General features: G+C 43.1%; 90 protein-coding genes and 1 pseudogene (1 of these 91 cut by a window edge). 51 read left to right on the forward strand and 40 right to left on the reverse strand.

All coding sequences use genetic code 11. The annotated features are described in order from the left end of the window. A protein-coding gene (locus ACGE0T_RS06450) for an ABC transporter permease (RefSeq protein ID WP_459189711.1) crosses the window boundary here: on the forward strand, window positions 1-860 show its final stretch. 1516 nt of this gene lie to the left of the window's left edge; only the last 860 of its 2376 coding nucleotides appear in the window; its start codon lies beyond the left edge, outside the window; it ends in the stop codon at window positions 858-860. A 70-nt stretch (window positions 861-930) separates the two neighbouring features. Here the strand turns inward: ACGE0T_RS06450 and ACGE0T_RS06455 are convergent, their stop codons facing one another. The 5 genes from ACGE0T_RS06455 to ACGE0T_RS06475 form a co-directional block, all read right to left on the reverse strand. Further along, window positions 931-2622, reverse strand: coding sequence for an alkaline phosphatase (locus ACGE0T_RS06455; RefSeq protein WP_459189712.1), 1692 nt, complete (start codon window positions 2620-2622; stop codon window positions 931-933). Window positions 2623-2633: 11 nt separating this feature from the next. Further along, window positions 2634-3806, reverse strand: coding sequence for a M24 family metallopeptidase (locus tag ACGE0T_RS06460; protein WP_459189713.1), 1173 nt, complete (start codon window positions 3804-3806; stop codon window positions 2634-2636). Between the two features lie 109 nt (window positions 3807-3915). Beyond that, window positions 3916-4830: a DUF3089 domain-containing protein gene (locus tag ACGE0T_RS06465; RefSeq protein WP_459189714.1), complete on the reverse strand. Its 915-nt coding sequence runs from the start codon at window positions 4828-4830 to the stop codon at window positions 3916-3918. 9 nt (window positions 4831-4839) lie between these two features. Continuing rightward, window positions 4840-5811 (reverse strand): M48 family metallopeptidase, encoded by a 972-nt coding sequence (locus ACGE0T_RS06470; protein WP_459189715.1) that lies wholly within the window; start codon window positions 5809-5811, stop codon window positions 4840-4842. 3 nt (window positions 5812-5814) lie between these two features. Continuing rightward, on the reverse strand, window positions 5815-6378 hold the full coding sequence (locus ACGE0T_RS06475; protein WP_459189716.1) for a LemA family protein: 564 nt from the start codon (window positions 6376-6378) through the stop codon (window positions 5815-5817). 381 nt (window positions 6379-6759) lie between these two features. Between ACGE0T_RS06475 and ACGE0T_RS06480 the strand changes: the two genes are divergently transcribed. From ACGE0T_RS06480 to ACGE0T_RS06570, 19 genes are all read left to right on the forward strand, one after another. Next, window positions 6760-7875 carry an acyltransferase family protein gene (locus ACGE0T_RS06480; RefSeq protein WP_459189717.1) on the forward strand — a complete coding sequence of 372 codons (1116 nt, stop codon included), beginning with the start codon at window positions 6760-6762 and terminating at the stop codon, window positions 7873-7875. A gap of 3 nt (window positions 7876-7878) precedes the next feature. Further along, window positions 7879-9015: an acyltransferase family protein gene (locus tag ACGE0T_RS06485; RefSeq protein WP_459189718.1), complete on the forward strand. Its 1137-nt coding sequence runs from the start codon at window positions 7879-7881 to the stop codon at window positions 9013-9015. A gap of 16 nt (window positions 9016-9031) precedes the next feature. After that, the gene (locus ACGE0T_RS06490) at window positions 9032-10231 is read left to right on the forward strand and encodes an L-serine ammonia-lyase (RefSeq protein ID WP_459189719.1); all 1200 of its coding nucleotides are present in this window, start codon (window positions 9032-9034) and stop codon (window positions 10229-10231) included. Window positions 10232-10473: 242 nt separating this feature from the next. Next, entirely contained in the window at window positions 10474-10905 is a 432-nt protein-coding gene (locus tag ACGE0T_RS06495; protein WP_459189720.1) for a DUF5053 domain-containing protein, read from the forward strand. Window positions 10906-10922: 17 nt separating this feature from the next. Beyond that, window positions 10923-11912, forward strand: a complete 990-nt coding sequence (locus tag ACGE0T_RS06500) for a glycoside hydrolase family 43 protein (RefSeq protein ID WP_459189721.1) — start codon at window positions 10923-10925, stop codon at window positions 11910-11912. Window positions 11913-12033: 121 nt separating this feature from the next. Further along, window positions 12034-12660 carry a TetR/AcrR family transcriptional regulator gene (locus tag ACGE0T_RS06505; RefSeq protein ID WP_459189722.1) on the forward strand — a complete coding sequence of 209 codons (627 nt, stop codon included), beginning with the start codon at window positions 12034-12036 and terminating at the stop codon, window positions 12658-12660. A gap of 54 nt (window positions 12661-12714) precedes the next feature. Beyond that, the gene (locus ACGE0T_RS06510) at window positions 12715-14004 is read left to right on the forward strand and encodes a TolC family protein (protein WP_459190428.1); all 1290 of its coding nucleotides are present in this window, start codon (window positions 12715-12717) and stop codon (window positions 14002-14004) included. A 108-nt stretch (window positions 14005-14112) separates the two neighbouring features. Further along, window positions 14113-15012: an HlyD family secretion protein gene (locus ACGE0T_RS06515; protein WP_459189723.1), complete on the forward strand. Its 900-nt coding sequence runs from the start codon at window positions 14113-14115 to the stop codon at window positions 15010-15012. Continuing rightward, the gene (locus ACGE0T_RS06520) at window positions 15009-15908 is read left to right on the forward strand and encodes an ABC transporter ATP-binding protein (RefSeq protein WP_459189724.1); all 900 of its coding nucleotides are present in this window, start codon (window positions 15009-15011) and stop codon (window positions 15906-15908) included. The genes ACGE0T_RS06515 and ACGE0T_RS06520 overlap by 4 nt, the downstream gene beginning before the upstream one ends. 17 nt (window positions 15909-15925) lie before the next feature. After that, a complete protein-coding gene (locus ACGE0T_RS06525; protein WP_459189725.1) occupies window positions 15926-16660 on the forward strand; it encodes an ABC transporter ATP-binding protein in 735 nt (244 codons plus the stop codon). Between the two features lie 4 nt (window positions 16661-16664). Beyond that, window positions 16665-17768, forward strand: a complete 1104-nt coding sequence (locus ACGE0T_RS06530) for an ABC transporter permease (RefSeq protein WP_459189726.1) — start codon at window positions 16665-16667, stop codon at window positions 17766-17768. 10 nt (window positions 17769-17778) lie between these two features. Continuing rightward, window positions 17779-18876 (forward strand): ABC transporter permease, encoded by a 1098-nt coding sequence (locus ACGE0T_RS06535; RefSeq protein ID WP_459189727.1) that lies wholly within the window; start codon window positions 17779-17781, stop codon window positions 18874-18876. Between the two features lie 350 nt (window positions 18877-19226). Then, window positions 19227-22454 carry a DUF4132 domain-containing protein gene (locus ACGE0T_RS06540; RefSeq protein WP_459189728.1) on the forward strand — a complete coding sequence of 1076 codons (3228 nt, stop codon included), beginning with the start codon at window positions 19227-19229 and terminating at the stop codon, window positions 22452-22454. Window positions 22455-22460: 6 nt separating this feature from the next. Then, window positions 22461-23576 carry an ATP-binding protein gene (locus tag ACGE0T_RS06545; protein ID WP_459189729.1) on the forward strand — a complete coding sequence of 372 codons (1116 nt, stop codon included), beginning with the start codon at window positions 22461-22463 and terminating at the stop codon, window positions 23574-23576. Beyond that, entirely contained in the window at window positions 23537-25930 is a 2394-nt protein-coding gene (locus tag ACGE0T_RS06550) for a DUF5682 family protein (RefSeq protein ID WP_459189730.1), read from the forward strand. Before ACGE0T_RS06545 ends, ACGE0T_RS06550 begins: the two co-directional genes overlap by 40 nt. A gap of 4 nt (window positions 25931-25934) precedes the next feature. Then, window positions 25935-27053, forward strand: coding sequence for a VWA domain-containing protein (locus ACGE0T_RS06555; protein ID WP_459189731.1), 1119 nt, complete (start codon window positions 25935-25937; stop codon window positions 27051-27053). Next, window positions 27029-28765 carry an SWIM zinc finger family protein gene (locus tag ACGE0T_RS06560; RefSeq protein ID WP_459189732.1) on the forward strand — a complete coding sequence of 579 codons (1737 nt, stop codon included), beginning with the start codon at window positions 27029-27031 and terminating at the stop codon, window positions 28763-28765. The genes ACGE0T_RS06555 and ACGE0T_RS06560 overlap by 25 nt, the downstream gene beginning before the upstream one ends. Window positions 28766-28781: 16 nt before the next feature. Beyond that, window positions 28782-29060, forward strand: a complete 279-nt coding sequence (locus ACGE0T_RS06565) for a hypothetical protein (protein ID WP_459189733.1) — start codon at window positions 28782-28784, stop codon at window positions 29058-29060. Window positions 29061-29333: 273 nt separating this feature from the next. Continuing rightward, window positions 29334-29987 (forward strand): DedA family protein, encoded by a 654-nt coding sequence (locus ACGE0T_RS06570; protein WP_459190429.1) that lies wholly within the window; start codon window positions 29334-29336, stop codon window positions 29985-29987. 174 nt (window positions 29988-30161) lie between these two features. On the opposite strand, the gene ACGE0T_RS06575 is transcribed toward ACGE0T_RS06570, so the two are convergent. From ACGE0T_RS06575 to ACGE0T_RS06595, 5 genes are all read right to left on the reverse strand, one after another. After that, entirely contained in the window at window positions 30162-30905 is a 744-nt protein-coding gene (locus ACGE0T_RS06575) for a DNA-binding domain-containing protein (protein WP_459189734.1), read from the reverse strand. Between the two features lie 128 nt (window positions 30906-31033). Further along, on the reverse strand, window positions 31034-34126 hold the full coding sequence (locus ACGE0T_RS06580) for an FISUMP domain-containing protein (RefSeq protein WP_459189735.1): 3093 nt from the start codon (window positions 34124-34126) through the stop codon (window positions 31034-31036). Between the two features lie 495 nt (window positions 34127-34621). Further along, the gene (locus ACGE0T_RS06585) at window positions 34622-35875 is read right to left on the reverse strand and encodes an Nramp family divalent metal transporter (protein ID WP_459189736.1); all 1254 of its coding nucleotides are present in this window, start codon (window positions 35873-35875) and stop codon (window positions 34622-34624) included. A gap of 169 nt (window positions 35876-36044) precedes the next feature. Further along, entirely contained in the window at window positions 36045-37361 is a 1317-nt protein-coding gene (locus ACGE0T_RS06590) for a sensor histidine kinase (RefSeq protein ID WP_459189737.1), read from the reverse strand. A 9-nt stretch (window positions 37362-37370) separates the two neighbouring features. Beyond that, window positions 37371-38723 (reverse strand): sigma-54-dependent transcriptional regulator, encoded by a 1353-nt coding sequence (locus ACGE0T_RS06595; RefSeq protein WP_459189738.1) that lies wholly within the window; start codon window positions 38721-38723, stop codon window positions 37371-37373. A gap of 133 nt (window positions 38724-38856) precedes the next feature. On the opposite strand from ACGE0T_RS06595, the gene ACGE0T_RS06600 reads away from it, so the two are divergent. The 7 genes from ACGE0T_RS06600 (at window position 38857) to ACGE0T_RS06630 (ending at window position 51557) form a co-directional block, all read left to right on the forward strand. After that, a complete protein-coding gene (locus tag ACGE0T_RS06600) occupies window positions 38857-40062 on the forward strand; it encodes a BamA/TamA family outer membrane protein (protein ID WP_459189739.1) in 1206 nt (401 codons plus the stop codon). A 138-nt stretch (window positions 40063-40200) separates the two neighbouring features. Next, window positions 40201-41535, forward strand: a complete 1335-nt coding sequence (locus tag ACGE0T_RS06605; RefSeq protein ID WP_459189740.1) for a TolC family protein — start codon at window positions 40201-40203, stop codon at window positions 41533-41535. A 39-nt stretch (window positions 41536-41574) separates the two neighbouring features. Beyond that, on the forward strand, window positions 41575-42825 hold the full coding sequence (locus ACGE0T_RS06610) for an efflux RND transporter periplasmic adaptor subunit (protein WP_459189741.1): 1251 nt from the start codon (window positions 41575-41577) through the stop codon (window positions 42823-42825). Window positions 42826-42988: 163 nt separating this feature from the next. Beyond that, window positions 42989-44074, forward strand: a complete 1086-nt coding sequence (locus ACGE0T_RS06615; protein ID WP_459189742.1) for a PDDEXK nuclease domain-containing protein — start codon at window positions 42989-42991, stop codon at window positions 44072-44074. Window positions 44075-44279: 205 nt separating this feature from the next. After that, a complete protein-coding gene (locus ACGE0T_RS06620; RefSeq protein ID WP_459189743.1) occupies window positions 44280-46652 on the forward strand; it encodes an ABC transporter permease in 2373 nt (790 codons plus the stop codon). 156 nt (window positions 46653-46808) lie between these two features. Beyond that, window positions 46809-49187: an FtsX-like permease family protein gene (locus ACGE0T_RS06625; RefSeq protein WP_459189744.1), complete on the forward strand. Its 2379-nt coding sequence runs from the start codon at window positions 46809-46811 to the stop codon at window positions 49185-49187. Between the two features lie 24 nt (window positions 49188-49211). Beyond that, a complete protein-coding gene (locus tag ACGE0T_RS06630; RefSeq protein ID WP_459189745.1) occupies window positions 49212-51557 on the forward strand; it encodes an ABC transporter permease in 2346 nt (781 codons plus the stop codon). A 123-nt stretch (window positions 51558-51680) separates the two neighbouring features. Here the strand turns inward: ACGE0T_RS06630 and ACGE0T_RS06635 are convergent, their stop codons facing one another. The 3 genes from ACGE0T_RS06635 to ACGE0T_RS06645 form a co-directional block, all read right to left on the reverse strand. Beyond that, entirely contained in the window at window positions 51681-52103 is a 423-nt protein-coding gene (locus ACGE0T_RS06635) for an ISAs1 family transposase (RefSeq protein ID WP_459189746.1), read from the reverse strand. A 280-nt stretch (window positions 52104-52383) separates the two neighbouring features. Beyond that, window positions 52384-54015 (reverse strand): SusD/RagB family nutrient-binding outer membrane lipoprotein, encoded by a 1632-nt coding sequence (locus ACGE0T_RS06640; protein WP_459189747.1) that lies wholly within the window; start codon window positions 54013-54015, stop codon window positions 52384-52386. 21 nt (window positions 54016-54036) lie between these two features. Then, window positions 54037-57210: a SusC/RagA family TonB-linked outer membrane protein gene (locus ACGE0T_RS06645; protein ID WP_459189748.1), complete on the reverse strand. Its 3174-nt coding sequence runs from the start codon at window positions 57208-57210 to the stop codon at window positions 54037-54039. A gap of 658 nt (window positions 57211-57868) precedes the next feature. Between ACGE0T_RS06645 and ACGE0T_RS06650 the strand changes: the two are divergent. The 18 genes and pseudogenes from ACGE0T_RS06650 to ACGE0T_RS06735 form a co-directional block, all read left to right on the forward strand. Beyond that, window positions 57869-58024: pseudogene (locus ACGE0T_RS06650) on the forward strand (transposase); the annotation flags it as partial. Window positions 58025-58052: 28 nt separating this feature from the next. After that, a complete protein-coding gene (locus ACGE0T_RS06655; protein ID WP_459190430.1) occupies window positions 58053-58412 on the forward strand; it encodes an ISAs1 family transposase in 360 nt (119 codons plus the stop codon). A 288-nt stretch (window positions 58413-58700) separates the two neighbouring features. Then, the gene (locus ACGE0T_RS06660; protein WP_459189749.1) at window positions 58701-59741 is read left to right on the forward strand and encodes an acyltransferase family protein; all 1041 of its coding nucleotides are present in this window, start codon (window positions 58701-58703) and stop codon (window positions 59739-59741) included. 102 nt (window positions 59742-59843) lie between these two features. Continuing rightward, window positions 59844-60983 (forward strand): carboxynorspermidine decarboxylase, encoded by a 1140-nt coding sequence (gene nspC, locus ACGE0T_RS06665; RefSeq protein ID WP_459189750.1) that lies wholly within the window; start codon window positions 59844-59846, stop codon window positions 60981-60983. 146 nt (window positions 60984-61129) lie between these two features. Next, window positions 61130-62083: a signal recognition particle-docking protein FtsY gene (gene ftsY / locus ACGE0T_RS06670; protein WP_459189751.1), complete on the forward strand. Its 954-nt coding sequence runs from the start codon at window positions 61130-61132 to the stop codon at window positions 62081-62083. 51 nt (window positions 62084-62134) lie between these two features. After that, on the forward strand, window positions 62135-63430 hold the full coding sequence (rimO, locus tag ACGE0T_RS06675; RefSeq protein ID WP_459189752.1) for a 30S ribosomal protein S12 methylthiotransferase RimO: 1296 nt from the start codon (window positions 62135-62137) through the stop codon (window positions 63428-63430). 81 nt (window positions 63431-63511) lie between these two features. After that, the gene (locus ACGE0T_RS06680) at window positions 63512-63802 is read left to right on the forward strand and encodes an HU family DNA-binding protein (protein WP_459189753.1); all 291 of its coding nucleotides are present in this window, start codon (window positions 63512-63514) and stop codon (window positions 63800-63802) included. Beyond that, window positions 63795-65135 carry an HU family DNA-binding protein gene (locus ACGE0T_RS06685; protein ID WP_459189754.1) on the forward strand — a complete coding sequence of 447 codons (1341 nt, stop codon included), beginning with the start codon at window positions 63795-63797 and terminating at the stop codon, window positions 65133-65135. The genes ACGE0T_RS06680 and ACGE0T_RS06685 overlap by 8 nt, the downstream gene beginning before the upstream one ends. A gap of 156 nt (window positions 65136-65291) precedes the next feature. Then, window positions 65292-66287 carry an AAA family ATPase gene (locus ACGE0T_RS06690; protein WP_459189755.1) on the forward strand — a complete coding sequence of 332 codons (996 nt, stop codon included), beginning with the start codon at window positions 65292-65294 and terminating at the stop codon, window positions 66285-66287. A 158-nt stretch (window positions 66288-66445) separates the two neighbouring features. Continuing rightward, window positions 66446-67315, forward strand: a complete 870-nt coding sequence (locus ACGE0T_RS06695; protein ID WP_459189756.1) for a DUF58 domain-containing protein — start codon at window positions 66446-66448, stop codon at window positions 67313-67315. A 9-nt stretch (window positions 67316-67324) separates the two neighbouring features. After that, window positions 67325-68329, forward strand: a complete 1005-nt coding sequence (locus tag ACGE0T_RS06700; protein ID WP_459189757.1) for a hypothetical protein — start codon at window positions 67325-67327, stop codon at window positions 68327-68329. A 1-nt stretch (window position 68330) separates the two neighbouring features. Next, on the forward strand, window positions 68331-69317 hold the full coding sequence (locus ACGE0T_RS06705) for a vWA domain-containing protein (protein ID WP_459189758.1): 987 nt from the start codon (window positions 68331-68333) through the stop codon (window positions 69315-69317). A gap of 12 nt (window positions 69318-69329) precedes the next feature. Then, the gene (locus ACGE0T_RS06710; RefSeq protein ID WP_459189759.1) at window positions 69330-70349 is read left to right on the forward strand and encodes a vWA domain-containing protein; all 1020 of its coding nucleotides are present in this window, start codon (window positions 69330-69332) and stop codon (window positions 70347-70349) included. Window positions 70350-70362: 13 nt separating this feature from the next. Continuing rightward, entirely contained in the window at window positions 70363-71115 is a 753-nt protein-coding gene (locus tag ACGE0T_RS06715) for a tetratricopeptide repeat protein (RefSeq protein ID WP_459190431.1), read from the forward strand. 30 nt (window positions 71116-71145) lie between these two features. After that, the gene (locus ACGE0T_RS06720; RefSeq protein ID WP_459189760.1) at window positions 71146-72957 is read left to right on the forward strand and encodes a BatD family protein; all 1812 of its coding nucleotides are present in this window, start codon (window positions 71146-71148) and stop codon (window positions 72955-72957) included. Between the two features lie 4 nt (window positions 72958-72961). Further along, window positions 72962-73729, forward strand: coding sequence for a tetratricopeptide repeat protein (locus tag ACGE0T_RS06725; protein ID WP_459189761.1), 768 nt, complete (start codon window positions 72962-72964; stop codon window positions 73727-73729). Window positions 73730-73760: 31 nt separating this feature from the next. Beyond that, window positions 73761-74450 (forward strand): phosphatase PAP2 family protein, encoded by a 690-nt coding sequence (locus ACGE0T_RS06730; protein WP_459189762.1) that lies wholly within the window; start codon window positions 73761-73763, stop codon window positions 74448-74450. A gap of 37 nt (window positions 74451-74487) precedes the next feature. Then, on the forward strand, window positions 74488-75360 hold the full coding sequence (locus ACGE0T_RS06735) for a hypothetical protein (RefSeq protein WP_459189763.1): 873 nt from the start codon (window positions 74488-74490) through the stop codon (window positions 75358-75360). Between the two features lie 192 nt (window positions 75361-75552). On the opposite strand, the gene ACGE0T_RS06740 is transcribed toward ACGE0T_RS06735, so the two are convergent. The 16 genes from ACGE0T_RS06740 to ACGE0T_RS06815 form a co-directional block, all read right to left on the reverse strand. Then, on the reverse strand, window positions 75553-76416 hold the full coding sequence (locus tag ACGE0T_RS06740) for an AraC family transcriptional regulator (RefSeq protein ID WP_459189764.1): 864 nt from the start codon (window positions 76414-76416) through the stop codon (window positions 75553-75555). Window positions 76417-76517: 101 nt separating this feature from the next. After that, window positions 76518-78914, reverse strand: coding sequence for a hypothetical protein (locus ACGE0T_RS06745; protein ID WP_459189765.1), 2397 nt, complete (start codon window positions 78912-78914; stop codon window positions 76518-76520). 4 nt (window positions 78915-78918) lie between these two features. Then, window positions 78919-79842, reverse strand: coding sequence for a FimB/Mfa2 family fimbrial subunit (locus ACGE0T_RS06750; RefSeq protein ID WP_459189766.1), 924 nt, complete (start codon window positions 79840-79842; stop codon window positions 78919-78921). Continuing rightward, entirely contained in the window at window positions 79836-80891 is a 1056-nt protein-coding gene (locus ACGE0T_RS06755; RefSeq protein ID WP_459189767.1) for a fimbrial protein, read from the reverse strand. Before ACGE0T_RS06755 ends, ACGE0T_RS06750 begins: the two co-directional genes overlap by 7 nt. A 313-nt stretch (window positions 80892-81204) precedes the next feature. Beyond that, the gene (locus ACGE0T_RS06760) at window positions 81205-81531 is read right to left on the reverse strand and encodes a DUF2149 domain-containing protein (protein WP_459189768.1); all 327 of its coding nucleotides are present in this window, start codon (window positions 81529-81531) and stop codon (window positions 81205-81207) included. Next, window positions 81528-82163, reverse strand: coding sequence for a MotA/TolQ/ExbB proton channel family protein (locus ACGE0T_RS06765; protein WP_459189769.1), 636 nt, complete (start codon window positions 82161-82163; stop codon window positions 81528-81530). The genes ACGE0T_RS06760 and ACGE0T_RS06765 overlap by 4 nt, the downstream gene beginning before the upstream one ends. Next, on the reverse strand, window positions 82147-82875 hold the full coding sequence (locus ACGE0T_RS06770) for a hypothetical protein (RefSeq protein ID WP_459189770.1): 729 nt from the start codon (window positions 82873-82875) through the stop codon (window positions 82147-82149). Before ACGE0T_RS06770 ends, ACGE0T_RS06765 begins: the two co-directional genes overlap by 17 nt. Window positions 82876-82877: 2 nt before the next feature. Next, entirely contained in the window at window positions 82878-87170 is a 4293-nt protein-coding gene (locus tag ACGE0T_RS06775; RefSeq protein WP_459189771.1) for a cobaltochelatase subunit CobN, read from the reverse strand. A 24-nt stretch (window positions 87171-87194) separates the two neighbouring features. Continuing rightward, entirely contained in the window at window positions 87195-89324 is a 2130-nt protein-coding gene (locus ACGE0T_RS06780) for a TonB-dependent receptor (protein WP_459189772.1), read from the reverse strand. Between the two features lie 13 nt (window positions 89325-89337). After that, entirely contained in the window at window positions 89338-90327 is a 990-nt protein-coding gene (locus ACGE0T_RS06785) for an HmuY family protein (protein ID WP_459189773.1), read from the reverse strand. A 305-nt stretch (window positions 90328-90632) separates the two neighbouring features. Continuing rightward, entirely contained in the window at window positions 90633-91748 is a 1116-nt protein-coding gene (locus tag ACGE0T_RS06790) for a universal stress protein (protein WP_459189774.1), read from the reverse strand. Window positions 91749-91865: 117 nt separating this feature from the next. Next, window positions 91866-92144 carry a DNA-binding protein gene (locus tag ACGE0T_RS06795; protein ID WP_459189775.1) on the reverse strand — a complete coding sequence of 93 codons (279 nt, stop codon included), beginning with the start codon at window positions 92142-92144 and terminating at the stop codon, window positions 91866-91868. 165 nt (window positions 92145-92309) lie between these two features. Next, window positions 92310-93071 carry a CDGSH iron-sulfur domain-containing protein gene (locus ACGE0T_RS06800; RefSeq protein WP_459189776.1) on the reverse strand — a complete coding sequence of 254 codons (762 nt, stop codon included), beginning with the start codon at window positions 93069-93071 and terminating at the stop codon, window positions 92310-92312. Between the two features lie 206 nt (window positions 93072-93277). Continuing rightward, entirely contained in the window at window positions 93278-94492 is a 1215-nt protein-coding gene (locus ACGE0T_RS06805) for a sodium ion-translocating decarboxylase subunit beta (protein WP_459189777.1), read from the reverse strand. A gap of 6 nt (window positions 94493-94498) precedes the next feature. Continuing rightward, window positions 94499-94939 carry a LapA family protein gene (locus ACGE0T_RS06810; protein ID WP_459189778.1) on the reverse strand — a complete coding sequence of 147 codons (441 nt, stop codon included), beginning with the start codon at window positions 94937-94939 and terminating at the stop codon, window positions 94499-94501. Between the two features lie 145 nt (window positions 94940-95084). Further along, window positions 95085-95438 carry a hypothetical protein gene (locus ACGE0T_RS06815; protein WP_459189779.1) on the reverse strand — a complete coding sequence of 118 codons (354 nt, stop codon included), beginning with the start codon at window positions 95436-95438 and terminating at the stop codon, window positions 95085-95087. A gap of 236 nt (window positions 95439-95674) precedes the next feature. On the opposite strand from ACGE0T_RS06815, the gene ACGE0T_RS06820 reads away from it, so the two are divergent. The 3 genes from ACGE0T_RS06820 to ACGE0T_RS06830 all read left to right on the forward strand — a co-directional run bounded on the left by ACGE0T_RS06820 (window position 95675) and on the right by ACGE0T_RS06830 (window position 99266). Further along, window positions 95675-96724 (forward strand): DUF2776 family protein, encoded by a 1050-nt coding sequence (locus ACGE0T_RS06820; RefSeq protein ID WP_459189780.1) that lies wholly within the window; start codon window positions 95675-95677, stop codon window positions 96722-96724. A 171-nt stretch (window positions 96725-96895) separates the two neighbouring features. Further along, window positions 96896-97744, forward strand: coding sequence for a helix-turn-helix domain-containing protein (locus tag ACGE0T_RS06825; protein ID WP_459189781.1), 849 nt, complete (start codon window positions 96896-96898; stop codon window positions 97742-97744). Window positions 97745-97766: 22 nt separating this feature from the next. Next, window positions 97767-99266, forward strand: coding sequence for a sensor histidine kinase (locus ACGE0T_RS06830; protein WP_459189782.1), 1500 nt, complete (start codon window positions 97767-97769; stop codon window positions 99264-99266). A 203-nt stretch (window positions 99267-99469) separates the two neighbouring features. Here the strand turns inward: ACGE0T_RS06830 and ACGE0T_RS06835 are convergent, their stop codons facing one another. From ACGE0T_RS06835 to ACGE0T_RS06845, 3 genes are read right to left on the reverse strand one after another with little or no spacing between them, the layout of a single operon-like run. Further along, window positions 99470-100516, reverse strand: a complete 1047-nt coding sequence (locus tag ACGE0T_RS06835) for a linear amide C-N hydrolase (protein WP_459189783.1) — start codon at window positions 100514-100516, stop codon at window positions 99470-99472. A gap of 55 nt (window positions 100517-100571) precedes the next feature. Next, window positions 100572-101897 carry an MFS transporter gene (locus ACGE0T_RS06840; protein ID WP_459189784.1) on the reverse strand — a complete coding sequence of 442 codons (1326 nt, stop codon included), beginning with the start codon at window positions 101895-101897 and terminating at the stop codon, window positions 100572-100574. 16 nt (window positions 101898-101913) lie between these two features. After that, on the reverse strand, window positions 101914-103350 hold the full coding sequence (locus ACGE0T_RS06845) for a mannitol dehydrogenase family protein (RefSeq protein ID WP_459189785.1): 1437 nt from the start codon (window positions 103348-103350) through the stop codon (window positions 101914-101916). 239 nt (window positions 103351-103589) lie between these two features. Here ACGE0T_RS06845 and ACGE0T_RS06850 point away from each other — a divergent pair, with 239 nt between their 5' ends. Then, entirely contained in the window at window positions 103590-104603 is a 1014-nt protein-coding gene (locus ACGE0T_RS06850; protein ID WP_459189786.1) for a LacI family DNA-binding transcriptional regulator, read from the forward strand. 14 nt (window positions 104604-104617) lie between these two features. On the opposite strand, the gene ACGE0T_RS06855 is transcribed toward ACGE0T_RS06850, so the two are convergent. From ACGE0T_RS06855 to ACGE0T_RS06890, 8 genes are all read right to left on the reverse strand, one after another. Next, entirely contained in the window at window positions 104618-105901 is a 1284-nt protein-coding gene (locus ACGE0T_RS06855) for a DcaP family trimeric outer membrane transporter (RefSeq protein ID WP_459189787.1), read from the reverse strand. Between the two features lie 182 nt (window positions 105902-106083). Beyond that, complete coding sequence (locus tag ACGE0T_RS06860; protein WP_459189788.1) at window positions 106084-107295, reverse strand: hypothetical protein; 1212 nt, start codon at window positions 107293-107295, stop codon at window positions 106084-106086. Window positions 107296-107321: 26 nt separating this feature from the next. Next, window positions 107322-108584 carry a Gfo/Idh/MocA family protein gene (locus ACGE0T_RS06865; RefSeq protein WP_459189789.1) on the reverse strand — a complete coding sequence of 421 codons (1263 nt, stop codon included), beginning with the start codon at window positions 108582-108584 and terminating at the stop codon, window positions 107322-107324. Between the two features lie 750 nt (window positions 108585-109334). Then, window positions 109335-109505: a hypothetical protein gene (locus ACGE0T_RS06870; RefSeq protein WP_459189790.1), complete on the reverse strand. Its 171-nt coding sequence runs from the start codon at window positions 109503-109505 to the stop codon at window positions 109335-109337. Next, window positions 109474-109923, reverse strand: coding sequence for a glycoside hydrolase family 20 zincin-like fold domain-containing protein (locus ACGE0T_RS06875; RefSeq protein WP_459189791.1), 450 nt, complete (start codon window positions 109921-109923; stop codon window positions 109474-109476). Before ACGE0T_RS06875 ends, ACGE0T_RS06870 begins: the two co-directional genes overlap by 32 nt. An 8-nt stretch (window positions 109924-109931) precedes the next feature. Continuing rightward, a complete protein-coding gene (locus tag ACGE0T_RS06880; protein ID WP_459189792.1) occupies window positions 109932-111260 on the reverse strand; it encodes a hypothetical protein in 1329 nt (442 codons plus the stop codon). 173 nt (window positions 111261-111433) lie between these two features. Beyond that, window positions 111434-112006 carry an RNA polymerase sigma-70 factor gene (locus ACGE0T_RS06885; RefSeq protein WP_459190432.1) on the reverse strand — a complete coding sequence of 191 codons (573 nt, stop codon included), beginning with the start codon at window positions 112004-112006 and terminating at the stop codon, window positions 111434-111436. 98 nt (window positions 112007-112104) lie between these two features. Further along, window positions 112105-113262, reverse strand: coding sequence for an MFS transporter (locus ACGE0T_RS06890; protein WP_459189793.1), 1158 nt, complete (start codon window positions 113260-113262; stop codon window positions 112105-112107). 302 nt (window positions 113263-113564) lie between these two features. Here ACGE0T_RS06890 and ACGE0T_RS06895 point away from each other — a divergent pair, with 302 nt between their 5' ends. Both ACGE0T_RS06895 and ACGE0T_RS06900 read left to right on the forward strand, forming a co-directional pair. After that, window positions 113565-114866: a phenylacetate--CoA ligase family protein gene (locus ACGE0T_RS06895; RefSeq protein ID WP_459189794.1), complete on the forward strand. Its 1302-nt coding sequence runs from the start codon at window positions 113565-113567 to the stop codon at window positions 114864-114866. A gap of 19 nt (window positions 114867-114885) precedes the next feature. Beyond that, window positions 114886-115311, forward strand: coding sequence for an amino acid-binding protein (locus ACGE0T_RS06900; protein WP_459189795.1), 426 nt, complete (start codon window positions 114886-114888; stop codon window positions 115309-115311). The last annotated feature ends 32 nt before the right edge of the window (window positions 115312-115343 follow it).

Here is a 115343-nt window from a genome sequence, read left to right on the forward strand (position 1 = left end):
ATTATTCTCTCGCCCAATTCTGTGGAGATAGCTCATTCTTAAAGATTATGAAAGTGCATGTATTGCAAGGACTTCCCGAACAAGAAGCATTAAAGCTATATGCCACTCCCGTATATATTAACGAACAATATGTACATCTATTTGTACCCGACGGTGAGAATCCTGTAGGCAAACCTGTTTGTCTTTACGATAAGGAATATGAAAAAGAAAACAAGGAGGGAGAACCAATTTCTATTATTGCCGGGGTTGTCGAAAACCTATATACGGGAACTTTACGGCAGGAAGTTTATCCGAGCTTAACTTATTTGGTGCAAACTCCGCCTTATAGTGCTGTCCATGTCCGGCTTAAAGAAGAGAATAAAGCAGAGACTTTGGAGCTATTGAAGAAAACCTGGGAAAAAATTAATCCGAATGCACCCTTCGATTATAAAGATATATATGAGGAATTTATGGTGGCAAACAGGAAAACATTCGAATTAGCGAAATTACTTACCATGTATTCAATCATTAGCCTTTTATTGACAGCTTTCGGGTTATTTGGCATCGCTCTTTATGCAATCGAACAGCGTACGAAAGAAATCGGTATCCGTAAGGTTAACGGAGCTACGACCGGAGAAATTCTGCAATTATTGAACCGCCGGTTTGTTGTTTGGGTAGGGATAGCTTTTGTTGTTTCGGCTCCGGTTACCTGGTATCTATTAAATCGTTGGCTGGAAAATTTTGTATACCGGGTAAGTGTTTCCTTTGGAATATGTTTGTTTTCCGGAGGGATAGTATTGGTGTTGACTCTGCTTACCATAAGTTGGCATAGTTACAGGGCTGCTTCCCATAATCCGGTGGATGCGTTGAGGAGTGAATAGGGCCGATAAAAGAGACGTGCCAATCAATTCAAGATTTTTAGAATCGATTGGCACGTTATAACTATTTTATTTATTGTAAATATTCAACCAGTTTTGTCGGTAGATAGAATGTGTTGTTTTTATCCACATACACAACAACAGAATTCAGGCGTACTTCATCCTGCCCTTTTTTACCTATTGTTACGATGTTGCTGAACGGAGTGATATTGATTTGTTTCTTTTTGTTCTTAACAACTAAAGAAGGAGATCCCTTTTCATCTTTTGCCGGAATGATTTCACATTTGAAGTCTTTGAATACTTCTGTATGAGGGGCAAAATTCTGAGCAGTCAGTTCATCCAGTTTTCCATTAAGACCAAACAGGGAACAGAGGTAATGATTCAATTCGATATTTGTCAGCATTCCTAATGTACGTGTATCCTGAGGATGGTAAGCCGCCAGAAATACGTCTTCACCGGTATGGCCTCCTGTCGTAAAACCAAAACAGGTTTTGGAGGTAATTAATTTGGACATGAAAGATGTTAGAGAACCACTATATAAAGAACCTTCCACATTATCGGAAGAACGTTTGTCTTTTGGAATAGGACTGTTTTTATAATCTTTGCAGTTGTTCAGTGCATTCAGTTCTTCGGGGGTCAGTTCGAAACCTGCATAGGTACGGAATACATCTTGTACTTCGGAAGCAGGAACGCTGTTTACTTTATTGGCGAAACCTTCAGCTGTCAGTTTATATAATGAGAACTGATAGAAAAGTTGGTCTTTGCTCAGCTTATCATAACCTTTACAACGTGCTTGTCCGATACTGACTCCGCCATTACCGTGGTCAGGTGCGATAACTACTGCTGTTTCACCATTTTGACGGGCAAATTCCAAAGCAGCACCACATGCACGGTCGAAAGCAAGGAAGTCTGTAGCCATGCCTACAGGGTCGTTGGCATGAGCAGCCCAGTCTATTTTACTACCTTCAACCATCAGAAAGAATCCTTGAGGGTTTTTAGACAGTTTTTCAATCGCTTTACGAGTCATTTCTTCCAATGAAGGCTGTTGGGCCGGGTCGCGGTCGATGTCGTAATCCATTTCCCGGTCAGCAAATAAAGCCCACATTTTATCTCCGGTGTAAGTACGCATGGAGTTGATATCATTTTTGAAAACACCCCATCCGTTTTCTTTTAAATAAGCTTCACTTTCAGCAGGTAATAAAGAAACACCACCTCCGATTACAACATTCAGCTCATTGTGAGCCATTTGCGGTGCAATCCATTCGTATTTACCACGGTTGTAACTATGTGCGGAGCAGTCAGCCGGAGTTGCATGTGGAAATTCGCATGTAAATACCAATCCGGTAGATTTCCCTTGTAGCATTTTGGCAGCTTCCAGTACTGTAGTCAGGGGCTGGAATGCCCGTTTAGGATCTGTCGGGTAAATATCATCTTCGACATCACTTTCCGGATAGGTGGAAACATATCCGGTACGGCTGGGCTGACCGGTCATATAGCAGGAAGTTGTAGGTGCGGAATCCCCAATCGGAGCATTCGATGAGTGGGTGCGAACTGTCCCGCACAAATACGGGTCGATATTTAATTTTGGTTTATCCGGATTAGTATACCATTGCAACCAGCGTGCCATAGATACGGTAGATAGGGATGTTCCATCCGGAATAAGGAGAATAACATTTTTGACCGGCTTGACGTTTTCCACATCCTGAGCTTTTGCCGGAATAAAAATGATTGCCAACAGTAATAAAAATGCAACCGTTTTTTTCATGAGAATATAGTTTATAGGTGAATAATTTCTTCTTTGGACAGAGTGAGTTTTTCAATACCGTTTTCCGTAACAAGGAAACTGTTTTCGATACCGACAGCACCTACACCCGGAATAACAAATTTAGGTTCGAGGGCAAATACCATGTTGGGAGCCAGAACTTCTTTCGACCGGGGAGTCAGAACCGGCAACTCGTTAATCTGGATGCCAATGCCATGGCCTACGAATTTTGCCTGTTGCTTTGTTCCCATAAAATAGGGAAGGAGCCCTTCGTTTCCAACTATTTTTTCTGCGATATTATATAACTCGGCACATGCTGTTCCCGGGCGTGCAACATTTTCTATTTCGCTTTGTATAAAACGTGAAGTTTCATGAGCCCGGTAAGCAAGGTCCGTAAGACGACCTACGGCAAATACACGAGTCATGTCAGTCATATAAGATGTATAATTCCCAGCCATGTCTACCATAATAGCTGTGCCTTCTTTTAGCAGAGTTCCATTTGCACCTAATGGGCAGGAGGCATCTATTCCACCGCCACCTAATGCGAAATCAAAAGGAGAGGGAGTTTCGGCGTTTTCTCCGGCAAGGATACTTCCCATGAATATATCCATATTAGCACCGAATGCGCGGAACAATCCGATAGAGCCGTTTTTGCGCATCCTTTTCTCTATTTCATATTGAAATTCCAGGTCTGTCATTCCCGGGCGGAAACATTCGGGTATTTCCGCATATGTTTTAGCATGCTGTTTGGCGGAGATACGGAATTGGGAGATTTCCCAAGGTGTTTTTATTTCTCTGAGTGTACGTATCAATGCTGTGGCATTTGCAGTCTCTTTCGGATTGAATACGTTTTGTAAACGGACATAATCATTATAAGTCAGCTCGTCTGCTTCCAGTAAAAGTTTATCAGGCATTTTCAGTCCATGAGCAGCAAATAGCTCCGGCATTTGCTCCGGTTTGCGTATATATTCTACCTGATTGCCACTCAATCCGTTCGGACGTTTAATGAAGAACCAGGGAGCTCCTTCTACCGGCAGATAAAAATATCCGCTATAAATACGTCCGGTTGTATAATACAGATTCACATCTACTGTAAGCAGGCAACCATCAGCATTTATTTGCTTCATTGCCTGCTGTATGCGATTCCATTTGAGTTGGAGATCGCCGATTAATTCTTGTTGTATCATCTTCTACATTTTCATTTATCAAACTTCAAAGGTAAAAAATTAAGTTAAGCAAGATATGAAGAAGATGTTATTTTTGTGTGTCTTTTTTGCTTTCAGTGTGATTTTTACTTCAATAATTGCGAATACGCTGTTTCACATTTTCGAGTAAGGCTTCTTTATAGAAACTCAGTTCTTGCAAATGAAAACATCCTTCTCCGAATAATTTACTCAGATTGGGCTTGTAATAATATTTAGTGTCCAAACCGGATAGCATTAATACATGCTGAACGGTATCTAAACGGACTGTTACAGTGTCGTCTAAAATAGCAGGGACCGTATCAGTCCGCCAATTCAACGGGTTTATACAAACTGCATTTCCGGATAGAATAGAGGGAATGGCTTTTTCTGAAGCTACGCTATTGTAACAAATCGTAACACCAGTATCTGCGACTCCTGTAGCAGGCTTTATGTTTTTATACGTTTGAAGCTCTTTTTCTGAAATGGTAAAGCCTATTACATAAGCTGCCACCATTCTTTTCTGTACCTCTTCGGGTAAAATCTTCAATAATTCGATAACAGCTTTTCCGCCTTGGCTAAAACCTGCCAGAATGAAAGGGCGACCGTTATTTTTATATTGAATATAATAAGAGAAAGCATCTTTTATATCATCCATTGCTATCGGAAAACGTTCGTTTACGACTTGTTCGCCTTCCATCCATGAGTCGAAAGTAAGTTGCCGGTAATAAGGAGCGAAAAAGTTGCAACTGTCTGCAAAAATAGATTCGGCTAATACATAAGATGCTTTCATGAGCCGGCGTTGTCTTTCATCCGTTATATCTGCATAGTGTTGAACCATCCCGTTTTTGTCGGTCCAGTCACGTACGCAAGTTGGCAATACGTAAAAAACATCGACAAGTGTATGGTCTGTTTCCCGGGCACTTTGATACCAATAGGAGGCATCTCCATAACGGGACGTTTTATCGGAAGCCTTACTGTTAGAGCAAATGGCTAACAATAAGAAAAATAAAAGAATGGATGTTCTCATGACTGTTTATCAAAACTGTTCCAGTACCTGAATCCTTTTTTCAATAGGAGGGTGGGTGGCGAAAAGTCCACTCAGTCCGCTTAATGCGCTGCTTGCTTGTTTGCCCGGATGTTGGATAAAGAGTTGTGCCACATCTTCGCGCTGTACGGCTTCAATATCCGGGTCGGCGGATATTTTACGCAATGCACTTGCCAACGCCAGTGGGTTCTTTGTCATTTCAGCAGAACCGGCATCTGCAAGATATTCCCGCTTGCGGGAGATTGCAAACCGCATTAATATCGAGAAGAAATAACCGATAGCCGAGATGATCATGATAAGCACTAATATCAGCGCCGTGTTATTTTTATCGTCTCTTCTGCTACGGGAAAAATTGGAATAGTAGACCGAACGCATCGCCATTTGTGAAATCATGGCAAAGATTCCAACGAAGACAATAGAAATAATAAGCAGGCGGACATCATGGTTGCGTATATGGGAAAGTTCGTGTGCAATTACGGCTTCCAGTTCCTGGTCATCCAGTTTCTCTATAATCCCTTTGGAAAGAGTTATTGTATATGTCCGTTTATTTATCCCGCTGGCAAATGCATTCAGTGAATCATCATTGATAATGTTGATTTGCGGCATTGCCATCCCTTGGCTCATACACAGGTTTTCCACAAGGTTATATACCCGTTTATTCTCTTTTCTGCTTAAAGGCTCTGAGCCTGTGGCAGAATTGATGATGCTTGTATTGGCAAAATAAGCGATAATAAACCAGATAAGCACTCCACCTATTACATAAGGAGCAATGTGAACGAACATTTCTGTAGAATAAGCCAGCAGTTGAGGAGTAGCCACTCCGTCATCATTATAAGCCAGCATATTCAGCAAAAAACAGAATAGATATGTCAACCCTATGATCAGGCAAGGAAATAAAAGCAGCAGAAACAATGATTTAATATTGTTTCTGCTCTGCTGGGTTTGAATACCAACGTACTCCATATCTTAGAATTTGATTTTGGGAGCTTCTTCCAATGTGGCACGTTGTTCTCCCAGGTCGAACATTACTTCTTTATGGAAACCGAACATGCCTGCAATCAGATTGGACGGGAATGTCTGTACAGCATTGTTCAGCTCTTTCGTAGCGGAATTGAAATAACGGCGGACTGCTGATAGTTTATTTTCCAGATCGGCAATTTCTTCCTGCAATTGGAGGAAATTCTGGTTTGCTTTCAGGTCCGGATATGCCTCCAATGTTATTTTCAATCCGGAAAGGGCAGATGTCAATACATTTTCTGCTGCAATCTTTTCATCGATTGTTTTTGCGCTCATGGCACCATTACGGGCATTGATAACTCTTTCCAGTGTTTCTTTTTCGTGTGAAGCGTATCCTTTTACCGTTTCCACCAGTTGAGGAATGAGGTCGTGGCGCTGTTTGAGCTGTACATCGATGTCGGCAAACGCATTTTCGCGATTGTTGCGTAGCTTAACCAGTGAGTTGTAAAGGGAGATAATCCAGAATACAAGGATTACGATGACTGCTATTAAAATAATGGTTGTTGTACTCATTGTTTTTGATATTTTGTTTGTTAATAAATAATACTCGTTAATAAATTACTTAATTTGTTTTGAAAACTATAAATGGTTTTGTCCACTTTAAAGACTGTCATTAATGACTATCATATGTAAATGCAAACATACAAAAAATATCTTTCACAGTGAAAAAACAGGAAGATATGATGAAAGCTCCTGCGTTATGTTTTTTGGGATTCATAGTTATGATTTTTCCAATTCATAGTTATGATTTCAAAAAATGATAACTATGAGCATCTGGAAGGAACCTGCTTTTAATGGGGGAGGAAACAGAAACAACGGCTGATGGTTGTTTGTGCAGGAAAAAGACATATATTTGTACTCTTAATCGATTTTGTTAATTCAATATTTAAAACAATGGGAAAACAACAACAATCCCGGCGATTACTGTCGTTGGATGCCCTGAGAGGGTTTGATATGTTCTTTATTATGGGGGGAGCCTCCCTTTTTGTCGCGCTGGCAACATTATTTCCGAATACTTTCTTTCAGGGGATAGCCCATCAAATGCACCATGTGGAGTGGAATGGCTTAACGCATCATGATACGATATTTCCATTGTTTCTTTTCATCGCCGGTATCTCGTTTCCGTTTTCTTTACAAAAGCAGCGGGAACAGGGGAAGAAAGACGTTGAAATTTATAAAAAGATTATACGCCGTGGATTAACACTTGTCCTTTTGGGTTTTATTTATAACGGCTTATTGAATTTTGATTTCGAACATCAACGTTATGCCAGTGTGCTGGGTCGTATTGGTTTGGCATGGATGTTTGGCGCTTTGATTTTTGTGAATACCCGTACCATTACACGAATCTGGATAACAACGGCTATTCTGGTCGGATACTGGTTGCTGCTGGCTTTTGTTCCGGCACCGGATGGCAATGGAGCGGGAGTATTTACAATGGAAGGCTCTTTGGTAGGTTATATCGACCGTTTGTTGCTTCCGGGGCGTTTGCATCTTACGATACATGATCCGGAGGGAATCTTTTCGACAGTGCCGGCTATCGGAACGGCTTTGCTGGGTATGTTTACCGGCGAGTTTATCAAGTTGCAGAAAGATGGGTTGACAGATAAAAAGAAAGCCGGTTATCTGGTAGTTGCCGGGGGCGTTTTATTAGTTGCAGGTTTGCTTTGGGGACTCATTTTCCCGATTAACAAGAATTTATGGACAAGCTCATTCGTTTGTGTCGTAGGGGCCTATTCCGTATGGATGTTTGCTCTGTTTTTCTATATTGTGGATGTGCTTAATTTCCGTAAATGGACATTGTTCTTTACTGTAATCGGAACGAATTCCATTACAATTTATTTGGCGCAGCGATTTATTGATTTTACTTATACTTCGGACGCTTTGTTTGGTGGAATAGCCGGGTTGGTACCGGAAACAGCACAGCCATTAGTCGGTTCGCTGGGCTATATTGCCGTTTGCTGGGGATTTATTTATTTCTTATATCGCCAGAAAATTTTCCTGAAAGTATAGGCTATGGAGCAGGCAACTACTTATAAACGGCTGGAGTCGTTGGATGTATTGCGGGGTTTCGACCTCTTTTGTCTGGTGGCGTTAGAAGGTGTTCTACACCCGTTAGGACATGCCATTGATGCCTCATGGTATAACTCTTTTCTATGGTGGTTTTCCCATGTGCAATGGGAAGGCTTTTCATCCTGGGATTTAGTGATGCCTCTCTTCATGTTCATGGCTGGTGTTTCTATGCCGTTTGCATTATCCCGTTATAAGACAATGCCGGATAAGATGGCTGTATATCGCCGTATCGGGAAACGCGTATTGTTGCTCTGGATATTCGGGATGATGTGCCAGGGTAATTTATTAGGACTTGATCCGGACCGTATTTATTTATATTCCAATACGCTTCAATCCATAGCAATGGGGTATTTGATTGCTGCCTTGTTGTTCCTGCATGTACGTCCGGCAATACAGATAGCCACGGCTGTTGTGTTATTGTTGGTCTACTGGGGAGCTATGCAGTTCATATCTGTGGATGGTTTTGGCGGTGGCAATTATACGCCGGATGGAAATCTTGCCGAATGGATAGACCGTGTTGTGTTAGGACGTTTCCGTGACGGGGCTGTTGTACAGGATGGACAGGTTATATTTCTGGAAAGTTACCGTTATACCTGGATATTGAGTAGCCTGAATTTTGGCGTGACTGTCTTAACCGGTCTTTTTGCCGGACAAATATTGAAGAGTGACAGGGCACAGAAGCGTAAATACCAACTTCTCTTCATCATAGGAACCATTATGGTTGCCGCAGGCTGGTTGTGGGGATTGCAGTTGCCTGTTATTAAGAAGATATGGACAAGTTCTATGGTGCTGGTAAGCAGCGGATATTGCTTTTTGTTGATGGGGCTGTTCTATTATTGGATCGATTATAAGGGACATCGCCGGAATATAACATGGCTGAAGGTTTACGGGATGAATTCTATCGTAGCCTATATGTTGGCTAATGTTGTTAGTTTCAAATGTATAGGTACTTCCTTGTTTCACGGATTGGAACAATATATAGGAAATTATTATCCGGCGTTGATAGCAGTGTCGAATGCATTGATTATTTATGTAATTTTGTGGCTGCTTTATAAACGTAACATATTTCTAAAAGTTTAAGACACGTAAATAAAAAATGGAATCAATCAAACAGATATACCGGATAGGTCACGGACCTTCCAGTAGCCACACTATGGGACCGATGCGTGCCGCTCAGATGTTTCTGGAACGAAACCGCGGTGCAGTACGTTTTAATGTCACCTTATATGGAAGTCTTGCCGCAACGGGAAAAGGCCACATGACGGATGCTGCGATTCTTGAAGTGCTGACCCCTGTAGCAAAAACCGATATCACCTGGGAACCGAAAATATTTCTTCCATTTCATCCGAACGGAATATTATTTGAGTCGTTTGACGAAAGCGGTGAAGTGCTTGATAGCTGGACCGTTTACAGTATAGGTGGAGGTACACTTGCTAATGAAAGTTTCAATGAACTGACAACTGCACGTGTATATGAAATGCAAACCATTAAAGAAATACAGGCTTGGTGTGAAAAGACAGGACATTCTTACTGGGAATATGTAGAGCAGTGCGAAGGTCCGGAAATATGGGACTATCTGGCAGAAGTATGGGAGGTGATGCAACAGGCTGTTCGTAACGGATTGGAAGCAGAAGGTATCCTGCCCGGAGGTCTGGGACTTCGCCGGAAAGCATCGGATTATATGATACGTGCCAAAGGATATGGCAATAGTATTAAAAGCCGGGGGATGGTTTATGCTTATGCATTGGCTGTATCAGAAGAAAATGCAAATGGAGGAAATATCGTAACTGCGCCTACTTGCGGTTCTTGTGGGGTAATGCCGGCTGTGCTTTTCCATTTGAAAGAATCCCGTGATTTTCGTGATTCCCGCATTCTGCGTGCACTGGCCACAGCCGGACTATTTGGAAATGTGGTTCGTACGAATGCTTCCGTATCTGGTGCAGAAGTGGGCTGCCAGGGTGAAGTAGGCGTTGCATGTGCTATGGCTGCCGCTGCTGCCAGTCAGCTATTCGGCGGAACTCCTGCCCAGATTGAATATGCGGCAGAAATGGGATTGGAACATCACTTGGGATTAACTTGCGACCCGGTATGCGGATTGGTACAGATTCCGTGTATCGAACGTAATGCGTTTGCTGCCGCCCGTGCACTGGATGCCAATACGTTCTCGAACTTCTCCGATGGCAAACATCGTGTAAGTTTCGACCAGGTTGTGGAAGTAATGCGCCAGACCGGTAACGACCTGCCCAGCCTTTATAAGGAAACATCCGAAGGAGGATTGGCAAAAATGGAACGATAAAACAGGAATCTCTTTTATAATACACTTTTGTGTATTATCTTTGCTCTCAAATAACATATACTCTAAAACCTTGATTATGACGGAACTTGAATTTGAAGAACGAAAAAAGATCTGTAAGGATCTATTCTTGTATTATTCGAAGAAAATAGACTATGATGAAAATGTAACTTCAATTCAGGATGTCATAAAACAGATTGACGTTATTTTAGATATGTATTTGGAGTTAATAAAATAAATGTATTATGAAAGAGTATTCAATAGATAAATTTTTTGCATCCGAGGAATTGAAAGAAGAATTTCTTCTCTTCCAAAAGATGACGGCAGAACAAAGAGAGGCTTTTGGTAGAGCGAATAAAGCCAAAGTCGCTTCTTTGTCTGAAGATGAAAAGCGGGAGTATTATAAACAAATGGCATATGGATTGCAAGTCTTGAAAGATGAAGCAGAAGAGCTTTCTTTATATGAAAAGATGGGAGCAATAACAAAGTATGTATCTTTGTCACAAATAGCCCAGGATTATTTTGGAAAGTCGAGGCATTGGCTGTACCAGCGCTTGAAGGGATTGATGGTGAATGGCAAAGAGGCTCAGTTTACACCGGAAGAGAGACGAAAACTGGCAGAAGCATTGCTCGATATCAGCAAGAAAATACAAGAAACCGCATTAAAAATAGCTTAATTCTTAATTCATAGTAAATGAAACATTTTATTCTTTGTGCAGCTTTGGCAGGCGGCGTGTTGATGTCCTGCCAATCTAAGAAAGCGTCGGAAGAGGTTGCTACAAGCGGCAACCCGGTATTTGAAGGATGGTATGCCGATCCGGAAGGCATTATCTACGATGACACATATTGGATTTACCCGACGCGGAGTGACTTATATGAAAAGCAGACTTTTTTTGATTGCTTCTCTTCCAAGGATTTGGTAAACTGGACAAAACATGAAGCTATCCTGGATACGGCTGCTGTAAAGTGGGCGAAAATAGCTATGTGGGCGCCTTCTGTTATCAGAAAAGATGGAAAGTACTATCTCTTCTTCGGTGCAAACGATGTACATGAAGGCGAAATAGGTGGTATCGGCGTTGCTGTGAGCGACCGCCCTGAAGGTCCTTATAAAGACTTGCTGGGAAAACCGCTTATCAACGAAATTGTAAATGGCGCACAGCCTATCGACCAGTTTGTCTTCAAAGATGACGATGGCCGTTATTATATGTATTATGGCGGTTGGGGACACTGTAATGTCGTTCTTTTGAACGATGACTTTACCGGTTTGCTTCCTTTTGAAGACGGAACTATTTATAAAGAAGTAACACCTGCCAACTATGTGGAAGGACCGTTCATGCTTAAAAAGAATGGTAAATACTATTTCATGTGGAGTGAAGGCGGCTGGGGTGGTCCCGACTATTCCGTAGCTTATGCTATTTCGGATTCACCTTTCGGTCCGTTCGAACGCATCGCTAAGATTCTTGAGCAGGATCCGGAGGTAGCAACAAGTGCCGGACACCATTCAGTACTTCATGCACCGGGCTCGGAAGATTATTACATAGTATATCATCGCCGTCCGCTGGGTGATAAAGCACGCGACCATCGTGCGACTTGTATCGATAAAATGACGTTTGATGAAAACGGATTTATCAATCCTGTAAAGATGACCTTTGAAGGCGTCCCCGCTCAGACGATAAAGAAATAAGCAGTATTTCCTGCTAAAAGATATTAAAATAGAGGTACATATATTGTATCTCTATTTTTTTTTCTACTTTTGACACATGTGTCAGACATAATAGACAAAATATTTAATAACATATATCAATATGAGTACAGAAGAACTTCAGGACATGGAATGCCGCATTATCGAAGCCGCCAAAACAGTCTTTGTGCGGAAAGGATATGAGGCAACCAAAATGGGGGATATAGCAGCCGAAGTCGGTATTAGCCGTACGGCGATGCACTATTATTTCCGGACAAAGGAAATGTTGTTCGATGCCATATTCGGCCAGTTAATAAGCGTATTATTACCGAATATTGCAATCATTGTGGATGAACCGACTACCTGTCTGGAGAAAATACCTAAAATCGTCAATTTATATGTGTCTATGATGCAGGCAAACCCCTCGTTCCCCATTTTTGTGATAAACGAGTTCAACCGGGACCCGGAGCATTTGTATCGTACAGTGTTGAAAGAACCGTCACGTATCCAGCCGTTGATGAAGTTTAAAAAGCAAATGGAGGAAGAAATGGAGAGAGGATTATTGAAGAAGATGCCTCCTGTTTATGCCGCTTCGACTTTGATTGGTCTGGTTGTTTTCCCTATGTTGGTACGGCATCCGTTAACCACTGTGTTTTTAGATGGAGACGATAAGCGCTTCGATTCATTCATAGAAGAACGGAAATCTTTTATTTCGGATATGATGATTCGTTTACTTACGCCGGATAAATAAGTAAAAACAATTAATAATAAGATGAATATGAAACGTTCGATCTTTACAATCCGGATGCTGGCAGCCTGTACTTTCATGCTCTTTTTTCTCCAACCGGAGAAAGTGAGGGGGCAAGAGGTTATCACTTTATCCGAATGCTATGAATGGGCACATGCCAATTACCCGTTGATACGCCAGCATAAGCTGATAGAACAAACGGAGCAATACAATCTGTCCAATGCAACCAAAGGGTGGCTTCCCCAGTTATCCGTCAGTGCAAAGGCGACCTATCAGAGTGATGTGACGAAATTGCCTTTTGATGCGGAAAAACTTTCCGCCCTTATCCCCGGATTGGAAATACCTACATTGAATAAAGACCAGTACCAGGTAGTAGCCGAAGTAAACCAGACCATCTGGGATGGAGGTACAATCCGCTCTACCCGTCAGTTGACACAAGCGCAGGCAGTAGCCGACCGGGAGCAATTGGAAAGCGATTTATATGCTTTGGATGACCGCATCAACCAGTTGTATTTCGGTTGCCTTTTGCAGGATGAACTATTGCGCCAGAATGGCCTATTACAGAAAGAACTGCAAATAAACATTGACCGGATTGCCGCAATGATAGACAATGGAGTTGCCAACCAGTCGGATTTGGAAAGTATGCAGGTCGAACTGTTGAATGCCCGTCAGAAAGAAATCGAACTGAAAGCCGGTCGTAAGGCCTACGGTCAGATGCTGGCAGTCCTGATAGGCAAACCCTATACCGGGCAACAGACATTGCAAATACCGGCATTGCCGGGAACTTCGTTGTCCGGTACAATCAACCGTCCGGAACTGCGTGTTTTGGATGCCAGGAGCAATATGCTTGACATACAGAATAAGCAGGTGACTGCCGGACTTATGCCCCGTATCGGTGCATTTATACAGGGCGGTTACGGGCGTCCGGGACTGAATATGCTGGAGAATAGCTTCGAGCCTTTCTATATAGCCGGTGTCCGTCTCTCCTGGAATATGGGGAAACTCTATACTTTGAAGAATGACCGGAGGAAGATTGAAACCAACCGTCAGGCGGTGGAAGTACAACGGGAAACGTTTCTGTTTAATACTCGCCTCCAATTATTACAGCAGAATACGGAAATACGCAAGATAACCGATTTGATGAAAAAGGATGAAGAGATTATCCGGCTTCGTACCAGTATTAAGAATGCGGCGGAAGCTAAACTTGCCAATGGAGTTATTTCCGTTACCGACTTGATACGTGAAATCAATTCCGAGGATATGGCAAAACAGACGGCGGCTGCCCACCGTATCCAGCAATTGCAAGCCATCTATAATTATATGTATACAACAAACGAAAAAGAGTAAATAAGGGTTGCTTTCAAAACATAGGTGTTTTGCGTTTAAAACATATATGCTTTGAAATCAAAACACCTATGTTTTGAAAACGGAATAAAAGAACTTAAATAATAGCTTATGAAACGATTCATTTTACATACAATCAGTTTATCTGTCCTTTTCCTGTTTTCCTGTAGCGGGAACAAGAATGATTTCGATGCCACCGGCGCATTCGAGTCGACCGAAGTATTAGTCTCTTCCGAAGCAAATGGTAAAATCATGGAATTAAACCTTACCGAAGGCGACCGGTTGAAAGCCGGGGATGCAATCGGGTTTGTGGACAGTACGCAACTCTATTTGCGGAAAATGCAATTGGCTGCCGGTTTACGTTCTGTCGATGTCCGCAAACCGGATATCCGTAAGCAGATAGCGGCCCTTGAACAACAAATAGCCGTGGCACGCAGTGAGCAGCAACGTATGGAGAACCTTGTGAAAGCGAAAGCCGGCAATCAAAAGCAGGTGGACGATATCGTCAATAACATCAAGGTACTTCAAAAACAATTGGATGCCCAGTATTCTACCTTAAATAAAACAACGGGAGGAGCAGATGCCGAAGCGGAAGGTATCCAATACCAGATTATGCAATTGGACGACCAACTGCAAAAGAGCCGTATCGTAAATCCTGTAACCGGAACCGTGCTGGTTAAATATGCCGAGGCGGGAGAAGTAACGGCCGCCGGTAAGCCCTTATATAAGATAGCCGACGTAGACCTGCTGTATCTTCGTGCTTATGTAACAGCCGACCAGTTGTCCCGATTGAAACTGAACCAGCAAGTACGTGTATTTGCCGATTACGGAGAAAAGGAACGCCGGGAATATCCGGGAACGATTACCTGGATTTCCGATAAATCCGAGTTTACCCCCAAAGGAATCCAGACAAAGGATGAAAGAGCCAATCTGGTATATGCCATCAAGATAGCCGTAAGGAATGACGGGTATCTGAAAATCGGTCAATACGGTGAAACTGTTTTCCAATGAATAATGTAGTCATTCAACATATCAGTAAGAGTTATGGTAATATCCCGGCTTTGCAGGATATTACCCTGGATATCCAACCGGGTGAACTGTTCGGGCTAATCGGACCGGATGGGGCGGGGAAGACCTCCCTGTTCCGTATCCTGACCACCCTCTTGCTTGCCGATAGCGGAACTGCTTCGGTCTGTGGCTTGGATGTGGTCCGTGGCTATAAAGAAATTCGTAAGCGCGTAGGTTATATGCCGGGACGTTTCTCCCTGTATCAGGACTTGACGGTAGAAGAAAACCTGAACTTCTTTGCAACCGTATTCAATACGACAGTGGAGGAAAATTATGATTTGGTGCGGGATATCTATGTCCAGATCGAACCGTTCAAGAAGAGGAAAGCCGGCAAACTGTCCGGAGGTATGAAGCAGAAATTAGCTTTGAGCTGTGCCTTGATACATCGTCCGGAAGTGCTTTTCCTGGACGAACCGACTACTGGTGTCGACCCGGTATCCCGTGTAGAGTTTTGGGATATGCTGGACCGCTTAAAGAAAGAAGGTATCACCATACTGGTTTCTACCCCTTATATGGACGAGGCTTCACGTTGCGACCGGATCGCCCTGATGCGTTCGGGGCAATGCCTGTCGGTAGATACGCCCGATGGTATACGCTCTACCTTTGTCCGGCCTTTATATGCCGTCCGGGCATCTTCGATGTATAAATTGCTTATCGATTTGAGGACTTATCCGGATACATATTCCTGTTATGCGTTCGGTGACTCGCATCATTTGACCTTGAAGGATGCCGGAAGTAATATTTCCGGTTTACGGCAATTCATTACGGAGAAAGGATATACCGGTTTGGAAATAGAACGGATAGAGCCGTCGGTGGAAGATTGTTTTATGGCTTTGTAATGTAAAGAAGTATCGTTATGAATGTAATAGAAGTAACAAACCTGACAAAGCGTTTCGGAACCTTTACGGCTGTAGACCATATTAGTTTTGATGTGGGAGAGGGCGAGATATTCGGCTTTCTCGGAGCCAATGGTGCCGGGAAGACCACTGCCATGCGTATGCTTTGCGGCTTATCCGTCCCTACATCGGGGCAAGCGCAGGTTGCCGGGTTCGACGTATATAAGGAAGCCGAACAAATCAAGCGGAACATCGGATATATGAGCCAGAAGTTTTCCCTGTACGGGGATTTGAAAGTCTGGGAGAATATCCGCCTGTACGGAGGTATTTACGGGTTATCCGAGAAAAAACTAAAGGAGAAAACAGACGAATTGCTCCATGTACTGGGATTGGAAAGCGAACGGAATACCCTGGTCGACGCCCTTCCCCTTGGCTGGAAACAGAAACTTTCTTTCTCTGTTGCCGTAATCCATGAACCCCGTGTGGTCTTCTTGGACGAACCGACCGGTGGAGTAGACCCGGTTACCCGCCGCCAGTTCTGGGAACTGATATACCAGGCGGCGGAACGGGGTATTACCGTCTTCGTTACGACCCACTATATGGATGAAGCCGAGTATTGCAACCGTGTATCCATCATGGTAGATGGTAAGATAGAAGCGTTGGACAGTCCGGTGGCTCTGAAAACCACCTTTAAGGCTCATAATATGAATGAAGTATTTCACGCATTGGCACGTAAAGCAACGAGAGGAGAATAGAAACATGAAACAATTCCTGTCTTTTGTCCGGAAAGAATTCCTGCATATCTTTCGTGATGTGCGGACCATGATGATTTTATTGGGTATTCCCATTATCCTGATTATCCTGTTTGGTTATGCCATCACGACGGAAATCAGAAGCGTGTCTGTTGCCGTATTGGATCAAAGCCGAGATGAAATAACCTCGAAGCTGATCGACCGTATCGATGCCAGTGAATACTTTGACCTGTATAAGGTAATAGATAGCGATAAGGAAGCCCGGCAACTTTTCCGCCAGGGTAAAGTGAAGCTGGTGGTCGTATTCCCGGCTGATTATTCTTCTTCGTCCGATGCTGCTGTCCAACTGTTGGCTGATGCGACAGACCCGAATGAAGCGACTCAGCTAACAGCCTATGCAACGGCAATCATCAGCCAATGGAAGAGCGAGAGCCAGATGGCAGGCAAAGCGTCTGCCGTTTATCCGACCGGCATTTCCCCGGTGGTGCATTTACTCTATAATCCCCTGATGAAGGGAGCCTACAATTTTGTTCCCGGTGTCATGGGGCTGATTCTGATACTGATCTGTGCTATGATGACATCCGTAGGCATTGTGAAAGAAAAGGAAATGGGCACGATGGAGGTCCTGTTGGTTTCTCCAATGAAGCCTATTTATATAATCCTGGCAAAAGCAACCCCATACCTGTTGTTAAGTATGGTAAACATAGCCACCATCCTTGCGCTGTCTTACTTTCTGTTGGGAGTTCCGATAGCAGGTAGCCTTACGTTGCTTGTTTTCGTTTCGGTGTTGTATGCCTTGGTTTCACTTTGCCTCGGACTGTTGATTTCTACGGTTGCCGATACGCAGAAGGCAGCCATGCTGATTAGTGCCATGGTGCTGATGCTTCCGGTGATATTATTGAGCGGTATGGTGTTCCCGATAGAGAATATGCCGGCTATCCTGCAATGGCTCTCTCATATCGTACCGGCTAAATGGTATATTATAGCTGTAAAAGATGTAATGATTAAGGGACTGGGAACCGCAGCCGTGATGAAAGAAATCTGCATATTAGGCGTAATGGTGGTCGCATTGGTTGCCTTGAGTGTGAAACGTTTCAAAATCCGTTTATAATAACAGGCTTATGAGAACATTACGATATTTGCTCGAAAAAGAGTTCAAACAAATCAAGCGGGACCGTTTCCTTCCCCGCATCATCTTTCTTGTGCCGTTGATGCAGTTGATTATTCTGCCTTTTGCCGCCAATTTTGAAATGAAGAATATCAACCTGAGCATTGTGGACAACGACCATTCCGTTGTCTCCCAGCAGTTGGTGGATAAGGTACTTTCATCCGGTTATTTTCGCCTTTCGGATGTATCGGCACAGTATAACGAGGCATTGGCTACCATAGAGGATAATACATCCGATATTATTCTGGAAATCCCGGTCGGTTTTGAAAAGCAACTGGGGAGGGAAGGGCAGGCCGAAGTCTTGATAGCGACCAATGCCGTGAACGGAACCAAGGGAGGTATCGGTAGTTCTTATCTCTCTTCCATCATTCAGGATTTTAATGGTGAAAAGGGTTTCGGACCGGATAGGGAACAAATCGGAATCCTCTCCAGTAACCTGTTTAATCCGCATTTGAATTATAAGAATTATATGGTTCCCGCTATCCTTGCTTTCCTGATGACGATTATCGGCGGGTTCCTTTCCGCCCTGAATGTGGTAAGCGAGAAGGAGAAAGGAACGATAGAGCAGATTAATGTGACACCTGTGCCGAAGTCCGTTTTCCTTTTATCGAAGCTGATACCGTTCTGGGTAATCGGATTGGTATTGTTAACGGTTGGTATCTGTATCGCATGGCTGGTTTACGGGTTGTTGCCTGTCGGTAATGCGGGAATTATTTATTTGTTTGCAGCAGTTTATCTTATCGCATTTACCGGATTCGGACTGGCTATCTCGTCGGTTTCGTCAACGCAGCAGCAGGCAATGTTTACAGCTTTCTTTTTCTTTATCATATTTATATTGTTGTCGGGTTTGTTTACCCCGATCAGCAGTATGCCGGAATGGGCGCAGAAGTTGACTTTGTTTAATCCGTTGCGTTATTTCGTCGAAGTGATGCGTATGGTGTATATGAAAGGGAGTGTCCTGGCAGACCTTTCCGTGCATTTTATAATAATAAGCCTTTTTGCCGTCTTTTTTAATGTGCTGGCGGTGGTCAGTTACCGGAAAAAAGGATAAGCATATTGAGTTGTACGATCTGAAAGTCCGGGTTGTACGATTCGGAAGTCTGAGTTGCTCAACTTACAAGCCTGAGTTGTACGACTCAGAAGCCTGAGTTGCTCAACTTGCAAGTCTGAGTCGTACGACTCAGAAGTGTGAATTGCTTGACTCGGAAATCCGAGTCGAGGGTATGCCTTTTTATTTGTAGATGCGGTCTGTTTTTCTCTAAATACGTTGTAAACCGCAAATTACCAAGCCTTCTTCTTGCGTATATCCGTAAAGCCATTAATTTTGTGTGTGTTTTTATTATACAAGCTTTACAAATCGATATAAAACCGTAGATACGGGTAACTATAATAGAAGATACCATGACAAGGGAAAAGATGATGGAACTCTGGAAAAAAGAGTTCGAGAATAGTTATTATCAGTGGAATCTGACTCCACAAGTGTATGAATATTTAGATGAAAAGACAGATCATCTGGTAGGTCCCGGAACTGTAGGCAGCAAATATTATGCCTATTATGAGGATTGGCTCGTAAGGGAACTGGATGGCGAGAATGCCGAACTGGCACGACGCATGTTGATAGTTATTTCCAAGATACGTACGAACGGTCTGATCAGCTCCTTCTATAATGCGGGAGAGGTGAAGGTTTGTTTGCGCATCGGCTACGACTTCGAGTCGATATTGAAGCAGGGAATCATACGCCACGGTTCCAATATCAAGCCTTCCGTGCTTTATCAGGTTGCCGAGTTGATGGCAGAATACTGTCCTAACGAGTCTGTGGAGTTTGCCGACCAACTGCTGACGGATAAATTCGCAGCATGGAAAAAGCAAAATGCAGATTTCGGCTTGGCCCTTTATATCGCAGTCGTGATGCTGAAAAAAGACGCTGCCGGGTATAGCCGTTATCTGCCGGCATTGGTTTCGGCGGTAGAGAAAGGCGGGGATTATGTTTTGTACATGCTGTATAAAGGATATGCCCTCTCACCGGAACTCAAAGATATTTTATTGCAACGCATACAGGCGAAAGCCTCGACCGTGCGCAGCTTGAATTTCATGATGGAGAAATCCGAGGTCCCGGCTTTGCTAAAAGATATAGGCGCTCCTATGTGGCCTTATTATTACCTGGTAGCAACGGATGTTTATTCAAGTATCGACCGGGCTTCCGCTCTTCTCAAATTATATAATGAAGATAAGCAGACGTATCTGGATACCTGTTCCCATCTGTTTGAAGACCGTGGTTCGTGGGATGCTGCCTACGGATTATTTATGCTGGCAGTCCTGATGAAACATGGCGAAGGGGAATCGATGCGGCTTGCCGCCGATAAAGTGATTCTCTGTACCATGCTGCGTCTGCTCAATGAATACAACAATAACGGCAATCAGAACCGCTTCACGGAAGTGGAAATTATGGATGAGCATACCACAGCGGACGAATGGAGAACTAAACTGTCGGTTATCAGTTCTATCAGTTGGGGACGTTCAAGAATCGCAATCGGGGCATTCGGTTTATTGTATGAATATATCCCTCTGGCAAAACGTTTTATAGATATCCTGTTGCTACAGCCTAAGAAAGCAATCAACATGAATAACGTCTCCTGTGTAATCGCCCAGCTTGTGAGTGCCCGGAAAGACTGGTTGCATGTACCGGCACGCGAAAGCATACAAATGCTGTTGAATGCCAATAACGAGTTTACAATGAAACAGGTATTTAAAGCCTACAGCTATTTTTCTTCGGCATTGGACGGAGCCTTGTCGCGCGAGGATGTAATGGAACACGAACCAATGGCGTTGGATTTGCTTACAAGCGGCGAACTGAGCATCGAGGAAACGATCGAATGGCTGAAATTCATTTATGCAACTTGTGAAATAAAAGAGTACCAGCCTTTGATTAGCCTGCTCTCCAATAAATCCAAGATGCTCCGTAAAGAAGCAGAAGCCTTGATTGCCGATAATGAAGAATCTGTGCGTCCTACCCTGGAAAAACAATTCCCCAAACTCAAAGGCGATGCTTTGGCAGCCGCTAAACGTTTGCTGAAACGTTGGGACAACGAGCGTAAGTTCGGAGCAGGCTTTACCTTTACCAATGAAACGGTTATCGAATATTGTACGGACAATAATGATAAGGACAATGCGAAATATATCTCCTGGATACCGGAGAATATGATGACCGATGTCCGCTTTGCCGACCTTTCCGGTAAAGTTCCGGCCGTAGTCATTCAATATATCCTGTCCGAATATATGAGTCTGGAAGAACCTTATAAGATAAAAGCATGCGATATGGTAGTCGCCCAGCTTCATCCGCAGGATTTCCAGGCGGCACTCGAAAATATCTATCAGTTCTGGAAAGATAACGGAGCCGAAGCAAAGAAGAAGATGGTCATGGTTCCCTATTGCATCTATGCTTCCGATACCCAGATTCTGGCATTGAAGAACCAGTTGCGCGACTGGGCGGATGCTGCCCGTGGAGCTATTGCCGCGTTTGTTGTGAATGCCATAGCCATGAACGGTGGCAGTGTCGCTTTGATGATGATAGACGGAATGTCTGTCAAATTCCCGAGCAACCAGGTGAAGAATGCGGCAAAGGCAGCCTTCTCATTCGCCGCCAAAGCACTGGAAATACCGGAAGACGAACTTTCGGACAAGATTGTCCCCACTTTGGGATTCAACAAGGAAGGGGAGAAGGAACTGGATTATGGTCCGCGCACCTTTAAAATAACCCTGATGCCGGACTTCTCGCTTTCTATCTTCGACAACGACAAGCAAAAGACAATCAAATCCATGCCTGCTCCCGGCGCAAACGACGATACGGTAAAAGCAACAGCAGCGAAAAAAGAGTTCTCCGAGCTGAAAAAGCAGATGAAGGCAACCGTGCAAACCCAGACAAACCGTTTGGAAAAGGTATTAATGAACGGTCGCCGCTGGACCGTAGATGCCTGGAACACGCTGTTTGTGGAAAATCCTATCATGCACCGCTTTGCCACTGGTTTGGTTTGGGGAGTATACGATGGAGACACATTGGTGGAAGCCTTCCGTTATATGGATGACGGAACATTCAATACCGTGGATGAGGATGAATACGAATTGCCGGAAAAAGCAAGCATCACACTGGTACATCCGATAGATTTGTCCGCCGAGACATTGGCCCGGTGGAAAGAACAGTTGGACGATTATGAAGTCGTACAACCCTTACCTCAATTGACAGCACCGGTTGTTACATTGGATAGCAGCGACCGCAATGGAAAGAGAATCATACGGTATAACGGTATTGTCGCCTTGTCGGGCAAGATTGCAGGAATGGCGAAGAAGTACAATATGGTACGTGGCGAAGTATTGGATGCCGGAAGTTATACCTGTTTCCATTGGGTGGATAAGTGCCTGAATGTAGCTGCCCAGTTGAACTTCGAATATATGTATATGGGACAGGAATACAACGATACGGTAACCTTGGGAGAAGTCCTGTTCTATCGCCTGGGTGAAGACCAGTTGACTGATGACGAACCGAAAGACAATGTATTGCTGGATGTTTCAGACGTTCCGTCCCGTTTCGTAAGCAGTGTGCTGGGTGTATTCGACCAATTAAAAAGTGAATAAGCAAACATGAACGATAAAGTACAGAAACCTTTGATGGAGATGCGGTATGCCGACGAGCTTGCCGCACTCCGCAAACAAGATGCCGGAGCCTCCCGACCTGCCAACTGGCAGTTATCCCCGCGTGCCGTCCGCGCTTTTATCTTAGGACAGAAAGAACCGATAGAACTGGATGGCAAACAGGTACGTATTACTCCTAAATTCTTTGGCGATGACGCCTTGGTGGAGCGTTCTATCATTACGCTGGCAGGAAACCGCGGTTTGATGCTGGTAGGCGAACCGGGAACAGCAAAGACAATGCTTAGCGAATTACTCTCGGCAGCCATTTGCGGTATCAGTACGAATACCGTACAGGGTACGGCGGGAACCAGCGAAGATAATATCAAATACTCCTGGAATTATGCGCTGTTGCTGGCGAAAGGTCCCGTAAAGGAAGCACTCGTCCCGTCTCCTGTCTATATAGGAATGAAAAAGGGTATTATCACCCGCTTTGAGGAAATCACCCGTTGTCCTCTGGAAATACAGGATAGCCTGATTAGTATTATGAGCGACCGCGTCCTGAATATCCCGGAACTGGGAGAGGAAGGCTTGCTGTTTGCATCGAGCGGCTTTAACGTAATCGCAACAGCCAATACCCGCGACAAGGGTATCAACGAAATGAGTAGTGCCTTGAAGCGCCGTTTCAATTTCGAAACCGTCGAACCGGTGCGGAGCGTAAGCCTGGAAAGCAAGATTATCACCGACCAGTGCAGCAATATGCTTGCCGCAAACGGGCTCGATATGCCGGTTCAGGAAGAGGTCGTGGATATCCTGGCTTCCACATTCAATGAATTGCGTAGCGGTACCTCATTCGAGAAAGCCAAGATACAGAAACTCTCCGGAGTGATGAGTACGGCGGAAGCTGTCTCGGTGTACTACCAGTCGGCCCTCGACGCTTATTATTATGGCGACGGAACCGTAAGTATGCGTTCGCTGGTGCAAAACCTGATGGGAGCCGTAATGAAGGAGAATAAAGACGACTTGCCTAAATTGAAAGACTATTTTAACGGAGTGGTGAAGCTGAAAGCCGAACGAAACGGAGGAAGATGGAAGGAATACTACGAGAACCGGACTTATCTGAAATAGAGAAGCTGTTCGAGCAAAGTTACAAGGCGGACAGTCCGGTGGTGTACTTTCCCGTGCGTCACCATTCGCCTGCCTGTGCTCTCCATCTGCGGCGTACGATTGAAGCCTATATGCCGGACTTGGTACTGATAGAAGGACCATCCGACTCGGAACAATTGCTCCCTTATATCGCCGACAGCAGTTCCGTTCCCCCGTTTTGCATCTATTACAGTTATGACGACAAAGAGGGAAAGGTAGACGAAGAGCGGGAAAAGTACCGTGCCTATTATCCCTTTCTTACTTATTCGCCCGAACTGGTGGCAATCCGGGAGGCTGCGGCGCGTAAGGTCCCCGTCCGTTTTATCGATATGCCCTATGCCCTTCGTCTGATTAATAAGGTGAAGGGTGAGGAAGCGGAAACCCAGTATTATTATAACGAAGACAAGGAGTATGAAGTGAACCTTTATACATCCCGTATTGCGGCGCGTGCCGGATGCCGTACCTTTTCCGAGTTCTGGGAATCCCATTATGAATTGCAGGCGGAACAGTCCGATACCCGTTCCTTTGTGCGGAATGTCTTTTATTTGGGTTGTTTCATGCGTCTGGCTACTCCGCCAACGGAACAGTCGTTCCGGGAAGACCGCCAGCGCGAAATCTATATGGCAACGGAAATACGAAACGCTCTGCCGCACTATAAACGCATTCTGGTAGTAACGGGCGCTTTCCATGTCTGCGGGCTTATGGAGTCGGTTGCTTCCGGGGAAAAACAGTCGTTGGTTTCCTGCAATAAGGAACTGGTGGCTTCTTACCTGATGCCTTATACGTTCCGTGAAGCCGACAGTAAGAGCGGTTATGCCGCCGGAATGCCATTCCCTGCCTTTTATCAGGCAATCTGGGAGAAGATGGAGAAGGGGGAGAAAGACGTTTACAATTCGGTGGTACTGGATTATATCATCAAGACGGCGCGTTTTGCCCGCAAGACACAGAGTATCTCTTTGCCCGATGAAATCAACGCCCTGAATATGGCACGTTCGTTGGCATGCCTGCGGGGAAAGAAAACGGTCGGTGTATATGAATTGCTGGACGGCATCCGGAGTTGTTTTGTAAAAGGAGATGTGAACGCAACAGCCACTTTTGAAGTGGACTTCCTGCACCGTCTGCTTTCCGGTATGGGAGCGGGAAAGATTATAGCAGGCGATTGTATTCCTCCCGTAGTACGCGAGTTCCGTGCCTTATGTGCGCAGCACCGCCTGAAAACATCTACTGTGGAGCGTCAGGAAGTCACGCTCGATATTATAAAGAATCCGGCGCATTACAGGAAAAGCCGTTTTCTCCATCAACTGCTGTTTCTTGAAACGGAGTTTTGTATCCTGCAATCCGGTCCCGATTATGTGAACCGGAAAGATAAGAACCTGGTACGTGAAATCTGGGTATGCCGTTACAGCACGCAGGTGGAAACCCGCCTGATAGACCTTTCCGTCTATGGGGCGACCCTGTCGCAAGTCTGTGCTTCCCTGATAGAACGGAACTTCAAGGACAGCATGACCGCTGAGGAATTGGGTAAACTTCTGATTTCCGTTCAGGTGATGGGTGTGGAAGGTTTCTATTTACAGTATGAAGACAAGCTCCGGCAAGTGATTCTGAACGAGAAAAACTTCGTAAGCCTCTGCCAGTTGATAAGCAGTATCCGTTATCTGGCGCATATGCAGCGGTTGATGGATGGCGATGTGGTACCCGCCTTGCCGGGATTGGCGCGCCTTGCTTTTAAAGAGGCCCTCGAACTGATACCGCTGGTATGCCAGGTAAACGAAGACGAAGAGCAGGGAGTATGCGAGCAGATGCGCAACCTGTATAACCTGACACTGGAAACAGACCTCTGGTTCGACAATGCCGCATTTTCTACCGAGGTGGATAAAGCCTTGCAGGATGGTTTCTGCAACAGCCGCTTCTACGGTCTTTGCCTTGCCATCCGGTATAAGGAAGGCGAGGTGGAACAGGCTGTTTTCTGCGACCGGATATCCACCTATCTTGAAAGCAGTATCGGACAACCGGAACAAGCCGCATCCTTTGTCTGCGGTGTTTTCCTTGTAGCGCGTGATGTCCTTTTTATGGATACTCGGATACTGGGAGCCATCGAACAGGTCGTTATCGGAGCCGGCAACGAGCAGTTCCTTACCATCCTGCCGAACCTGCGTTACGCCTTTACCAACTTCCTCCCGATGGAATTAGACCGGTTAGGCAAAGTGATAGCCGAGCAACATCATGTGTCGGAATCCTCCCTTTCGGGAAGCCTTGTCGCTTCTGCGGGGGAAATACAACAGGGTATGCGTCTCGACGCGCTTGCTGCCGATGCGCTTAACGAATGGAACTTATAAGAAAATGGACGAACAACAAATCATAAACCGCTGGCGGCTGATACTGGGCGAATTTGCCGGGGAGAATCTTCCGCTGAATCCGGAAGATGCCGAAATGGATGCCGCCCTCGGTTTCCTGTACAACCGCGAATATGGCAAAGACCAGGGGATGCGTATCGAAGGACAACGTGGGGGAAGGGGAGCCTCGATGCTGAGTGTCCCTGCCTGGCTGAAGCAGGTGAAACGGCTGTTCCCCCAGAAAACCGTCGAGATTATGCAGAAGCAGGCGCTCGACAAATACAATCTCACCCAGTTGCTTACCGACGAGTCGGTGCTCCGGCAGTTGGAACCCAATATCGGCTTGCTGAAAAATATCCTTGCCTTTCATAATATGATGCCGGACAACGTAAAGAAGTTGGCATATACGATTGTGAACGATGTGGTGAAAGAGATTGAAAAGAAACTGGAGATAAAGGTGAAACGAACCTTTTACGGGCGTAAGCTCCCGATGTCCAATTCCCACTACAAGATATTCCGTAACTTCGATTTCAAGCAGACCATACGCAAGAATCTGAAAAACTACAGCCCCGAATACGGTACGGTTATCCCGGAACGGTTGTTCTTCAACCAGAACGTGCGCCGTTATAATCCGTGGCATATCATTATACTGGTGGACGAAAGCGGAAGTATGACCGACTCGGTTATCTATACCGCTGTTATGGCGTCCATCTTTGCCCGCCTGCCGTTCCTTTCCATCAAGCTGGTTATTTTCGATACCTCCATAGTCGATTTGAGCGAGCATACGGACGACCCGGTCGGTATCCTTATGAAGGTACAGTTGGGAGGAGGAACCGATATACACCGGGCTTTGGAGTATGGGAAGAAACTGATTACCGCGCCCCAGAAAACGATAGTCGTTCTGGTCAGCGACCTGTACGACGGAGCCAGCTATCATTTTATGTACCGCTCGTGCCGGGACATACTCGAAGCCGGTAGCCGGTTGTTTGTGCTGCCTGCCCTCGACTATTCCAGTATGCCCTGTTATGATAAAAATGCAGCCCGTACCCTTGCCAATATGGGAGCGGATGTAGCTGCCATAACCCCTGAAGAATTAGCAGAATGGATCGGAAAAATCATATCATAGCTACCGGGGATTGCCATCTTCTGGCAGAGCAGTTCATCCCTTTTGCTGACGAAGCGTTTCTGGTGACGCTGGCAAACAAAGGACTTTATAAACGTGCCCTGAAAGACCTGGAAGCCGTCGAGCAGATAGACATTGCCGTGTCGGGCGAATGTCTGGAAGTGAAATGGGAAGATGTAATCGTCCGTTTGCTGCCGGATGTGGCACAGAGCGCCTGTAGCTGTCCCTCGAAAACAGTCTGCAAGCATATCCTGATGGCTATCCTTTCGGTGGCGGACTATGCCGCATCGGCAGAAAGCAGTGCGGGAAAAGAGGAAACACAGCCGGAACCGGATGAGGTGTCTCCCGTAGCCGAGCCTTGGAAAGCCTTGAAGGAAGCGGATATAACACAGCTTCGCAAACAAGCCGGGAAGAAATTGTTTGAAGACACGCTCCGGCTGATACAGGATGGCTGGACTGCCGACTTTGTGGAAGGCAATATGCTGGAGGCCACCATCAACACCGAAAACGTAACGGTTTATTTCCCGAAAGAAGACAGCCTGAACCGTGCCGTTTGCAAATGCGGGAGCAGTGGTTTGTGCAAACATAAACTGATAGCCATCCTTTCCTACCTGAGCAATCAGGGAAAACTCTCCGGCTCGTCCGATGAACCGACAGCTCTTTCATTGATAACGGAAGATACCGGACGGTTGCTGGAAGCGGCGGATGCGTTTGTAACGGGAATACTCGATAAAGGTTTAATCAACTGCGGGGAGAATGAGGTTGAAGCGGCCATCCAGTTTTCTGTCAAGATGGAGACTTCCGGGATAGGGAATCTGGCACGCATGTTCCGTTCTCTTTCGTCCGATATCGAGAATATGGCAGGCAAGCATGTCGGATTCAGCCCGCTCACAACCTTTGCCACCTTGTCGCGGTTGCATAATACGATGAGGCTTGTCTTGCGTAACGCACAGAATACGACGCTTATCAGCCGGTTGATAGAAAGTACCCGCTCGGATTACTATACGACTCCGGTCGGGCATTTTACGGCGTTGGGTGGGTATCCGTGGCAAACCCGTTCCGGATATTTCGGTATAACTGCCTATTTCTTTTATCACGAAAAGCAAAGTATCTGTACCTATACCGTCAGTCTGGCGGGGTATTACGAGCAGACGCAGGAACTGATGTCTGCCGAAAACCTGCGGCGGCAGTTTGTAAAGAATGAGCATTGGGGGGACAATTTGTCTTTGTCGGTACTGTCCCGTTCTTCTTTTACGCTTCGTAATTTCAAGATGAACCGGCAGAACCGTCTGTCGTCTTCCGCCCAGACGCTCTGTGAAATAACGGGCACGGTAGACCATGCTTGCATACAATCGTTTTCGGAAATAGCTTCTTTGTTTGACTTGTCGGACGGGGCAGCAGGCAACGGGTACGATTATTTTAGCAAAAGGCAGCCGGAACAGTTGGTGCTTGTTCCTTTCGTGCGTCTGGGCTGGGTAACGTTTAACCGCACGGAACAGAAACTTACCTTTACGATGGAGAAAGAGAATGAAGAACCGGTAGCCGACGGTGTATTGGATTTTAACGAGATGAACGAGCTTGCCATCCGTGTGCTTGAAACGATGGGGAAACATGTCGATTGCAAGCCCCGCTATATGGTTTGCCGTAAGAATGCGGGCGGCTTGGTTCCTGTTTCCATCATAGGGGAGAAGGGGGTAGAGAATTTTTACTTTTAAATAACGCGTATATACAATGATACTGGATAATCTTTTGAAAGAGTTGGAACTCCTTTTGTCGGACATTGCCTTTGCCGGGGTTCGCAATGTATTGCCGGTCACTTTGCAGAAAATGGAAGAACTGAAACATTGGATGAAGGAACTGGGAATGTCCGAAGGCATGCGCCGGATAGACGCTTTCTCCGTTTCTGTCCGCAAATATCAGGCGGGAGAAGGTACGGCGGAAGCGGCGGTGTCCTGTTTATGTGCGTTGGAATGTTATCAGAAGACGGTTTCCGGCTTGCAGAATTTATAGTTGGATAAAAGTATATGACTGTTTATATAAAGACAAAATTTTAGGCACGGATTACACAGATTTCACGGTTTATTTAATATTGTATTTGAAACCGTGAAATCTGTGTAATCCGTGCCTAAAAGAAAGTACCAAAATCTTTTTGACACATCTCCATCTGTCTTTTCTATAATGTAACAGAAATGTAACATCTTTTCTCATTCCAAACTGCGGGTTTTACCTATATTTGCCTCCTTAACTACAAGAAGTAAAAACCCTTTTTCTGCTATGGAATATATTCAGTTTATTATCGATTTTATCATGCACATCGATGTGCATCTGGCTGAGTTGGTGTCGGTGTATGGCGTTTGGATTTATGCAATTCTTTTCCTGATAATCTTTTGCGAGACGGGGTTGGTGGTGACTCCTTTCCTTCCGGGCGACTCCCTGTTGTTTGTTGCCGGTGCGCTGGCGGCTTTGCCGGGCAATCCGATGAATGTGCATTTGATCGTGCTGAGCCTGATTATTGCCGCTATCATAGGGGATGCTTCCAACTATCTGATAGGGAGGTTCTTCGGCGAGAAGCTGTTCAGTAATCCGAAATCGAGGATATTCAAACAAAGTTATCTGGAAAAGACACATCATTTCTATGAGAAGCATGGAGGCAAAACGATTATTATTGCCCGCTTTGTCCCGATAGTACGTACGTTTGCGCCTTTTGTGGCAGGTATGGGACATATGAGCTACCGCCATTTTGCGGCGTTCAATGTGGTAGGGGGGATTTTGTGGGTCGCCTTGTTCTCGTATGCCGGTTTCTTTTTCGGAGGGCTGGATATTGTGCAGAAAAACCTGAAACTGCTGATTGTCCTGATCATCGTTATCTCTATTATTCCTGCGGTTGTCGAGGTATTGCGGAATAAATATGCAACCGTGCGGGTACGGCGGAAGTAGGAAAAAGATACTATTTATATTGTGTTTATTTGCTGAAGCCGTGTCAGAGCCTAATCTGACACGGCTTCAGTGTATAATCTGAGGGTGCTTCAGTGTCCCGTCTGACACCGCTTCAGCGCCTCGTCTGAAGATGCTTCAGATTAGGCGCTGACGTAGCTCCCTTAAGGGGTGGGTTTAGAGTTCTTCCGGTTTGTCGCCGTCGCCGGGTACGGAGAGGAGCAGGGGATATTGATAGGAGCGGGGTTCTTTAACCGTTCCGCCACGTCCGTACTGGGTGGTCGCCTTTACATAGTAGTCGCCTTCCGGCAGGGTATAGGGAACCATGACTACCAATTTTGAAGGTAGGTTGTCTACCAGTACCTCGGCTTTTACGGGTGTTCCATCGGCTGTTGCGGGAATAAAGTAGAAGCCGTTGCTTGCGTTGTCGCCAAAGATACGGAGGTTGGTTCCTTCCACGATAATCGGCATGCCGGTGATAAGGGTTTCCGTACCGTCTACGGCGTTGGTTACCTTGCCGATAACCGGGCCTGTTTTGGCGGCTCCGTTGATAACGACTGTCGTTTGTTTGAGTTTGTCGCGTAGGGTTTTGCCGGATGTGTAGCTTACGGTTAATGTGTGTTTCTGCGGGTCGAAGTTTTCAGTTTCACCGTCGAAGCCTCCCTTTATCTGGGGGATATATTGCCCTACGCCGTCCACCACGCACTTTCCTTCGGCGATGGCGATGGATTTCTCCTCATCTGCCATACGGAGGATGTTCTCAATGGTTTCCGGACGGTATTCGGTACGTTTCTTCACGATACGACTTGCAATATCTGCATTGCGTACTGTCCCTGTAATTTTGGGCTTGGCGCTGAAATCGCCTTCTTTCTCGGTAAGCGGATTGTCGTACAAGTCCGCGTATAAAAGTAAATCAGACATAATATAAGATGTTTATTTGTGCCTGCTGCCGGAAAATGGGCAGCAGGCAGGTTGTATTATTTTTAGCATCGAATCAATCGAATGCGGTCGGCAATCGCAGATCAGCCTTAGCTAATTCGCCGACCTTTTTATTCTTGGAGACACCTAACCGAGAACCCGCTCGCCCTGAGGCCGGTGGCCTGGCCGAACGTAGCACTGCCGAAGTTCACGCTACGGGCGTACGTACTACTGGACGGCACTGACGACGACCAGTAGTAGCCGTAGGAACCCTGACCGTAGGACGAACCGTCATTGCCGTTCCGATAGCCCGCAGCAGGCAACAGTAACTGAAGACTGTTCGCTGCACTTATTTTCAGGATATTATTACTATAACTTTTACCGGTACTGGAATTATCAGCACCGATAGCTACCCATTCAGCCATAGTAGGAACACGCCAACCGGCAGGGCAAGGATCAGAAGGAGTTTTACGGGCTGTCTTGGTGGCATCGACTGCAGAATTGGCTACCTCATCGAGATTCCATAACTGCTGATACCAAGCATCAGCAACCATACTACTGCTTGACGGGTTATCCTTTCCATCTTCAAAACGTAACCAGTTACCTTGGGTATTAGGGGAAGAACTACTATATACGATAAACTTTTTATTCCAAGGGCTCATATCGGCAAGGGCGCCCTCACCAGTTGGGAAACCTAACGGGTCAGTTTTACCGTCAAACTTTTCCTCATTGGTGATATCGCTATTGTTGGTATTTGTGAATCCATATTGACGCCCCCACTGGAATAATAGACCGCAAGTTGCTGTAATATCATTTGTGCCACCGGCTGTTGAAGATGCAGACGGAACAGTGGTAGGTATCTCGGTAGCACCCAAATTAACAGGAGACCAATAATACGTTTTACCGTCTTTTCCCGTCATTTGGATGGCGGTATAACGTTTCGTATCGCTTACAGGATAAGTGACCGTATTGGCACTACGGTAAAAGTCATATTCTTTTACTGTGGTACTTCCGCTTTGAATATTGAGCACAGCTTTGTTCGCCTGATAAAGCTTATCATCACCGTTACAAGCGCTAACTTCTGCTTTCACATCATAAACGCGCCGGTTATTGCCAACTGTAGGGGTTGCCACTTCGGTTGTAAACCAGGATAAATCACCACCAAAAGCAACATCACCCGATGTTTGGACAGAAGGAGAAAACAAAGAAGCGACTTTTACCGTCACTGTTCCACCGGCTGTTCCTATTCGCAAGGCGCTGCGGCTGCCGATTGTTTTGGATTCAAAATCAGAGATTGTACAAGAAGGAGTAAATGAGGGTTCATCTTCTATCGACAGGGTTACTGGCAATTCTTTCAATGCATCCAGTTTATGTTGGAACTTAAAGGTTACCTCGCCCGGATTGGCAGTCGGGAAGCCGTCTTTATCCACTTTCACTTCAAACTTATACGTATCTTCATCATTGCTGCTTTCCGTTTTATCCACGGTCATCCATTCGGGGAAATCAGCCAGTTTGCTGCCACCCTGACAATTGACGGTAAGCGTTACGGAAGGTGTTGCAACAGAGGATGTTGCTTTCAAGGTCAGTTTGTTATCTGCAAAACTACTGCCGGTAGAAGGTGTGCCGGATAGGCTCAGTTCAGGTGTAAAAGATAGTGCTTCGACAAGCAGCGTATTGCTCTTTCCGGTAGCGTCATCGATAAAACGGATGATTCCCCGTGGATAAATGCCTCCGGTATAATCCGCCTTTATGGAGATAATATACTTATGTTCCGTGCCGGAGATGGTCGAAGCGGTTACAGCCTTTGTTGCCGGGTCTTCTTTTACTTCCAGCCAGTCGCAGTTCTTATTGTTTCCGGCATAACGGATGGCGCAAGACATGGTAGAGTTGGCGGTTGTTGAAAGGGAAAACTTGCTGCCATCGGCAAGAAGCATTGTTACCGTTTTGTTAGTTTCATCAAAAGTCGTTGCGGCGTTTGCTATCCCGTCCGGGTCGAAAGTGAAGTCACCGGAACCGGCAGTCGGGTCGAGGCCGTCTATTTCGCCGCCTTCATCCCATTCGGCAACATCCAGTGTGAAGTCCAAGTGGTATTCATCCGCTTTGGTAATGCCTATGGCGTACCGGTGGTTGTTGTTTATTTCAAGTGCAACCGAGCCGCCGTCGGCTGTGGGCTGTTCAAAAGGTATCCGGTAGGTTACGTCTTTCGTCTCTGTCAGGTTTACCTGATACGTTCCTTTCAGTATCAGGTAACCTTTATCTGCCGAAGGGCTTGGATAGCTGTAGAAAGCAGATACTTGCAGGCCTTCATTGGCTTTGTCGCCTTCAAAATCCCGTGCAGGATAAGTTATCAAATCATCATCCGCCGCAGGAGACATGCCATACACTTTGACAGGGAAGAAAGAAACTCCCTTTCGTCCGTTACCCATCGAGATGGATTCCAGATGGAATTTGGAATCAGTCTCCACATTGCTCACATCAAAGCGGGCCATTGTACGTGTCAGTTTAAATCCGGTTTGTACGCGTGCGGAAGAACCGAAGTCGGTCAGGTCGATGGGAACGGTTTGCGAACCGACCATCGGAAGGGGGAGGTTCAATGCCGTGCCTGTCGCTGAAAGCAACGGGGAATGGAGCTTTTGAAAGTCTGTTTCAGAAGGTGTCCCTTCGACAAGGTTCCCGGTTTCCATCGTGTATTCGAGTGGCTGGAAGTAAGCGTCTTCTACTTTATCGCCTGCCGTATTCACCAGTTCGGTCTGGTTGGCAAGGCAGTAAAGGCGTACGAACATGCCTTTTTGGAGTTCAAGCAGGGCGGTGGTGGTAGCGTCGTCCGTACCGACAGCGAGGTTCAGTTTATTGGCTCCTGCCGGCAGAGCTACTCCTTCCGGGCGGTAGGCGAAGCGTTCGCGGTAGGTGTAAGTGCCTGCCTCGTCCGTAGAAGCGAACACATAAATGTCCAGTGTGGAGATTGCGTTTTCTTCTTTGGTGGCAATGGGGGCATCTGCTTTTGTTTCCGATTTGGTTGTGGCCACTGTAAGTTTGTTCTTAAAGGAAAGAAGCACTTCGCGTTTGTTTGCATTGCCGGTTCCGTCTACCGGGGTACGGTCTGTCTTGTCGGACTCAGCCGTACAGGAAAAAGCAAGCAGCACGGCGGCAAGCAGATATGCACTTGCCGCAAGTGCCTGTAGAGGCCTGCATGAGGGACATAGACCTTGTAGTTTTGTTTTCATATTCATAGATATTTAATTGTTTATGTTTGTTATTACCCTATTCTTATATCTTTAATCCGCGTGTTTCGCGTAATCCGCGTCAAAAACAGATTCGCCTCTGATAATTATCCAATAGGCTTTCAAAAGATATAATTCCGAGTCCATCAAAGACTACGTTAAAAATTAGAATATCTTAATAATTTTCATGCCTTGAAAGTTGTTGAGATTCATATATCCTCACGATTTCGAGGGTTTTCTATAAGCAATAAGCCTTAATAATCAAAGGATTATGGTATTAATATGTAGTAATATCTTTATATATTTGCCAAATATTAACGTAGTCTTTGATGGACTCGCTATTCTATTTTTAGCAGATTATAAGAAGGAGGGAGCTTTTTTCATTGCTTATTTATTATTTCTCTTTTGGGCAGTGGCTTTCCTTTATTTTTGGTAGGGGCAAAAAAATAGCCTAAAGCTTTCTTATCACTTTAGGCTATCCATCGTATTAATTGATATTTAAAACAAACTAATCAGCAAAGCTATATTCAATAATGTAACCAACGCCCCCAATACAACCAGCAGGATTGTAGTGGAACGGCTATTTACATACTTGCCCATAACCTTTTTACTGGATGTCAGGTAAACCTGGCTGAATACCGTAATCGGCAACTGGACGCTTAAGAGCATCTGCGATAGAATCAAGCCTTTGAACGGGTCGTCTACCAGAAAGATAATAAGCAATGCCGGAACGAAAGACAATATCACACCCAGTTTGGAGTGCAAGTCTTTATGGTTGTATGCTTCTCCGTAGAACCCCGCGAAAATGGAAGCCCCTGCAATACCGGAAGTAATGGTGGATGAAACACCGGCAAGCAACAACGCTGCTGCAAATATCACTCCGGCATTATTCCCTACCAACGGAACCAGCAGTTGCTGTGCCTGGTCCAGCTCGTCCACTTTGATATTCTGCTTGAAGAACGTGGAGGCTGCCAGTATAATCATGGCGGAATTGATAGCCCATCCGATTACCATCGAAAGCAACGTATCGTAAAACTCATATTTCAATTGCTTCTTGATAATCGTTTCATCTTCCAGGTTCCATTCGCGGCTCTGGATAACCTCCGAATGCAGGAACAGGTTGTGGGGCATCACGACAGCCCCCAGCACACTCATGATAATCAACATGGAGTTTTCGGGAAAAGAAGGTTTCACCCATCCCTGGATAGCCGCTCCCCATTCCACATCTACCAGTGCCAGTTCATACAGGAAAGAAAGCCCGATAATGGAGACGAACATAATAATCCAGCGTTCTATCTTGCTGTAAGTATTCGTGAACAACATGCCGAGGCATACTACTGTAACGATTATCGAACCCACCTTGATAGGCATACCGAACAGCATACGCAGGGCAATGGCTCCACCCAGTATCTCCGCCAGCGAAGTGGAAATACTGGCAAACATCGCCGACCCCAATATCGGGCGGCTTAGTATGCGGGGCATATACTTATTCGTAGCTTCCGAAAGGCATAGCCCGGTAACAATCCCGAGGTGCGCCACATTGTGCTGGATAATAATCAGCATAATGGACGAAAAGGTAACTACCCACAACAGGGCATAACCAAATTCCGAACCGGCCGCCAGATTGGTAGCCCAGTTTCCCGGATCGATAAAACCTACGGTTACTAATAATCCCGGACCGATATATTTAAGCAAATCCAGCCCTCCTGAACGCGGACGGTGGTTTATTTTGAGTTTGTCGAGTAAATTCATATGTTCAGTTGACAGTTCACGATTGATGATTGACAGTTAATAGTTGTTTTAATAACGATACAAAGATATGGATTGTTCAAAGAAAAAGAAACTTTGGAAGATTGATAATCCCTATCACCCCATAAATCCCCCTTCTTCTTTAACTGTCACCTGTCAATTGTCAACTTGCTTACGTGAACGTCAGTATAAATGTAGTCTTTTTCGCCGCCGGTGCGCTTTTCAGGGCAATGCTTCCGCCGGACAGGCGCATGATTTGGCGGGAAATAGAAAGCCCGATGCCGCTTCCGCCTTCTTTGGTGGTGAAGAAAGGAACGAAGATATGTTCCGCCTCTTCGGGTGGGATAACAGGGCCGTTGTTGCTGACCTCTATCAGAACGGCTTCGTCTTCGTTGCAATAGGCCTTTATTTCGATAAGCCCGTCGGTTTGTTCGCTGCCGATGGCTTGCATGGCATTTTTCAGCAGGTTCAATACCACTTGGGATATCAGGTTCTCATCGGCATACACAATCAGGTCTTCCGGTTCGACATGTATGCTGAACGTGATGTTCGGGAAGTTGTTGTGGTGACGTGCCAGTTGTGCCATGCGTTCCACAAACTTATGCACATAGAACAGCGAAGGTTCCGGGGTAGGGATATGGGTAAACTTGCGGTAGGATTTCACGAAGGAAATCAAACTCTTTCCGGTGGTGCTGATTACTTCCAGCCCGTTGCGTATTTCGCTGTCTGCATCTTCGTGCATGGATAGCAGTGTGTCGCTGAGGGAAGTGATGGGAGTGACCGAGTTCATGATTTCGTGTGTCAACACACGGGTCAGGCGTATCCACGAGTCGATTTCCTTTTCATCCAACTCACTGTTTATATCGTTGATGGCAAGGATACGGACATGTTTCTCCTGCAAGGTCATTTCCGATACGCGGATGGAAAGATGTACGTTTCCTCGCTCGTTTGTAAAAGAAACCTGCTGTTTGGTGCCCGGTTGGATGTTGGTAATCATTTGTTCCAGTCCGTCGTCGATACGCCCTAATTGGCGGACATTGGTGAATACCGTCATGCCGAGTAAGCGAAGCGCTTCGTTGTTGGTTTGGAAGATAGTCCCTTTGTCGTCGAGAACGATGATCCCCGTATTGACGGAGTTCATAATCAGCTCGTAGTATTTCTCTTTCTGTACGGCGTCGGCTTTTGCCTGAAACAGGATTTGTGTGATACGGTTCAACGATTCGCTTACCATCTTGTCGTTGGACGAGCGTCCGCGTGTGGCATAGCGGAAAGCGTAATCGCTGTTGTCGATGGCATCGAACATAAATGCTACTTTCTGGGCATACCGTTTGTCGGAAAGCAACATCAACCGCAGGTAAAATAGCCAGAAGCCACAGGTCGGAACGAAACATACCCAATTTTGTTTCATGGCGAAACAGGTGCCGAGTATGGTCAATCCGATAAAGATGACGAAACGGAAGATGAAGTTATGGTACAACCCTTTCAGCATAGTTCGCAGTTATAACCCGTAACGTTTGATCTTATTATATAATGTCTGCCGGGATACGCCCAACTGGCTGGCAACTAAAGAAAGGTTGCCGCCGCATTTATCCATTGCATTCTTAATCATGTTGTATTCCATCTCTTCCAGCGTGGTGATTTCCTTTTCAAGAGTATTCTTCTGTTTGGGAAAATCGAAGTCGGAGGCTTCCAGCACATCCCCTTCGGAGATGATAACGGCTTTTTCTATGGTATGTTCCAGCTCGCGGATATTTCCGTACCAAGGTTGTTCTTTCAACTTCTCCTGTGCATCGTTGCTGAGGCTGATTGCTTTTTTACCATAGATATTGGCATATTTGGATAGGAATATCTCTGTGAGCGGTACAATATCTTCCGGACGTTCCCGCAGGGCGGGTATCTTTACATGGATGGTATTGATACGGTAAAGCAAGTCCTCGCGGAACTGTTCTTTCCAGACCATATCCTGTAAATCGCGGTTGGTCGCACATATCAGGCGGATGTTGATAGGAATGGGTTTGTTGCTTCCTACACGGACGATGCTGCGCCGTTGTAAGGCGGTGAGCAGTTTCGCCTGTAGGTGATAGGAGAGGTTTCCTATCTCGTCAAGGAAAAGGCTGCCGTTGTTGGCTACTTCAAACTTACCCGGCCGGTCGGCACGTGCATCGGTAAAGGCTCCCTTCACGTGACCGAACAGTTCACTCTCGAACAAAGTCTCGGTGATTGCTCCCATATCGACAGGGACCATAGCCTCTTTCTTGCGGGTAGACAGCAGATGGATTTCGCGTGCCAGCATTTCTTTACCTGTACCGTTCTCTCCGGTAATCAAGATATTAGCATCTGTTTTAGCAACCTTCTCTATCAGTATCCGGAGTTGCTGCATGGCACTGCTTTCTCCCCAGAACATGCCGCTCTCTTTGGAAATAACCTGCTTCTGCTGTTCCATAGACGAGCCTTTGCGCTTAGCGGCGCGTATGTTGTATGCGGATTGCAATGTCTCCAGCAGTTTTGCATTATTCCAGGGTTTCACGATGAAATCGGTTGCTCCTTCCTTGATGCCCCGTATTGCCAAATCAATGTCTGCATAAGCGGTAAAAAGGACTACCTGTACGGATGGGTCTTCCTTCTTTATTTCAGCCAGCCAGAACAGGCCTTCGTTCCCGGTGTTGATACCGGCGCTGAAATTCATATCCAGAAGGACAACGTCTACGGTTTCGTCGTGAAGTATTGTTTTTATCTTATTGGGGGTGGAGATGGTGATTACCTTCTCGAAACAGGTGCCTACCAACATCTGTACAGCGGTAAGAATCCCTTTGTTATCGTCTACTACCAGTATGGTACCTTGTTTTGCCATTTGTTATTTGAATCTGAAAAGAATGTTGCAAAGATACATGATAGGATGGTAAATAGGGCACATTTGCGATACAAAAACTGTATTTTTTATATCTTTGCGCTTCCCTGAATAATAAACTTGATAAACTTGAACAATGAAAAATAAAATACTGCTGGGTGGCATTTTATTATTTGGCTTTATCTGTCCTGAGATACAGGCGCAACAAATAACTCGTTTAGCAGAGCTGGTGGCAGTGCAGGATACAGTTTCCCCTTCCGATACTCTTCAATCCCCGTTGAAAAGGAAAAATAAGGTATTTGCCTATCTGAATCGTTTGTTTCATGGAAATGTAGACCGTACTTTTGAGCGTAAGTTCGATATGAATTTGGTGGCGGCACCTTCCTATACCCGTGAGGCGAGTTTCGGACTGGGTGCTATCATGACCGGGCTTTACCGGTTGGACCGTTCCGATTCCATTATGCAGCCATCCGATATATCTATTGCTGCCAACGCATCTCTTCTGGGCTTTTATTCGATAGTGGCGAAAGGAAATAATCTTTTTAAGGGGAACAGAGCTCGTCTGTCCTATAAAGTGGCATTTACAAACAAGCCTCTGAATTTCTGGGGAATTACGTATGATGATTGTGCCGTCAACCCTAAAAGCAAATATACCCGTAAACAGATAAAGTGGGATATCGATTATGTATATAGGCTCACAAAAGAATTTTATATCGGGACTACCTCTACATTAAATTATGCGGATGTGTCCAAAATAGAGAATCCTGATTATCTGTTGGGACAGAACCGGACTTATTTTTTTGCTGGGCTGGGTGTCCTTTTGCAGTATGATACAAGGGATTTTATTCCTAATCCGCAGCGTGGGGTATATCTGATGCTGAAGGAAGTGTTTTATCCTGATTTCTTTGCAACTTTCAACCGGAACCTGTTTGCTACGACTGTTATATTTGATGTCTATCAGAAAGCATGGGAAGGAAGTGTGATTGCTGCGGATATTTACGGGCAGTTTAATAATAAGGATTTACCCTGGCCGCTAAGGGAAGAGCTGGGTACGGGTGGGTTCCGTATGCGTGGATACTATGGCGGGCGGTATATCGACAATAACCAGATCGCTTGCCAGGTGGAATTGCGCCAGCATATAGCCGGACGTTTCGGTTGTGTGGTCTGGGGTGGAGCAGGAACGGTATTCCCTACATTGAAGAAATTCGACTGGGCACATATTCTCCCTAATTATGGTTTAGGACTCCGCTTTGAATTTAAACATAATGTAAATGTGCGTGTCGATTATGGTTTCGGCAAAGGAACGAGTGGGTTTGTGTTTAATTTCGGGGAAGCATTTTGACTGTCAACTATTTTTACATCAGTGTCTAATTTTTTGACACAGGTGGCTTTGGAGTATTCTGTTTAATGTATTGCTTTATAGTGTTTTATCTGTTTTGGCACGCTCTTTGCATTTTATAGGGTAGAAAATAATATAGCAATGAAACAAATAGTACTAACAACAGTTCTTTCTATTAGCCTGGCAATGCCGGGTATGGCACAGGAAAAAAACTGGGACATGAATGATTGTATGCGGTATGCCGTTGAAAACAGTCCGAAAGTAAGGCAGCAGATATATACCAATAATACGTATAAAGCCGAGCATCAATCTGCCATCGCCTCTTTCCTGCCGTCTATTTCGACTTCAGTAGATGCACAATACCGTTATGGTCGTTCCGTAGACCCTAAGACAAATACTTATACCAATACCTCTACATTTAATAATGGGTACGGTGCTTCTTTAAGTATTCCTTTATTCCAGGGAGGAGAACTGATTAACCAGTGGAGACTGGCAAATGTGAACCGCCATATGGGTAGAAATGATTTGCGGAAACAAAAGGATGACCTTGCTATTAATGTGATGTCTGCGTATGTAGATGTTCTTTATTATCAGGGAACCGTGAAGATGTCCGTTGAAAAACTGGAAGAAAGCCGCCGTACTTTATATAAAGCCCAGCGCCAGGAAGAACTGGGCTTGAAAGGCAAAGCGGATGTGGCACAGTTGGAAGCCCAGGTTGCAACCGACGATTATAACCTGACCCATCAGCAAAATCTGTACAATACAGCAATGATGACTTTGAAAAATGCAATGAATTTTCCTACCGACTCTGTTTTATCAGTCGATACAATTGTACCGGTTAATGAGTATGTATTCTTTGACGAATCGGTAAGCGATATATATGAACGGGCATTGGATAATGACCCTACCGCTTTGCAAGCCGCTTTCCAATATAAGGCAAAACGAATCAGCTATCAGATGACAAAAGGAAGGTTGCTTCCGAGTATCTCGTTCCAGGCAGGTATTTCTACCAGCTATTTCAAAGATTTGAAAACAGGTGATGAGACTACTCCATTCCGCGAACAGTTCAAGAATAACCGGGGTGAATATCTGTATTTCAATTTAAGTTTTCCGTTGTTTGATGGTTTGAGTCGTATAACCAACGTGCGCCGTGCCCGTAATAATATGCGGATTGCTTATGAGCAACAGACGGAAGTGAACCGCCAGTTACAGATGGATATAGAGCGTGCAATCCTGGATCGTGAAGGCTATGCGAAAGAAGCGATCCAGATGGAAAAGAAAGTAAAAGCGGAAACACTCTCTTATATGGTTACGCTCCGTAAGTTTGAGGAGGGATTGATGAGCCCGCTGGATTTGCAGACCAGCGCTAATACGTTGCTTACTTCTAAGGCTGATTTACTGCAAAAGAAATTATTATATATCATAAAATGCCGCCAGGTGGATTACTATAAAGGGCAACCACTGATTTCGGAATAACAGGTTTACTCAATTAGCAAATAATAAAAACAGATAATCATGGATATACAATTAGAAAAAAAGAAAGGGATTCAGAAAAAGCATATTCCTTATATCGCAGGCGGAGCTTTTATTCTCATCTTGGTTGGATGGATTATTTTCGGAGACCATGCATCGACCCTGAAAATAGATGCGCGTGGTATCAATATCGGCAATGTGACTAAGGAACAGTTTAATGATTTTGTACGTGTAGACGGACAGGTTCAACCTATTACGGTAGTACAGCTTAGCCCGGAAGAGGGAGGTATCGTACAGGAAAGGGTAGTGGAAGAAGGTGCACAGGTGAAAAAGGGTGACATCATCGTACGTCTCTCCAATTCGAACCTCGATTTACAGATATTGGATGCAGAAGCTCAGTTGGCTGAAAAACAGAATTTCCTGCGTAATACACAGGTGACAATGGAACAAGACCGCTTGAGCAATATGACGGAGCGTTTACAACTGGATGCCGATATGACCCGCTTCCGTCGTGCTTATAACCAGCAGAAACGTTTGTATGAAGAAAACCTGATTGCCAAGGAAGAGTATCTGAAAGCGAAAGAAGACTATGAACTGGCAAGTAACAAATATGACCTGGTGGTTGAACGTCTGCGTCAGGATTCTATTTCCCGCACCATCCAGATGGACGAAATGGAAACCAGTTTGGCAAATATGCGTCGTAATATCCAGTTGGTTCATGAGCGTAAGGAACATTTGAATATCCGTTCACAGATTAATGGCGAGCTGGGTTTACTGGATGTCGTATTGGGACAAAATGTGTCTCCGGGACAGAAAATAGGCCAGATAAACGACCTTTCCGATTACAAGATTGAAGCGATGATAGATGAACATTATATCGACCGTGTAAAACAGGGTTTGAGTGCAACCTTCGACCGCCAGGGAACAAACTTTGCCCTTACCGTGCGTAAAGTATATCCGGAAGTTCGTGAAGGTAAGTTCCGTACCGATTTCGTCTTTACCGGCGAACGTCCCGATAATATCCGTAGCGGACAGACCTACTACATCAACTTGGAACTGGGGCAACCTACCGAAAGCGTAATCATTCCTCGCGGAACTTTCTTCCAAAGCACAGGTGGAAACTGGATATTTGTTCTTGATAAGGATGGCAAGAAGGCTTATCGCCGTAAAATCCGTATCGGACGCCAGAACCCGCAGTATTACGAAGTTGTGGAAGGTCTTGAACCGGGCGAAAAAGTGATCGTTTCCAGCTACGAAAGCTATAAGGATAACGAAGTATTGGTTTTGGAATAAATAAGATATAGTATATTCTTTCCTGATTGTCGGGAGAATTTATAATAAAGCATGTATGTTTTGCGTTTAAAACATACATGCTTTATTTTATTTGAACCTTATCCATATGTTCATTCGGATGGGAAGGAGTGTACTGATATATTTATACTAAAACAATAGAAAAATGGAGATTCAAAACCAAATCTTTAATTATGCAGCTTTACTTAAACAGGTAAAGGCGCGGGTTACACTTGCACAGAAAAAAGCTATCTATGCAGCCAATGAGGAAATGCTTTCCATGTATTGGGATATAGGTAAACTTCTGTATGAAAGCCAGCAACAAATCGGTTGGGGAAACAATGCACTTGAACAACTATCTAATGACCTAAAGAACGATTATCCGAAAGTAAAAGGTTTTTCTTCCCGTAATTGCAGGTGCATGGTTCAGTTCTACAAAGAATATAATCAGGAACTTACAATTTGGCAACGGCCCGTTGCCAAATTAGGTGTATCTGATATTATCCTTCCAATAAAGCAATTAAGCTGGTCACATAATATTGCTTTAGTGCAGAAGGTTAAAGATTTGAAAGCTCGTTATTGGTATATGATTCAGAGCATAAAAAGCGGATGGACTCGTGATTTTCTGATTGAAGCCATTAATCAGGATTATTATCATAGATATGGAGCATTGGCAAATAACTTTGATGCTACCCTTCCTGAAATACAAGCTAAGCAGGTAAAAGAAACCCTAAAAGATCCTTATATATTTGATATGTTGACTTTCACCGACGAATATGACGAACGGGATGTAGAATTAGGTTTGGTTAAGCATATAGAAAAATTTCTTCTCCAAATGGGTGCTGGTTTTGCTTTTATGGGTAGGCAATATCACATAGAAGTATCAGGTAAGGATTTTTATATTGATATTCTTATGTATGATGCTTTTCTGCACCGTTATTTAGTTGTGGAATTGAAAAAAGGAGAGTTTCAACCGGAATATATAGGTAAACTCAATTTTTATTGTTCGGCAGTAGACGATATTCTTTGCCGAAAAGGAGATAATCAAACAGTTGGATTATTACTCTGTCAAAATAAAGATCGCATTATGGCTGAATATGCTTTGCGTGATGTACACAAGCCAATAGGTATTTCTGATTATGAATTAGGGGCATTATTCTCTGATAAGGACAAATTTGGTCTTCCTTCCATTGAAGAACTGGAAAATAAGCTTAGTCAGGATTTACAGAAAAACAATAAGAGTATAATTTAATAGTAATAATAGATAGACTATATTAATCGTACCCTTTCTTTATTTTTGTTGAAATAAATTGTGTGTCTAATTATTATACAATCTTGTCAAATAATTAGACACCTGATTTTTTTAGGGGTAAGGTTAATTTGTTGGGCTTTAGTGAATAAGGTGCTTTGGCATGTTTTTTGATATATTTTAAGAAAAATATAAAAAGAACAGGGGTATGAAAAACATTATTGTCTCATTTCGCTCATTATTCAGGAAAGGACGGCATAACGGGTTCAAGATATTGTCTCTTGGAGTTGGATTGGCAGTAGGTATGGTACTTATCGCCAAAGTCTGTTTTGAAGTTTCTTTTGATAATTTTTACCCGGAAGCAAGCCGCATTTACAATATCCGTGAGAATGTATCCGTCGGTGATAGGGATTTGGAGGCCTTTCATTATGTGAGCGGTGGAGTAGCACCGGGAATGAAAGCGGAAATACCGGGTGTTGAGGCGGCAACCCGTTGCCAGAGAATAGGTGTGGAATTGATTCTTACTCCTGATAAAAACAAATACAAAGCACGTTTCATAATGGCGGACAGTTGTTTTTTTGATGTCCTGCCCCGTGAAATATTGGTGGGGAATGCCACCGAAGTTCTTTCCCGTCCGTTGTATGCATTGGTTTCCGAGCATATGGCAGAAGTAATCGGAAAAGGTAAAGATGTGGTGGGCACTTCTTTCGAGATGGCCTCCTTTCCGGGAGTAGAAATTACGATCGGTGGTATATTCAAAAATGTACCGAAGAATACCCATTTATACTATGATATAGCTGTTTCCTTGTCGTCTTTAAGGAAGGTGTCAGGATGGTCTAATGAAGATGATTGGTTCGGAGGCGACAGCTATGCAGCCTATGTCCGGTTGGCTCCGGGACTTCGTGGCGAAGCACTTGAAAAACCGATGGCGGAAATGTTGGACAGGCATGTCGATTCGGAAAAATTGAAAGAGAACGGGATAAATTACAGTTTGTTTCTGACTCCTTTGGAAAAGGTTTATGCCAGTTCGCCGGAAACAAAGCAGATGGCTGTAATGCTTTTACTGATAGCGTTTGCCATTATATTTGCCTCTTTGATGAATTATGTATTATTGGAAATATCATCGTTGGTGACCCGCTCGAAGGATATTGCTGTGCATAAATGTTACGGTGCATCCGGAAAAAGCATTTCGAATATGATATGTTCGGAAACCTTCCTGAATTTGATTTTGTCTATCATTATAGCTGTTTTGTTGATTTTTGCATTTCGTGGAATAGTGGAAGAACAGTTGAATACCTCTTTAAGAGTGATGTTTACGCTGAATACCATACTTCTGTTAGCCGGGGTGTGCCTGTTGGTGTTCTTGTTGGCTACCTTGTTACCTTCCCAATTATTTTCAAGGATACCGGTGGCAACTGTATTTCGTTCTTATACCGAATCCCGTCGTTCCTGGAAAAAGGTGTTACTCTTTATCCAGTTTATTGCCGTTGGCTTTTTAGTGTCATTGCTTGCTATTATAGGTTTACAATATGAGCGAATGATAACCGACGATCCCGGATATTCATACGACCGGTTGGCATATTGTAGGATCGATGGCGTGAAGTCTTCAGCCCGGAAAGCCGTTATAAACGAATTAAATAAATTACCGGAAGTAGAAGGTGTGGCTACATGCGAGAACCTGCCTATGCGTAGTGGCTCCGGAGATATTGTATATCGTGAAGGAACGGATGAAAGTGTATTGCATTTTGTAGACCTTTACGAAGCGGATATCAATTATGTCCCTTTAATGGAAATGGATGTCATTCAGGGCAAGGCGTTTGATGAATCTTATACCGATTCTTCCCGTGTGATGATGGTTAGCCGGATGATGGCAGACAAACTTGCCATAGCTATGGATTGGAAAGACGGTGTGGTAGGGAAGACATTGCGTGTGAGTGGACATTCCGACCCCAGTTATGAGGTAATTGGCGTATATGATGATATCCGTACCGATGCTATAAACAGCGAATTAATGGCTCCGTCCGCTTTGTTCTATGGAAATTATGCAGCAAGGAACTTAGTGATAAAGTTCCATAATTTGACTGCTGAAAACCTGAAGAAAGCAGATGAACTGATAAAAGGGATGCTTCCGGATAAGGATGTATCGATTGTTTCTTATTCCGTAGGAATGAAAGATTTATATGCTGACTCTCTCCAATTCCGTAATTCTGTTTTATTGGGTGGAATTATTACATTGATTATTACGCTGGTAGGATTGATTGGTTATATCAGTGATGAAACAAACCGGCGTGGAAAAGAGATTGCCGTACGTAAGATAAACGGTGCTACGGAAAAGAATATTCTCTCATTGATTTCTTTGGATGTATTATATATGGCATTGCCGGCTGTTATAATCGGAACTATTATTTCCCGTTTTGTTGGGGAGAAGTGGCTACAGCAATTTTCGGAAAAGATACCGTTGAGTACAGGTCTGTTTATATTCTGTTCTGTAGTAGTGATAGTGGTTATATTAGCAACTGTAGTATATCGTTCATGGCAGGTTGCGATAGCCAATCCGGTGTTGAGCCTGAAATCCGAATAACCATCTTGAACCTGTGTCTAATAATTATACATCATTGTCAAATTATTGGACAGTGTCTTGCCGGAATGTATTTCATATGTTTCTGTTAATCATTTAATTATGTGTTTTGGCATGCTTTTTGGATATTTTTTGGAAGAAAAATAATAGACACAAGATATGAAAAACTTCATGATTGCACTTCGTTCTCTTTTTAAAAAAGGAAGAAGTAATGGTATTAAGATTTTATCCCTCGGTGTCGGGTTGGCAATGGGGTTGGTTTTGATTTCTAAAGTTTGTTTTGAAAGTTCTTTCGATTCCTTCTATCCGGACAGCGAACGCATCTACCGGATGAATGAACAAATAGAACGGGATGGCCAGTTGAAGACCTTTAACCAGGTGAGTGGTGCTGTTGCCACAGGGATGAAAGAGGAGATACCCGAAGTGGAGCTGGCTACCCGTCTAACCTATATAAGCAGCGACAATACATTGTTTACGACGGAAGACAAGGCTCGTTATTCAGCGAATTGTGTGCTGATGGCTGATTCGAACGTATTTGACGTATTGCCGGTTCCTATTTTATTAGGAAACCCGAAAGAAGTATTGGCGCGTCCCGGTTATGTGATGATTTCACGTAAACTGGCAGAAAAGATGGGAGGTGTCGGCAGTGTGGAAGGGAAAACTTTTCAAATGTACTCCAATCCCAGTAAAAAATATATAATAGGCGGTGTTTTCGAGAATATACCCGAAAACTCCCATCTTCGTTACGATATGCTTGTTTCCCTAAACGGCATGAACGAATGGAGTTTGAAGAATTGGGTAGGCAACGACCGGTATCTCGCCTATATCAAGTTATATCCCGGAGTTTCTCCTGAAAACCTGAAAGTTCCCATACGTGCGATGATGGAACGGCATGTAGATATGAATGAACTGCAAAAGGCAGGCGTGGATTATAATTACGGATTGACTCCGTTGGCAGAAATGCATAGTGCGACCGATGAAGTCAGGGATATGAACAATATGCTTCTGTCTCTTGCTTTCGTTCTGATATTGACAGCCGTTATGAATTATGTCCTGATTGTTCTTTCTACATTGATGGGACGGACAAAAGAAGTCGCTGTCCATAAATGTTATGGTGCTTCAGACAATAATTTGTTGGGGATGATTATGTCGGAGACTTGTTTGCATATGCTATTGTCACTGGTTGTTGCAGCATTCTTAATCTTATTGTTTAAGACGAAAGTGGAAGTCTTGCTGGGAGCTTCATTAGGCGCCTTGTTTACACCTCAGACCCTTATCCTATTGATAGGTATTTGTCTCCTTGTATTTTTAATAACAGGGCTGATTCCGACCTATATGTTCCTGCGTATTCCGGTGGCAGCAGCTTTCCGCAGTTACAGAGAGTCCAAGCGGTATTGGAAACTATGCCTGCTATTTGTCCAATTTGCCGCAACAGCTTATTTAGTGGCTTTGTTAGGGGTAATCAACCGTCAATATGATAAGATGATAAATGATAATCCGGGATATAGTTATGAAAAACTATTTTATTATGAATGTTCGGGATTGAGTGAAACAACCCGTGAAAGCACCCTTCAGGAGTTGGCAAAATTACCGGTAGTAGAAGAAGTCTCATCCTCTTGTGGTCTGCCTATTTATGGAGCTTCGGGAAACAATGTCTCTTTACCGAACGATGACCGGGAACTGTTTAATATCGCTGATTTGTATTGGGTGAATGATAATTTCTTTTCATTGATGGAAGTTCCTGTTATAGAAGGGGAAGCGTTCCGCCAGGATGGTTCGTCGAGCGATAAGGTAATGGTGAGCCGTTCGTTTGCCGAAAAAATATCAAAGATGGTAGGTTGGCAAGATGGAGTTGTAGGCAAAGGCCTCCATATTTCAGAACACAGCCAGTCCAGCAATGACATATTTACGATTTGTGGCGTATATGATGATATTCGTATAGGGTCTATAGCAGATGCAGACCCTGATTTACGTCCGACCGTTGTATTCTGGGGAAAACAGCAGCCTTCAACCCTGTTAGTGAAATTACGTGAAGTAACGCCCGAAAACGTACAGAAGATTACAGACCTGTTGGCGGAAATGTTGCCGGACCGGGATATTACAGTAGGCTCTTATAAGATGGATATGGTGAATTTGTATCAGGAATCAGGTAATTTCCGTGATGCAATCCTGATAGGTGGTGTGGTTACTTTGATTATCGCACTGATAGGTTTGCTGGGATATACGGCAGACGAAACCAACCGTCGCGGACGCGAGATTGCCATTCGTAAAGTGAACGGGGCAACCTCAATGAATATATTACGCATGATTTCCAAAGATGTATCTTTTATCGCTATACCTGCTTTGATTGTCGGGATATCCGTGGCGGGTTTTTCCGGGGAAAAATGGTTAAAGCAGTTTGTGGATAAGGTTCCGCTTAATTTGCCGTTATTCGTTATAAGTGCATTTTGTATTTACCTGGTGATAATAGCCTGTGTATTCTATCGTACCTGGAAAGTGGCCAATGATAATCCTGTAGAGAGTTTGAAGGCAGAGTGATTCTGAATAAATTAATACTACATAATGATGAAACAGTTCTTTTATGCTGTCAGTTACCTGAAAAACACATGGGGAAATAATCTGATTAAGATATTTACCCTAACGTTGGGACTTGCTATCGGATTGATATTATTTGCCCGCATTTCTTTTGACCTGAGCTATGATAAATTTTTGCCGGGAGCGGAGAACATCTATCAGGTACAAACCGTATATACAACGGGTGTGGGTACGGAAGAATCCAATACGATGGATTATTCGAATACTTTCCAGCCTGTGGCTCCGACTATGCCTTTCGAAATACCGGGTGTTGTAGCAGGGACTTCTATACTGGAGAGTGGCGAGACGGTTGTTTTTGAAGGTGTGGACCGGTATACGGTAAAAACGATTTATGCCGATACGATGTTCTTCAAAGCACTTCCGTTTAAAGTGTTGTCCGGCGACCCGCAGGAATTGAAAGTAGACCGGAATGTGATGTTGTCAAAATCATTGGCTGAAACTATATTTAAAGGGGAAGACCCTGTCGGGAAAACTCTTTTCGACGACAAGGCGCATAAAGTAATATTGACGGTAGTCGGTATATTTGAAGATGTTCCCGAAAACAGCCATATGGACTTTAATTTGATTTATTCGATAGTCGGTCGCAGCCGTAATAGCTGGAATGGGGGTGACGGATATGCCGGATATGTGCGTCTGCAGCCCGGGACAAATGTGGATAAGCTGAACCGGGAAGATATACCTGCCATGCTTGCCCGCCATATGGATCGTGAATCGATGAAAAAAGGAGGGTACTCTTTTGATTGTTATTTAAAGCCGCTTGTAAATTTGCATACGGATAATAAGGAAACGAAGCAGACACTGGTTGTTTTGTCCATCCTTGCCACCTTGATTTTGCTATCGGTTTCGTTGAACTATGTGATGATATCCATTTCTTCACTTGCCACACGTGCCCGTACAATGGCTATCTATAAAAGTAACGGTGCTACTTCGGGGAATATATTTTCTATGGCGATGATAGAGACATTAGTACTGGTATTAATCGCTCTGATATGTACAGCTTTGCTTATTCTATTATTTCAGGGGCAGGTCGCTTCATTGACAGGCGTTTCTTTGAGTGCATTGTTCTCAGGAAAGCAATTGCTGATAGGAGCGGGATTAGTCTTGTTTGTCATATTGCTGTCCGGCATTATTCCTGCCCGTATTTTTGCAGCAATACCGGTAACGCAGGCTTTCCGTTTTTATAATTATAGTAAAAGAGGATGGAAACAGGGTTTGCTGTGCGTGCAGGTTATATGTGCTGTTTTCATGGTTACTTTCCTGTCTATTATCCTGTTGCAATACCACCGGGTATTAGATAAGGATATGGGATATGAATCGGATAACCTTGTCTTTTGCAAACTGGATAGTGTCCCTTATGCAAGGCAACAGGTATTAAGGGCTGAATTGCTCCGTTCCCCGGAAGTAAAAGAAATCGCTTTTTCGGTGTCTTTAGCTTGCGAATTTTTTTCAGGGACTCCGTTGATGGACGAGGATTTAAGGGAAATATGTACCGTACGTTTTGATTATGTGGATACCAGTTATGTGAACACTTTAGGTCTGAAGCTGATGATGGGACAAAACCTCCCGCATGAAATGGGGGAACCGCAGCCTATATTGGTAAACCGGCGTTTAGTTGAAAAAATGCATTGGAAAGATGATCCTGTAGGTAAAAAGATACACGTAAGTAAGAATCTTCAAAATGCAGGAGTGATTGTTGGTGTTGTGGATAATTTTGTGGTCGGTTCGCTTTTTACGGAGCAAACACCTGTGATGCTTTATGGCATTCCGGAAGAATGGAGGAGTTTATTCCTGACAGTACGTTTGCAGGAAATGTCGCCCTCTTCAAGGAGTTCTCTCGAAAACCGTTTGCGCGAGTTATTGCCGGACGAAGATATTGTTCTGATATCTTATCGGGATTATCTGCATGAATCCTATCGGGATACCGAACGTTTTCGTGGTTCGGTTGCCATTGCCGCAGTCTTTATGTTACTTATCACGTTGATGGGATTAATTGGGTATGTATCCGACGAGATTCGGCGGCGGAGCAAAGAAATTGCTATCCGTAAAGTAAACGGGGCAACAGCTACGGATGTCTTCAGGCTTCTTTTACGGAATATAGCTTGGTTGAGCATACCTTCGGCAGTTATCGGCTTGTTGGGCTCTTATATGGCAGCATTCAAATGGCTTGAACAGTTTGCAGAGAAGATTTCCTTGAATCCGTTTATCTTTATCACATCCGGTATCGTTTTACTCTGCGTTATATTTATTTGCGTAGTATTACGTTCCTGGCATGCAGCCAATGAGAATCCGGTTAAAAGCATTAAGCTGGAATAATTAGGGATACAGATTATAAATGGAAATCCTCCGATGTATTCAGATTTGCATCGGGGGATTTTTATTTTTTATCCCGTCAGGGCAAACGCATTAGGAATAAAAGTAAAAAGCTCCGTTTAATAATTACTCCAAAAACTTGTCATTCATAGCTGCCGCCATTATTTTTCTTTTAATCGATATTTTGGCAGGATGCATTTTTAAGACAGGCAGCGCCAGTTTGTTTAATGCAGACAAATTCATCATGGCTTTCCTATCCATTCTAATGAAATCTTCTCTAAAAGAGACATCAAGCTGCCAGTGTAAATTATTCTCTATATTCCAATGCTTTCGTATGGAATCCATGGCTAACCTTGCGTCCAGTTCCAATGAGGAAATAAAATATTGTGTCTCTTTTGTCATCTTCTTTGTGGTAAGATTCTTTACAGTTGTCGTGATACAGCTGTCAAGTTCACTCTCATTAGAACTCTTACGATATTTTTCCAGAATATCGAATTCTGTAAAGCCCAAAGTTGGGTGGATTTCTGAAATATTTTGTATCTTAGACATATCTTAGTTTGAATATTTCACCCGTTTTGGCCGTCAAACCTTATTTTCGGGGGAATACCTAAAGATACAAAAAAAAGCCAACTAATTCGCAATGCTTTTATTATGAATTAGTTGGCTGATTTTGTATTATTTGCTGAATATCCCTGAGTAAACAATATCATTCAAGGATGATAGTATGATTCTTATCAATATCCAACAGGTAGATAAAAAAGAAAGGAGCTGTCCAAAAGTTAAATACAAAACTTTTGGAGTGCAGTCCACTCTTCATATAACAACCCTTTTATTGTTTGACATCCCACCATACACGTGACATGAAAGAATCACCTTTATCCATACGGCTGACAGCATCATTGTAGTTATTCATATTAACCTGAGATTCTGTTGACGGATATCTGAAACGGCGAGGAATAGAACCATCCGTTGCACTGGAACCATAAGGGTTGGCAGGATCATACGGAGACTTTAAATCCGGATAACCGGAACGACGCCAGTTGGAATATGCTTCATAAGTATTACAGAAACAGTTAATCCAATATTGCGTGTTAATCTGTTCTAAAGCTTTGCTCTGATCAAACGGATTTTCGTCCAAATAGGTACTGATTGCACCCGCACCCAGATACTGAGCATACAAACTCGATGCTTTCGGGAACTGGGCAAATTGTTCCATGGCTGCACGCACACCATTTTCGTAATAAGTCTTTGCATCTCCACTTACCCAACCACGAACAGCAGCCTCTGCCAATAAGAATTGAGATTGTGCATAAGTAATAATAAATGTAGGTGCTTCCGGATCGGAATAGGTATAACGGTTTACCGTTGAATATTTACTCCTATATCCGTCCAAATAATCTTTATCATTAAATTCAGGATACGTTTTACCAATAAACCATTGATTTGTTTTATCATTGCTGTAACCGGAAGGAAGGCCTTTTTGAACATCAGGTTCTGAATTCCCATATTGGTATGAGCTACCACTCTGAATGGATATTGTTGGATCGTCACAAACAGTTCCTATCAAAGCCAAGCGCGGATCTTTTGTATTCTTCAGCATATTAACAAATACATCATTCAAAAAGAAATGCCCACAATCCATATGTGCGAAAATTTTAGCATACGGTTCTGCCGAATCATCATTGGTATTGCCCCCCGGATGATTCAATATCGCATTCTCCGCATTAGAAGTAATCAGACCGTTGGCAACAGCCTTCTTTACCCAGTTTTGTGCCGTAATCGCATCGACTTTTGTCAAACGCATGGCCAAACGCAACATCAAAGTATTGGCGAACTTTTTCCATTTAGCGGCATCGCCCTGATAATAAACATCATGGGCAATCATTTTAGCCGTCCCCGCATTCAGACTGGCCTGAGCTTCATCCAGTTCTTTCAACATATCAGTGTAAATATCCTGCTGGGTATCGTATTTCGGATAAGAAAATTCTAAAGGACGACCGGCTTGTGAATAAGGAATATCTCCATAAAGGTCTGTCATTCGGCTCATTAAAAGGACTCTGACAATACGAGCCATGTTGTAATCAATCACATAATCCGGTTTATCTTTCCACAGGTCCATTACAGTCGTAATATCACGTATAGCACCACGATCGCCGGAATAAATATTCCAATAAGAGGCAGAATAGTCATCATTATACAGATAAAGAGCATATGTCCACCAGTTTTCATCAATGGCTGCTATATGTTGCATCCATTGTCCGCCATAGATACAACCGGCGCGCCAAACATCCCAATCCGAACCTAATCCCTGATGTTGAGCATTCGTAAACACCATTTCATAAGGGACATTCCCTTCGTTCATGTGCTCCGGATCGATATTTACATCGCCGAAATCGCTACAGCTTGTGTTGACAAACATCAATCCTACTGCCGCAAATGCATATTTAATATATTTATTCATAATATGTTCCGTCTATTTTGATTAAAATTTAACATTAACATTGAAACCAATACTTTTAGTTGCCGGGTAACCGTTCAATTCCAGACCCTGTCCGTTTGTATTGTTATAAGCAGATTCCGGATCGATATTGTCGGTATGTTTGATGATCGTCCATAAATTACGTCCTACCAAAGAGATATTCAAGCCCTTTACCACTTTTAATTTTGTCAACAGAGCCTGAGGGAATTCATAACCGAGAGAAAGTTCGCGCAACTTCAGGAAGTTGGCATTGTACACAAATTCTTCAGCGATATTATTATTTGCGATGCCTGAATAATAGGTCTGAGCATCTACCTTAACATTATTAGGAACATAATTTCCATTGGCATCCTGCATTACACCGGCACCAATAATTTCTCCTCTGGGATTGTCAGCCGTACGTCCAATTAACGTATTTTTGTGTAAACCCTCACCATAGAGGGAATAGTTCGTTCCCGAGAATATTTTAGCGCCTACTTTGAAGTCTAACAAGAATGCCAGAGAGAAGTTTTTATATTTGAACGAGTTACTCCAGCCACCGGTCAGGTTGTAAACGCCATTGCCCAAACTGGAAAGTTCATCTGCTGCCTGAGGGATACCATCTTTGTAAACAATCTGCCCCTCGTACCGTTTGTATTTATAACCGATCAGTTCGCCATACGAAGAACCCACGATATTCTGGACACTCACATTACCTGAACGGGAAGTAGCGCCATCAATCTGCAAACGTTCTACGCCTTCACCCAAATACAATACTTTACTGTCATTGTAAGCTAAATTTAATGTCGTATTCCACTCAAAATCTTTCGTATGAACCGGAACTACATTCATCATAAATTCAAAGCCCGAGTTACGAATTTCACCGACATTCATAATCTTAGACCCGTAGCCGGAAGTACCAGAAGTAGAAACTACCGCGATATCATCCGTTGTTTTCTTCGTATAGTAAGCCATATCGAACGACAAACGGTTGTCCAGGAAGGCCAAATTCAAACCGACTTCATACTCTGATATCCGAACCGGTTTCAATGCCGGGTTCGGATATTGATCATTATTATTCTGAGTAATTGTGCTCTGGCCATTTACCGTATATTCTCTCAACTTATAAAGCAACAGATTCTTATAAGGATCCGTACCGTTAGATGCTGAAGCATAGGAACCACGAATCTTGCCGAAGGTAAACCATTCCGGCATTTTGAATGTATCGGTAAATACCCAAGATAAAGTAGCCGACGGATAGAAATAGCTATTGTTTTCCGGAGACAAGGTAGAGAACCAGTCGTTACGGCCGGTCAGGTTCAGGAATAGCTGGTTCTTCCAACCCAGGTCGGCGGTAGCATATACAGAATTTACACGATATTCACTATATATTTTGGAAGCCCGTTTGTCACCCAGGTTATTTACAGACCACAAGCCGTCTACAATAAACGGACGGCCACCGTCTGTCGGCGTATATTGTTTGGTAATAGTGCGCTGGCGGTTGCCACCCAATGTAGCAGCAACAGACCAATCGCCGAACTCCTTATTGAAAGCGATCAGATAGTTCAGGTTCATTTCTGAGAAACTTTTGGAATATTCTACCATAAAACCGGCAGGGTCGGCAGCAGCACCCATTGGCTGCACCTGCTTGAAGTCCATGTTGAAACCGTCACGCTGAACAGATCCCTGAACAGACAACCAGTCGGTAATATCATATTTCAAGGTCATGGCTCCCGTTAAACGGTTTTTGTTCATGTCGTTGGTCTTCCGATACTGCAACCAGTACGGGTTATTGAAATAAACATTATCACCGCCCAGTAATTCGGATCCGTCTGCTGCCGTACCCCAATCACTATCGGCACTACCTCTTTCCAGCCAACGGATATCGAAAGAGTTACCCCGGTGGATCAAAGAAGCATTGGTATTACCGTTACCGTCCGCCAAGTTGGAACGGCCATTCGTCTTTTCAAAAATATAGTTGGCATTCACCATCAAATGCAGGTTAGAAAGGATATCGTATGTGGTGTTCATATTAATACCCTGCTGCTGGTCGCCGGCATTTGGCAAAATACTTTTTTCATATACATTAGATACCCCAAAACGATATGTGATCTTATCGGATGCACCGCTGATAGCGACAGAGGCCGATTCGTTGAGGCCAGTACGGTAGAAATTTTTCCAGTTATCAATGTATGAATAGTCATATGTATTGCCTAAGAAGTTTACCGCATTACCGCCATCCAGAGCTGCACCCCAGCTGGACTGCTCTGAATTCTTGGCCGAGTTGACATCTGCCGGACGGCTGCCATACGTTCCCTGGCCGAATTCTTTCTGATAATCGCGATAATCGTAAATCGTATTAAATGTCAGGTTATTATTGAACTCAATGGAAACCGGTTTGCCTTTTTTACCTGATTTGGTAGTAATCAGGATCGCACCGTTACCTCCACGATAACCGTACAAAGCAGAAGCAGCAGCGCCTTTCAATATCTGGATCGATTCGATATCATCCGGATTGATGTTGTTCAAACCGTCACCCATATCTATTCCACCCCAAGTTCCGGCGCTACCCAAGTTCTGGTTGGTAAACGGAACGCCATCTACTACATACAACGGCATATTATTACCCGTCAAAGAGGCATTACCACGAATAATAACACGAGAAGAACCACCGGCGCCGGTTGCATTACCGGACACACTAACACCGGCTACTTTACCCGTCAACGCGTTACCCAAGTTTGGGTCACGCGCTAAGGTGAAATCTTCACCTTGAACTTGCGTTGTCGAATACCCCAAGGAACGTGACTGACGTTTAATACCCAAAGCAGTCACCACCACTTCATCGATCTTCTGTGTGTCTTCAGCCAATTTAACATTCAAGGAAGGTTGTCCCGTGTACTTAATTTCCTGAGTTACATAACCAACGAAGGAGATTTGAATAATATCTCCATTTTTTACGCCTTCTAAGGTAAACTTACCATCCATATCGGTAATATTACCATTGGTAGTACCTTTTATCACCACAGCTGCTCCGGTTATAGGACCTACAGCATCCTCTACAATACCTGTGACTTTTCCTTTTTGTTGGGAAATGTTCATGCTTTGATTGGCCGGCTCCGTTATTGCATGCATGTTTCCTGGGAGAGAAAATGCACCCGCCAATAAAATCAAGCTAATAGGTTTAATTTTTTTTAGCATAATTTGTGTTTGTTTTGTTGAAATAATCCAGTGCTATATGAAATATGGAGACTTTTAGCATTTTTTACTTAGTTCTAAAAGAACTTAACTAAAAAATACTTTCTTGAAATGAGATAATGTATTGATATCCAGAATGTAATAAGTATTGATAAAAAGGCATATCACAATTGTTATGTCTGTTAGCTCTATAGTGAAAAAATATTATTTTTAAATATATTACACATATATTCAAAGGTTCGAATAAATTCACTTTAAAAGGGTGATTTTCTTTTAGTTTACTTAAATCTCCTATTAAACATCAGTTATTCAAGAAATACTCTTATCTCACCAAATTGTTAAAAACGAGGTAATAATATTTTTTTTTGAATAAAAATAACACAACAATATAAAAAAATCATATCTTTGTACGGATATGAAATATGCAGAGTTCTTTTAGAACTTAATCCATAATCAATTGCTTTTTTACAGCTTTAACCGGGCATCCTGCCAACAAAAAGTAAATGTTCCTGCAAAATATAGAGTAACAGCTTGTAGAAAAAAGAGAGAAGGATATACAAACAAGAAAAACGAGATTTACCCTTGTTACCGCTCTTTTTATTAGAAATCAATCTCTACGTCATATCAATATGAATCAGTCCGAAAAGCCTTTGGTAAATCCATGAGTCCCAGCGTTAGACTCATAGACTCCAGAAGTGTAAGGACGTCCCATCACATAGATAGCAGTGAAAAGGGTATCGATGGTGGCAAGAAAGTTAAAGGCAGAAAAGAGCATATTATTGTTGATATGCTTAGATTGCCTATGGCTATCAAAGTTCATGCTGCCAAATCATGTGTTGTGATACATCCAAACGTTTGGATGTATCACAACTACTGTAAAGAATCTTACCACAAAGAAGGTGACAAAAGAGACACAATATTTTATTTCCTCATTGGAACTGGACGCAAGGTTAGCCATGGATTCCATACGAAAGCATTGGAATATAGAGAATAATTTACACTGGCAGCTTGATGTCTCTTTTAGAGAAGATTTCATTAGAATGGATAGGAAAGCCATGATGAATTTGTCTGCATTAAACAAACTGGCACTGCCTGTCTTAAAAATGTATCCCGCCAAAATGTCGATTAAAAGAAAAATGATGGCGGCTATGAATGACGAGGTTTTGGAGCAATTATTAAACGGAGCTTTTTCCTTTTATTCCTAATGCGTTTGCCCTGGTTATTCCGTACTAATTTGTTTTCGGCGTGGTCGAAAATATTCACGGCGCCCTCGAAAATATGAATGACATGGCCGAAAATATAAATGACCACGTCGAAAACAGATTTTCTGCTGTAGTTTTTGAAATAGGTACGGGTATAAAATAAAAATACTTCCGGTAGGAGAAACATTTCCTTTGATAGAAATAAATTTTATTAGATACAATCTATCCCTTTATTTGTAAAGCATAACCCTTTTCGTACATTTGTGAAAAATAACAACGTAAATCGATATTATGATTAACACTTTGACATCATTGCGATTTCTATTTGCATTGATGGTTTTTGGAGCACATTGTTATGTCATTGACAATTTCTTTAGTACCCATTTCTTTAAAGAAGGATTTGTTGGGGTTAGTTTCTTTTTTATACTGAGCGGTTTTATTATAGCCTATAATTACCAGGAAAAATTTGAGGAAAACAGAATAACCAAGCGTACATTTTGGGTGGCACGTTTTGCACGTATTTATCCTTTGCACTGGCTGACGTTGTTTATTGCCGCCGCATTAGGAAATTATGTGATTGCATCGGACGCACTGGATTGGTGCAAGCATTTTTTGACCTCGTTTACATTGACAAATGCCTATATACCCCAAGCAGATTATTTTTTTTCATTCAACAGTCCTTCGTGGAGTTTATGTTGTGAACAGCTTTTCTACCTCTGTTTCCCATTCTTTATCCCCATCACAAAGAATTATAAACATTTGACCTGCTTTTTTGTAATTGCAGCCCTATTGGTTCTTGTCGGAATGTATTTCACTCCCGAGAACTATATAAAGGAATATTGGTACGTTAATCCGATTACCCGATTGCCTGATTTTATTGTAGGGATATTACTTTTCAGGTTATATAAATATCTAAAGAACAAAAATATAACATCCCGGCAAGGGAGCATATTCGAAGTTGTATCTGTAATCCTGTTTTTGGCATTTTATTTCTATGCGGCCGAAGTACCTAAAGTGTACCGGTATTCTTGCTACTACTGGTTGCCCGTAGCATTGGTTCTGGTTAGTTTTGCCTTGCAAAAAGGCATTTTGTCTCGTATTTTGTCTAATCGTTTGTTGGTGATCGGCGGAGAAATCAGTTACAGTTTCTACCTGATTCACCTGTTTATCTTGTTGTCTTATGCCGAATGGCAAAAAGGGAGTAGTATCCATATAGCCTGGTACATCTCTGTCCCGGTGCTTTTCTGTATCACTGTCTTATTGAGCCTGCTTTCATATTATTATTTTGAAAAGCCAATGAACAAACGCATTAAAATAGTATTGAATAAATAACGGTTACTTTTTGCGATTCGTCCGTCTTATTGCTTGTTCTGCTCTGACTTTCGGTTTTATTGATTACCTTTGCATTTCAAAATCCGAAACAAAGTAGACTGAATGATAGATTTTAATGCAATCCCATCTCCCTGCTATGTGATGCAGGAGGACTTACTTCGCCGGAACCTTTCGCTTATTAAAAATGTAAAGGAACGTGCAGGTGTTAATATCATATTAGCATTTAAGGCTTTTGCCATGTGGAAGGCTTTCCCGATTGTACGCGAATATATCCCGTATTCTACCGCCAGTTCCAAATATGAGGCACAGCTTGCTTATGAGGAAATGGGCAGTCCGGCACATACTTATTCGCCGGCATATACCGAAGCCGATTTCCCGCTTATATTAAAATATAGCAGTCATGTGACGTTTAATTCGTTATCGCAGTTTGAACGGTTTTATCCAATGGTGCAGGCAGACGGTAACCGGGTGTCGTGCGGTTTGCGGATCAATCCTGAATATTCGGATGTAGAGACGGATTTATATAATCCGTGTGCCCCGGGTTCAAGGATGGGAGTCATCAGTGATTTGCTCGGAGATACATTGCCGGAAGGTATTGAAGGCCTTCATTTCCATACGTTATGCGAGTCTACGTCTTATGATTTGGAGAAAACGCTGGCTGAAGTGGAAAAACGTTTCGGCCGGTTCCTGCCCCATATCAAATGGTTGAATATGGGAGGCGGCCATTTAATGACACGGGAAGGGTACGATACCGGGCATCTTATTTCTTTGTTGCAATCCTTCAAAGCCAAATATCCCAATTTGGAAATAATAATGGAACCGGGCAGTGCATTTGCCTGGCAGACCGGATTCTTGCTGACTACCGTTGTCGATATTGTAGAGAATCATGGAATAAAGACGGCTATTATCGACGCCTCTTTTACCTGCCATATGCCGGATTGCCTGGAAATGCCCTATAAGCCGGTTATCCGGAATGCAACTGAACCGCAGGAGGGAAAGCCGACTTACCGTATCGGTGGAAACAGTTGCCTGAGTGGCGATTATATGGGAGACTGGTCGTTTGAAGAACCGCTCAAGGTGGGCGACAAGCTGATATTTGAAGATATGATTCATTATACGATTGTGAAAACAAATATGTTTAATGGAATCCCTCATCCGTCGCTTGCTTTGTGGAGCCAAAAGAATGAATTAGTCATGTACCGTACATTCGGTTACGAAGACTATAAAAACAGGATGAGCTAAGTTGAGTTAACGCATGGGTAGTAGACAACAGGCAGCAGAAAAAGGGAAAATGAAGAATAATTGCCGGCTGTCCATTGTCAATTGTCAACTGTTTAGTAATTTAGCGCACTCGTTGCATCAGAAAACAATTTTTAGCTTTTATAGATATGGGAATTTTTAGCTTTTTCAGTAAAGAGAAGAAAGAGACTTTAGACAAAGGGTTATCAAAAACAAAAGAGAATGTATTCTCTAAGCTAACCAGAGCCATTGCCGGAAAAAGCAAGGTAGATGACGAAGTACTGGATGATCTGGAAGAAGTATTGATCACTTCCGATGTCGGGGTAGATACTACACTGAAAATAATATCCCGTATTGAAGAAAGAGTAGCAAAAGACAAATATGTCACGACCCAGGAGCTTACGGCTATCCTGCGTGAAGAGATTGCCGCTTTGCTGACGGAGAATAATACCGAAGATGCCGAGACATTCACTCTTCCCGAAGATAAGAAACCGTATGTGATTATGGTGGTAGGTGTCAATGGGGTAGGCAAGACTACGACTATCGGCAAATTGGCTTACCAGTTCAAGAAAGCCGGTAAGAATGTTTATCTGGGAGCTGCCGATACGTTCCGTGCCGCTGCTGTGGAGCAGCTTGTTATCTGGAGTGAACGGGTAGGAGTGCCTATCGTAAAACAGAAGATGGGTTCGGACCCTGCTTCGGTTGCATTCGATACGCTGAGCTCGGCAAAAGCCAATGGTGCGGATGTGGTGATTATCGATACCGCCGGACGTTTGCATAACAAGATAAACCTGATGAACGAGCTTACCAAGATAAAGAACGTAATGAAGAAGGTGATACCCGATGCACCCCACGAGATATTGCTGGTGCTGGACGGTTCTACCGGACAAAATGCGTTCGAGCAGGCAAAGCAGTTTACTGCCGCTACAGAAGTGAATGCTTTGGCGGTTACCAAATTGGACGGAACGGCGAAAGGCGGTGTGGTAATCGGTATTTCCGACCATTTCCGTATCCCTGTGAAATACATCGGACTGGGAGAAGGCATGGAAGATTTGCAGGTATTCAACAAAAAAGAATTTGTAAACTCTCTCTTCGGAGAATAAATAATGACGCGGCTGACGCGAAAAACACGGGTTAAAGGAACGAATTAGAATATGCGGAAAAATAAGGTAGATATTATCACTTTGGGTTGTTCTAAAAACCTGGTGGATTCCGAACAACTTATGCGCCAGTTTGTAGCTAATGGGTATACGGTAGAACACGACCCCCATAAGATAAACGGGGAAATAGTCGTAGTGAATACCTGCGGCTTTATCGGTGATGCACAGGAAGAATCTGTAAATATGATTCTGGAACTTGGCGAAGCGAAGAAAAAAGGCAAGATAGGCAAGCTTTTCGTAATGGGATGCCTCTCCGAACGTTTCCTGAAAGACCTCGAAAACGAGCTGCCGGAAGTAGACCATTTTTATGGGAAGTTCAATTGGAAGGAACTGCTTTCCGACCTGGGTAAATCTTACTATCGGGAACTTGCATCCGACCGTGTACTGACTACTCCCAAACATTATGCTTACTTGAAGATAGCGGAAGGGTGTAACCGGACCTGTTCTTATTGTGCAATCCCTATCAGTACGGGACATTACCAATCCATTCCGATGGAGGATATAGAAAACGAAGTACGCCTGCTGGTAAAACAAGGCGTAAAAGAGTTTCAGGTGATTGCACAGGACCTGACGTATTACGGGCTGGATTTATACAAACGGTACGCTTTGCCGGAACTGGTTGAACGTATTTCCGATATACCGGGCGTCGAATGGATACGCCTGCATTACGGTTATCCGTCCCATTTCCCCTATGATTTGTTGCGGGTAATGCGTGAGCGCGATAATGTCTGCAAATATATGGATATCGCTTTGCAGCATATCAGCAATCCGATGTTGAAGAAGATGCGCCGCAACATCACCAAGGAAGAAACCTATGCCCTGATAGAACGGATGCGGGAAGAAGTGCCGGGAATCCATCTGCGTACGACTTTGATGGTCGGGCATCCGGGGGAAACGGAACAGGACTTTGAAGAACTGGTGGAGTTTGTCCGGAAAGCCCGTTTCGAACGTATGGGAGCTTTTGCTTACAGCCATGAGGAAGGTACCTATTCCTATAAACATTATTCGGATGATATAGACCCAGAAATCAAGCAGGAGCGCCTGGACACGCTGATGCGGATACAGGAACGCATTTCCGCCGAGACAAATGTGTCTAAAATAGGCAAAACATTTAAAGTAATCCTCGACCGTGAGGAAGAAGACTTTTATGTGGGGCGAACCGAATTTGATTCGCCTGAAGTTGACCCTGAGATATTAATCTATAAGGACCGCGAACTTGTCCCCGGAGCATTCTACCAGGTGGAAATCGAAGATGCACAGGCATTTGACTTGTACGGAAAAGTGTTGTAATGATATAAAAACTGTAAACAAATTTGCCTGTTTACGAAAAAATAACTAATATAGCTGCATAATCTATTAATGGATGCGGACATGAAAAATAAGGAGCTGATAACGGAGCTATCCCACCGTATGGGGTGGACTGCGCAGGAGGTGACTGATACACTTTCTGTATTGAGCTCTGTGGTAGGTTCTCGTCTGGTAGACAACGATACGCTCTGCCTGCAAGGTTTCGGACAATTTGAAGTAAAGAAGAAAGCAGAGCGGATTTCTGTCAACCCTTCCAATGGTAAACGCTATCTGGTCCCTCCTAAACTTGTTCCTGTGTTTAAACCGGGCAGTACCTTGAAAAATAAACTAAAAGACTTGGGTGACAATGAATAATCGGCTGACCATACAGGACTTGGCCGGTTTACTGGCAGACCATACCGGAAAAGATAAAAACGTAACCGAACGTTTCCTGAGAGAGTTTATCGCGATTGTGTCTGAAGGTGTCTTTGCCGATAAAATCGTAAAGATTAAGGGGCTGGGAACATTTAAGATAATTGCCGTGGAGAAACGGGAGAGCATCCATGTGAATACCGGCGAACGTTTTCTTATTCCTGCACATTATAAATTTTCTTTCCTGCCTGATAAGGAACTGAAAGAACTCGTCAATAAACCATTCTCCTTTTTTGAAACAACAGAAATAGGAGAGGATGTGGACTTTTCGGATATGGATGTTTCAGAAGACACAGAAGAAAAAGAAACGGAAGACGAATCTGTGGAAGAAGTCATGCCGGAAGAGCAATTACTTTCTCTGCCAGTAACGGAATCCTCAGATGAAACAGAGGAGGGGCTTCCTGTAGTGGAAGAGGAGGCTATTGTGGAGAATGAAACTTCCCTTGAAGAAGAAGCTATTACAGAAACTGTAGAAGAAACAATCCCTGAAAATAAAGAAGAGGCAGCAGACTGTACGGTTGCAGCAGCAGCAGATGCGTTAATCGCTGAAGAGCCTGTTGTAGAAGAATCTGCTATGGAAGAACCAATCGTACAGGAATCAACTATAGAGGAAATTCTGGAAGATGCCGCTGTGAAAGAAGAAATAGCTCCGGAAGAAGTTATCCCGGAAACGACTGTTTCCGAAGAAACTGCCGTACAACCGGAAGAACCGGTATCCTCTAAAAAAATAATACTGAACAGCCGTACCCTGATAATTTCCGCAATTGTTTTACTGCTTGTCGGTATCAATATAGGACTTTATCTGAATCGTGAATTTTTCAAGAAAGAGGAGGTGGAACTTCCAGTTGCGGAAGATGAAAATATAGCTGTGGCAACCCCTTCCGATTCTCTGGATTTGGCGAAACAAGCCGTGGAAAATGATAAAGATACGATTCAAAAGCATTCCGCTACGGATACAGTTGCTCCGGCTTCCGGTATTCCGGCCAAAGAAGAAAAAGCCCCGGTTGAAACCTCTGCCAAGAAAGAAATAGGACTGGTGAAGATTGCTTCGGGCGACCGGTTAACATTGATTTCCCTGAAATATTACGGACATAAGATATTCTGGGTATACCTCTATGAATATAATAAAGATGCGATTAAAGATCCGAACAATGTGCCGATAGGGACTGTTATTAGAGTCCCGGCGCCTGAACTGTATGGGATTAATGCGCAAAGCCGTTCGTCTATAGAAAAAGCTGCTGCACTTCAAACTCAAATACTGGCGGGAGCCTTGTAATTGAAACCTTTGCTTTTAAGTAAAATAAAACAAAATAGGAACCTGTCGGTTAGTATTATTTAACTGCGAAAGTATAAAATACGAATTTAACATTTCTAATTTTGTGCATCTCAAAAAAATAAGTAGAAACAGTAACAATAAAAAGAAATAAAAACTATGAGTCAGACAGTAGACATTCGCGAGTTGAACGCGCGAATTGAAAGCAAAAGTTCGTTTGTGAACATGATTACCATGGGAATGGACCAGGTGATTGTAGGACAAAAGCATTTGGTTGAATCATTATTAATCGGTTTGCTTTCGGATGGACATATTTTGCTGGAAGGTGTTCCCGGTTTGGCAAAAACATTGGCAATTAAAACACTGGCATCATTGATTGATGCAAAATATAGCCGTATCCAGTTCACCCCGGACTTGTTGCCTGCCGATGTGATCGGTACAATGATTTACAGTCAGAAAAGCGAAGAGTTTCAGGTAAAACAAGGCCCGGTCTTCGCTAATTTTGTATTAGCGGATGAAATAAACCGTGCTCCTGCTAAAGTACAGAGTGCTTTGCTGGAAGCGATGCAGGAACGCCAGGTTACTATCAGCGAAAACACTTACAAGCTGCCGGAACCATTCCTTGTAATGGCAACCCAGAACCCGATCGAGCAGGAAGGTACGTATCCGCTGCCGGAAGCACAGGTAGACCGTTTCATGCTGAAGGTCATCATTAACTATCCGAAGAAAGAAGAAGAAAAACTGATTATCCGCCAGAATATTTCAGGTATTAAGCCGGATATCAAGCCGATATTGACAAAAGATGAAATTCTGGAAGCCCGCAAGGTAGTCCGTGAAGTGTATCTGGATGAAAAGATTGAACGTTATATCGTCGACATCGTGTTTGCAACCCGTTTCCCGCAGGAACATGGTCTGGCTAACCTGTCAAACATGATTTCGTTCGGTGCTTCTCCCCGTGCATCCATTAACCTGGCATTGGCAGCCCGCGCATATGCATTCATTAAGCGCAGAGGCTATGTGATTCCGGAAGATGTACGTGCTGTTTGCCACGACGTAATGCGTCACCGTATCGGTTTAAGCTATGAAGCAGAGGCAAACAACCTGACTTCGGAAGAAGTAATCAGCGAAATCCTGAATAAGGTTGAAGTTCCCTAATATATCTTCTGAACGGGGATGCAATATACCCTGTATTCAAAACATATATGATTTGATTTCAAAACATGTATGTTTTAAACGCAAAGCATATATGTTTTAAAAACGGAACATATATCTTTTGAAATTGGAGTATTTATATTAGAGAGAAAGCGTATTCTATGGAAACAAGTGAACTATTAAAGAAGGTTCGTCGGATTGAGATAAAAACGCGTGGCTTGTCCCGCAATATCTTCGCCGGTCAGTACCACTCCGCATTCAAAGGACGCGGTATGGCATTCAGCGAAGTGCGCGAGTACCAGTACGGCGATGATATCCGCGACATCGACTGGAATGTTACCGCACGCTATGTACGCCCTTATATAAAGGTGTTTGAAGAAGAGCGTGAGTTGACGGTAATGTTGTTGATTGATGTGTCGGGTAGCCGGGATTTCGGTTCCGTGAATGTAATGAAGAAAGAAGTCATTACGGAGATTGCCGCAACACTTGCTTTCTCGGCGATTCAGAATAATGATAAAATCGGTGTGATATTCTTTTCCGATAAGATAGAGAAGTTTATCCCTCCGCAGAAAGGGAAAAAGCATATCCTTTATATTATCCGCGAGCTGATAGACTTCCAGCCGGATGATAAGAAAACGGATATTACCCAGGTCCTGAAATACCTGACGAATGCAATAAAGAAACGTTGTACGGCATTCCTGATTTCCGACTTTATCGACAAAGACGGTTTTAAGGATGCACTTACAATCGCAAACCGCAAGCATGACGTGGTGGCTATCCAGGTATACGACCGCCGTGAAACGGAACTTCCGTCTGTCGGTCTGATGAAAATCAAGGATGCGGAAACCGGAGCGGAACGTTGGATCGATACCTCTTCGGCAAGCGTACGCGAAACCTATAAAAAATGGTGGGACCGCCGTCAGGCTGCAATGAACGACTCGTTCAAGAAATGCCGCGTAGACTCCGTGTCTATCCGTACGGAAGATGATTATGTGAAGGCATTAATTGCTCTTTTTGATAAACGTAATTAAAGCATACAAATGAAATTGATACATAAAAGCATTCTGTTTCTCGCTCTTATAGGGCTATCCTTTTCCGGGGGAAAGGCATCTGCACAGAATACGCTGTTGGATGTGAAAGTGGATTCGGCAGCGATACTCATCGGAGAGCAGACTGTTTTACATTTAACGGTAACAGCCGATAAAAATAAGGAGGTACAGCTTGTTATCCCCCGCGATACATTGATGGCAGGGGTAGAGGTATTGGATATACCGAAAGCGGATACTACCGAGATAGACAACGACCGCCTGTTAATCAAACAGGATTTGTTGGTTACTTCTTTTGACTCCTCGCTTTACCTGCTTCCTCCGTTCAAGGTGATAGATGGCAAGGATACGGTCTATTCCAATCAGATAGCACTGAAAGTATCTACCATTCCTGTAAATACGGATAAGCCGGAAGAGTTTTTTGATATAAAGAATGTATGGAAGCCGCCTTTCGTGCTGGCAGATTACTATCCGATTATCTTCGGCGTGTTGCTGGCTCTGTTCCTGATTTGTGTAATCGCTTATGTAATCAAGCGTTTGCGCAACCGCCAGTCGCTTATCCCGTTCAAGAAGCCGGAACCGAAGTTGCCGCCTCATGAACAGGCAGTGAAGGAACTGGATGAAATCAAGCAGCAGAAACTTTGGCAGCAGGGACGCAGCAAGGAGTATTTTACAATGATAACGGATACATTGCGCCGTTATATTGTGGAACGTTTCGGCATCAATGCTATGGAAATGACCTCCGGCGAGATATTGGATATTATCCGCAAAACACCGGATGCATCTTCTGTGTATGACAACCTGCAACAGATTCTGTTATTATCGGATTTCGTGAAATTCGCCAAGATGAATCCGTTGCCTGATGAAAACGACTTGAGTATGACGAATGCTTATCTGTTTGTCGACAAGACCAAACAGGAAGTGGTAGAGGTGGCTCCGGAAGAACAAAAAGAAGAGAAACCTGTTGAAACGAATGATACAACTGTAATTAAAGAATAAAATGGTATTTGCAAATCCTACATATCTGTATTTGTTATTACTGCTCATCCCGATGATCGGATGGTATATCTACAAACTCAGCAAAAACCAGGCAAGTTTGCAGGTATCCTCTTCGCAGGCATTCGATGTTCCGGGAGCGGCATCATGGAAGGTGTATCTGCGCCATGTCCCGTTTATATTGCGTATGGCTGCCGTTGCCGTATTGATAGTCATACTTGCGCGCCCGCAGTCTACCAACAGTTGGCAGAACTCGTCGACCGAAGGTATCGATATTGTACTGGCAATGGATATTTCCAGCAGTATGTTGGCGCAGGACTTGAAACCTAACCGTTTGGAAGCGGCCAAGGATGTGGCTGCCTCTTTCATCAACGGACGTCCGAACGATAATATCGGATTGGTCGTTTTTGCAGGAGAGAGCTTTACACAATGTCCGTTGACAACCGACCACTCCGTATTGTTGAACCTGTTCAAGGATATCCAACCGGGTCTTATTGAAGATGGTACTGCGATTGGTTTGGGACTGGCCAATGCCGTGAGCCGTATTAAAGACAGCCAGGCTAAGTCGAAAGTGATTATTCTGCTTACCGATGGTATGAATAATATGGGAGAGATTGCTCCGGTAACCGCTGCCGAGATTGCCCAGACATTCGGTGTACGTGTTTATACGATTGGTGTCGGTACGAAAGGGGAAGCGCCTTATCCGTTCCAGACAGCATTCGGCGTGCAATACCAGAATATCCCGGTAGAGATTGACGAGCCTACTTTGAAGCAAATCTCGGCAACTACAGGCGGACAGTATTTCCGTGCTACGGACAATGCCAGCCTGAAAGAGATTTATTCGGAAATCGATAAGATGGAGAAAACGAAAATCAGCGTACAGGAATACAGTAAGAAACAGGAAGAATATAAGAACTGGGCTTTGCTGTTGTTCGCTCTGTTGCTGGTTGAGATTTTATTGAGAAATACATTGTTAAGAAATATACCGTAAAGAAAGAAGCTTATGTTTCGTTTTGCACATCCGGACTTTTTATACTTGCTGTTCGTTCTTCCCGTATTGATCGCATTCTATGTGTATGCAATCGTGTTGAAGAAGAAAGCAATCAAGAAATATGGTAATCCAGAACTGTTGTCGGAGTTGATGCCTGAGGTATCTCCCAAACGCCAGCACTTGAAATTTTGGCTGTTGTTCGGGGCCATTGCCATGGTTATTATTGTTATTGCAGGACCGCAGTTCGGTTCCAAGCTGGAAACAGTAAAACGCCAGGGCGTGGAAGTGATGGTCTGCCTCGACGTATCCAATTCCATGATGGCGGAGGATGTTTCCCCGAACCGTTTGGAGAAAGCCAAACAAATGTTGTCTAAGTTGACAGACGGTCTGTCGAATGATAAAGTCGGTTTGATTGTATTTGCCGGTGATGCTTTTACACAGCTTCCGATTACTTCCGATTATATTTCGGCAAAGATGTTCCTTTCGTCCATCAACCCGTCGATGGTTTCGGCTCAGGGAACGGCTATCGGCTCGGCTATCAATCTGGCGATGCGCTCATTTACCCCGAGTGAAACTTCCGACAAGGCAATCATCCTGATTACCGATGGTGAGAACCACGAAGGAGATGCAGTGAAAGCGGCGGCAGCGGCGGCTGAAAAAGGTATCCATGTGAATATAGTAGGTATGGGAGACCCGAAAGGTTCGCCTATCCCGGTTGGCGGCAACAATGACTATATGAAAGATAAGGAAGGAAATGTAGTCATTACCAAACTGAACGAAGAGATGTGCCGTGAGATTGCTGCGGCAGGGCATGGTACTTACGTGCGTGCCGACAATACCAACTCTGCATTAAGAGCCTTGCAAAAGGAAATCGATAAAATGAATAAATCGGAACTGGATAGCAAAGTCTATTCAGAATACGACGAACGTTTCCAGACTTTTGCCTGGATAGCTTTGATATTGCTGTTGGCCGACTTTATGACGCTCGACAGGAAGAACCGTATATTCAGAAAAGTGAAACTGTTTTCTTAATGGAATGAATGAGATGAAGCGTATGCAAAAATCAATAATATGGATGACCGCTTTTATGTTCTGCTCAGGTGCCGTGTTTGCACAGAAAGCGGAACGTAAAAATGTGCGTGAAGGGAATAAACTGTACGAACAGGAAAAATATACCGAAGCGGAGATTGCTTACCGGAAGAGCTTGGAAGTAAATCCCCGCTCTGCGGAAGGAACCTACGACTTGGGAAATGCTTTATACAAGCAGAAGAAATTTCCGGAAGCTGCCGAGCAGTATCAGTTGATAGCGGGGCAGGCAGAAAAGATGATGGAGACTCCTGAAGGCAAAGCACGTTTATCCGAGATTTTCCATAACCTCGGAAATATCGGCATGCAGAATAAAGAATATGCCAAAAGTGTTGAAGCTTATAAACAATCCCTGCGTTTTAATCCGAAAGATGACGAAACGCGCTATAATTTAGCTTTGGCACAAAAATTGTTGGAAGACCAGCAGCAACAGCAACAAGATCAGGATAAAAATCAGGATCAGGATAAAAAAGACGATAAGAAAGATGAACAGCAGCAGGATCAGCAACAACAACAGCAGGACCAGCAGCAACAGGATGATAAAAAAGACAATAAGACTCAGGAACAACAGCAGCAAAACGAACAGATGAGCCAGGATAATGCTCAACAGATGCTGGATGCCTTCCTGCAGGACGAAAAAGACACTCAGGAGAAAGTGAAGAAAGCGCAGGCCCAGCAGCAACAGCGCCGTAGAGTTGAAAAAGAGTGGTAATAAAGGGATAAACAAAAATAACGATATATAATGAGGAAATTAGTTTTCTTATTTGTGCTCTTCGCTACATTCGGGTTGGCAGCAAAAGCGGCCGATGTAACGTTTAAAGCATCTGCGCCTCCTGTGGTTGCCATGGGAGAACGGTTTAATCTGACGTATACGGTAAATGCGGATGGGAAGGATTTGCGTGTACCGGAACTTTCTGATTTTGATGTATTGATGGGACCATCCACTTCTACAAGTATGAGTACCCAGCTTATCAATGGCAGTTTAAGTACGGAAACGTCATTGACCTTTACGTATGTTTTAATGCCGAAGAAAGAAGGTACGTTCAATGTCGGTCCGGCTACAATCAAAGTGAAAGGTTCCAATTATTCATCAAATGCATTGGTCATAAAAGTTCTTCCTGCTGAAAAGGCGGACGAGGTTGCCAAGCAAAATAATGATGGAACCCTCCGTGTATCTAATGATGATATATTCCTCCGTATCAATGTTTCAGATAAAAATGTATATGAACAGGAAGGTATATTGGTTACATTCAAACTGTATACCAGAGTTGATATAGCAGGAATCAATCCTCCTAAGTTCCCGGAATTTGACGGCTTTCTGGCTCAGGAAATAGAATTGCCTGAACAAAAACAATGGACACTTGAAGATTATAATGGAAAACGTTATAAAGCGGTTGTTATCCGGCAAACTGTCCTTTATCCGCAACGCTCCGGTAAGATAACGATTCCGTCGGGAAAGATGGATGTTATAGTACGGGTTCCGGCTCCACAGAAAAGGAGAGGTAGTATATTCGATGACTTTTTTGAATCTTCTGTGGATTTGAATAAGATGTTGACGACGCCTGCCGTTGCAATCGATGTGAAGCCTTTGCCTTCCGGTAAGCCTGCTTCATACGGTGGGGCTGTCGGTAATTATACAATGACTTCCAGTATCAGTTCCAACAATGTGAAAACGGATGAAGCGGTTACTGTTAAGGTGAATATATCCGGTAATGGAAATATTAAGCTGGTGAAGAATCCGGAAGTTGTTTTCCCGAATGATTTTGATGTGTATGATCCGAAGGTTACTTCCGATATTAAAGTAACCTCTTCCGGTGCATCCGGCAGCAAGACGATCGAATATATGGCAATTCCCCGTTATGCCGGCGATTTTGAAATACCGGCGATAGCCTTCTCTTATTTTGATCCGAAGTCAGGTACGTATAAAACAATCAAGTCCGAACCTTATAAATTGCATGTAGAGCAAGGTCAGGGGGGAGGAACGGCTGCTCCTGTCGTATCTAATTTCAGCAATAAGGAAAGTGTAAAATATCTGGGAAAAGATATCCGTTACCTGAAAGTGAACGGTATTCATTTTATTACGAATAACGAAATATTCTTCGGCTCCTTCATGTACATTTTATGTTACCTGATTCCGGCTATCCTTTTTATTGTATTCTTTATCATTTATCGTAAACAGGTAAAAGAAAATTCAGACCTTGCTTTGGTTCGTACCAAGAAAGCAAACAAGATGGCTGTACGCCGTTTGAAGAATGCCGGCAAGTTGCTGAAAGAAAACAAGAAGGAAGAATTTTATGATGAAGTACTTCGTGCAGTTTGGGGATATCTGAGTGATAAGTTGAACATTCCACAGTCTAATTTGAGTAAAGATAATGTAGAAGCCGAGTTGACCCAGTACGGTGTGGACGAGGCGTTGATTAATGAATTTATGGAAATCCTGAATACTTGCGAGTTTGCCCGTTATGCACCTACACAAGCATCGGATGCTATGGATAAATTATATGAACAGACTGTAGATGCCATTGGAAAAATGGAGAATACAATTAAAAAGTAATCGCATGAAGATGAATATCAATATGAAAAAAATACTGTTCTTCCTCTTGGTACAGTTCGTAGCTTTGGGCGTATATGCGCAGGAAACTGCTATCAAGGAGGCGGAAACTGCCTATACGCAGGAAGATTATAATAAAGCAATTGAATTATACGAAGGCATTATCAAAAGCCATGGCGAGTCTGCCGCAATCTTCTATAATCTGGGGAATGCCTATTATAAGGCAGGCAAGATTGCTCCGGCTATCCTGAATTACGAACGGGCTTTAGTATTGGATCCGGGAGATAAGGACATCCGTTTCAACCTGCAAATGGCACGTCAGAAAACTGTAGATAAGATTGAACCGGTAGGCGGTTTCTTTTTAAGCCAGTGGTTTGACTCTATCCAGAATATGGCCGGAGCCGATTCCTGGGGAAAGATAGGTATTCTGTGTTTTATCTTGTTTATCGGATGTCTGATTATGTTCTTCTTCTCCAAATGGATTCATTTGAAAAAGATAGGCTTCTATGTCGGTCTTCTATTGTTGGTCTTGGTGATATTCTCCAATATCTTTGGCCAGCACCAGAAAGCGGAAATGCTTAACCGGAATAGTGCCATTATTTTTGCTCCGACTGTTACCATAAAAAGTTCTCCGGATGCAAGCGGAACGGATTTGTTCATCTTGCATGAAGGGACGAAGGTTTCCATAAAGAGCAAATTAGGGGATTGGAGCGAAATAGAAATGGAAGATGGCAGTGTCGGATGGATGCCTACAAAAGATATACAAGTAATTTGACAAACTCTGTAATTTTAAATCTAACCCTATTATGGTAGAAAGAATATTGACTTATGAACGCGATTTGTTCTTAGCGCTTAACGGCAGCGATAGTGCTTTCCTGGACCGCTTTATGTGGTTGTACACGGGAAAATTTATCTGGCTGCCGTTGATTGCTTTTATACTCGTCGTACTTATCTATAAAAAGAATTGGAGAGAATCGGTACTGGTTTTACTGGCTATCGGTTTGGTTGTATTATTGTGCGACCAGTTTACATCCCATTTGTGTAAACCTTATTTTATGCGTTTCCGTCCGACCCATCATCCTGACTTTATGGAACAGGTAAAAGTGGTGTTCGACTATCGAGGCGGGTTATACGGGTTTATATCCGGACATGCAGCCAACTCTTTTGGTGTTGCCCTTCTGCTTTCCTGTATAATGAAGAATAAGTTGTTCACCTGGACTGTCTTTCTTTGGGCGGTTCTGATGTCTTATACGCGTATTTATCTGGGCGTACATTTTATCTCGGATATTGTTCCGGGAGCGATTTCCGGGCTTATTTTCGGATATATTGTTTATCTGGTTTACCGTTACGCCAGAGGAAGGCTGGTTCCCGGTGCGGATTTGAGTAAATCTCCTTATTCGGTACTGCGGGGAAATCTGATTGTCTATGGAATCTGGGTAATGACGCTGATAGTTATTGTATTTAATGTACCATTGGTTTCCTGTTTCCTGAAGTAAACGGAATAAGAAACCTGACAAACAAACCTACACAAATATGAAACTCACATCTCCGTGGACAGGAATCCTGTCTTTTATCATCGTACTTTTTATGATGCCGTTAGGACATGCTGCCATGATTCTGATGGAAAAAATACTGGGACATAACCTGCTTTATCTGGCAGCCCTTTTATTGGGCGTGATAGGGGTGGGTTTGCTTGTTTTGGGCATTTATTCCAAGAAAGAAATAACCGCTACTTTTGCCGGGTTATTCGGCGGAATGCTCGTTTGGACCGGATGGGTTGAATTTGCTTATGTGTATTATGCAAACCGTTACGGGGTTCAGCCTCTCATTGAAAATGGGGAAATCGTTACCAAGCCGGAATATTTAATCATGCCTTCGTCGGTCGGTTTCTGGGCGATTATCATGTTGTTTTATATTTTCAGCATCAAATCGAATTGCGTTTTGTTTACCTGGATACAGGATAAGTTGCATTATGGAACGGCAAAGAAGGCAGTTCTGGATGAACAACAGGTAAGCCGTCTTCAACCGGTTGTGCGCAACCATGCGATGACTACATTTATGGAAATGAATATCATCATGTGGACTTGTTATATCGTACTTCTCTTTGTTTACGATGAACGGTTCTTTGGCGATCATCATCCGGTAACATCCATTATAGCATTCGGTTCGCTCGCCTGGTCTATTTATTTGTTTGTTAAATTATTGAAGATAAAGAAACTGGGATATGCTATCCGTTATGCTATTCCTACTGTGATTATATTCTGGACATTTGTGGAAATCATGGGAAGATGGGATATGCTGAAAGAAATCTGGGTGGAGCCGTCCCATTATTGGATGGAGATGACGGTCATGCTTGTTGCATTTGTCGTTCTGTCGGTTGTTCTGTTCTGGAAGCACAGGAAATAAGGTGTCTATAAGGTAGAAAAGGAACTATATATCAAGAAGTAGCCCAACTCACAGATTTGAGTTGGGCTACTTGGTTTTCTGAGTCGGGCAACTCAAGTTTGCGAGTTGAGCAACTCAGACTTGTGAGTCGGGCAACTCAGGATTTTGAATTGAGCAACCCGGAAATAACACCTGTTGCAACGATATTTCATATTAATCCGAAGTAATGCTGTGTGTGGCTTGTTCCCGGATTTGCGAAGGGGACAAACCGCATTGCTGCTTGGTAAATTTGGTCAGGTGGGCCTGTGAAGAGAAATTCCAGTCAAGTGAAATTGTCAGGAAGGTTTTGTTTGTGTTCTGAATATCGTCCAGGACTCTTTCCGTTTTGCGCCTCAGCATCCATTGGTAAGCCGATTCGTTAAAATGTTTTTTGAATTTACGGTTGAAAGTCGAAAGACTGATATTCGCCATTTTGGCAAACTCCTCTACGTTCATTACCGACCGGTAGTTTGAGAGGATAAAATGGCTGAAGTCTGTATCCTGACTTAAAATAGGATAGAAGAAATTGACCAGTTGCTCTTTTGTGTAATAGGCTCTGAACAAAATAAAGAGTTCCTGAAGTTTGAGCTCTTGCAAATGTTTGCATCCGATGTCGTCTTCCAGGTAATTATTGAGTAAAGAGAGAAATAGATGTATTTCTTTCTGGATTCTTAAAGTGCTATAGTTGTAAACCGATTCTTTTTTATATTCGGATAATGATTCGAGATGAATACGGTTGCATAATTTGATGTCATTGCTGAAACAGCAAGAGGTTATACGGCTGTCTTTTTTCACTTCGATGGAATAGTTACTGCCTGCCGGTATCAACACAATTTCATTTTTGTGCAGGATTCGGTTATAGACTGTATCCGTACTGAGTTCAATTTCTCCTTCAAGGATGAAAAGAAGGATTGATTGGGGAGTATCAATTTCATTATGTTTTAGCCCGGATTGTAGAAGGAAAATCTGAAAAGAGCGTTTTGTGGATTGGCAAAAATTGTTACATGCAAGATGTTCATTTTTATAAAGAATTCCCATAATCGATAGTTACTTTATGCTTTGTTATAGAATAAAACAAAAATATTAGACCTTTGTTAATATTAAAGTGTGTTAACTGATTGCGTGTGTGGCAGATCAGTTCATTGTGAAGGAATGAATAACCTATTCCCCAGGACAATTTCCTCAATCATCCAAGCCCATAGATTTGCCATGATTAAGGAATAATTATTTGTCAGATCTCCGTTAGAGTTGTCAATACGCGAACTTTTTTTCAACTCATTACCGGAACCTATACCGAAAAACTGCGAATCACCGACATAAACGATTCGTTTTTTCTTATCTATCCCCAGTATCATACGTCCATCGCCTTCCGGATTTGGGGTATAAAGAGGGGGACGACCGGAGCCATCGTCTCTTACCACGTCCTTAAATACGATGAGTGGTACAATATCCGGGCTATGCACTTCCATACGTCCCCACCATACATCTTCCAGCCAATATCCGCAACTTGTAATTTCTATATTCTGTAAGGCCGTGAAGGGACCTGTCCGGAAGAAATAACTATTGTCGGCATTGACGGCAAATGAAGCGATCATATCTTCGCGTACCGGACCAGTGTCGCCTATTGACGTGTTTGTCCCTCCGTTATACCAGTAAGGTGTGACATCGTCCCGCAATAGTTTCAAGATCTGATAATTGGTAGTCGTGGCATATTCGGGATGCCGGCTGCTGTAACTGTCGGTAATGCCAGGGTCTTTCCAGTCGAATCCAAGAATAAGGACCCGGTTGTTACGGGCTCCGAGCCAGTCCAATATGCGGCGTGCAGTAATGGAATCCGGACGGGTATTGTTGGCTAAAACAACAATATCCTGTTGCGCCAGCTTATCATAGGTCAGTGCATCTTTGATCGTTATGCCTGGAACTACGGAAGTATATTCGATACCTCCGATCTGGATGGTCTTTCCCGGTCCGAAATGCTTATCGAGTATTGCCCGCATCGCTTTTGCACTGCTGTGATGCAGGCCTCCGATTTCATCGGAACTCAATACACGGATGATTTCGTTCCGGTTGCGATTGGCGGATTGGGTAATCGTAATCATTATTTTCCACCGGTTGACATGTATCATCAGATATTCGGAATAATCGGAATAGCTGTTGTTAGCCTGCCTCGCGCTGAACTTGAGTTGTTTCTGTATTTTATTGTTTGCATCGGGAACTTCAATAAATGAAACATCAAACCGCTCGCTCGATAAAGAAGGGGACGGTTCGTCTGTGTTGATCGGATGCCCTTCCATATCTACCCATTGCAGCCGTTCGCCGGTTAAATCAGTATCGATAAGAATAAGTCCTTGCGAATTTTCCCTGTATTGCAACCTGACATGCCGGCTGGATACTCCATAATGATGTTCCCCGTCGAAATGCATGTCGGTTGTATATTCCTCCCAGGATTCGACAGTGGCTACCATCCCGAAAGATGCATTTTGAGCCGCTTCTAACGGAGTATCCCAGCCGGCAGCCGATACTTTTTGTATGGCGAACAGATAACGGTGGTTCCGTAAGATTTGTCCGAAAGGTTGCCCTGAAGGATTGAAGTCTATCCGGTAGTATACCTTTTTAGAGGGATAAATGCCATCATTGTAAATACCTCCTGCTACAAGACAGGTCGCATCACTGATTTGCCTGTCGGTTGCTGGTGCCGGAGCTTCCGGAAGGTATATCTGTTCGATGGCAGTACTTTCGTTTGCCACATTTTGTTGAGGCATAGGGAAGTCTGCCGGATAGAAACTTGCCTGGTCGGGAAGAGAAGGGATGTCAACTTTGGGACCTCCTGTGTTATTGGAGGTTATTTGATTAGGTATAAGTTGTAACTGGTTATACGGCCGGAATATTTGTATGCTTTGTAGGGTAAACTTTCCGGTTGCATCATAATTATAGACATCGGCTCTGGCAACGGAGCGCAACATCTTTATATAGATGTTATCGTTGACTTTCCCAGCTTCAAGTCCGGGCAATACATATTCGCCATACATAGGCAGGCTGCCTGTGATCTGTTCGGGATTGCCATCTCCCTTGCCTGATTCACGGATAAGCTTTTTTTTTATTTGGGCTTCTGTGTCGCCTGCAGATGGATGCCTTTCTGCTACTGTTTGGTTGGCATTGGCTATCAGTATCAGTTTAATCGGATTATCTGAGGATTTGAGCATAGCTGAGAAGATGGTCGTATAGCTGTCTGGACGGCTTATATGGGTTCCTTCCACACTGTATAGAAACCGGTATTCGGAATCGGCAGACGTCTTCGAAAAGACCAGTATACGTATTTCCTCTATTCGTTCTTCCGTATTCAGACTTTTAGTCTCTTGCTTTCGGGCGGCAGGCATATTGATACTCAGCCGGACAGCGATCCGGTCTTCTACCTGTTTGCTGTTCCCGTCGCTAATAAGTGACGGGTCGGAACAGGACAGGACTGACAGGCTGGATACGAATAAAAAAAGCAACTTGCCTGTGATTCGATTAAAAGCTTGATTTCTTGTGTTCATTTTATTACCATTCAACCCATTGTTCTATTTTATCCCAGGGACTCGTTTTGACATATACACTTACTGCCTGACGTAAGTCGATTAGCAAGTTGGTTGTCTGTCCGGACGGAAGAACAATAGGATTTCCGTTTAAATCAGAATTTACACTAGCTATCAGTATATCAGCTCCGCTTCTGCTGCCTGTCTCTTTTCTGTAAAGATATACCATTACGTAATCTTCCATTTTATCGTTTGTATGAATCAGGTTGAAAACCGGCGGAGACACAAAATCGTTATTTTCGAGCGTAATGCCACTTTGTTTAATTTCTATTACATGCGGGACAGGTGTTCCTCTGAAGTCGTATCCGCTATTATTAAGACGGATCACGAAGTAATAATTTTCAGCGTTGTAAAAGGAGGGGAGTCCGCGGGCGGTAATATATATCCGGGCATTCTTTCTGGAAATGACAATTTCTCTGTTTTCTGTTCCGTTATACGGGTCTTTCATGACCGGCAGAATACCGAAAAAGAGGTCGTCCATTCCTTTGTAGATGTTCTCATTATTTTCGGAAATAATGGAAACTGTCGAATTATCAAGAGTGTTCGAGGAAGTAATCTCGGTAACTTGCTGATTCCCGCCCAGATTCCCCCAAACAGATATCCAATTATGGCTGTTTTTTTCCAATTTGATTGAAACTGGTATCTTTTGCCTGATCTGAAGGGAATCCATGCTGATTGTGTAGAGGAACTGTTCATGTTCATTGAAGATGAACAGTTTGGTATGGCTTACTTCCCCGGACGCTGTGATATCTTTCCCGGTAACTGCATCAACGACTTTGATTGTAATAGAATATTCATCTTCACATTCCTGCAGTCCTTCGCGAATACAACTTATCTGCAATAGGATTATCAATAGTGGAATAAAGCTTCCGACTGTTGATTTTACCATTCCACATCCTGTACCAACGGACCTTCCCAACCTTCTGTAGTAACCGTAACATCGATAGCTGCCGGATCGCCCGGACCATCCGGGTCGGTTGTTCCACTACCTAGTTTTTTCAAGGTGACATTCAGGATATAGCGGGTGTTGCGTTTGATAAGTGTCCCGTCTGCACTGCCGGTAATCGCATTATTAATACGGAACGGGAAGTGGGTGACATTTCCTTTGTAGGTTCCGGTTATTGTCAATAATGTTTCGGAGCCTGTTTCCTGATTGGGAAATACATAGAAGAAATTGTCAAATACTTTGGGACTGCCATTCGGTTGGTCGGTAGATATCTCATCCTGCAAATAATTGGGGGTGGGTACTATGCTTTCAGTCCCATTGGAACCTCCGTAGAATGGTCCTTCGGAAATAATGGTTACAGGGCCTATATTTGCTTTTGACTTTGCTTTTTGAATGCTTACATGCATCAGGATAAACGGGTCGGTGTGTCCGCTTTCAGGAGCGATTGTGACCGAGCCGAGTTCGATTTTTGCCACTATACGTCTGATGCCGACTGTTATCGGAACAGGAGCTCCGCTTGTCAGCGTCAGTTCCGTAGACTCGCCGCTCATGACTAATCCGGTTGTTGCCCGGTTATCCGGGTTTTGCAGACTAAGATCGAAGGTGGCAGTTTGGAAATCGGAGTAGTTACTGATTGTAGGGAATCCGACTGGAAGATTGGCTACGATAACGATCCGTTTTGTTCCGGCTGTATTCAGCCCGTCTACCAATGTCGATCCTGCTGCACCATTGCTGACAATACCGTCTGCCTCTTTTTCCAGTACGCCACTGTTATAATTGAACACGTATACTTTATAGTTGACAATCTTGCGTTCGTCTGTTTCTGTATCGGAAGTACTTCCGGTTGCTTTTGAAGATAGGCTTTCGCCTCTTAGGGTAATGGAGACAGAGGCTTTTTCGCCATTACTTTTTTCATTCATTTCATCATTATTACAGGCTACAAACAGAGCCAATGTAAATAGTCCGGTGATTAAATTACTTTTTGTTCTCATTTTTAATTTGGTTGAAATGTAACAATTCGTTATTATGATTTTATGTGTACAAATTTACAGTGCCGGAAGTGCTTGTTTCTTATATAAAAATGGCGTTATATTATATATTTCAATCAAATAGTAAAAGTGATTTATTCTCAGTTGATTAGGTTTTGTTAAAGGCAAAAAACGTAACGAATGGGGAAAATATGCAGATATATTCTTTAAGGTATTTTATTAAATAACAAAAAGAGGCTATCTAATAAATATGAAGTGAATCAATCCTCCAATTTAGATAGTCTCTTTTAATATTTATAAGCCGGGTCGCTTCGGATTATTCCGGAACATAGATGATTTCCCCGTTTTCCAATTCATAGGCGATACCCACCTTTTTCCCTTTCTTTCCGGACTTTTCCTGGTTTTCGGACGGTTTGTATTTCGTGATGTTTTGTCCTTCTTTCGTAATGATTTCCATATTTTCTTTGCCCGGGTTCTTTACCATGGTGTAATCTTCCTGTGAGAAGATTTCCGTCATGTTGAATTTGGATACGAGGGCGACCATTAAAGCGACGGCGAAAACCATGGCTACGTCGAACAGATTCGATAACATAGCTACCGGGTCATGGTCTTCAGGGGTATTTAATATTCTTCGACGGCTCATTCGTTTACGGCTTTAGTAGTTGTTAATTTTGTCTGGACAGTAAATGCTCTCTCTTTCTGCAGTTCCGACAGGAAATCCAGATAAACGAGGTCGGATGTGAACCAGCGTTGCTTTACTTGCAGTAGGATGAAACCCACAGCACCGGAAAATAGGCCGAGCACTGTTGTGGCAAATGCCACCTGCATGTTGTACGCCATGGAAGAAATGTCACCGGTAGACAATCCGGCCAAAGCCGGGCCCATCGGAATCAGCGTCCCCATCAATCCTAAAATCGGTCCGAACTTAACCAACACTTTGTATTTACCCAATTCGGCATCGGCTATTATTTCATATTCGGAAAGGATGCGGTTGGCAGTAGCTGTACTCGATACGGAAAGGATTGAACGTGCCGTATTGTTAAACAGGTTGTCCGGTTCGTCATTCAATTCTTCCGAGAAATTACGAATGGAAGATGCATCCAGCCCTGCCATACGCAGGCGTAGTTGTTTGTCTTGTTTGGCCCGTTGGATATATTGGTTTACGAAGCTGCCCAGCATAATAATGCTTTTAGCAAAAAAGAAAAGCAGTCCTACAATAACAGGTACGAGCAACCCGCTTGAAATCCAAAATAAAAGATTAGATACTTGTTCCATGATGATATGAATGTTTTGAATTTTTAATACGTTTATAATGACGGACAACCAGTGTCCATATATATCCTGCAATAAAGATGGCAAACAGGACAGCCAGTGTCCCGGCACACCCTATCCAGTCGACCGGTGTTGCATGGTTGTAGACAGTTGCAGACGGATGAAAGATCGTACAGCAGATAACCAGCATACAGACAAAAAATGTCAGCAGCACAATCAGTTCGATTAATAAATCCTTTTCTGCAATCAGTTTGCGCATAAAGAAAGAAGCGCCTCCGAAAAGTAAGACCACCCCGATTGCCAGTCCGGCACTTGTCCGGAAGAAATCGACCCCCGTCAGATTGAAGAACAAGCTGATATGAATGTAGTACAGAGCAGGGAAGACCAGCAATGACGGCATATACCTGAAAAAAACCGTATACCAGGCAAATGCTTTATTTTCGTCCCTGTCTTTGAACCGGGCAATACAAAAGTAGCAGGAGAGGAGCATGTCGACCATTACAAACAGTGAGATGTTCATCATAGCCGATTGCGTGGACAATATACGTTGCAGTTCCAGTTTATTGACTTCCATCGCGTAGGGATGGCAAAGCAGTACGAATACGCCAAGCAGGAGACTGAAGGCAAGCCTGTACCAACGGTTGGGTAGCAGGCTTGTCATAAACAGGCTTTTCAGAACTGCGAAAAGTGAAAGTAGAAGCAGAATATATTCCATCGCTATTTTCTCTTTTTATTTTTTTGATTCTTTTTCCGAATAAAGAATACCAGCAGGAACAGTATGATAACCAGGCAGAAACTGATGAGCGTCCGTGTGAATGATGTTAACTGGTTCGGTTTTTCCGTTTCATTCATTTTCATGCTTTTATCTTTCTTCAGGACGACGCTTTTATCGTCGCCGGCTACGGTTTCATTGCGTGCCGTTTCTATTTTGCTTTGGTATGCTTTTGCTTGTTCCTGTGGCATTTGCTGTGCAATAAACGATTGAAGTTTGCCATTGTCGCAAACAAAGCCACTGCATCCTGCATCATATTTCTTAACCAGTTCGCTATGCAGTTCGGCCAGTCCTTTCAATTGTTCGGGGCTTGCTTTCCAGTATCCTTTGCGTGCCGTTTCCATCATGACAGCCGTAACTTCTTGCAAAGCTGCCGGATTTTCCTTTTCAAAGAAAGATTGGATACCTACGTTCAGTTTATCATTTACAAAGATGTCGTAATACTGGTTCCAGATTTCGTTGTCGATAGCTTTCGGTTTCATTACGTTCCAACCGTAGGTATTACGTATGGTTTCCATCATGGCATTGGCTGCGGAAGCACCTTCTTTTACCTGTTCCTTCATATAGGCCGGGTTGAAGAGGGTAGAGCGGGTTTCCACTCCGATAGCTGTAGTCAAATCCTGCAAGCGGGCTTTATGCCGGTTACGGAGGTCGTTGAAATAAGCATCCGGGTCGTTTCCTGTCAGGTTGCGTACGGTAAGGCTGATACCTCCCATAAACTCATACACATGGTCGAGGCTTAGTGCACCCCACGTATTACTTTGGCGGGGTTGTACAACCGCTTCCGTATTCTGTAGAGCCGCTTCAAAAATGCCTGCCTTGAAATTGCCGAAATCTTTGTCATTGCCATATACGGCACCCATGTTATTCAGGTACACATTGGCTATTTCAGATTCGTTTTCCCACCGGTCGCCGCTTTCCACCATCGCAGTGATGCCTGTTCCGTACATACCGTTGGCACCTCCGAAGACTCTCTGGGTGGCATACTCGCGGGCTTCTTTAGGGCTGAATCCCTTATCCAAAAGAAGGCGTTCCGCATCATTTCTTCCTTTGGCAACGAAGTTGTCGCCGTTATCTTCCGCACTGGCAGCCATATCCACCGCTTTTTGTATCAGCGTAAGGCGGGAGGCGGCAACATCACGGAACTGGCCGGAAGTCTGTATGACGACATCTACACGCGGGCGTCCTAACTCTTTCACATCAATCAAACGGATATCCAATACACGGTTGAACTGGTCGCGTACCGGTTCAACCCCCAGCAGGTACAGGATTTGTGCAATGGTAGCACCTTCACTTTCGATGAAGCTGCCGGACCAGAGTGTAAAGCTGACCTTCTGGGGTGTTTTGCCTCCATGTGCCTTGGCATGTGCAGCCAGCAAACTGTTTGCCAGTTCTTTTCCTTTCTCCCAGGCGGCAGGCGTGGGAGTAGCTTCCGCGTTGATACCGTATAAATTGCGTCCTGTCGGCAATACATTCGGGTCGGCAATCACGTCTCCTCCGGGAGTCGGCGCTACATAGTGACCATTCAATGCGTTAACAAAAGCATCCAGCTCGGATTTCGGACTGTTGCGTAAGTAGTCGCGGTAAGTATTTACATTTTGGATGGCCTGACGGATATTCAGGACTGCATCGGCAAACACGATATCTTCCTTGCTGACACTATCCATCTGTTGGGAAGCGCCGCTCATTCCGTCGGCAGGTTTCTTCCGGGTGGTTGTATCCTTGACTTGCTGTGCATCTTTTTCAAGCATCTTTTTTACAGCATCCGGCATCTTGCCAGTCTTTGGAATACCGGCAGGATGTCCATGCCCTTTGATGGCAGGTTTCTTTCCTTCTTTAGCGTCTTTCTGCATTTTTTGCATCATGGCAGCCATCATCCGGTTCATTTTGGGTTCGGATGCTTTCTTTATTCTCTCCGCTTTCGCTACCGTTTCGTTCGAAACGCCGAGGCTTGCCAGCAGCGAAGGGTCGTTGGCGAGAGACGGATTTTCTATTACACGCTTCACGGCAGCTTGTGCTTTTGTACGGTAGCGTTCGTTGAAGAATGCCTGGCTCTCAATCTCTTTTTGTGTTACTTTATGTTGTACTTTATCGAGGTTGGCAAGGCTGAAGGCAATCGGCTCCGTGCACATCAGCTTGACGGAAGATGTGATTTTGCTTTCTTCATAAGGAACACCCAGTGTATAGACACCCCCTGTAATCTTTTCGCTACAAAGCTCTTCGGCGAAGTTCTCTATTTTCTCGATGGCTTCGTCGGAATAGGCTACCGTGCGGATACTGTCCAGTTGCAGGTCGCGGTGCAAGCCCATGTGAATGGTTTGATTCTTGATTTTGAGGTTTAGCGCTTCATCGCGGATATCGGTAGCCAGATAGCGTTTGATATCATTTAATAAACCGTTGACTTCACTTCTCAATCCGGTTTCCATAAACGGGGGAGTCAGATGGCTGATAGTTACCGCATAACTGCGTCGTTTGGCAATCAATGCTTCACCTACGTCACTGATAGTATAGAGGTAGAAGTGGGGAAACGAACCGACCAGGCGGTCTGTCCAGTCCTCAGAAGAAAGCGCCACTTGTTTGCCGGGAATAAATTCCAGGCTACCGTGTGTTCCGAAATGTATCAGGGCATCAGCCTGGAAATCTTTTTGTGTCCATAAATAAGATGCAATATAATGGTGAGGGGGAACTTCGTTGGAACCATGTACGGCGGCAAAAGAGTTTTCACCCGTACCTTGTGTGGGCTGGGGAAGTAATACCACATTACCTAAATCGATACGGGTAACAGCTATTTCATTGATACCGTTTTCTTCTTTCGTGTAAAAGTCTCCCAAATGATTCCCGTGGCGCTTCGTCAGCGTATCCAGCATGGCAGGTGTCAGTATATCTTCCAGCCAGCCATAATATGCCGGTTCGGCAACCCATGCCGGATAACCGGATTCAAGGTATTTCTTTATGTTGCCTTCGGCATAATGGTTGAAAACGGGACCTTGTTCCATCAGCATTTTCTCAAATTTCGCTTCGCTATCCGGCAGGTTGGAGACATCGTATCCTTCCGCTTTCAACCTTTTCAGGAAATTGTAAAGAGACGGGGTCACTTCCAGTCCGGCAGCGGTCAGCGCATTTTTGCCCGGTCCTTTGTAGTAGTAGATGGCTATCTTTTTATCCTTATTTGGCAAGGTCTGGAGTTTCAGGTAATTGGCTACCGTATTGCTGAATTGTTCCAGCCTGCCCGGAATGTTTTTGAACAGATACAGTCCGTCTTCGTCGATGAATTGTGCATTCAGGGCAAACGGGGCAAATCCTCCGTCCAATTCAGGAGTTACGATGCTCTGGCTCATAAAACCGCCCGACATGCCTTTCTTGTCGGCCATCCAGTTATCGTATGTATCATTGATTGTGATGGGGCAGAACATCGGGATATTTTCCTGCTTCAACCATTCCACAGCTTTTTCGCCTTGTCCCATCAACAAGCGTCCGTGAGGCATATAGATAACGGCTGCCGGATGTATTTCCTGTAATATTTCAAGGCGTTTGGCAAATGACGAAATCGGGTATACATTCATATTCCGTTGTTCCAGACTGCATATCAGGGAGTCCAGATGGTCTTTGTTCGTATCGAACGGACCAGCCATCCCGACCATCAGGGCTACTTTGGGGGCGCCTTTCTTATAGAAGCCTTTTTCCTTATAATACTTTTCAAAAGCATCTACGGTTTCGAATATTTGTTCGTCGTCCAGATGAAACAGCACGTCGGAACTGATTTCTACAGGTTCTTTAATTTCTCCTGTGAAGAATTTCTTACCGGTCAGGTCTTTCCGGATATAGTTGAACAGGCTGCGGTAGTTAACCGAACCTCCGTTCGACAGATAATCTCCTGTCTTTTTCTCCTGTAGGGAATCGAGACTGCATATCTTGTTCATCGGGTCGGTTGCCGCTGTCGAGATGATAGGAATATTCTTTTCTTTAAGCTGTTCCAGCAGCGCACGGTGTTCATCCGTCATACGGATACCCATGGCGAAAACCAATATGGCATCGTAGTCTCCCAGTTTGTTGAAATCATCAAGGCCCACTTGTTCCAGCTTGATAAAATTGTTGTCTAAAGATTTACTCATGCGGGCCACCTGATAGTTAGGGAAGTTGACCAGCGCGACCTTGGTCGTCCCGGCCACTCCGTTCCAGATGATCCAGATGATGATAAGAAGGAGAAGTGTACCTCCTAATAAAATTTTCTTTCTCATATTATATCGCTAATTTTTTATCATTTAAAATATTTCGTCAATGTCGATGGATATCCCGGCCATAAAAGTCGTTCCCGGAGAAATAGGGGAATTGGCTGCATACACCTTCGGTTGGTAGTTGAAGATATTGTCGACACTCAACTGGAGCATATATGCTTTGTATATGCGTTGGGAAAGGACTATTTTCCACATCTGATATCCCGGATAATGGACAAAGCTATAGCTGCTGCCCTGTGTATCGTTGGCTTCGTAAGTATCCAGTTTGCTTAGGAAACGTCCGTTCAGGGCTACATTCAGATTGTAGTTTTTACGTGAAAGTTCGTAGTTGACGCCGACAGTGGCGGAATGGGGACGGGTAGAACTTACATTCAATCCGTTTTGTTTCAGGTTCTCATGTACATAGGCATAAGCTGTTTTTACCGTGAAACCATACGGGCATTTTACTGCAATATTCGCATCCAAACCTCCGATTCCGGAATTATCCACATTGGTATATACGGCTGTTTTATCCGTAGAGTTATATACCGTTGTTATTTTCCGGTGGATGTCGTTGTAATAACCTATTACGGATATATTTACACGGTTGCGGGTATATTCCGCAGAAACGCTGAAATTATTGCTAAGCTCCGGTTTCAGGTCAGGATTACCAATGATGCGGAACCATCCCAATCCTCCCATGTCCCAGTTCGTATACATCTCTTTCAGGGAAGGAGCACGGAAACCGCGGGAGTATGAAGCACGCAGGGTAAAAGGTTTCAGCTTATACATAAGCGATGCACTCGGACTGAAATGTGCTCCGAACGAAGAGTAACAGTCCATACGTAAGCCGTATACAACATTGAATTTTTTTGTTATATTATAGTCGTGCTGTGCGTACAGAATGTAGTCGTTGGTCGAGTAGGTATCTCCACTGAACTGGTATGACATCAACTCGTCCCTGAAAAATTCGGCACCTCCGATCAGCGTACTCCCTTCGGTGAAAGAGTGGGTGTATTGTGCCCGTGCTGTCTGCTGTGTATTCCGGTAGTTAAGCGTATCCATATCTTTTTTGATGTACCGGTCGTACTTGTTATACCGGTCGAACAGGTAAGAAACATCCAGGTTCTGCTTCTCGGATATGTTATAATTCATCCGGAGGCTTCCGTTAAAGTTACGGTAGCGGTCTTTTACATTTTCTTCGTAATTGTCTACATCCCGGAAATAGAATCCTCCTTTTCCTGTCAGTGTTATTTTTTTATTGACAGTCCAGGTTAGTTTCTCGTTCACATTATAGTCGTGCCCACCGTTTACCGGAGAGGATTTGCCTGTCGTATCGGTCAGCAGGTAGGTATCTTTGTTTTTGTAATTTACGGAGGTCAAACTGCTGATGTTTTGTTTTTTCAGTCCGATTGTTGCTCCGTAGCGCTGTTCATTTTTACTTCCGTAATTGCCATAAACATTCACGCTATACGGTTTATCCGCATTTTTTGTGATGATATTTACAACTCCTCCGATTGCATTGGAACCATACAGGGCGGAAGCTGTACCTTTTACGATTTCGATACGTTCTATTTCGGAAGCATTCAGGCGGTTATAATCCACATTATTCAGCGTTTCGCCCGCCATACGTTCTCCATCTATCAGGAACAGGATATATTTGCCGCTCATACCCTGGAGGTGGATAGAAGTCTGCCCGTCCATTTCGCGGGTAAATTCCAGCCCCGGTAATTCGGTTTCCAGCAAATCCTGAACGGTAACAGCATTGATACGCTGTATATCCTCTGTTGTAATGACGCGGGTAATAACCGGTGCGTCTTTTAATAGTTTGGGAGTACGAGTGGCCGTCACGGTTACTTCATTCAGGTTCAAAGCATCTTCTTTCAGCTTGAAGTTGATGGTCGTATCCTGATGCAGATAGAAACTTTGCTCAAAGGGAACGAAGCCGGCATATTTTACAATGATGGAGTATTTTCCCGGACGGGGAATGATTAGTTTATACTTCCCGTTTGTATCTGTAGCCACTCCATACGTTGTCCCTTTAATCAGAATATTAGCGTAAGGAAGTGTTTCTCCCTTTTCATCGGTAACAGAACCAAGAACCTGCCGGGGAGGTTCATTCGCCGACAGGTTACTAAATATCAGTGTTGAAGCTAACACCAATAATGCTATTTTCATATAAGATTGAATTTTATTTTACAGGATATACATAGTTGAACGTAAAGACACCCTTGTTTCCTTCCTCATCCATATAATCGGTGAATTTGATTTTAGCATATTCGCCGGATTTGGTTTTAACGATGTAGACAAGGTCTGTCTTGGAGTAAAGTGGCGGCATATTGCTCAGGTCACGCAAAGTAGCTGCGCTTAGCACTTCGTTGACGGAACCGCGTGCATATCCGATGCCGATCTTATCGTCCATCATGCCGCCCATGTCCACGATTAAGCTGTCACTCTTTATGTCTTGTATATAATCGCCTGTCGGGATTGTAGTTACGTTGGATATTTCTTTTTCTGTAGTTGCCAATACGGAACCGCCGTTTGTCTTTTTATCATAGCTGTGGAAAGCTATATCCCAGTCGAAAGTGCTTTCATCTACGTTGGCCGACTGTTCCATCGTTCCTTTGTAGGTCGCTTCGATAGGCCCCATTCCCATAGCCTGCATTGCTTTTACCACAATACTCATCTGCAAGTCGATATTCGAATCGGCTTCAATAGTTCCGGTACAGGAAATGGTATAGCTACCTACTGTCTTATTTTCTGCTTTTAATGTCCATTTGCTTTTTTCAACGGAGACAGTCGCTTCTGTTTCAATATTGCCCATTGATTGATTTCCGCTTTTGAAATCTTTCAGGATTATTTTTACCGTATTCTTATCTATACGGCTGATTTCTAATTTTTGGTTATCGCTGGAACCTTCATTCGTTCCGCCTGAGGGAAGTGTGAGCGAATAGTCAAGCTTTCCATTGTATGTTCCGCCAATCGGTTCAATCTCATGTTCTACAGTGGAACCGTCTGAAAATTTGAAATAAATCCATTTGTCATAGGCTTTGGAATTTACGGTTGCCGTTTTTACATCCTCATTCAGAGGACCTTCCCCTTCGTTATTATTTTTATCACAGGACACTAGTGTCAAAGCACCTGTAAATAAAACAGCTGTTAAATAAAGAACTTTTTTCATTTTGCGTTTGATATTAAAATATAGTTATTTTTATTCAGTTGCAAAGTTCCGGGTTTTGTAGAATGTCTGAAATACCGATAATTGAGTAAAATAAAGCCGTGAATACCTTAAAATAGGTATATCATAATTAAAAAAAATAAGATGAATAGGTTTCGGCTTGCCGTTATGTTGTAGTAGCCTTATATTTCTTAATCCGCGTCTAATAAATTAAATTCCGCTTTATAATAAAAAAGGGAACTGTCTGAAAAAAGACAATTCCCTTTATACTAAGATTTAAATCTTATTCTTTATTTTTTCATCCTTTTTCAGGCGTGCATTACCAACAATGGGGTATCGGTGTGGAATAACATCTTTCGTGCAATGCTCGGGTTGAACATTCTTGCCAATATATTCCTGCGATAGGTGCTTAATGCAATAATTTCAATCTGATTATCTCTTACAAACTTCTCGATTGCCAGCAATAGATCGCCATCAGCCAATACGGTATGGGTAATGTTTGCATCCGGATATTGTTTTTTGAAATATTCGTTTACCCCGGTTAAGCGGATTTCGTTCCATTCATTACGGCTTGTAGAGATATTGAACAGGTGAATATGGAAATTGTACGGTTTGATGATTTCCATAAATTCATCGAAGGCCACTAAATCACGCTGGTTGAAAGAGGTGGCAAATGCAATGTTTTTAGCTTCGCCTAAATCTCCGAACGGAACATTTTCGGGAATGGCAAGAATCGGAACCTTATTTACTTCAATTACTTCACCCGTTACACTACCAATCAGGTCCATATCCTTCTGGCTTTTACCGCGGGTACCCATGACTATCAGGGTAGGGTGATATTCCTTGCTGTAAGCAATAATTTCTTCTTCAGGCAATCCTTCACGAAGAACGTAATTGTATTTTACTTTAGGCAGTTCGCCGGATTTCATTTTCCGGTTGATATGGGTACAGATATTTTCCATATCCACATGAACCCGTTTCAATATATTCTGTACGGTTTCTTCTTCACCAATCTGGTAAGTCAGGGTATCACCCATTGGAATGGCGGATGGGAAATAGGGACTGAAATAGGCATGCATAATCATTACTTCGGCGCCAATCTTATGTGCATGATTGATACCGAGTTCGCATGCTTTGATTGAGTAGTCGGAGAAGTCTACCGGAATAAGGACTTTCTTAATCTGGTTGCTCTTGTCTTCCTCTTCTTCTTTTTCCTCACTGAACCATTTGCTGTCTTCTATGATACGCAATGCGTGAGGCAGATCACTTTCTTTAATACGCACACGTACTCCTGCCGAAACAACCGGCTGGATTTGGTTTACATTATGTATGTATACCTCAATTCCTTCTGTTTCAAGTAATGTTTTGAGAATTTGAGCTTTCTCGAACGTGTGAATCGCTAACGTTACTAATTTATCTTCCATATGCGTGTGTTTTTATTAATGAAACAATCGGAAATACCAATAAGTTGATTAAAACAAAAAATCCCACAGCAACTATTTAATTTTAGCTATGGGATTTTCCTGTAATGTTGAATTTCTTTACGCTTGCTGTGCTTCTTCAGATACAGGATTTTTCTCTGCCAATATCTGTAAAGCACGGTCAAGTATAGTAGTGTCGTCTAATACAACCAAACCACCGTCTGGTCCTGGTTCTATATGTATCCCACAACTTTTTCCATCTTTATAATTATACCCACCGAAATAATTACGTACTGTTTCAACAGTCAGTCCTAATTCATCAGCAATACGGTGGGTACTTCCGTCAGGCAGACTGTCTTTCAGTCTACGAAGTTCATTGAATGTAATAGTCTTTGCCATGGCTTCATTATTTTGAAGGTTAATATTTTGTTTGTTTTAATGGCACTAACTTAGGTATTAAAAATTACAGGAACAAATTATTTCCGGAAAATAAAGTAAAATGCAAATATGCTTTACGGCATGTAATTTTAACATATTCATTTTCAGTAAACCCGTAAAATCCTTTTACCATTCTTCCTCTTTTTTCTCTATCGGCAGATTATCATGGAAATGCATCGATGCATGTGTACCGTCGCAGAACGGTTTATTGGAGGACTGACCGCAGCGGCATAAAGTAACTCTGTTTCTGATTTCATAACTTTTTCCGTCCGCACTTTCGATCCGTATGCCGCCTTTTACCCAGATTGGTCCGCTTACTTTGATTCCCGGATCTTCTATAAGGCCGATAGACGGTTTGAAAGGAGGTTCGAATACTTTATCCGTTTGTTTGTCCCATACAACCAGCCGACCGGACGGACAGTGTCCTACCTCATGTCTGACAAGTTCTTTTTCCTCTTCGGTGCGGGCTCTTTCCACAATATTCCATACACGGCCATACGCGTCGCAGAAACGGGCGAATGCACAATACTTTTCGTTATCGGCAAGCAATAGGGCAGGTCCTTCTATTTCTTCGGCTTTTTCCAGCAGGGGGCGTTTGCTGCTTGTTTCCTTAGGTTCCCAATCGACATGAACATGCGAACCGTCGCAAAAGGGTTTATGATTCGAACATCCGCAACGGCAGAGTGCTACCGGGTTGGCGGAGTTGTCGAACGAAGTTCCTTTGCGGTAAACCCAGGAAGAGCCTTCTTTGTTAGGAACTATGATTTCCTGGTCGATGGGAGGGTTGCCATAAACAAGATACGGACCGTCGGGAGTAATTTTGATATAAAAGGTATCGGGGGCCGGAGTTGACCCTACTTCTGTCAGTTTTTGTTCGTTTTTAGCCATGATGATTATGTTTAAGATTGTTATTAAGTAAACAAATCCTGTTCTTTATTAGTTCACGGATAATTCTTGTTTATCTGTTGTTTAAGAGCGATTTGCCAGGGAATTGAAAAAGTTCGAGCCTCGTCAAACAACAGTCCGGCGAGGCTCGAATGAAAAGTACTCCGGATGGTTTTGGTTGATTTCCGGAGAAAGGTAAAAGTAGTATTTTAGAGGTAAGGTATAATAGTTATATAAATACCCGTAATAATAGCAGAGGTGATAACCCCTGAAATGTTAGCGCCCAGTGCGTCTCCTAAAATAAAGGAGTCCGGATTTTCTTTGCTTACCAGCTTTTGGGCAACTTTAGCCGTTGTCGGCACACAGCTTACCGCAGCGATACCGATAACTGGGTTATAGTTTCCACGCTTGATGAAATACATGATGTAACCGCCCATAATACCGCCGATACCGGATAATAACAAGGCTGTAACACCTAATACCAGTAATTTCAGGATTTTCGGGTCGAGCAACAGTTTGGCATCACAAAGTACGCCCAGCAACAGACCTAACATAAATGTGGAACCGTATAATAACGGGCCGCTTACAAAATCATAAATATGTTTCATTCCGGATTCGCGGACAGCCACACCCAGAAACAAAGAGAAGAACAGGGGAGATGCTACCGGGAAAAGGAAACATAACACAGCACAAAGGATCACTGAGAATGCCAGTTTTACTTTTGCATCATAGTTCTTAGGCGGTTTGGTAGATGTCATTTTGATTGCACGCAAGCGCTGTGGTATCAGAAGTTTAACCAGATAAGGATATCCGCCGTAAGTTAATCCTAAATATAAATAAGCGACGACTGTAATCGGAACAAAGAGATGTTTTGCCAGAACCAGAGAAGTAAATAATACCATCGGTCCATCGGCTCCACCTACCATGGCAACAGATGCGCTTTCATTCAGAGTCAGTCCCAATGCACTGGCTATAGGTAAAGTCAGGAATGTACCCAGTTCGGCACATAAGGCAAGGAAAAGGCTGGCAAAAGGTTTTTGAAGCAGGAAACCTACATCCAGCAGGGTGCCGATTCCCATAAAAACAAAGCAGGCAATCAATCCGTTACTGAATGTGAGTGTGTAGACCGGCTGTAGAAAATCTATCTGCATGGTCGTCATCAAAGCGTCCGTGTCTTCAAGCATCGGGTCGAGGAACAGGTTTCCCAATCCGCCTTCCGGCATAATCAGGGTTCCGCAGTTTATGGCAAGCATACCTAACCCCATCGGTATCATAACCATCGGTTCGAGTACGCCTTTCCATCCTAAATATACAAGCAAGCCTCCGAGGCAAATGAGAAAAACACGGGTGGTAGCCAGTATCCATCCACCGGCAGCCATTGTTCCAAATCCTTGGAACAAACTAAAAAAATCAATATTTTCCATATAAATTCATTCCTTTTCTGTAGAAGGATTATTTTTATCTTCTTTATTTTTCTTCAAAAATTGTTCTTTCTTATGGAGATACATCATGTGCGTATCACGCGGATAATAGTAGTCCATCAGATTGAGCCGTGAGGAGCCGTGGCTAACTCCATGATAGTATCCTCCCTGTTTTTTCTTTAACATGTCGGTATTAATACCACGGCGGAATTCTTCCCGTTCATCTTCCTGGGAAATATTTTCTTCCACGTCGTTAAACCCTAATAATTCTCCGATTTTTGCGCGTAGTTTGTTTATTTTGGAAATCTGAGCCATTTCTTCGTTATGGGAGTGATAATAATCCATTGAATCTGCGCTGATTGCAATAATTTTGATCACGCCGGCTACAAAAAAGCCAATAGCGAAGGTTAGCCCCATCATTTCCAATGTAGAAAGAAGTAGACTTAACATAATTTTATAATTTTAAATTTGTCTGATAGTATAATTACATAACAAAACACAACTATATAAATGTTTTGAATACAATCGGGTTAGACTGACAATTCTTTTCAGTTTTAAAAATAAAGAGGTCTAAAGTAAAATGGGATAAGAATTGCTAAATAACAATTTTTCGTATAGCGTATATCCAGTGTCCGGAACGAATACGAAGTGAAGAACATTCATAAGAGCGGTTTATCGATAATATTTCTGAGGTCTTATTCAGTATTTCCTGTCCTTTCTGATAGAATAGGGTTAATTGTTTTACTGTTTCTTTGATTAATCTCTCGCTGCCTCTGCCCTGTGTTTGGAGTTGGCGGCAATTTGTGAAAATAGCAACGCTTTGTGAGGAAGAAAATTCTTCATTCGTTAACGTATCCTGCTTCGGTTCCTGTTGGAGATGGTTCGTTACCATCATTTCCTGCTGGGAGAAAATATGGGATTCTTCAATAGTTTTACTTTTCTGATTCAAGAAAAACAAGAAGCACAACGATACTATGAATAAAATCTTTCTAATCACGCGGCGAAGGTATGAATAGTTACCGAATAAAAAAGTTTCTGTTGGAAGTTTTTAGGTTAAAAAAAATAACCATTATTTAATCTCCGTGATGCTATGTTTATGCATGCTAAAAAGAACAAACGGTATTCTATGTAAATAAACAATATATTATATAACCCTGTTTCATAGGACATCTAAACAAAAAACTTATGAATTACGGTATTAGTGTTTTATTTAGGGCAATTCCATTGCTTATGGCGTTGTTTTGTTTCGGATACGGATGGTTCGTCACCTCCTACGGAACAGACCCGAACCGGATGGTTGCAGGTCCGGTAGTATTTTCCTTAGGAATGATTTGTATAGCTCTTTTTTCTACTGCGGCAACAATTATCAGGCAACTGATCGGTACATTCGGTTCTGTTAGTAAATATGTACTGCCTGCAGTAGGTTACTTGTCTGCAATCCTAACGGTAATAGGGGGCATATCAGTGATACATGGTTCTGTGAACTCGACTTCATTTGTTGCAGGGCATGTAATATGCGGTGTCGGTTTAATTACGGCATGTGTCGCAACAACGGCAACTTCATCCACCCGCTTCACAATGATTACAGTCAATTCAAAGAAAAGTGATCATGTGATGCCATCCGAGGCTTTTAGCAAAGAGCAGGGCGCACTATTAATAGGGTTGGCAATTCTTTTTTCTTTAATTGCCTGGATATGGGCCTTTGTCCTTTTATCGAAAGGTAATATATATCCGATGTATTTTGTAGCGGGTCATGTGATGGTTGGTCTGGCCTGTATTTGTACGAGCCTTATTGCTTTGGTGGTTACGATTGTCCGGCAGATACAAAACCTGTACTCTTCTTCAGAACGGACATTGTGGCCGGTACTGGTCTTAATCATGGGTTCTCTCTGTATTATTTGGGGAATAATCCTGGCAGCAGGAAGCCTCGACCCCTCTATCGGTTCTACCGGTTATATTATGATTGGATTGGGCCTGGTCTGTTTGAGTATTTCCAGTAAGGTCATATTGCTTTCAAAAATATGGAGGCATGAATTCAAGTTGGCAAACCGTATACCACTGATACCGGTCTTTACTGCATTGACTTGCCTTTTCTTGTCGGCATTCATTTTTGAAATGGGCACATTGCATGGATATAGTTTTGTACCGGCACGGGTTTTAGCCGGATTAGGAGGAATTTGTTTTACATTATTCTCTATCGTCAGTATTCTGGAAAGTGGTACCTCTTCTAAATAGAGGCTGTACCGGCATCTAATAAATAATGAATCCGATAGCTGTCGAGCTAAGATTTTATGAATGGGATGGTTCAAAAAGAGCCATCTCTGTTTTTAAGAAAAGATATTCCGTTATTTATACTATCTGTATCGTATATCCCTTTGGAGTATCTTTACTTCAACTTATATAATTATGGATAGTGACTTTATAAAACTAGATATTTCAAAGGATTTCGTTGTACGGGATAAAGCAGGCAAAGAGGAGTTAACTAAATATTGTTTTATCCTTTGTAAAATGAGGGCAGGGGGATTTTTCCTATGTACAAAAGGCACTATCCGGATAAAAATCAATTTAGGGTTGTTTACGATTCAACCGAATGATTTTATAACTTTATTACCCAATACTTTTTTTTATGTATCCGAGCTCTCGGATGATGCAGAAGTTTCCTTTGCCGCATTTTCATCCCGTTTTTTGGAGGGTACCAATTATATTAAAACAATATCGAGCCTCATACTTAATCTTACGAGGAATCCGGTTATACATTTATCGGATGATATTATAGATGTGTACAGAATATTTTTTCAGTTGCTTGCCAAGACTCAGAACGAACCGGGTTCCATCCTGTTTGAGGATTGCATGTGTTCTGTACAGGATATATTGTATAAAGGGGTTATTAATATGTATAAAAAGTATAGCACCTGGAAGGAGCCTGTGATGAACCGGGAAAAAGAGATTGTACATGAATTTATACAACTTGTCTGGATGAATTATACGCATGAGCATAAGGTCTCTTTTTATACAGCACGACTCCGTATCTCTTTTCCTCATTTTTGTTTTGTGATTAAAAAGGTGACGGGAATGACGCCTCGGGACATTATTGCCACAGTTATTATATCCGACGCGAAAGTACAGTTGAGGTCGACCACATCATCAATAAAAGAGATTGCAATAAATCTGGGTTACCATAATGTATCCTTTTTTGATAAATATTTTAGGCGGTATGTAGGTATGACTCCTTTGGAATATCGAAATACGAAGTAAAGGTAAACAAATTTATAGGGTTATGGAAGATATAAATACAGATGAAATAGCAGGAGTTCATTCAGTTTCAATGACAGAAACGGATTTGGAAAATTTACGGTCATGTACATTAAGGGATTGTGTGATTGTCCTAAAGGCAGACGGTACGATAGATTTTATTAATCCTCAGGCGCAAGAGGAACTTTACATATCGGATGCCAAGGTTGTAGGCATGCATTATAGTTCATTCTTCATTCTTAAGTATAAAGAGTATGATTGTTTTCCGGAGGTTTTGGCTTCCCTGAAAGATAAAGCCGGTTTTATACAATATCAGAATGATTTATTTATACATTGCCTGAAAAATGGAAGCCGTTTTCCTGCTATCTGTAAAATAACAGGGTTGTTTGATCAGGGATGCCTGAAGAAAATTGTTATTTTATTCCTCAATATAAAAGAGGAACGGATGCAGTCTTATTTTTTAAATATGACACTTAACTCTACAAAAATATTCCCCTGGTTCTATGATATGGAGCGTTCTGTTTATGTTATGACTCCTGAATATTTTACCTATTTGAAACTTCCTAACGACCATCATAATGAATTGACCGCAGAAGAGTTTGTCGATTTGGTATTTCCTGATGACCGTGAATCCTTGTTTTCCGCTTTATCCGATCAGATGGGAGGCGATTTGTATACAGCTCCGGTTTCTTTTCGACTTCGTCGTGGGGATGGTACCTACGAGTGGATGGAAGGACGTTCCACTTATCTGGCGCAGGAGGTGTCCGGGCTTCCTTACCGGATTGTGGGTATCGTTATGAGTATCCAGAAAATGAAGGATAAAGAAGAGGAAGTGGCTGTTGCCAAACGGAATGATGCCCAAAAGAGTGCATTTCTTGCTAATATGAGCCATGAGATACGTACTCCGCTGAATTCGATTGTCGGTTTCTCCATGTTATTACGTGATATTGAAGGTTTGGAAAAGAATGAAATAGTCGAATTTGTGGATATCATCAATAAAAATTGCGAACTTCTTTTAAGCCTGATAAATGACATACTGGATATATCCAAAATCGAAGCCGGAACAATGGAATTCCGTTATTCCGAGCAATCTTTAAATAAATTATTGGATGATATTTATGTCTCCCAGCAATTGAATATGCCGCCAGGTGTTGAACTTAAGTTGGAATTAGCCGAAAAGGATAAGATAATTTTTATAGATCCCGTTCGTTTGAAACAGGTGATTAATAACCTGATAAACAATGCAGTTAAGTTTACAAATAGGGGATACATCACATTCGGGTATTTATCTGAAACACCGGGGAACGTGACATTTTTTGTAAAAGATACAGGCAAGGGGATTTCGGAAGAAGACCAGAAACATATATTTGACCGCTTTTATAAGATAGACCATTTTTCACAGGGAGCCGGTTTAGGACTTGCTATTTGCCGGACTATTGTGGAGTATTTTCATGGAACGATCCATATAGAATCAAAAAAGGGAGTGGGGACTTGTTTTAAAATAGTGATACCGGAAAAGCTATAATTATTATTTTTGTACATAAAAAGATTTTGTATGTACAAAGATAAGTAAACAGTGGCCTGTACCTATGAGTAAAATCAAATCGGAGGGACTTTCTGCCATTTTTAAATCAACCTTTTTTATCGCATATCAATAGAAAAGGTAGTGCCTGGTTCAAAGTCTATTTGCCTGGGCACACCTTACATGGTATATTTCTACAGGTCTATTTATATTCCGAACAGGAATGCAAGCGGTTTGCTGGTTTGAAACTTGCCGGCTGCATTTCCTGCATATATCTCTCCGTTTGTCAATGTCAGTTTCTTGACCGGTGCGCCGGCATTGAAGTCTAAATCTTTAAAATTAATCCAGAAAATGTCCGGGCTTAAGGTCGATTCGAAATAATACACTTTATTCTTTTGGTCTGCCACTGTACGCCAACGGGTGGATGCAATATTCGGTTGTTCCGGAATGGATATTCCTAACGGAACAGATACATTTCTCATGACACTGAATACGCCGGCTACAGCTTGCCGGTAATCGGATGTCTGTGGAAGAGCTTGAATATAGAAGGAAGCACGGACAAAGCGGTCTGATGCACGGTTTGTTCCCGGCAGCATTACCAGACCACCGATTTGTTTCCAATACTCATTTAGTGTCAGTTGTTTCTCGTAGGTAGGGGAATTTGTCATAATCTGGCATTCTCTGCCTTCATGAATAATCAGATTCCCATCGATATATTCGAATATGGCACTGTTCCCGGTTGCGTCGGAAATAGAAAGATGCAGGGTCGATTTGGAACCATTAGGTAAATCCGGCGCATCTATCCGGAATAAGTCTTTACTGAGTTCTTGCACAGCTTCATCTACAGTGGCAAAATTATCCAGTACATATTGTGTCCAGATACTTATCCCCATGACCGGACGGTTATCATTGGAGCGGTCATAACGTGATTCTGTAAGGAAGAGCAGGTTCGCTACCAGCCCTTTTTCATTCATGCCGTCGCATACTCCTATATCATATCCAGCCGTCGCCACACTCCCGTATTTGGAAGTCCATTTGATAGTATTGTTTGTATTTCCGGCTTGCTTTTGTATTCCTCTGGGAAAAAGATAGATATTGGATTGAGGATCTTCTTTCCAGTCCATTGTTCTTCCTGTAACAATCATATTATCAGGTCCCAGATAGACCGCCCGTGTACAAGCTTTGTTTTGTTCGGGAATAGCAACTAAAAAGATAGTAGCCAAAACTGTAACCAATAAACCCCTTGTTATCATATGAATGATTTTTTGTTTAAGAATACCTATATAACAAGGGGTTTAGAGAATATGTTTAATTTGTGTCCAGAAGTTCTGATTCTTTAATGCGTGATCCCCAAAGGGCATAGTAAAGCATTACCAATTCGCATATAATAACCAGTATCCATGTCCATTGCCATGAACCGAAAAGGTCGGCTAAAGCTCCTTGTATTACAGGGAAGACAGCACCACCGAAAACACCCATCATGAAGACCCCGGATGCTTTGGATGTATATTTCTTCAATCCTTTTATGGCAAGTGTAAAAATACATCCCCACATAACAGAGTGGAATAGTCCGATAGCCACCAGTACCCACAAATTATGTGTAAGGATACCGACTACTGCAAATACTGTTGCTAAGACAGTCGTTACTGTCAACTGGATACGTGGGGATATATTGGTTATCATGCTGGATATAATACGCCCAACCATCAATCCTCCCCAATACAATGTGGCCAGTAATGCCGGAATGCCTAAATCATATCCCCACAGCATTAAATGTTTATTCCCGAGAAACGATAATCCTTGTCCGGACAGTTCCAGTTCTTGTGCATGCAAATTGATATTAACCCCGATGGAAACTTCGGCACCTACATAAAAGAAGATGGCAATTACACCTAACTTTAAATGCCTGAACGACCAGATGCTGCGTTCCAATGTTTCATCTCCGGAGGTTTTAGTGCCTTGCAGGTCCGGTAACGACAGCCGTTGTGTGATAAAGGCAGTCAGGGCGATAAATGTAGCCAGTAAAATAAAAGGGAACATCAGTTGGCGCACATGAACTTCCTCTATCGGTACTCCGCGGAACATCACTCCCGTTACGAAGAACGGGGCAATCGTGGTTCCGAAGGAATTAAAGGCACAGACTATGTTCATGCGCTGTACAGGCTGTGTACCCGGTACATCATAAGCTGCCACATAGGGATTAATAACTACTTGCAAAAGAGTCGCCGAAGTACCCATCAGGTAGGAACCGCATAGAAACATGAAGTATCCGTAAGGAATTTGTGCCGAGGCGATTCTGACGTAGTAATCCGGATAGTTTACAGTGAACCATGAGGAGAAAAAGAAAACCATGAGTCCGGCAACCATTATACCTAATGCGCGCAACAATGTTTTCTTATATCCATAGGCATTGATCCATTTGCCGCCAAGTGTCCCGTTTAATAAATAAGCCAGAAAAAAGAAAAAGGATATAAGGGTGATGAACGTATTTTTCAGTTCACCGGCATTATCCAGAAAAGCTATTTTCAGCGGGGCCTGGCATTGTCCGTTTACCGTAGTCAGGAAACCGACGATGAAATAGATAAATATTAATACGATAAACGGTCCGAGTGTATACGTCTGTTGTGTTTTCATGCTCGTACAAGTCTTTTTAGAGGATACTTTCGAGAGTTGCCATAGTGCCTTTCCGTTCAATGTCATCTACCATTTTCAAGAATAAGGAAACGAATGCTTCGCTTTTCTGAAGGTCGGTACTGCGGAATGGGGAGATTTTAAGGAAATCAACCGGTTGGGATGCTATTAGCTGGTAATCTTCATCGGTGAGCCATGGATCGTTTATTTCATAAGATGCTCCGTGGTCGTCTACCGGGCGGTTTAAATATCGCCGATAGGCGGCAGCCCAGAAGGTAATGCGGGTCAGGTCGGCTTTGTCTGCTATCATCTTTATCAGATTGGGCATGATATATACGGGCGTTTTGGATGCTCCGTCAAAACAAAGGCGGCTTAACTGGTCGCTTACGCTACGATTTGCAAAACGCTCGATGAGTGTTTGTTTGTATACTTCCAAATCAGTTGTTCCCGGTGCCGGAACATAAGGGGTAATATCTTTGTCCATAAAAGTACGCAAATAGTTGGCAAAACGTTCGTCGCGCATTGCATCGTCCACTTTACGGTAACCGCTAAGGAATGCCGGATAAGAGAGTAAGGTATGGGAAGCATTGAGTAAGCTCAGTTTCATATTTTCATAGGCGGTTACATCATCGGTAAACTCTACACCGACGCGTTCCCATGCCGGGCGTCCGGCTATGAAATTGTCTTCGATTACCCACTGGATGAAATCTTCGCAATAAACCGGAGCTTCATCGTTCGTTCCGTTCTTTTCGTTTAAGCGGGCAATATCATTTGGGGTGACTGCCGGGGTAATACGGTCTACCATCGCATTCGGAAAAGTTACGTTTGTTTCTACCCAGGAGGCGAGTTCCGGGTCTTGTGCTTTGATGAAGGAGGTAAATGCTTTACGGGCTGTATTGCCATTATGCTGGAGGTTATCGCAGGAGAGGATTGTCACAGCTCCGTGTCCGGTTTCTTTACGGCGGCGTAAACCTTCGGCGATATATCCGAATACGGTTTTAGGTGATGCCGGATTCTGTAAATCATGTTGTATGTCCGGATTATCCAGTATGAATTGTCCGCTTGCCTTATCTATATTATATCCGCCTTCAGTAATAGTCAGGGTGATGATGCGGATAGATTTGTCAGCCATTTTGTTTAATATGGCTTCCGAAGATTCTCCCGCCCAGAGTAATTTCACGATAGAACCTATTTGATAGGCTCCATCATGCCCGTCTCGTCCGCATACGGTCAGCGTATAAAGATTATCTTGTTTATGCAGAGCCTGGTATAAACGTTGGTCGTTAGGCAATAAGGCTACTCCACAGATACCCCAGTCCCGCTGGTCTTCATCCTTGAGTAAAAGATGGGTATAAAAAGCCTGGTGTGCACGGTGGAAATTACCTACGCCAATGTGCATGATGCCGGTTTGTACTTGTGTACGGTCGTAACTTACAGGAATAACTGATGTTTTCATGATTGTTATATGTTTAATGGTGAATTTAGATTTAAACTGTAGAAGCAAATTAAGAGAAATAGGAAGTAGGGAAAAAACAGTTCTGGCTTGAATTTTTATGCAATCGTTCTCGCAAACGTTCCCAAAATCTGCAAACGTTCTCATATATGATATTGTATCAACAAATGCTAATCCTTTTTTATTGGCTTGCAAATGAGAACCGAAACGATTATATTTGAATTCTTAACTCAATACATGTTATGAAGCACGTAACAATTAAAGAGATAGCACAGCAATTGAATTTATCCGTCTCAACAGTGTCAAGAGCATTGGCGGATGATAAGAATATACGCCGGGAAACCAAAGAAAAGATACTGGCACTGGCGGACATGTTAGGCTATAAACCCAATCCGGTAGCATTAAACCTGAAATATGGGCGAACAAATACCATCGGAGTGATTGTTCCCGAGATGGTGACACCTTTTGCGTCATCCGTGATAGAGGGCGTTCAGCAGGTTTTATATCCTCAGGGTGCGAAAGTAATTATCGCCCAATCGAATGAGGATTGGGAGAGGGAAAAAGACAATTTGTTGTTGATGGAGCGGTTCCGGGTAGATGGCATTATTATGGCTTTATGCCATCAGGATGCGAATGTCGAAGAGTGTGTACGTATCCGGAACGGAGGTACACCGATTGTTTTTTACGACCGTGTCCCCTCAAAATTAGATGTAACGAAGGTTGTAATAGACGACTATAGTAAATCTTTCCTTTTGACGGAGCATTTGATCCGTAGTGGTAGGAAACGTATTCTTTATTTGCAGGGACCGTCCTACATTCATAATACAAATGACCGGTTGCTGGGCTTTAAGGATGCATTGTATAAGTTTCATATCGACCACGACCCTTCATTGATAGTACGGACCCGTGTAAGTATTCATGACGGAAGGGCGGCTATAGAGGAAATTTTGTCTAAAGGCATAACTTTTGATGCTGTTTATGCATTTACAGACACGCTGGCTATCGGGGCAATGAACGTGCTGACCGAAAAAGGATTCCGGATTCCGGAGCAGATTGCTGTAGCCGGTTTCTCCGGTACGATACTTTCGACCATTGTAAATCCTCATCTGACGACAGTCGAACAGCCGCTTATCCGGATGGGACAAACGGCCGCCGAATTATTGCTTGAAAAGATAAAGGACCCATCAATTCCTCCTAAAACGGTGGTGCTTGACGCTGAAATTAAACTTCGTGCATCGACCGAAGGACAGGCATGACGGGGTGGTGATTGTCAGAAATTAAATTGGATAACCGCCTGTATACGGTTGGCATGTCCGGATTGATTATCCTGATTGGTTCTGCTTCCGTGTAAATATTCAATGCCGGTATGCCAATAAGGTGAAAATCTGTAGAAAAGATTGCATACGTAGAAATCACCGCACCGGTACTCTTTTGTCGATAGATTTTCTTCTTCTTCGGTTATACCAGCCTGGCTATAGCCAAAAGTAAATGGCATTTGAGGAAGGATATTATATTGGATACCGGCAAACCATGCGTAGGTTTTGGGGGCAATCATTTCTCCCAGTTTATTTACATCATTTATCAGGTCGAATTTGGATGTACCCAAATCCGAGATATAAGCAGCCAACCCTCGTCCAATCGTGCCTTCTCCAAATAGCTGGACTTTAGGACCTATTTTAAAGGTACCGCTTAATTTTATACCCCAGCCGATAGCTCTGTCAACTTCTGCTGTTACACTATTATAATAAAACAAGTTTCTCACAATGCCGGATAGACGGACATGGCCATCTTTCCATGCATAATTTATGTAAGCCGGAATATCCGGAATGCGTTGGTAGATGTCATGGTTTAAATATCCGTGTGTTATCAGTACACTGGGATATTCCAAGGATGCAGCGACTTTAATTCCATTTTTCCAACCATATTCGTAACGGATTAATAGGTTACGCGTAAGGGCGAAACCATTGGGACCCTCAAAATCGATGGTGGAAAAAGAAGCTTTCAGGTCGCAAAAGGTTGAAAATGTTTGTCCGAAAGTGGCTCCCATATAAGAAATATAGGCTTCACGTAATCGAAGTGCCTTGTTTGTTCCTCGGAAGTCTGTAGACAGATATCCTTCAAGTACTCCTTTTTTGGTTTGAATCAGGGTTTTAAAATAAAGCCGTGACGTAGAAGCATCCATTAGGAATCTTCGATCGTTTCCTTCCAGGGGATCGATCATAATGGAATAAGGTATAAAATCCAGATGATTAATGACTCCTCCGAAATCATATCCTGTGCGGAATTGAACGAAACCTCCGATGGCAAAGATTGCGTTGGCTTTGGAATCTGTTATCAGGAATCGTGGCATACCGTCCGGTTGTAGACCGGCACGAATGTTCTCTTCAAAGGATTTAATGGCTTTGCTTTTTACGGATGGGTCATTATTTTGTCCTAAGACAATGACCGTAGCAGAATCCTTATCTTCTTTTTCCCCTTTTTTATTTTGTGCATAGGTTGTTCCGTTAATACTTATCAGAAGTATTAATAGCTTGGTAAAGTTGGGTGTTTCCATGAGTCTTTTTCTTAGTCGGGTGTTTATTTAGAAAGTCTTTTTCTGTAAGGAACAGGAATCTAAGTATTCTCTTGTTAAGTTCCTTGTGTGGGGCATATCAAAACTATATATTTCTATCCATAGGCTCTCCTTTCATTGATTAAAATTGGGTTAGTTAATAATTTTCGGGAAATTCCATGCCTTTATTGCTTCATGCACTGCCCATAAGCGTTTTCTATGGCGGGAATTACCCTATTATAGACCTCTTGAACATCCACAATGTTCAACCCTTTTTTCTCCCATGAAGGTATTTGGCTGTTAAATGTATCGAAAACCATATCTTCTGTTTTTTGAAGTTCCTGGATATATCCGGTTCCGTCATTATTCCATAAAAGCCTCCAGTTCAGATATTTCTGTCCGTTTCCTCTATGGAGCGAATACACCTTGTCTTTCAGTTGTGAGGCGTATAAACAGAGCGGTGCTGTTTTTATATTTTTATCATAAATTACCAGTTTCGGTTGGTTTTCTCCCATTTTTACCCAAAGAGGAATGGCTATGGATGTCGGAGGGTATCCTAATGCTGTCCAAAGGGTGGTGAGTTCCGGGTTCGTTCCGGGCTTAACTCCTTGTATGACAATGGCAGCAGTCGATTCGCTTCTCGGAATCATATCCTGCTCAACAAACCATCCGCTTGTGCGATTCGGACTTTGCTGTTCGTTCTTGAGGTCTATATCCAACTGGCTGTTATAGAAAGAGCGGGAGGCTTCCTGTAAAATCCGTTGAGGAGTATATCCTTCGTGCTGCATTTTCAGGAAAATGGCAGTAGCCGTGTTATAACGTATATATCCGAGCCCTTTGTCTTTCTGTCCTTCAAAAGAGAAGTTGGTATAAATCAGATAACCGTTGGGGGCCAGTTTTTCATCGTTAACATCCTTCTTGAAATACCGGTCGTTTTTTGTTTCAAAATAAGCCGCCCCTCCATAAGCATCGATTACTCCGAAATTTGCTTCCACACGCATAGGGCGGGCTAATGTATCCAGGAAATGTTCGAAATCCTGTACGGTTTTGCATATGTTTAAAGCTTTCCGCATCAGTGAACCTTCATGGTCCATCACCTTTACATCATCATCTTTCAGGTTGAATGAGGCTGTATTCATGATACAGAAACCGGCTTCATTACTTCCTGTCCAGACAGCATCGTCGGTATTATTGCTATTCACCAGCCCCAGAAAGTTATACCCTCCGTCATTAAAAAATGCCATGTGGTTGAAAGGTGTTTCCGTGTCCCGGTGTTTCCACATAAGCGGACGTCCGTCCGGAGTTACTTTACCTGAAATAATAATGGAAGTGCAGGCTGCTATATCCTGTATGGATATAAGCAGGCATGCCGAAATAAGGCCGATAATTGTTTTCATAAAGTGTGTTTGTTATTTAGTTTTGTCTATAAAGAAATGATTTTTCCTTCTTTTCTGCTTTCTTCTGCAGCAAATGCCATCAGATGGCTCGCCAGTGAATCATCCAGCGGGGTACTCATCAGAGATGCATCTTGTTGGCGGATAGCTTCTATCCAGTCGCGAATCATACCGGCATCGCCCCCTCCGTGTCCTACACCTTCATAATTGAGGGCATCTTCTGCTTTTGTATCGTAAACTTCAGAAACTCCTGTGGCAAAATTCGTATAGGTAAACGTTTCCATGTCGCCTACAATATCGCCGTGTGTTCCCATAATACGGGTGCGTCGTCCTCCATAAGAGGTAAATGCTTCTATTGAAAAATTGACGGTAACGCCTCCTTCGAAGTCCATCAGCATCATATAATGGTCGGGCTGATTGTTTTGGCAGTGGTAGACGCATTTGCCGTAGTTACCTGTTTTCAGGTTTTCAAGAATAGCTTCCCCTTGTTTGTCCGGGTCTTCCGGCAGGTCGAATACATAGAGCCAGGTCCGGTCGCGGTAATAAATTTTCAGGGCGGAATAGGGGCAGGTTGCTTCTGCCGGGCATCCGTCCGTACAACGTTGGGGCGCGCCTTCCGGGGCTTTGTCTGCTTTGAAATGAGACAAATCCCCGAATGCAACTATTTTCTTACAGGGCTTGCCGATAATCCAATGTAAAATATCGAGGTCGTGACTGGATTTTGCCAAAACCAACGGTGTGCTTGCTTTGGAATCCCTCCAGCTTCCCCGGACGTATGAATGGCTCATATGAACATGGTCTACCGGTTCGAAATGCTGGATACTGACTAATTCTCCTATTTTTTTACTGTGGACCATTTCCTTCAATTTTATGAAGTACGGGGAGTAACGCAGCACGTGGGTAAGACAAACGATTCTTCCTTTTTCTTTCGCATAGGCAACCAGACGGCGGCATTCTTCTTTTGTTTGTGCAATCGGTTTTTCCAGCAGGATATCATACCCTAAATCCAGTGCTTTCATACAGGGGGCATAATGCAGATGATCCGGAGTGGCAATAATCACAGCATCAGCGAATTTGGGGCGGTTTAATAATTCTTCCCAGGTGGCCACGCGGTTTTCCTGCGGTACGTGATATTTGTCGCCATAGATATTCCTGCGTATTTCCACTAATTCGGCAATACCTGTAATTTTTAAATCTTGAGGATGTTCGAGGGAGTAATCTCCGTACAATTTACCTCTTCCGCTGGCTCCTAATACAATAGCCGTGACAGGAGCTGTCATGTCTTTCTTCATGGTATTTTTTCTTGTAATAAATAAAGGGAACTAATTGCTCAAATATACGTGTTAATAGAAGAGTTTACAAATACGCGAACCGAAAAAGATTGAAATTCTACTGTTCTTCTGAATGGAAACTCTGATAAAATGTTAGCGTTTTGCTTTTATAAATGATATTTTGATGGAATATAACCTTTTCTGTTGACGTGCAATGTATGCATAAAAGCCTTTTTAGGGAAGAACCGGCTCTTTTTTGTGTTAAAACGGAGCATTTTCTCTACTATCCGGCACTTTTTCCCATTTACTCCAGGGGTAATTTCAATTACCTGCGGTACTAATTCCAATAATCTGCGCGGCAAAACACCTATATTTTAACTTTAAAACATATATGTTTCGATTTTAAAGCATGTATGCTTTGTTTTTAGATGTTATAAAGCAGAGACGCAGCTCTGGAATGGTTTGAAAACCAAACCTTATTTGAGTATCAAAAAGATTGTTATTACCCACTTAATACAACAATATGTTTAGGCATGGATTTCACGGATTTCGCGGATTAATAAAAATGCAACAGGTATTAATCTGCAAAATCAGTGAAATCCATGCCTGATAATTGATATCCCCGTTATATCAATTAGTAATTATTTTATCATGTATATTGACAAACTGATAAAACAAAACTCTGTGAGAGTCGCGTATTTGCAATCGATCCCGGATATAGCTTCGTACAGGCGATATGGGAGAGGGGTGGTTTGTCAAAATGTCAATTTGTCATTTTGAGTTTCCTACAGGCTGGATATGTAGAGCGGCGCCGCCATCGGAAGCGAGCGGTAATAGAATCTTATCCCTTGCGGTAACGGTGAAAGTTTCTTTTACAAGATGGTTCGGATTGGTATCCGTGTCTTTAGCATCAAGGCTGAATAACCGTAGCGGATGCATCATCGATACGAACAGGAACGATTTGTTTGTTTTTCGTATTATTGATGTCATATTGCAATATCCGGTCTAATGTTTTCAATCCGTGGAGAAGGGCTTTCTGCGTTGCCCCTCTGATAGAGAGTTTATTTGCCGATATATCGAGTATATAATGTTCTTTCCCTTTTATGTCAAAGTCTGTCCAGAGTTCGATAACCGAATTGCCTTTTGCCCGGAAACCTCCCATAATGGCACTTTGCCCGAATCTTTCTCTCAATATGCGTTGTATTTCAAACAAGCAGGATGCCTGCTTCGGCAGATTTGTTTTTATTACGGTTTGCGGAGTGATAGTGAAGTTCTTTGTTCCTTTTACCTGCCCAAAAGAGAGTGTCGTCACTAACAGCAACAACAACATAATATTAAATTTCTTGACAATAAAAACCATAAATTCATTTATTTAAGATACTGTATCAAGGCATCGCATTGCTCCATGTATTGTTGCAGTGTGTCTGTCATTTCCGGCATTTCATGGAGTAAATCGCTACATACCTGTTTGGCTTCGGGCAGTTCCATCAATTCCGAAAAGTTTTTTTGCATTAATTCTCTTTTAGGCGGATAGCTTTCCGGAAGGTTGTCGTGTAGTAACTGATAGTAGCTGATGGACAGTGCAATTTGTTGTATTTGCTTTGTCTGCCCATCGGGATACTGTTCCAGTTTGGCAATTGCTTCCATATACAGATGTTGCTGCATTTCGACAGCAGCCGGATAATCACCCAATAAGACCAATGTCTGCAATATATAGATGCGGCAAGTGGCAAGTTCCTGCTCCGGCAACGGTAGTCCGCTCAGGTATTCAAATCCCTTTTTTGCCTCGATGAGAGAGAGCAGACGTTCCGGCGATAGTGTACCCGGATCTTGGGTTTTTAGCCATTGATGGCAAGCAAAACTTACCATGCAACGGTGAAGCAAGCGTGATGGATCATTTTCATTTCCCATATAAGACGCATAGCGGTCGGCTTCTGCAAATTCGTGCTTGCCGATAAATTCGTATACCATGCGTTTGCAGAACTCCGGAAATAAAGATTTCTGTTTCTCCTTCCATAGTTTGTACGGAGCCTCCCAACCGGCAAGGAAAGACATTTCTTCTTCTTCAAAATCGAAATCCATCTCGTTCCCATAAGCTTCCGCTACTTCAAACGCTTCGGGAACAGCCAGTAGTTCGAGCAATGCCCGGATTCTTTCCGGTTTCGGAGCATTGTCATCGTCCAAACCCTCTACCACGCAAAACAGGGGGAAGAATGCATACCAATGTCCCAGCGTATCAGCCCCTCTTTTATCTCCTTCCGCAAGTGCCTTTGAAGCCAGAGAGACAATCTGTTCCGCCAATTCCAAAATATTGAGCGGATGAAATTCCGCCTTTGGCGATGCCGGAAGAATACTTTGCTCCAGTAGTTTCTTCCACAGCTCAGACCCGTAGGTGACACAACACATCCCGGAACTGCAATCCATATATGTGCCGTCATCCAAGAAGCCTCCTTCTTCAGCAAGCTGCATAGCCTCACTACACTCCGGTTCCGGCAGCTGCTCCGGCGGCAGAAGAAAAAGATACCCGAGTTGTTCCAGTTCATCCCGAACTCGCAAGACAGTGTACCCACAATCCATTTGATTCTGAAGCTGATAAAGGCTATAACAAATATTTTGCGCCAAAGGTGGAACAGGCGAAGCGGTTGCCACTGTTATCACAGAATACTCTATCAAGCTTTCTATCGCGTGCATTGACATGATCGTTGTAATTTATAAGGATTACATAACTAAAGATATTTGTAATATAAAGGAAAATCTTTATCATCGAACGAAAAATCAAGACTTCCGATGAAGTTTTACAAAAATATAAAAAAACAATAATTATGCAATAACAAAAAACGATACTAATAGCACCGCAAACCTCTGGAAATTTAAAATAGAAACATATACTTTTTCAAATCTTGATGCAGGCGGGTTAAAGCCATCTTTATGTGGTATTTAACCGTGTTTATAGAAATTCCTAATTCTGTGGCGATTTCTTCATTTTTTTTATGTTCAAAGCGACTTTTTCTAAAAACACGCTTACATTCATCGCTTAATTTATTGATGGATTTACAAATCTCCTTCTCTAACTCATGTTCCAATAATATCCCTAACGGCTGTTCTTCGGATTGTATTATAGCATCCCACCCCGATGCTTCAGACTCTATCGTCGAGAGACGAACTTCCTTCTTTTCCTTTTCTGATGAGATATGGTTATAACAACGGTTCCGTACAGCCCGCATTAAATAAGCACGAAGGGAACTATTGATATCCAATGTGTCACGAATTTCCCACAAATGGAATATCACATCTCCAACTATGGTCTCTGCAAGAAATGGATCCCTGACCAGCTCATTTGCGAATTGACACAATACGACATAATGACGATCGTCTATATATCGATACGCATCTTGTTCGCCATTTCGTAACTTCTGTATTATTAACAGCTCCTTGACATCCATCTCTTCGCAAAGATGAGATTTAAAATCGAAAAACACAATGGATGGATAAACTGATTTCCTGTTTGTAGTCAAATCCCCTACACATGTTCCTTAATGGATCACCGTTCGTTTTTTAATTGTAGAAACAGAAAAATGGTTCCGGGTATTAGTATGATGCCGGCGGTAACCAGTAAGGCGGTTTTCAAAGAGTAAAAGTCGTTCATCCATCCGATAAAAGGGGCGATTGCTGCAAACATCAGGCGGATTATGAAATTACGGATGGAAAGGACGGTTGCCCGCATTTCCGAAAAAGTCATCTGGTTGATGTAGCCTTTAAGGATAGGCGTTGCGAATCCTCTGAAAATATAGAATATAAGAAGAATTGCCATACCTATATAAGAGAGATTGAAAGCCAAAGCAATGTATCCTCCGGAGATGATAGTTAATATAAGTATTCCCATTTTTTTTGGACCGAAGTAATTGTCTATCCGGTCTGACCAAAGCGCAGCAAAACCTACCGTCAGATTTAGCACTGTCCAAATAACGCCGTACCATGATATGGGTGTTTTCAGATAAATCAGTACCGGTTGTACAAACCATGCCATAGTCAGTGTAGCTGCGCCAATGACTCCGGAAAACATAATATTGTAGCACAGCTTTTTATTTGTAACAAGCGAATATTTGATAATCCTTATAATCTCGCTTGCCGGGTTTTGCAGTTTATTCTGGATTTTCCACTCCTGTAGTGCGAAAGCCGCAGGAATACCTGTAAAAGCAATGCCGGCCTGGGCATAGAATGGCAGACGCAATGAGTATGCTGCTAATAATCCTCCGAATATGCCGGCAAGCGCTTCTGCAAAATTGCCTATCATTGTAATCCTGCCTTCATAACGAAGGTATAGGCTTTCTTTTTTATAATGGGCGGTCGTATCGTATAATAAAGCGGAATCTGCTCCGTTTACCAAGGTCTGTCCGGTTCCCAATAGGATTTCTGCAATCAGGAATGCTTCAAAAGTAGAGGTAAAAGAATAACAGAGGTAACCGAAAAAGAATAAGATACATCCGGAAATCAAGCAATTGCGCCGTCCCCATACATCTGCCAGGTAGCCGGAAGGTATTTCCAAAGCTACGGCGGCTACGGAATATACGCTTTTAAGAATGAACACATCTTGCAACCCTAATCCATGTTTTTCATAAAACAATACGATGATAGGCATTACCAGGGTGAACCATTTGGATAATTTAATAATGTAGAGTGCAAGTATATTTCGTTTCATTCCAAGGCGTATTATTCTCTTCGGCAGGCAAACTTACACAAAAAAACTTTATTCTCCCTTGTCTTTGTTAGCGCATTGATATAAAACAAGCTCATAAGTATGGTTTTCTCAAATCATAGTTATGATTTTGGAAAACCATAACTATGATTTGAAAAAATGCAATTATGAAAAAGAATAATGCACGATTTGTTCGGTGCTTATACAGAGAGAGAAAAGTTGTCGTTATGATTGTTAATTCCTAAAAAAGTTCTTACTTTGCGACAATTTTAGACTATTAATTAGAAAAGTAACAAACTAATGCCATGATTTGGAATGAGACTATTGAATGTATGAGCCGCGAGGAAATGCGGAAACTGCAAAGTATCCGTTTGAGACGAGTTGTTGAACACGTATATCATAATTCTCCTTTCTACCGTAAGAAAATGCAGGAAATGGGAATTGTCCCGGATGACATTCAATCAATAGATGATATTGTTAAACTCCCGTTTACAGTTAAACAGGATTTACGCGATAATTATCCCTTTGGGCTGATGGCTGTGCCTATGTCCGAAATTGTTCGTTTACACGCATCATCGGGAACGACCGGAAAACCGATTGTAGTAGGTTATACCCGCAAAGATTTATCTATCTGGTCGGAAGTGGTGGCTCGTTGTTTAACAGCATATGGATTGACAAAGAACGATTCCGTACAGGTTTCCTATGGTTACGGATTATTTACCGGAGGTTTGGGAGCCCATGGCGGTGTTGAAAATATCGGCGGAACTGTGATTCCTATGAGTAGCGGTAATACACAGAAGCAAATTCAGTTGATGCACGACTTCGGGGCAAAAGGGTTGGCTTGTACTCCTTCCTATGCGCTGTATCTGGCTGAGACTATCCACGAATCGGGTATTCCTCTGGAAGAATTCCAGTTGCGTGTCGGTGCTTTTGGTGCAGAACCCTGGACAGAAAACATGCGTAAGGAACTGGAAGAAAAATTGAATATTAAAGCGTATGATATTTACGGACTGACAGAAATCTGTGGTCCGGGAGTAGGGGGCGAGTGCGAGTGCCAGAACGGTACTCACTTGTGGGAAGACCATTTCTTCCCTGAAATAGTAGACCCTGTAACCTTGCAGCCTGTGGAACCCGGGCAGCAGGGCGAACTGGTATTTACCACTTTGACAAAAGAAGGTATGCCGATGATTCGCTATCGTACCCGCGACCTTACGCATCTTATTTATGAAAAGTGCGCTTGCGGACGTACCACTGTACGTATGGGACGTATCCTCGGACGTAGTGATGATATGATGATTATTCGTGGTGTAAATGTATTTCCGTCGCAAGTAGAATCCGTGATTCTGGAAATGCCGGAATTCGAACCGCATTACCTGATTGTGGTAGACCGTGTGAACAATACCGATACCTTCCAGGTTCAGGTGGAAGTACGTCAGGAATATTATTCCGATGAAATGAATAAAATGCTTGCGTTGAAAAAGAAAATAGCCAACCGCCTGCAGAGTGTGATTGGTATCCAACCGGATGTAAAGATCGTGGAACCGCGCAGTATCGAGCGTAGTATGGGAAAAGCCAAACACGTAATCGATAACCGCAAATTAGTATAACCCCTAAAGATTGAATGCTATGTTAATTAAACAGTTATCTATCTTTCTTGAAAATAAGAAAGGACGTTTTACGGAAGTTGCAAAGATATTAGGTGAAGCAGGTGTAAACATGTCTGCATTTACAGTGGCTGAAAATTCGGATTTTGGTATTCTCCGTCTGATTGTATCAGACACAGAGAAGGCTATCCTGGTATTACGGGAAAAATTGTATGCGGTAAGCGTAGCCGATGTGGTTTGCCTGCATTGCCCGAACCAGCCGGGTGCATTGGCTAAGGCAATGGATATTATTACATCAGCCGGTATTTTTGTTGAATATATGTATGCTTTTTCACAGGGAGAAGCAGCCAATGTCATCATCCGTCCGGACAATGTAGAGAAGTGTGCGGAGGTCTTGAAAGCTAATAAACTGGAGCTGATTGCGGCCAGCGACTTATATAAGTTGTAAATATTAACGTTAAGCGCTTCGTTTATTTGTTG

This window comes from Parabacteroides sp. APC149_11_2_Y6, from assembly GCF_054506995.1.

Coding starts and splice junctions, on each gene's coding strand:
- ACGE0T_RS06455 (WP_459189712.1), bottom strand. CDS start 2,622: ATGAAAAAAACGGTTGCATTTTTATTACTGTTGGCAATCATTTTTATT.
- ACGE0T_RS06460 (WP_459189713.1), bottom strand. CDS start 3,806: ATGATACAACAAGAATTAATCGGCGATCTCCAACTCAAATGGAATCGC.
- ACGE0T_RS06465 (WP_459189714.1), bottom strand. CDS start 4,830: ATGAGAACATCCATTCTTTTATTTTTCTTATTGTTAGCCATTTGCTCT.
- ACGE0T_RS06470 (WP_459189715.1), bottom strand. CDS start 5,811: ATGGAGTACGTTGGTATTCAAACCCAGCAGAGCAGAAACAATATTAAA.
- ACGE0T_RS06475 (WP_459189716.1), bottom strand. CDS start 6,378: ATGAGTACAACAACCATTATTTTAATAGCAGTCATCGTAATCCTTGTA.
- ACGE0T_RS06480 (WP_459189717.1), top strand. CDS start 6,760: ATGGGAAAACAACAACAATCCCGGCGATTACTGTCGTTGGATGCCCTG.
- ACGE0T_RS06485 (WP_459189718.1), top strand. CDS start 7,879: ATGGAGCAGGCAACTACTTATAAACGGCTGGAGTCGTTGGATGTATTG.
- ACGE0T_RS06490 (WP_459189719.1), top strand. CDS start 9,032: ATGGAATCAATCAAACAGATATACCGGATAGGTCACGGACCTTCCAGT.
- ACGE0T_RS06495 (WP_459189720.1), top strand. CDS start 10,474: ATGAAAGAGTATTCAATAGATAAATTTTTTGCATCCGAGGAATTGAAA.
- ACGE0T_RS06500 (WP_459189721.1), top strand. CDS start 10,923: ATGAAACATTTTATTCTTTGTGCAGCTTTGGCAGGCGGCGTGTTGATG.
- ACGE0T_RS06505 (WP_459189722.1), top strand. CDS start 12,034: ATGAGTACAGAAGAACTTCAGGACATGGAATGCCGCATTATCGAAGCC.
- ACGE0T_RS06510 (WP_459190428.1), top strand. CDS start 12,715: ATGCTGGCAGCCTGTACTTTCATGCTCTTTTTTCTCCAACCGGAGAAA.
- ACGE0T_RS06515 (WP_459189723.1), top strand. CDS start 14,113: ATGAAACGATTCATTTTACATACAATCAGTTTATCTGTCCTTTTCCTG.
- ACGE0T_RS06520 (WP_459189724.1), top strand. CDS start 15,009: ATGAATAATGTAGTCATTCAACATATCAGTAAGAGTTATGGTAATATC.
- ACGE0T_RS06525 (WP_459189725.1), top strand. CDS start 15,926: ATGAATGTAATAGAAGTAACAAACCTGACAAAGCGTTTCGGAACCTTT.
- ACGE0T_RS06530 (WP_459189726.1), top strand. CDS start 16,665: ATGAAACAATTCCTGTCTTTTGTCCGGAAAGAATTCCTGCATATCTTT.
- ACGE0T_RS06535 (WP_459189727.1), top strand. CDS start 17,779: ATGAGAACATTACGATATTTGCTCGAAAAAGAGTTCAAACAAATCAAG.
- ACGE0T_RS06540 (WP_459189728.1), top strand. CDS start 19,227: ATGACAAGGGAAAAGATGATGGAACTCTGGAAAAAAGAGTTCGAGAAT.
- ACGE0T_RS06545 (WP_459189729.1), top strand. CDS start 22,461: ATGAACGATAAAGTACAGAAACCTTTGATGGAGATGCGGTATGCCGAC.
- ACGE0T_RS06550 (WP_459189730.1), top strand. CDS start 23,537: ATGGAAGGAATACTACGAGAACCGGACTTATCTGAAATAGAGAAGCTG.
- ACGE0T_RS06555 (WP_459189731.1), top strand. CDS start 25,935: ATGGACGAACAACAAATCATAAACCGCTGGCGGCTGATACTGGGCGAA.
- ACGE0T_RS06560 (WP_459189732.1), top strand. CDS start 27,029: ATGGATCGGAAAAATCATATCATAGCTACCGGGGATTGCCATCTTCTG.
- ACGE0T_RS06565 (WP_459189733.1), top strand. CDS start 28,782: ATGATACTGGATAATCTTTTGAAAGAGTTGGAACTCCTTTTGTCGGAC.
- ACGE0T_RS06575 (WP_459189734.1), bottom strand. CDS start 30,905: ATGTCTGATTTACTTTTATACGCGGACTTGTACGACAATCCGCTTACC.
- ACGE0T_RS06580 (WP_459189735.1), bottom strand. CDS start 34,126: ATGAAAACAAAACTACAAGGTCTATGTCCCTCATGCAGGCCTCTACAG.
- ACGE0T_RS06585 (WP_459189736.1), bottom strand. CDS start 35,875: ATGAATTTACTCGACAAACTCAAAATAAACCACCGTCCGCGTTCAGGA.
- ACGE0T_RS06590 (WP_459189737.1), bottom strand. CDS start 37,361: ATGCTGAAAGGGTTGTACCATAACTTCATCTTCCGTTTCGTCATCTTT.
- ACGE0T_RS06595 (WP_459189738.1), bottom strand. CDS start 38,723: ATGGCAAAACAAGGTACCATACTGGTAGTAGACGATAACAAAGGGATT.
- ACGE0T_RS06600 (WP_459189739.1), top strand. CDS start 38,857: ATGAAAAATAAAATACTGCTGGGTGGCATTTTATTATTTGGCTTTATC.
- ACGE0T_RS06605 (WP_459189740.1), top strand. CDS start 40,201: ATGAAACAAATAGTACTAACAACAGTTCTTTCTATTAGCCTGGCAATG.
- ACGE0T_RS06610 (WP_459189741.1), top strand. CDS start 41,575: ATGGATATACAATTAGAAAAAAAGAAAGGGATTCAGAAAAAGCATATT.
- ACGE0T_RS06615 (WP_459189742.1), top strand. CDS start 42,989: ATGGAGATTCAAAACCAAATCTTTAATTATGCAGCTTTACTTAAACAG.
- ACGE0T_RS06620 (WP_459189743.1), top strand. CDS start 44,280: ATGAAAAACATTATTGTCTCATTTCGCTCATTATTCAGGAAAGGACGG.
- ACGE0T_RS06625 (WP_459189744.1), top strand. CDS start 46,809: ATGAAAAACTTCATGATTGCACTTCGTTCTCTTTTTAAAAAAGGAAGA.
- ACGE0T_RS06630 (WP_459189745.1), top strand. CDS start 49,212: ATGATGAAACAGTTCTTTTATGCTGTCAGTTACCTGAAAAACACATGG.
- ACGE0T_RS06635 (WP_459189746.1), bottom strand. CDS start 52,103: ATGTCTAAGATACAAAATATTTCAGAAATCCACCCAACTTTGGGCTTT.
- ACGE0T_RS06640 (WP_459189747.1), bottom strand. CDS start 54,015: ATGAATAAATATATTAAATATGCATTTGCGGCAGTAGGATTGATGTTT.
- ACGE0T_RS06645 (WP_459189748.1), bottom strand. CDS start 57,210: ATGCTAAAAAAAATTAAACCTATTAGCTTGATTTTATTGGCGGGTGCA.
- ACGE0T_RS06660 (WP_459189749.1), top strand. CDS start 58,701: ATGATTAACACTTTGACATCATTGCGATTTCTATTTGCATTGATGGTT.
- nspC (WP_459189750.1), top strand. CDS start 59,844: ATGATAGATTTTAATGCAATCCCATCTCCCTGCTATGTGATGCAGGAG.
- ftsY (WP_459189751.1), top strand. CDS start 61,130: ATGGGAATTTTTAGCTTTTTCAGTAAAGAGAAGAAAGAGACTTTAGAC.
- rimO (WP_459189752.1), top strand. CDS start 62,135: ATGCGGAAAAATAAGGTAGATATTATCACTTTGGGTTGTTCTAAAAAC.
- ACGE0T_RS06680 (WP_459189753.1), top strand. CDS start 63,512: ATGAAAAATAAGGAGCTGATAACGGAGCTATCCCACCGTATGGGGTGG.
- ACGE0T_RS06685 (WP_459189754.1), top strand. CDS start 63,795: ATGAATAATCGGCTGACCATACAGGACTTGGCCGGTTTACTGGCAGAC.
- ACGE0T_RS06690 (WP_459189755.1), top strand. CDS start 65,292: ATGAGTCAGACAGTAGACATTCGCGAGTTGAACGCGCGAATTGAAAGC.
- ACGE0T_RS06695 (WP_459189756.1), top strand. CDS start 66,446: ATGGAAACAAGTGAACTATTAAAGAAGGTTCGTCGGATTGAGATAAAA.
- ACGE0T_RS06700 (WP_459189757.1), top strand. CDS start 67,325: ATGAAATTGATACATAAAAGCATTCTGTTTCTCGCTCTTATAGGGCTA.
- ACGE0T_RS06705 (WP_459189758.1), top strand. CDS start 68,331: ATGGTATTTGCAAATCCTACATATCTGTATTTGTTATTACTGCTCATC.
- ACGE0T_RS06710 (WP_459189759.1), top strand. CDS start 69,330: ATGTTTCGTTTTGCACATCCGGACTTTTTATACTTGCTGTTCGTTCTT.
- ACGE0T_RS06715 (WP_459190431.1), top strand. CDS start 70,363: ATGAAGCGTATGCAAAAATCAATAATATGGATGACCGCTTTTATGTTC.
- ACGE0T_RS06720 (WP_459189760.1), top strand. CDS start 71,146: ATGAGGAAATTAGTTTTCTTATTTGTGCTCTTCGCTACATTCGGGTTG.
- ACGE0T_RS06725 (WP_459189761.1), top strand. CDS start 72,962: ATGAAGATGAATATCAATATGAAAAAAATACTGTTCTTCCTCTTGGTA.
- ACGE0T_RS06730 (WP_459189762.1), top strand. CDS start 73,761: ATGGTAGAAAGAATATTGACTTATGAACGCGATTTGTTCTTAGCGCTT.
- ACGE0T_RS06735 (WP_459189763.1), top strand. CDS start 74,488: ATGAAACTCACATCTCCGTGGACAGGAATCCTGTCTTTTATCATCGTA.
- ACGE0T_RS06740 (WP_459189764.1), bottom strand. CDS start 76,416: ATGGGAATTCTTTATAAAAATGAACATCTTGCATGTAACAATTTTTGC.
- ACGE0T_RS06745 (WP_459189765.1), bottom strand. CDS start 78,914: ATGAACACAAGAAATCAAGCTTTTAATCGAATCACAGGCAAGTTGCTT.
- ACGE0T_RS06750 (WP_459189766.1), bottom strand. CDS start 79,842: ATGGTAAAATCAACAGTCGGAAGCTTTATTCCACTATTGATAATCCTA.
- ACGE0T_RS06755 (WP_459189767.1), bottom strand. CDS start 80,891: ATGAGAACAAAAAGTAATTTAATCACCGGACTATTTACATTGGCTCTG.
- ACGE0T_RS06760 (WP_459189768.1), bottom strand. CDS start 81,531: ATGAGCCGTCGAAGAATATTAAATACCCCTGAAGACCATGACCCGGTA.
- ACGE0T_RS06765 (WP_459189769.1), bottom strand. CDS start 82,163: ATGGAACAAGTATCTAATCTTTTATTTTGGATTTCAAGCGGGTTGCTC.
- ACGE0T_RS06770 (WP_459189770.1), bottom strand. CDS start 82,875: ATGGAATATATTCTGCTTCTACTTTCACTTTTCGCAGTTCTGAAAAGC.
- ACGE0T_RS06775 (WP_459189771.1), bottom strand. CDS start 87,170: ATGAGAAAGAAAATTTTATTAGGAGGTACACTTCTCCTTCTTATCATC.
- ACGE0T_RS06780 (WP_459189772.1), bottom strand. CDS start 89,324: ATGAAAATAGCATTATTGGTGTTAGCTTCAACACTGATATTTAGTAAC.
- ACGE0T_RS06785 (WP_459189773.1), bottom strand. CDS start 90,327: ATGAAAAAAGTTCTTTATTTAACAGCTGTTTTATTTACAGGTGCTTTG.
- ACGE0T_RS06790 (WP_459189774.1), bottom strand. CDS start 91,748: ATGGAAGATAAATTAGTAACGTTAGCGATTCACACGTTCGAGAAAGCT.
- ACGE0T_RS06795 (WP_459189775.1), bottom strand. CDS start 92,144: ATGGCAAAGACTATTACATTCAATGAACTTCGTAGACTGAAAGACAGT.
- ACGE0T_RS06800 (WP_459189776.1), bottom strand. CDS start 93,071: ATGGCTAAAAACGAACAAAAACTGACAGAAGTAGGGTCAACTCCGGCC.
- ACGE0T_RS06805 (WP_459189777.1), bottom strand. CDS start 94,492: ATGGAAAATATTGATTTTTTTAGTTTGTTCCAAGGATTTGGAACAATG.
- ACGE0T_RS06810 (WP_459189778.1), bottom strand. CDS start 94,939: ATGTTAAGTCTACTTCTTTCTACATTGGAAATGATGGGGCTAACCTTC.
- ACGE0T_RS06820 (WP_459189780.1), top strand. CDS start 95,675: ATGAATTACGGTATTAGTGTTTTATTTAGGGCAATTCCATTGCTTATG.
- ACGE0T_RS06825 (WP_459189781.1), top strand. CDS start 96,896: ATGGATAGTGACTTTATAAAACTAGATATTTCAAAGGATTTCGTTGTA.
- ACGE0T_RS06830 (WP_459189782.1), top strand. CDS start 97,767: ATGGAAGATATAAATACAGATGAAATAGCAGGAGTTCATTCAGTTTCA.
- ACGE0T_RS06835 (WP_459189783.1), bottom strand. CDS start 100,516: ATGATAACAAGGGGTTTATTGGTTACAGTTTTGGCTACTATCTTTTTA.
- ACGE0T_RS06840 (WP_459189784.1), bottom strand. CDS start 101,897: ATGAAAACACAACAGACGTATACACTCGGACCGTTTATCGTATTAATA.
- ACGE0T_RS06845 (WP_459189785.1), bottom strand. CDS start 103,350: ATGAAAACATCAGTTATTCCTGTAAGTTACGACCGTACACAAGTACAA.
- ACGE0T_RS06850 (WP_459189786.1), top strand. CDS start 103,590: ATGAAGCACGTAACAATTAAAGAGATAGCACAGCAATTGAATTTATCC.
- ACGE0T_RS06855 (WP_459189787.1), bottom strand. CDS start 105,901: ATGGAAACACCCAACTTTACCAAGCTATTAATACTTCTGATAAGTATT.
- ACGE0T_RS06860 (WP_459189788.1), bottom strand. CDS start 107,295: ATGAAAACAATTATCGGCCTTATTTCGGCATGCCTGCTTATATCCATA.
- ACGE0T_RS06865 (WP_459189789.1), bottom strand. CDS start 108,584: ATGAAGAAAGACATGACAGCTCCTGTCACGGCTATTGTATTAGGAGCC.
- ACGE0T_RS06870 (WP_459189790.1), bottom strand. CDS start 109,505: ATGATGCATCCGCTACGGTTATTCAGCCTTGATGCTAAAGACACGGAT.
- ACGE0T_RS06875 (WP_459189791.1), bottom strand. CDS start 109,923: ATGGTTTTTATTGTCAAGAAATTTAATATTATGTTGTTGTTGCTGTTA.
- ACGE0T_RS06880 (WP_459189792.1), bottom strand. CDS start 111,260: ATGTCAATGCACGCGATAGAAAGCTTGATAGAGTATTCTGTGATAACA.
- ACGE0T_RS06885 (WP_459190432.1), bottom strand. CDS start 112,006: ATGGATGTCAAGGAGCTGTTAATAATACAGAAGTTACGAAATGGCGAA.
- ACGE0T_RS06890 (WP_459189793.1), bottom strand. CDS start 113,262: ATGAAACGAAATATACTTGCACTCTACATTATTAAATTATCCAAATGG.
- ACGE0T_RS06895 (WP_459189794.1), top strand. CDS start 113,565: ATGATTTGGAATGAGACTATTGAATGTATGAGCCGCGAGGAAATGCGG.
- ACGE0T_RS06900 (WP_459189795.1), top strand. CDS start 114,886: ATGTTAATTAAACAGTTATCTATCTTTCTTGAAAATAAGAAAGGACGT.